We start from the raw sequence: 113,897 nt of genomic DNA, 5'->3' as shown, positions 1-113,897 counted from the left end.
GGCTCGCGATGGCCGCGGCCGTGCACCGCAGCGCCGACGAGCGCGAGCCGTGGCACGGCGAGCAGGCCCTCACCGTCGCCGAGGCGCTCGCCGCGTCCACCGACGGCTGGGGCACCGTCGCGCCCGGTCACCCGGGCGACCTCGTGCTGCTCGACGCGGACCCGTACGCCGCGTTCGACTCCTCCGCCGAGCAGGGCGCGTGGCTCCGGGAGATGCCCGTGGCGGCGACGTACGTCGCGGGTGAGGCCGTGTACGGCGCGGGGATCGAGCTGGGCTGAGTCAGCTGTCCAGCAGCTCGACGATCGCCGCCGCGGCGGCGCGCTGACCGGACTCGAGCGGGTGGTAGGGCACGGCGCCGGTGGTGTCGCCGCCGTTGATCCACGGCTCGTCGGAGCAGAGCGCGTGGCCCTGGGTGGCCGCGTAGAGGTCGACGAACTCGACCCCGGCGGTCTCGGCGGCGCGCTTCTGCGCGTTGGAGAGCTCCTGGTTGAGGAGACGGGCCAGGCCGATGGTCTGGGCGTCGAGCGGCACGTCGTCGCAGCCCTCGCTGCCGGAGGGCACGACCTGGGGGTAGCCGACGACGAGCACCCGGGCCTCGGGCGCGCGCTCCTGCACCTGCGCGATCGCGCCGGCCAGGTCGGTCGACAGCTGGGCGAGACCCGCCTGCACCGCGGCGACGTCGATGTCCTCGCAGCCGGTCTGCACGCAGTCGCCGGCCAGCAGCGCGAAGGCGCCGAAGTCGTTGCCGCCCGTGCTGATGGTGACGATGTCGGTGTCCGCGGTGACCGCGTCGATCTGGGCGGGGACGTCGCCCGTCGCGAGCACCTGCGGCGCCAGGAGGTCCGCGGTGGTGGCGCCCGAGCAGGAGACGTCCGTGAGCTCCGAGCCGCCGAACGCGCCCTGCACGAGGTGGGGGTAGTTCACCTCGGAGCGACCGCACAGGCCCGAGGAGTCGTCGGCCGGCTCCACGCCGGGCGCGGCGGTGTAGGAGTCGCCCATCGCGACGTAGGACTGGTCCGCGAAGTCGTCGGAGTCGTCCGTGCGCACCTCGGGCCCGTCAGCGCCGGGTGCGGCCGACGAGGGCTCCGCCGTCGCCACGGCCGGGCCGTCGGAGTCGTTGCCGCTGCACCCGGTGAGGACGAGGGCGAACGCGAGGCCGGCGACGACACGGCGGGGGAGCGAGGTCATGCGCATCAGTATCCGCTCTGGTGGCCGAGGGTGGAACCGACGGGCGGCTCGCCCGCGTCTCCTCGGCAGCACACCTGATCCAGCGGAGGAGAGCGGCGATGAAGAAGACGGTGATGCTCGGGGCAGCACTGCTCGTCGTCGTGCTCCCGCTCGGTGGGTGCGGCTCCGCGACGTCGTCCACCACCGCGGCGGCCGTCGAGACGTCGCCCGTCGCCGACACCGGCGACTGCGGCGGTGGGGTCGCACCCGCAGTGGTGCGTGGGACCGGCTACTACGACTACGACGTCATGCCGAACCTTTCCGCTGCTGTCGAGAAGCACGACGTGGCGGTGGCAGGGCGTGTGACCGGCTGGTCTGGGGGCCGCTCCGTCAGCAGCGGCGACATGATCTCGCGCTATGCCACCGTCACCGTGCAGGTCGACCTTGCCGTCAAGGTCGCTGATCCCTCCCAGCGCGACGTCGCGTACGTCGCCGTCAGCCTCGGGTCGGATCCGGTCGGCCCCGATGGTGCCGCCGTGGGGAGCGTCCCGACGCTCGACGAGCTCGAGCGCGCGGTCCCCACGGGGACCCGCGTCATCGCGATCGGCAACACGGTTCCCGCTGACGAGGAGGAGCGGTACGGCTCGCCGTTCGTGGTCGAGGGCTACGAGGTCGGACGCCCTGCGGGTGCACCGCTGGCAAGCCTCACCGTCCAGGGCGCTCTCGCCGAGACGACGAACGGGTGCACGGTCTCGCTCCGAGCCCAGGACGAGGACCTCTCGTACTGGACCGTGCACGCCGCCGAGCTCGCCCGCAACGCGGCGACGGCCACGACGAGCCCCGGCAGCTTCCAGAACCTCGTCGACGAGCTCGCGAGCTCGACCGCGGGCTGAACCTCGACCGCAACTGTGCGGCTGGAGCAGCCTGGGTCGAGCCTGGCCTGCGCCATCCGCACATTTCCGAGGCGATCGCGGTGGGGGTGGATCGCCCGACGCCTCACCAGCCCACCGCGCCGCCGGTGGCCGTTCACGCCAACGCCACCACCAGCTCGCGCACGACCTCGGGATCGCCGAGCGCGTCGCCCCACAGCTCGCGCACGCGTCCCATGCGGTAGCGCACGGTCTGCGGGTGCACGAACAGCGCGGCGGCGACCTCCTCGCGTCGGCCCTGGTGCAGCAGCCACGCGCGCAGCGTCTCCTCGAGCCGGGCCGCGGTGTCGGGGCGCACGCCCTCGAGCGGGGCCAGTGCGCGGGCGCGCAGGGCGGCGCGAGCGGCGGGGTCGGCGTGGACGACGAGGTCGACGAGCACGTCGTCGGTGTCGAGGAGCCCGTCCACCCGGTCCGTCCCGTCGGGCCGGGGGAGGCCGAGGGCGCGCTCGACCCGGTCGTAGGAGGTGCGCACCTCGAGCCACGGCACCGTCGGGCCGACGACCGCGTCGTACCTCCCCAGCTGCTCGAGCAGCAGGGAGCGCCGGACGTCGGGCACGAGGAGGAGCGTGCGCTCGCCGTCGGCGAGGGCGGGGAGCTCGTCGGCGGGCTGCAGGGTCGCGGGGTCGACCGAGGTGAGCACGGCCCGGACCTGGTCGCTGCGCACGACGAGGGCGGTCAGGGTCTCGGGCGGCTCCCAGTCGGTCGAGGCGACGACCGCGTGCACCGCGTCCGCGGGGGCCCGCTCGAGCAGCAGGTGCGCGATGCGCTCCAGGCGTCGGCGCCGCACGCGGCCGCTCGCTGCGAGCTCGTCGGCGTGCCCGGCCGCGCTCGCCGCCGAGAGCTCGTCGATGAAGGCGAAGACGAGCTCCGCGAACTCCGCCAGCATCCGGGCGCCGACACCGTGGTCGACGGCGACGCGGGACAGCTCGCGCCAGGAGACGCGCGCCCCGATCCGGTACGCCGCGAGCAGCGCCTCCATCGACCGTCCGCTGCGCGCCTCGCCGCGGCCCAGGTCGTAGGCGCCCCGGGTCGAGGCCGTCGCGGGTCGCCGGGGGTCGCGACGGGTGCCCGCGGCGGCGGGGGTGCCGGACACGAGGGCGACGAACCCGCCGAGCGCGAGCTGCACGGCCTGCCGGATCGTGGCGCCCATCGGTCCGGACAGGGCGTTCTCATAGCTGGGGACCTCGGTGATGATGGCGTCGACGGTGCGGTCCGCGACGTCGGGCAGCGCACCGCGCAGCGCGGTCACGGCTCCCTCCGAGAGGGTGACTGCGTCGTCTGCCGGATCCATGGACCACCTCCGAGTTGTTCCGAGCGAACAACATCATGCCGCAACTTCACCTGCGCAGCGTGACGACTTCGAGCGCCCGCGGCCCCACGATGGACGCATGAGCTCCTCTGTGCCCCTGCTGACGACGACCGCCGGTCGCCGTCCAGGCTCCACGACGCTCCGCGCGCGCCTCGAGCGGATCGCGAACGCGGCGGTGACCCCGCTCGTGCCGGCCGACTACCTCGACCTCTTCAACCCGCTCCGCGCCGGCGCCGAGCTGCGCGGGAAGGTCGTCGCCGTCACCCCCGAGACGGCCGACGCCGCCACCATCGTCATCCGGCCCGGCCGCGACTGGGCCGGGCACGTCCCGGGCCAGTACGTGCGGGTCGGCATCGACGTCGACGGCGTTCGCCAGTGGCGCGCCTACTCGCTCACCCACGGCCCGCGCCCCGACGGCAACATCTCGATCACGGTGAAGGCCGTGCCCGACGGCGTCGTCTCGCACCACCTCGTGCACCGCGTGCGGGTCGGCACCCTGGTCCACCTCGAGCAGGCCACCGGCGAGTTCGTGCTGGCGCCCGAGGTCACCGACGGCCCCGGGACGGCCAAGCTGCTCTTCGTGACGGCCGGTTCCGGCGTCACCCCCGTCGTCGGGATGCTGCGCAACCTGTTCCCCGTGACCGACGCCGGCGTCGTGCGGCCCGCCCGCAGCGCCCACCTCGACATCACGGTCGTGCACGTCGCGCCGAGCCGTCCCGACTCGATCTTCATCCGCGACCTCGAGGCCCTCGACGCCGCCGGCGCGATCCACCTCGTGGCGCGGTACGACGACGTGCACGGCCTCCTCGACGTCGACACGCTCGGCGACCTGGTGCCCGACCTGGGCGAGCGCGCGACGTACGCGTGCGGTCCCGGGGGCCTCCTCGACGCCCTCGAGGCGCACCACGCCGCGCGGGACCTCGTGCTCTACACCGAGCAGTTCCGGCCCGCGACGCTCGTCGTCGGCGAGGGCGGCGAGGTCACGTTCGCCGGTGGCGCCAGCGTCGAGACCGACGGGGCCACGACGCTCCTCGACGCGGGCGAGTCCGCCGGCGTGCTCATGCCGAGCGGTTGCCGCATGGGCGTCTGCTTCGGCTGCGTCGTCCCGCTGAAGGAGGGCTCGGTGCGCGACCTGCGCAACGGCGCCCTCACCACCGCGGTGCCCGGGGAGACCGGGCCCGAGGGCATCCGCATCCAGACCTGCATCACGGCCGCCGCCGGCCCGTGCCACCTCGACGTCTGATCCCCAGGGAGGACTCACCATGACCGTCGTCACCAAGAAGGACCAGAACCCCGTCGCCCACCTCACGCCCGAGGACATCGAGCAGCTCGGCGTCGAGCTCGACGCCATCCGCCAGGAGGTGCTCGACACCCGCGGGGAGCGCGACGCGGCGTACATCCGCAAGGTCATCGACGCCCAGCGCAAGCTGGAGCTCGGTTCGCGCGCGGTGCTGCTCGCCAGCGCGTTCCCCCCGGCGTTCGTCGTCGGCACGATCGGCCTCTCCATCGCCAAGATCGTCGAGAACATGGAGATCGGCCACAACGTCATGCACGGCCAGTGGGACTGGATGCGCGACCCGAAGATCCACTCGACCACGTGGGAGTGGGACAACGCCTCGACGGCGGAGGGCTGGAAGCACAGCCACAACGAGGTGCACCACACCTACACGAACATCGTCGGCAAGGACAACGACCTCGGCTACGGCATCATGCGCGTCGACGAGGACCAGCGCTGGGTGCCGATGTACCTCGCGCAGCCCCTGTGGAACTTCATCAACGCGTGCTTCTTCGAGTACGGGATCGCGGCCTACGACCTCGAGCTCGGCAAGAACCTGAAGACGCCGAAGGACCGCCGTCCGGAGTCGTTCAAGAAGGCCGCCCGCGCCACGCTCGGCAAGATCCGCAAGCAGATGACGAAGGACTACGTCGTCCACCCGCTGCTGTCGCTGCCGACCGGCTCCTTCCTGCCGACGCTGGCCGCCAACTTCACGGCCAACCTGGTCCGCAACGTGTGGAGCCACTCCGTGATCATGTGCGGCCACTTCCCCGAGGGCGTCGAGACCTACGAGAAGGCCGCCATCCCGGAGCGGGAGACGCGCGGCGAGTGGTACCTGCGCCAGATGCTCGGCTCCGCCAACATCTCCGGCTCGAAGGCGATGCACTTCATGACGGGCAACCTGTCGCACCAGATCGAGCACCACCTGTTCCCCGACCTGCCGTCGAACCGGTACGCCGAGGTGGCCCCGAAGGTGCAGGCCCTGTTCGAGAAGTACGACCTCAACTACCACTCGGCCTCCCTGCCCGCGCAGGTCTACTCGGCCTGGCACCGGGTCGTGCGCCTCTCCCTGCCCAACGGCTGGATGGAGACGACGACGAAGGAGAACCTGCCGAGCCAGCTCAAGATGCTCTGGGCGATGACGACGGGCGACCGCAAGGTGCGCCGCGTGGCCCAGCTGCGCCTCGAGCAGCAGGCCCGGCGCCTCCGCGCGCAGAAGAAGGCGGACGTCGCGCGCGTCGCCTGATTGAGGCGAGCCGTCGTGGGGTAGAGGCGGTCCGGCCCTCGCTGTCTTCCCGAGCCGCCCGCGTCTGGGCGCGGACGACGAGTGCTGGAAGGACACCCCATGAGCACCTGTGCCGTCTGCGGACACCAGATGCCCCACGACGCCGCGTTCTGCGACACGTGCGGCACGCCGGCCGACGCGACCCACGTCACCGGCGGCCCCTCCCCGTCCGCGCCCACGGACCCGGGCGAGGCACCGACGAGCGTCAGCGGCGGGCTGCCGCCGTCCTCGTCGTACGGCGCGCCGTCGGGTCAGCCGGGCGGCTACGGCCAGTCCGGAGGCCAGTCCGGCGGGTACGACGCGGGCTACCCCCAGTCCGGCGGCTACGGCCAGCCGGGCGGCGGCTACGGCGGTGGCTACGGCGGCGGTGGCTACGGGGGGAGCGGCTACGGGGGTGGCGGCTACGGCGAGCTCGGCCAGCCGTCGCCCAACCGCGGCGGCGGCCGCGGCAAGTGGGTCGCGATCTGGGGCGCCGTCGGCGTGCTCGTCGTGGGCGCCCTCGTCCTCGTGCTCGTGCTCACCGGGGTGTTCGGGGGCGACGACGACAAGGACACGGCCGACGACCCCGAGACGAGCACCACCGACGGCACGGACGGCACCGACGGCACGGACGGGCCCGACGGGTCCGGCATCACGCTCGGCGAGGTCAACGAGATCCCGGTCGACGACGACCAGGCCGTGCTCACGGTGGAGGCGTACGAGTCGCAGATCGTGCTGCTCTCCAGCTCCGACGACATGGGCATCCCCTTCCCCGAGGACGCCGCGCTGCAGGTGACCTCGGCCCAGGGCTGGTACGGCGAGGAGGGCTTCGCGGCCTTCGTGCCGGAGCGCTCGGGCGAGCAGGAGGTCGAGTTCAACGTCTTCGCGGGCTCCGACACCGTCGAGGTGTTCGTCGACGTGGTCGACGCCGAGACCCTCGAGCTCGGCGACACGGTGCCGCTCCCGGCGGGCTCGCCGATGGGTGCGGCGATCTACGAGGACCTCTCGGGGGCCTTCGTGCTGCCCGAGGGCATGTTCATCTCGGGCTGCACCAGCGACGCCATCTGCGACCTGCAGGGCACGGTGCTCGCGATCGCCGACCGCTCGCGGCTCTCCCCGGCGCAGGCGCCCCAGGGTGCCGGTGTGTGGGGCGAGGGCGGCACGACGCTCGAGACCACCATGCCGCCCGGTGGCGGCAACGCCCCGTTCGTGGCGACCACGAGCGGTTCGCTCACCGTGTTCCTCGAGAACATCGCCGACCCCGCGGTCGACTTCCGGCTCCAGGTCTTCGACAAGCACGGCAACGAGATCTGCAACCGCGACAGCTCCTTCGGTGACGAGACGTGCCTCATCCAGGTGCGTCAGGGCGACGACTACTCGGTCGTCGTGTCGGAGTACGACGAGGACCCGCAGGCCACCGGCGACATCCGGCTGCAGCTGATCCCCGGCACCAACGAGTGACCCTCCTGACCCGGACCGGGCCCGGATCACGCTATTGAACGCGTGACAACAGGGCCCGGTCCGGGTTATTCGCTACCAGCTGAGAAGATCTAGGCAAGCGACCGCGGGGCCCGCGTCGTCGTCCCCGGGCGCCAGCTACTTCAGCGTGGCGATGACTCGAGTGGCGGTTCGCCGCGTTGACTTGAGTGAAGTCTCGACAACTCCCAGACGCGAAGCCCGGTGAGCCCTAGCATTCTCCGCACATGTGGACGATGGGGGAGTATCGCAGTGGGAGCGAATGACGTAATTCTGCTGGGCGACATGGTCGAACGGTCTAGGGCCGAGACAGCCGGTCTTGACGCGGCGGCTCAGGAGGCCTATTTCGTAAGTAAGCACCTGTTGCGCGAATACCGTCCGACCCACGACGACCTACTGGCCGGGATCGTGGACGGCGGGAACGACGGCGGCATCGATACGATCTCAATCTTCGTTAACGGATATTGCGTTCGGGACGATACTGACCTCGGCAAATTGGGCAGGAACGCCCAGTTGGACCTTGTGTTTACGCAGGTAAAAAACACGAAGGGCTTCTCGGAGAACGCGGTCGAGAAAATGATCGTGCATATTCCGGAGTTGTTGAACTTTGATCGTGACGAGGCCGCACTTTCAAAGCGCTTCAATGGGCGAGTAATTGAGATTACGAGACGCTTTCTCGTTGCTTATCGCGACCTTGACATGCCTAATCTCTCAATTTACTGCGCATTTGCTTCGCTCCGAGCGGTTGAAGTGCATGCCAACACCGTCGCCAAGGGTGAGTTGCTGAGCGCGGCCCTCGTCGACTGTTTCGGTTCTTGCATTCCCCAGGTCAGCTTCCTCGACGCTACTGCCGTGGCCGGGATGGCGCGAGAGCGGCCGCCCACATCGCGGGAACTTGCGCTCGCTGAGAACCCCATTTCAACGGACACGGCTGGTGGCTACATCGGTGTCGTGAAGCTTGATGAGTATCAGCGTTTCATCACCGATTCGAGTGGCAAGTTGGACGCGTCCTTATTCGAAGCCAATGTGCGAGACTACGAGGGCGAGACCGGCGTCAATCGTAGTATCCAAGCGACTCTCACCAAAGAGGACAAAGGCGTTGACTTCTGGTGGCTCAACAATGGAGTCACCATCGTTGCGGACAAAGTGCAACCCGCCAGCAAGTTGCTCGAACTCGAATCTCCTCAAATTGTCAACGGGCTGCAGACTTCCCACGAGATTTTCAAGCGAGGTCGAGCGGAAGGGTTTTCGGAGAACCGGAGCGTTCTTGTAAAGGTGATCCAGGCCGCAGATGATCGTGTCAAAGACAGAATCATCCAAGCTACGAACAGTCAGACGACTCTAGGCACTAGCGCACTCCGCGCGACCGATCTTGTCCAGCGACGGATTGAGGAGCACCTCCGGACACAGGGCTTGTACTACGAGCGTCGCAAGAATTTCTACCACAATCGCAATATCCCGTTGACCAAACTCGTGTCAATCGACCAGATGGGCCAGGCGGTCATGTCGACTTTGGTCCAAGTGCCGCACATCGCTAGAGGCGAAGTCTCGGCCATTTTCAGTGAGGAAATTTACCCCGTTGTCTTCAGCGAGGCCCACCCGATCCAAATGTATTCCGTAGCTATCACCTTGCAGCGGCGTGTGGAAGAGTTCCTTCACTCGTCGACGGATACGCGAGGCGACGCGGAGAACTTTGTCTTTCACTTGGCGATGCTCGCCACGGTTGCACTCACTAGGAAAATGAATCCTAAGTCCGCTGACTTGGCTGAGTCCCTGCAGACTCCTTCGGATCGAATGCTGCGAGAGTTGCTGCCGCTGGTGCGCGAGGAATTCGCGTACGTCGCGGAACGGAGGGGCGAGGTCCTGTTTGAGCGCGTCGCCAAAGATGCACTTACCAGTAAACGCCTTCAGGAGCGTGCTCAACGCTATCTCCTTGGTAGCGCTCGGCGGTAGGTCGTCCGCGGAGGGACCGAGCGTGCGTGGGGTGCATCCTCCTGCACCGGCGACATCCGCCTGAAGCTGATCCCCGGCACCAACGAGTGACCCTCCTGACCCGGACCGGGCCCGGATCACGCTATTGAACGCGTGACAACAGGGCCCGGTCCGGGTCATGATGCGCGGCATGGCGCAGACCCCGGCTCCCTCCAGCCACCCCTCCCCGCGTGAGCATGTCGACGTCCTCGTGATCGGGGCCGGTCTCTCCGGCATCGGTGCCGCGGCCCGGCTGACCCGCGACCACCCCGACCTCGACCTGCGGATCCTCGAGGCGCGCGACGCGATCGGCGGCACGTGGGACCTGTTCCGCTACCCCGGGGTGCGCTCCGACTCGGACATGTACACGCTCGGCTACCGCTTCAAGCCCTGGCTCGGGGAGAAGTCGCTGGCCGACGGAGCCTCCATCCGGGAGTACGTCGAGGAGACGGCCGCGGAGCACGACCTCGTCGACCGGATCAGGTTCGGCCACAAGGTGGTCGGTGCGGCGTGGGACTCCGCCACCTCCCGGTGGACGGTCGAGGTGGTCGTCGACGGCGAGCGCGCGACGTACTCGGCCGGGTTCCTCTACTGCTGCGCCGGCTACTACGACTACGACGCGGGCTACCGGCCCGCGTTCCCCGGCGAGGAGCTGTTCGAGGGCGAGCTCGTGCACCCGCAGGCCTGGCCCGAGGACCTCGACCACGCCGGCAAGAAGGTCGTGGTGATCGGCTCCGGGGCCACCGCGATCACGCTCGTGCCGTCGATGGCCGGCACGGCCGAGCACGTCACGATGCTGCAGCGCACCCCGACGTACGTCATCTCGATCCCCGCCCGCGACCAGCTCTCGCTGCTGGCGCGCAAGGTCCTGCCCGAGATGACGGCGTACCAGCTGACGCGGTGGCGGAACGTGCTGCAGCAGATGGTCTTCTTCAACGCCAGCCAGGCGTTCCCGTCCGTCGTGAAGCGCGGCGTGCGTGCCTGGACCAAGCGCCAGGTGCCGGACCTCGACGTCGACACGCACTTCAACCCGCCCTACGACCCGTGGGACCAGCGGTTCTGCGTCGTCCCCGACGGCGACCTCTACCGGGTGCTGCGCTCGGGGGAGGCGTCCATCGCGACCGGGCGAGTCGCGACCTTCACGCCGACCGGCATCCGGCTGGAGAGCGGCGAGGAGATCGAGGCCGACATCGTCGTCACCGCCACCGGGCTCAACCTGCTCGCCTTCGGCGGCCTGCAGTTCACGGTCGACGGCGCCGAGGTGAAGCTGCCCGACACGATGAGCTACCGCGGCCTCATGCTCACCGGCGTGCCGAACTTCGCCTACACGATCGGCTACACCAACGCCTCCTGGACGCTGAAGGCCGACCTCGTGGCCGACTACGTCTCGCGGCTGCTCGGGCGGATGCGGCGCGACGGCCTGCGGAAGGTGGAGGTGCACCGCGACCCGACCGTGGCGGAGGCGCCGCTGCTGGGGCTGGAGGCCGGCTACGTCCAGCGCTCCGTCGACCAGCTCCCCAAGCAGGGCGACGAGGCGCCGTGGAAGGTCGTGCAGAATTACCTGTACGACATCCGGGCCCTGCGCCGCTCCGACCTCGACGACGGAGCGCTGACCTGGTCGTGAGTTACCTATGAGTAGCATGGCGCGCATGTCTGCGTCGCCCGCCACCACCTACGTCTCCTGCACCGTCGAGGACGGCATCGCACGCGTCGTGCTCGACCGCCCCGACAAGCTCAACGCGCTCACCCTCGACACCCTCGAGGACCTGATCCGCGTCGCGCGGTGGCTGCGGCACGACCGCACGCTGCGGGCGGTGATCCTCAGCGGTGCCGGCGAGTCGTTCTGCGCCGGGCTCGACTTCGGCACGGTGCTGAAGCGGCCCGGCCGGGTCGCGCGGGCGCTCGTGCCCTCGCCCCTCCGGGGCACGAACACCTTCCAGGAGGCGTGCTGGGCCTGGCGGCGGCTGCCGGTGCCCGTCATCGCGGCGGTGCACGGCCACTGCTACGGCGGGGGCCTGCAGATCGCGCTCGCCGCGGACTTCCGGTTCACGACCCCCGACGCCCGCTGGTCGGTGCTCGAGGGCAAGTGGGGGCTCATCCCCGACATGAGCGGCGTGCGCAGCATCTCGGAGCTCGTCGGGCTCGACGTCGCCAAGCGGCTCGCCATGACCGCGGAGATCGTCTCGGGCAAGGAGGCGCTCGACCTCGGCCTCGTGACGGGCGTCGACGCGGACCCGGTCGCCGCTGCGGAGTCGCTGGTGGCCGAGATCAAGGCCAAGTCGCCCGACGCGGTGGCCGCCGCGAAGCGTCTCTTCGACGGCGCGCGCACCTCGAGCGCCCGGCGCACGTTCGCGCGGGAGCGCATCGAGCAGGTCATCCTGCTCGCGACCCGCAACACGCGCGTCGCGCGCGAGTCGGCGTTCGCCAAGATCGCGCCCACCTTCGGGCCGCGCTCGCGCTGAGGCTCAGGGCCAGCCGAGCCCGACCGTCTCCTCGCTGATCTCCCACAGCCGACGCTGGGCCTCGGGGTCCCGCGCGAGCTTCGTCGACCCCACCGGGCGTGGCAGCCCGCGGAGCTGGCTGAACCCGCTGGGTCCGCAGTAGGTGCCACCCCGGAGGTCGGCGGTGGCGGCCATCAGCGTCGGCAGGGCGCCGTCGTCGGCGGACTGGGCCGTCGCCGACGCCACCGCGTTGAGGATCGAGGCGAGCCCGCCCGTGCCGCGGCCGGTCTGGCCGTAGGACAGGAGGTGGGTCGCGGCGTACCCCGGGTGCGCCGCCAGCGCCCGCACCGGCGCGCCGGCGGCCTCGGCGCGGCGCTGCAGCTCGTAGGTGAAGAGCAGGTTGGCGAGCTTGGTCTGCGCGTAGACGCCCCAGCGCGAGTAGCGGCGGGGCGGGGTGCGCGGGTCGCCGAGCGGCGCGTGCCGCGCCCGCGTGTGCATGAAGGACGACACGGAGACGACCCGTCCGCCGCCGTCGGCGACGAGCTGCGGCCAGAGCAGCCCGGTCAGCAGGAAGTGGCCGAAGTGGTTCGTCGCCATCTGGAGGTCGAGGCCGTCGTCGGTGCGCCGAGCCCGGGTGGCCATGACGCCCGCGTTGTTGACGAGGAGGTCGATCGGGCCCAGCCGGGCCGCCTCGGCCGCCGCGGTGCGCACCGAGCCGAGGGACGCGAGGTCGACGACCAGGCGGTCGAGGTCGGCGCCGGGAACGGCGGCCGTGATCTCGGCCGTGGTGGCGTCGAGCTTGTCGGGGCTGCGCCCGGCGAGCACCACGCGGGCGCCGGCCCGGGCCAGCTCACGCGCCGTCGCGGTGCCGAGCCCGCTGGTCGGGCCGGTGACGACGGCGGTGCGACCCGCTAGGTCGGGCATCTCGGCGAGGGACCACGTGCGGGGCTCGTGCTTCACGGCGTCACCGCCAGGTTCGCGATCACGCGGCGGGCGAGCTCCTCGTCGCCGGTCAGCTCCCAGCGTGCGAGGTCGGGCTCGCCACGACCGCCCGACGCCAGGCAGAACGCCTCGAGGTCGGTGCGCAGCGCCGCCGTCGGGGTGCCGAGCTCCTCGACGGGCACGGGGCGTCCGCGACCGTCCTCGCCGACGAGGACGCCCACGGGCGGCAGGGCGCCGACCTCGACGACGACCGACGTGCCGGGCGCCGGCTTCACCCGCTTGCCCACCACGAAGGGGACGGAGCGCAGCAGGCGCTGCGTGCAGTACGCCGCGGGGAGGCCGTCGAGGCCCCCGGGTCGGCCGACGGCGCGTCGCAGGTCCTGCTCGTGCATCCACACGTCGAAGGGACGGTTGCCGAGGAACGTCTCGGTGTCCCAGCCCAGGAGCCCGAACGGACCGGGCGCCGTCACGGAGGGGTCGGTCGGCGGGTGGGCCTGGAGCTCGTCGTACCGCCCCCGCGTCGTGCTCCGCAGCTCCTCCACGAGCGCGGCCGGGTCCGCCTCGCGCAGCGCGGCCACGCCCTGCTCGGTGAAGCGGCCCATGTCGTTGCGCACGTGGGCCACCTCGCCGATCTCGACCTCGGGGTGCGCACCGCCGACGGTGAGCGACTCGAGGTGGACGAGGTGCGCGAGCACGTCGTGGGCCGTCCAGCCCGGCAGGTCGGTCGGGCGCTGCCACTCCTCGGGGGTGAGCGGCGTCGCGACGGCGAGGAAGTCCTCGACGGCCGCCCACCAGACGTCGACGTAGGACGCCAGGCGGGCCGCCGGGTCGGTGTCGGAGGGGACCTCGGCGGCGCTGGGGGGAGGGGTGGACATGTCCGCCAGGGTAGTGGCGGGTGCGCGCCCGGCCCAGGGTGTCGGTGCGGCCCTCTACCGTCGTCCCCATGACGACCGACCACGGCCTCGTGCCCCGCGTCCGCGCTCCCGAGCTGCGGGGGCGCGGATGGCTCAACACGGGTGGCCGCGCGCTCACCACCGCCGAGCTGCGCGGCCGGTTCGTGCTCCTCGACTTCTGGACGTTCTGCTGCGTCAACTGCCTCCACGTCCTCGACGAGCTGCGGCCCGTCGAGGAGCGGCACGCGGAGCACCTGACGGTCGTCGGCGTGCACAGCCCGAAGTTCGTGCACGAGGCCGACCCCGACGCGCTCGTGGCGGCGGTGGAGCGCTACGGGGTGCACCACCCGGTGCTCGACGACCCGGAGCTGGTGACGTGGCAGGCCTACACGGCGCGTGCGTGGCCGACGCTCGTGCTCGTCGACCCGGAGGGCTACGTGGTGGCGCACTACGCGGGCGAGGGCCACGCCCACGCCATCGACCGGCTGCTCGACCGGCTCGTGGCCGAGCACCGGGAGCGGGGCACGCTGCAGCCGGGCGACTCGCCGTACGTCGCGCCGCCCGTCACCCCCGGCGACCTGCGGTTCCCGGCGTCGGCGGTCCGGTTGCCCGACGGCCGGGTCCTGGTCGCCGACGCGGGCCACGACGAGGTCGTCGAGCTGGCCGCGCCGGAGGGCCCGGTCCTGCGTCGCTTCGGCGGCTTCCGCGAGCCCAACGGGGTCTGCCTGCTGCCGGGCGAGGTGGCGGCGGCGGTGGGGTACGACGCGGTCGTCGCCGACACGGTCGGTCACCGCCTCGCCGGGCTGCGCCTCGCCGACGGCACGGTCACGACCCTCGCCGGCGACGGGGGGCAGTGGATGCAGGGCGACGGCACCGAACGGCTCTCGTCGCCGTGGGACGTGGTCTGGTGGCGCGACCGCGTGTGGGTGGCGATGGCCGGGATCCACCAGCTGTGGACCCTCGACCCCCGCACGGGCGTCGTCGAGGTCGCCGCGGGCACGACCAACGAGGGCCTCCTCGACGGTCCGCTGCCCGAGGCGTGGTTCGCCCAGACCTCCGGGCTGGCGGTCTCCCACGACGGCGCGCGGCTCTGGCTCGCCGACTCCGAGACCTCCTCGCTGCGCTGGGTCGAGGCGGACGAGCAGGACGGGCTGGTGGTGCGCACGGCCGTCGGCACCGGGCTGTTCGACTTCGGGTTCCGCGACGGCCCGGGCGGGTCCGGCGAGGGGGCCGCCCTGCTGCAGCACCCGCTCGGGGTCACCGCCCTGCCGGACGGCTCGGTCGCGGTGTGCGACACCTACAACGGGGCCGTGCGGCGCTTCGACCCCGCGGCCGGCCCGAGCGGCGAGCTGACGACGCTGGCCACCGGTCTCGCGGAGCCGAGCGCGGCGTACGTCGCCGGCGACGCCCTCGTCGTCGTCGAGTCGACGGCGCACCGGCTGACCACGGTCGCGCTCGGGACGGCCGTCACGACGGAGGGGTTCGCCCACCGCACGCAGCGGCCGGTCACCGAGGTCGCCGCGCGGCTCGAGCTGGTGGTGCCGTTCACGCCGCCGCCAGGGCAGAAGGTCGACGAGCGGTTCGGGCCGGCGACGCAGCTGCTCGTCACCGCCACGCCGCCGAGCCTCCTCCGCAGCGGTGACGGGCGGGCGGTCCCGCTGACCCGCGAGCTCGAGCTCGACCCGGCGGTCGGGGAGGGCGTGCTCCACGTCGCGGCCCGGGCGGCGTCGTGCGACGCGGACACCGACGGCGAGGTCCCCGTGGGTGCGGCGTGCCACCTCCACCAGCAGGACTGGGGCGTCCCCGTGCGGGTGAGCGCCGGCGCGTCGGCGGAGCTGCGCCTCCCGCTCGGGGGCGAGTCGTGACGGGGAGCCCGAGGGTCAGGCGCGGGCGGCGGTGAGGAAGGCGGTGGCCTGCGCCGTCGCGTCCTCCTCGCCCTCCACCGAGAGCGGGAGGAGGAGGTTGGCGACCGCGTCGCCGTAGGCGGCGGCGCAGAACCACTGCTCCGCGCGGCTCTCGTCGTCCAGCACGACGGGCACGTAGCCGCACGCGACCCCGCCGCCGCCGTCGACCTCGGAGGAGGCGACCTCCTGGCCGAGGTTGAAGGAGACGGTCTGCGCGGCGAGCTCGGGGGCGTCCACGGCGGCGATCTCGTCGCTCACGAAGATCGCGACGACCAGCTGGGCCGCCGGGTCGGTGCTGCCGTCGACGGCGTAGACCGCGCCGGCAGGCGTGCCCTCGGCTCCGGCGGGGCGGTCGTCGAACACGCCGAACGCCTCGTCCAGGCGGGCCTCGGCCTCCGGCGACACGTCGCGGGTCCACGCACCACCGCCGACCGCGTCGAAGGTGTCGGGCGTGACGAGCGAGCCGTCCGCCGCCCCGCCCTCCGTGGACGCGTCACCGTCACCGGCCTGCTCCTCGAGCGGCTCGCCGTCGGGTTGCCGCACCCACCACACGACGACGACCAGGCCCGCGAGCAGGACCGTGAAGGTCACCCACCAGCGGCGGCGCATGAGGGTCGGTCGGGGGTCGAGGTCCTCGCTCACCCGGCCAAGGGTGCCACCTCCCCCCTGCGGTGCCACGCCGGGTGACCCAACCGACAGGCGCCGGGATTGCGGGCGGGGTGGCGCGGCGCCGTACCCTGGGCGACGGCCAGTGGCTCCTCCGATCGGCAGCGTCGATCGAGGTCACTCTTCCTTGTGCCCGGTGTGGTGCGTGCGGCTCTCCCGCGGCGCAGAGACCAGCGATCGGGTCCATCGAGATCGCGTCTCGTCAGGCCCCCGGACCCGCACCCGTGGTTCCGGGCGCAGACGCATGCCTGTCATTCGCGCGTCCGCGCGAGGAAGTAGAACCCGCATGTCCCAGAACACCACTCCCGCTCCCGAGGCCACCCCGGGGACCACCGTCTTCGACTCGCTGCGCGGTGACATCGTCGCCGCGCTCGCCACCCAGGGCATCACCGCGCCGACGCCGGTGCAGGCCGCCGTCATCCCCGACGCGCTCGCCGGCGCCGACGTGCTCGGTCGCGCCCAGACGGGTTCCGGCAAGACGCTCGCGTTCGGCATCCCCGTGCTCGAGCGCCTCGCCGGTGGGCGCAGCCGCCCGAACCACCCCCGCGCCGTCATCGTCGTGCCGACGCGCGAGCTCGCCACCCAGGTGGCGCGGTCGCTGCAGCCCCTCGCGGCGGGCGTCGGCCTCAAGCTGACGACGGTGTACGGCGGTGTGCCCTACGAGCGCCAGACCCGCCAGCTGCGCCAGCGCGCCGACATCGTCGTCGCCACGCCGGGCCGCCTCAGCGACCTGGTCGAGCGCGGCCACTGCTCGTTCGACGACATCGCGGTGACGGTGCTCGACGAGGCGGACCACCTCTGCGACCTGGGCTTCTACCCGGCCGTCGACGAGCTCGTCGGTCGGACGCCCGCCGGCAGCCAGCGGATGCTCCTCAGCGCCACGCTCGACGGCGACGTCGACAAGCTGGTGCGCCGCCACCTCACGGCCCCGAAGGTCCACGAGCTCGACCCCAACGCGGGCGCGGTCACGACGATGACCCACCACACCCTCGTCGTCGGCGGCTTCCGCGAGAAGGTCGACGCCGCGGTGCAGCTCGTGGAGGCCAACGGCCGCACCATCGTCTTCACGCGCACCCGCGAGGGCGCCATCGAGCTCGCCGAGGCGCTCGAGCAGCGCGGCGTCACCGCGGTCGACCTCCACGGCGACCTGTCGCAGCGGGCGCGCGAGCGCAACCTGGCCCGCTTCTCCTCCGGTGCAGCGCAGGTCGTCGTCGCCACCGACGTGGCCGCCCGCGGCATCCACGTCGACGGCGTCAAGCTCGTCGTGCACTTCGACGCGGCGTCCGACCCCAAGGCCTACCTGCACCGCTCGGGCCGCACCGCCCGCGCCGGCACGGACGGCGCCGTCGTCACCATCACGACGCCGAAGTTCCTCGACGCGCTCGTGCGTCTCCAGCGCGGTGCCGCCGTCGAGGTGCTCCACCACGACATCCGCACGGCGCCCCGCCCCATGACCGCCGAGGCCCTCGCCGCGTCGGGCACGTCCGCGCCGGCGACCCGCCAGGGCGGCCAGCGCAGCGGCGGACCGCGCGGCGGCGCCCCGCGCACGGGCGGCTACCGCGGTCGCAGCGACACCCGGTCCTACGGCGAGCGGGGCCGCAGCGACACCCGCGCGCCGCGCAGCGACAGCCGCGGTGGCCGCAGCGACAGCCGCTGGACCCGCGAGCAGCGCCCGGAGCGCACCGGCCGCTGACCCCGGCGCGCGACAGCACGAGCACGGCCCGGCACCCTCGTGGGTGCCGGGCCGTGGTGCGTCCGTCGTGGGGGGACGCGCATGCGGGCACGAAGAAAACGCGGACGCGAGAAAGAAAACGCGGACTCAGGGCCGCGACACGCCGAGCGCGGCCCGCCTCCGGTCCGCGTTTTCTTTCCCGGGGCCCAGGCCCGGGCCCGGTCACCCAGGCCCGGCAGCTCACGGAGCCCCGCGGTTCTCCTCCAGCCGGGGGAGCGCGTCGCTGAGCTCGTCGGCGACGAGGAGGTCCTTGCGGACCTGTCCGGCGCGGTACGACGCGCGGCCCGCCATGTGCGACGCGACGGGGGCGGTCACCATCTGGAACACCGCGACCAGGACGAGGATGGCGGTGGCCGAGGGGTCCCGCAGCCGGAGGGCGAGCCCGACGACCACGAGCAGGAGGCCGAGCACCTGCGGCTTCGTCGCCGAGTGCATGCGGGTGAGCAGGTCGGGGAAGCGCAGCAGCCCGATCGCGGCGATGAGCGAGAGGACGGCACCGGCGAGCAGGAGCACCCCGGCGACGACGTCGAGCACGTCGGTGAGGGTCATCGGCTCATCCTCCGGGTGCGCAGGCTGTGCTCGCGCAGGCTCCGCTCGCGGCGGCTGGCGATGCGGGCGCGGTTGACGGGGTCGTCGGACTCCTCGGCCTCGACGTCGTCGCTGCCGGGCGAGAACCGGGCCACGCTCACCGAGCCGACGAAGCCGAGCAACGTCGCGACGAGGAGCAGCGGCATCGTCTCGGAGTTGCGGTCGATCGCGGCCTCGACGGCGATCGCGCAGATGCTGATGGCGATCAGCACGTCGAAGGCGATGGCGCGGTCGAGGGTGGTGGGTCCGAGGGTCATCCGGATGACCACCAGGAGCGCGGACACCCCCAGCAGCACCCCGCAGACGATCAGCAGCACGGTCATGACACAGCCTCCTCGAGGTCCTGCTCGTCGCTGGCCCGGAAGGCGCGGTGCACCCGGGCCTCCTGCTCGAGCGCGTCGCGCCGCACCCGCTCCATGCCCGCCTCGTCCGTCACGTCGATCGCGTGCAGGAAGAGCGTGTGGCTCCCGCGGTGGGCCTCCACGACGACCGTGCCGGGCACGAGCGAGAGGAGCTCGGCGACGATCGTCAGCACGAAGTCGGAGTCGGTCGCGAGCTTGACCTCGACGAGAGCGCTCGTCAGCGGCTTCGGCGGGAAGAGGGTGAGCCACGCGACCTGCAGGCTGGCGCGGAACACGTCCCACAGGAAGCGGCCGAGCAGCACGAGCAGGGCCCAGGGGTGCACCCGCACCCGCATCCGCAGCGGCGGCAGCGGGAAGACGAGGGAGACCATGACCGCGACGGCCACCCCGCCGAGCAGCGAGAACGCCGAGTACGAGCCCCACAGCACCCACCAGACCAGCGCCAGCACCATCACCATCGGCCACTGCACGGAGCGGTAGCGGGCGGGCCGCTGCTTCCCGGACCGGGTGGTCTTCATCTGCGGGCTCACGGGGCGTCCTCCCCGAGCACGGAGGAGAAGTACGGCGTGCGCTCCATGAGGTCCTCCGCGGCCCGGTCGGTGAAGCCGAACAAGGGCCCGGCCACGAAGGTGATCACGATGCTGACGAGCACGAGGCCGGCCGCCGGGCCCACCATCGAGAAGGGCAGTCGCTCCGGCAGGGAGCCGTCCATGACCCGCTGGTAGAGGTCGCGGTCGGGCTCGTCGGCGTCGGCGACCCGCTTCGCCTCGGCCAGGTCGCGCTCCCCGAAGGCGACGGAGCCGACGTGCACGTGCCCGCGGTGCCGCACGAGCTGGGGCGTCGCGGCGTCCTCCTCCGTGTGGGAGTCGCCGGTGCCGGGGAGCAGCTTCATCATCTCGTGCGCCTGCTCGGGCGAGCGCCAGAAGGCGAGCGCCCAGGTCTTCGCCACGGCGTACAGGGTGAGGAGGCTGGTGAGGGTGCCGCCCGCGACGAGCACGAGGGCCAGCCACGACCCCTCGGCGAGGCCGGCCTGCAGCAGGCCGACCTTGCCGAGGAAGCCCGACAGCGGGGGGATCCCGGCGAGGTTCATCGCCGGGATGAAGAACAGCACGCCCAGGACCGGCGCGAACCGGGCGAGGCCGCCCAGCCGGAGGAGCGCGGTGCTGCCCGCCCGGCGCTCGATGAGGCCCAGCACGAGGAAGAGCGCGGTCTGGATGGTGATGTGGTGCGCGACGTAGAAGATCGCGCCCGACAGGCCGGTCTTCGTGGCGAGGGCGACGCCGAAGATCATGTAGCCGATGTGGCTGACGAGCGTGAAGGACAGCATGCGCTTGATGTCCGACTGCGCGATGGCGCCGAGGATGCCGATGAGCATCGTCAGCAGCGCCGCCCACAGGAGCAGGTCGGTGAGCGGGCTGCCGGGGAAGATCAGCGTCTGCAGCCGGATGATGGCGTAGACGCCGACCTTCGTGAGCAGGCCCGCGAAGACGGCCGTGACGGGCGCCGGTGCGGTCGGGTAGCTGTCGGGCAGCCACAGCGAGAGCGGGAAGACCGCGGCCTTGATGCAGAACGTCACGAGCAGCAACAGCTGCAGCGTCAGCGCGACGTGGTCGGGCAGGTCGTCCACCCGCTGCGCGATCTGGGCCAGGTTGAGGGTGCCGACCGCGGCGTACACGGCCGCGAGCGCCACGAGGAACAGCATCGACGACAGCACGTTGACGACGACGTAGATCGTGCCCGCCCGGATGCGGGCGGCGGTGCCGCCCAGCGTCAGCAGCACGTAGCTGGAGAAGAGCAGCATCTCGAAGCTGACGAACAGGTTGAACAGGTCGCCCGCCAGGAACGCGTTGGAGACGCCGGCGACCAGCACCATGAAGGTCGGGTGGTAGATCGAGACCGGGGTCTCCGACTCGTCGCCGGTCATGCCCTGACCGATCGAGTAGAGGAGGACGGCGAGGGTCACGATCGCCGACACGAGCAGCATCAGCGCGGCGAGGCGGTCCGCGACGAGCGCGATGCCGATCGGCTTCCACTGGCCGAGCCACACGACCTGCGGCCCGTCCTGGTCGGCCGCGACGAGCAGCACGGCCGCGATGACGACGATGGCCGCGAGCACGCCGACGGTGATGGCGCGCTGCGCCCGCGGGCGCTTGGACAGCATGAGCGCCGCGCCGGCTCCCAGGAGGGGGAGGAGGACGGGGAGCGGTACGAGCGCGGTCATGCGCCCTCCTCCACCGGGTCGTCCTCGTGCTGACCCTTGGTGCTCAGGTCGTAGCTGTCGGAGTTCGCGTCGTCGATGGCGAGCTTGCGGATGGCGGAGTCCTCCACGTCGTCCTGGACGTCGTCGTTGCCGTTGAGCTGCCAGGACCGGTGGGCCATGGCGAGCAGGAACGCGACCGTGCCCAGGGTGATGACGATCGCGGTGAGCACGAGGGCCTGCGGGAGCGGGTCGGCCATGCCGTCGGGGTCGGAGCTGCCGACGATCGGCGAGGTGCCGGCCCGACCGCTCGCGACGAGGAACATGACGTTGACGCCGTTGCTGATGAGCACCAGCCCGACGAGCACGCGGGTGAGGCTGCGCTCGAGCAGCAGGTAGACGCCGGCGCCCATGAGGGCGGCGACGACCACGAGGAGCGTGAGGTTGACCTGCATCAGTGCACCCCTCCGGTCGCACGGGAGACGGAGTCGTCCTCGCGCTCGGCCCGCAGGATCTGCCGGTCGAGCCGTGACCCGAACGTGCGGAGCAGGTCGAGGATGAGGCCGACGACGACGAGGTAGACGCCGATGTCGAAGACCACCGAGGAGACGAGGTGGGGCTCGCCCAGGAAGCCCAGGTCGACGTACACGTCGTAGGACTGCAGGACGGTGCCGCCGAAGGCCATCGGCGCGAGCCCGGCCAGCGCGGCGACGAAGAGGCCGGTGCCGATGAGCACGCCGGCGTCGATCGGCGCGGCCTCGTCGAGCTCGTACCGCCCGCCCGCGAGGTAGCGGATCATGAGGGCCAGGCCCGTCACCATGCCCGCGGCGAACCCGCCGCCCGGCATGTTGTGGCCGGCGATGAGCAGGTAGATCGCGAACACCATGATCACGTGGAACACGAGGCGGGTGACCACCTCGAAGACGATCGAGCGGCGGTCGGGGCTGAGGGTGCGGGGGCCGGGCAGCCACACGCGCCGGCCCGGACGGGTGGGCTGCTTCTCGACGCCCTTCGGGTAGGGGATGTCGGCGACGCGACGGATCCCCGACATCCGCGTGTCGAGGAAGATCAGGCTCGCCACGCCGGTCGCCGCGGCCACGAGCACCGAGATCTCGCCCATCGTGTCCCAGGCGCGCATGTCGACGAGCGTGGTGTTGACGATGTTCTTGCCGTAGGCGAAGTCGACCGACGCCTGCGGGAAGGCCTCCGAGACGGGCGAGGCCGTCCGCGCCGCGGCGGCGATCATCACGAAGACCGCGGCAGCGGTGCCGAAGACGGCGGCCAGCGCGACCCGCCAGTAGCGGCGCCGGGTCAGGGGGCGGTTGGTGAAGTACTCCGGCAGGCGCCGCAGCACCAGCACGAAGACCACGAGGGTGACCGTCTCGACGAGCACCTGGGTGAGGGCGATGTCGGGGGCGCCCTGCACGAGGAAGAGCAGGCCGCAGCCGTAGCCCGTGACGCCGGCGAGGATGACCGCGCGCAGCCGGCGCCGCGACCGCACCGTCGCGATCGCCGCGGCGACGATGACCAGCCCGATGATGGGCTGCGCCAGCCGGTCGTAGCCGACCAGCTCGATGCGCGAGGAGTCGTCGAGGAGGGCGCGCACCGCGGCGTACCCCGGCAGGGCGAGCACCACCAGCAGGATGATCGCCAGGTAGTTGGCGACGGAGCCGCGCTGGAACGAGCCCGTCACCTCGACCGCCGAGCGGTCGACGGCCCGCATGCCGAAGCGGTAGACGCCCTCGGCCGTGACCGGCAGCGCCGTGCGCGCCTGGAACCGGCACAGCGGCTCACGCACCAGGAAGATCCCGACGCCGACCGCGATCGCGACGACCGAGAACAGCAGCGGGAGTCCGAAGCCGTGCCAGAGCGCCAGGTACTCCTCGTGGGAGCCCGGCGCCAGGGTGTCGGCGTACGGCGCGAACGCGGTCGTCAGCGGCGCCCCGGCGAAGCCGGCACCCAGGCACAGGGCGGCGAGCAGCACCGGGGAGACCGTGAACGCGGGGTGGGGCGCCTTGACGACGGTGGGCTCCACGCCGGGCTTGCTCGCGAAGGCCCCCCACAGGAACCGCACGGTGTAGCCGACCGTCAGCGCCGAGCCCGCGACGAGGCCGGCCACGACGAGCCAGCCCGCCCAGCCGGGCACGCCTGCCGTCTCGCCGTGCGCCAGCTCGAGGAGGGCCGCGAAGATCGACTCCTTGCCGACGAAGCCGAGCAGCGGCGGGAGGCCGGCCATCGAGGCGCCGGCGATGATGCCGGCCGCGGCGACGGCGGGCATCGCGCGACCGACGCCGGACAGCTCGCGCAGGTCGCGCGTGCCGGTCTGCTTGTCGACGATGCCGACCACGAGGAAGAGGGGCGCCTTGAAGAGCGCGTGCGCCACGAGCATCGCCAGGCCGGCGAGGGCGGCGGTGCGGGAGCCGATCGCGAAGACGACGGTGAGGAAGCCGAGCTGGCTGACCGTGCCGTAGGCCAGCAGCAGCTTGATGTCGCGCTGCCGCAGCGCCCGCCAGCCGCCGATCAGCATGGTGACCGTGCCGAGCGTGAGCAGCGACAGGTGCCAGCCGGGCACGCCGGCGAAGGCCGGGGCGAGCAGGGCGACGAGGTAGATGCCGGCCTTCACCATCGACGCCGCGTGGAGGTAGGCGCTGACCGGGGTGGGGGCCGCCATGGCGCCCGGGAGCCAGAAGTGGAAGGGGAAGATCGCCGACTTGCTGACGGCGCCGACGAGGATGAGCAGCACCGCGACGGTCACCGCCGGGCCCGACGGCGGGTCGGCGAGGATCCCGGTGATCCGGTAGGTGCCGGCCTCCTGGCCGAGCAGCAGCATGCCGACGAACATGACGAGCCCGCCGAGCGTCGTGACGATCAGGGCCTCCATCGCGGCCAGGCGGCTCGCGCGCTTCGTCGGCTCGAAGCCGATGAGCAGGAAGGAGAAGATCGTCGTGAGCTCCCAGAACACGAAGAGCACGAGCAGGTCGTCGGCGAGGACGAGGCCGAGCATGGCGCCGACGAAGGCCGTGAAGCTCGTCGTGAAGATGACGAGGCCGGGGTCGCCGTCCTTGAAGTACCAGGCGCAGTAGGTCATCACCAGCACGCCGATGCCGGCGACGATGAGCAGCATCACCCACTGCAGCGTGCTCACCGCGAAGGCCAGCTCGAGCCCGATCGAGGGCACCCAGTCGACGACGGAGGTGACGGTGCCGCCGTCCTTGACGTCGTCGTAGAGGGTCAGCGCCCAGACCGTGGTCGCCGCCGGGAGGAGCGCCAGCACGAGGAACGCGCGACGACCGAGGAGGCGGACGAGGGCAGGGGCGGCCGCGGCGGCGACGAAGTGGGCGACGGCGACTGCGAGCAAGTGCACGGCCTTCGTGGTCGGTGCTGGTCGCGGGCAGGCGTCAGCAAGGGCGGAACGGAGGTCGGGACTCGTCGATTCTAGGCGACGCGTCCAGCCGCTCCCGCGCCCGGTTCAGACGGGCTGCAGCGCCAGTCGCAGCGCGATCGCCAGCATGACGACGCCCACCAGTGCCTCCAGCACGCGCCACGTCCCGGGGCGCTCGAGCAGCCGGTGGGCGCGGGCCGCGCCGTACCCCAGCCCGGTGAACCACAGCAGGCTCGCCAGCACGGCGCCTCCGGCGAACCACCAGCGGAGCGCCGGCCCCTCCTGCTGGGCGACGGAACCGAGCATGAGCAGCGTGTCGAGGTAGACGTGCGGGTTCAGCCACGTGAGCGCGGCAGCGGTCGCGACCGTCCGGCCGAGCCCCCGGCCGGCGGCGGCCGCGGGGTCGAGGGCCGCGGGGCGTACGGCGCGGCGCAGCGCCAGCAGCCCGTAGGTCGTGAGGAACACGACCCCGCCCCAGCGCAGCACGTCGACGACCATCGGCGCCAGGGCCACCAGCGTGCCGATCCCGGCGACGCCCGCGACGATGAGCACGGCGTCGGAGGCCGCGCACACCGCCACCACCGGGCCGACGTGCCGTCGCAGGAGGCCCTGGCGCAGCACGAACGCGTTCTGCGCCCCGATCGCGACGATGAGGCCGAGCCCGGTGAGGAGACCGGTCGCGGCGGCGACGGCGGTCGTGGTCGTGTCCATGACGGTGACGCTAGGCAGCGCCCGTCGTGAAGGGAAGCGAAAGAATCTGCAGGAGCATTAGCATCGCTTCATGTACGCCCCCGCCCAGCTCGCCGCCCTCGTCGCCGTCGTCGAGACCGGCACCTTCGACGCCGCGGCCCGTGCGCTCCACGTGACGCCCTCCGCCGTCAGCCAGCGGATCCGCGCCCTCGAGACCCAGGTCGGCCAGGTCGTCGTGTCCCGCAGCGTGCCGTGCCGCGCGACGCCGACGGGCGAGGTGCTCGTGACCCTGGGACGCCAGACGGCCCTGCTCGCCGCCGAGGCGGACCGGCGCCTCGGCGGCGGCTCCGCCGTGCTGCGTGCCGCCGTGGCCGTCAACGCCGACTCGCTCGCCACCTGGTTCCACGACGTGCTCGAGGCCGCGGCGGGGTGGGACCGCGTGGCGCTGGAGGTGTACGTCGAGGACCAGGCCCACACGCTCCGGCTGCTCCGGCAGGGACGGGTGCTCGCCGCCGTCACCTCCGACCCGACCCCGGTGCAGGGCTGCTCCGTCCGGGCGATCGGCGGCCTCCGCTACCACCCCGTCGTGGCCCCGGCCGTGCTCGAGCGGGCCACCGTGGACGGGCGGCTCGACTGGTCCCGGCTGCCGCTCGTGCGCTTCAACGAGCTCGACGACCTCCAGCACGAGATCGTCGCCGCCGCTGGGGCGACGCCCCCGGACGTCGTCCACCGGGTGCCGACGACGGCCGACATGGCCGAGGCGGTACGCCGCGGGCTCGGCTGGGGCATGTTCCTCGACGGCCAGCTGGGCGACGCCCTCGAGCGCGGGCGGCTCGTGCGGCTGCCCGCCGAGCCCGTCGTCGTACCCCTCTTCTGGCAGCGCTGGCGCGTCGCCTCCGACCTGCTCGACCGCCTCACCGACGCGGTCGCGGCGGCCGCCGGCGCCGCGGCGTAGGGGCCTCCGCACGACCCCGCCTCCTCCGGAGGGAGGAGACGGGGTGGGCACCCGCGCCCGATGTCCCGGAGGGTCCCGCGGAACGAGGCTCGAGGCATGACCACGACACTCCGATCCCGCACCTCGCTCCGGTCCGCGGCGACGACCGTCGCCGCCGCCGCCCTCCTCGCGCTGACCGCCTGCGGTGGCAGCGCCGGCACGGGCGGCGAGGCCCGTGCCCCTGCGCCCCGCCCGGTGGACCAGCCCGCCGACGCCCACCCGCTCACCGCCACGGACGTCGACGCCTGGCTCGACGGCTACGTGCCGGCGGCGCTCGACCGGGAGGGCATCCCCGGCGCTGCCGTCGCGGTCGTGCACGACGGCGAGGTCGTCAGCGCCCGGGGCTTCGGCTGGGCCGACCGCGACGACCGCGTGCCGGTCGACCCCGACGCCACGCTCTTCCGCACGGGTTCGATCTCCAAGACGGTCACCGCGACGGCGGTCATGCAGCTCGTCGAGTCCGGCGACGTGGACCTCGACGTCGACGTCGCGACCTACGTCGACGTGGACCTCGAGCGACCCGTCACGCTGCGCCACCTCCTCACCCACACCGGCGGCTTCGAGGAGCGGGTCGACGGTCTCATCGGGGGCCCGGACGCCACGGTCGACCTGCGGGAGGCGATGACGTCGGACCCGCCGGCGCAGGTCTTCGAGCCGGGCACGACGCCGGCGTACTCCAACTACGGCAACTCCCTCGCCGGCCTCGTCGTCGAGGAGGTGAGCGGCGAGCCGTTCGAGGACTACGTCGCCGACCACGTGCTCGCGCCCGCCGGCATGACGTCGTCGACCTTCGCGCAGCCGCTGCCCGCGGAGCTCGCGGACCGCCTCGCGCAGGGGTACGCCGCACCCACCGGCCCCGCCAGCGAGTTCGAGACGGTCGGCACGGCGCCGGCCGGGGCGATGACGGCCTCGGCGAGCGACATGGCCCGCTACATGCTGGCCCAGCTGGACGACGACGGCCCGCTGCTCGCGGGGGCCACGCGGGACGAGATGTTCGCGCCCGCTCTCGGCGAGGAGGAGCTCGGCGGCCTCGCGCACGCGAACCGCATGACCCTCGGCTGGTTCGACCGCAGCCGCGGCGGCCACCGGATCGTCGAGCACGGCGGCGACACGATCGTCTTCCACACCGACCTCGCCCTGTGGCCCGAAGAGGGCTCGGGGATCTTCGTCGCGATGAACGGCACGGGCAGCGAGCCGACGTCGACGCTCGAGCTGCGGCAGGGCCTGCTGGAGGGGTTCGCGGACCGCTACCACCCGGGTGACGAGCCGGCGCCGGCCGCCGACCTCGATCCCGACCGCTCCGCGGAGCAGGCTCAGGCGCTCGCGGGGGCCTGGGAGCCGTCGCGCACGATCCGCAGCAACTTCCTGGCCGCGGCGTACGCGACCGGGAGCACGACGATCACCGCCGAGGAGGACGGGCGCGTGCTCGTCTCGCCCGGTCCGAACGCGGCGGAGCCGGTGCTCTTCGAGCCCGTGGACGACTGGACGTGGCGCGAGGTCGGCGGCAGCAGCACCATCGCGGCCCGCGTCGTGGACGGCGAGGTCGAGGCGATCGGCTACGACTCGGCGTTCGCCTTCCTGCCCGTGCCGGCCGGCCGCGCCGCCGCCGTCCCGGTGCTCGGGGTCTCGCTGCTCGTGCTCGTCGTCGCCGGCCTGACCGCCGGGGCGACCGCGCTCGTGCGGTGGGTGCGCCGTCGCCGCGGCGCGGAGGCGCCGGAGCGCACGCCGACCGAGCGCGTCCTGCGCCTGCTCACGGGCGTCGGCGTCGCGAGCGCCGTGCTCGCCGCCGTGGGCTGGGCCGTGGTCGTCACCGGGGTGATGGGCTTCGCCCCGCCGTCCACGGGCGTCATCCGGGGCGTGCAGCTGCTCCAGCTCCTGGCCCTGCTCGCGGTGGTCCCGGCCGCGTGGCGTGCCGTCGACGCCGTTCGCCGCCGCCGCGGCCTGCTGCGGGTGCTCGGCCCCGTCGTGGTGACTGCCGCGCTCGTCGGACTCGGCTGGGTGGCGGTGTCGCTGCGGCTCCTCGCATCCGACATCACCTACTGAGCCCGGCCGATCGCCTCCGCCCTAGCCTCGGACCCGACCCCAGGAGGACCGATCCCGATGACGACCACCACCGGCACCGCGAGCCCCGCCGCCCGTGACGCCGTGCTCACGGCCGCCGTCGCCGCGCTCACGGCGGTCGCGCTGCCCGCCGTGGTCCTCCTGGGGGCGGCCTCGGGGGAGACGGTCCCGGGCACGGGGGCCACTGCGGTCCTCACGGCGGTGTGCGTCGTGCAGTGCCTGCCGCTCGTCGTGCGGCGCAGCCGCCCCGTGGCGTGCCTCCTCCTGGTGGCGGCGCTGCAGGTGGCCGTCGTCGCAGCAGCCAGCCCGGACGACGTCGGGGCGCGGGGGGCGGCGCCGTTGCTCGCGGCGTACGCCGTCGGTTCCCTGCTCCCCGAGCGGCGCGCGGCCCGCGTCGTACCGGCCGCGGTGCTCCTCGAGCTCGTCGGCACCCTCGCCGTCACCGTGCCCACCGGTGGCGTCGGCACCGGCCTCGTCGGCGTCGTCGGCGGGGCGGTCACCTACGTCGCCGCCGCGCTGGTGGGGGCGCACGTGGCGACCCGTCGCCGGTACGCCGAGCTCGAGCGCCGCCGCGCCGCGGAGGCCGTCGCGGCGCAGGAGGACCGGGTGCGCTCGGCGGTCGCCGAGGTGCGGGCCGGCATGGCGCGGGAGCTGCACGACATCGCCGCCCACCACCTCTCCGCGATGGTCGTGCAGGCGACGGCCGCGTCCCGGTTGGTCGAGCGCGACCCCGCGGCCGCGCGGGAGGGCCTGCTCGCGATCCGTGCCCAGGGGCGCCGCACGCTCGAGGACCTGCGGATGCTCGTCGGCGTGCTCCGCGATCCCGACAGCGCCGAGGACGGCGCCCCCGTCCCGGGGCTCGGCGTGCTCGACGGTCTCGTCGAGCAGGCGCGGACGCTCGGGGACGACGTGGTCGTCCGCCGGGCGCAGGGGACGGAGCACGGCGCGGGGCTCGCGCCGCTCGCGGACGTGACGGCCTACCGGGCGGTGCAGGAGGCCCTCTCCAACGCGCGGCAGCACGCGCCGGGCGCGCCCGTCGTCGTCGACGTGGCCCGGGGCGACGAGCGGGTGGTCGTCACGGTGGAGAACGAGCCGGCCCCCGCTCCTCCACCCGACGGTGGGCCCGCCGGTCGACGCGCCGGCGAGGGCGTCGGGCTGCTCGGCATGCGGGAGCGGGTGCAGCTCGTCGGCGGCCGGCTCGACGTGGGCCCGACGCCCGCCGGAGGATGGCGGGTGCGGGTGGAGCTGCCCGTGGACGCCCCCGCGGGGGAGCACGAGCGGGAGCAGGAGGGGGAGCGGTGATCCGGGTGCTGCTGGTCGACGACCAGGCCGTGGTGCGGGCCGGGTTCGGGGTGATCCTCGCCGAGCAGCCCGACCTCGAGGTCGTCGGCGAGGCCGGCACGGGGCCGGAGGCGGTCGCGGCCGTGCTCCGCACCCGCCCTGACGTCGTCTGCATGGACGTGCGGATGCCCGGCGGCGACGGGTTGGCCGCGACCCGCGCGATCGTCGCCGAGCACGGCGACGCCGCGCCCGCGGTGCTCGTCGTCACCACCTTCGACCTCGACGACTACGTCTTCGGCGCGCTCGAGGCCGGTGCCAGCGGGTTCGTCCTCAAGGACTGCGAGCCCGAGGAGCTGGTCGACGCCGTGCGACGCCTGGCCGCGGGGGAGGGCCTGCTGCAGGCGGGCATCACGCGGCGCGTCATCGAGGAGTTCGCCCGCCGGCGGGGAAGCGCACCGGCCCCCGACCTCGCCGATCCGCTGACCGAGCGCGAGACCGAGGTGGTGCGGCTCCTCGCCCAGGGGATGTCCAACGCCGAGATCGCCGCGGCGCTCGTCGTCGAGGTGACGACCGTGAAGTCCCACCTGGGCCGGGCCATGACGAAGATCGGCACGCGCGACCGCGTGCAGACCGTCGTGTGGGCGCACCGCAACGGCCTCGGGGGCTGAGCCCGCGCCGTACCCGGGCACGTCGACGGCCCCCGGGAAGCCTCCCGGGGGCCGTCGACGTGGTGGGTCGGTCAGGCGCGGATCAGAACGCGGCCTCGTCGAGGTCCATGATCGCGAGGTCGGTGGCCTCGGCGATCTTCCGCTCGGCGGAGATGCGCGGGAGGTTCTGCTGCGCGAAGAACTGCGCGGCGGCGACCTTGCCCTCGTAGAACGCCTTGTCCTTGCCCGGGTCGCCGTCCAGCTGGGCGATCGCGACCTCGGCGCCGCGCAGCAGCAGCCAGCCGCAGACGACGTCGCCCAGCGCCATGAGCAGGCGGCTGGTGTTGAGCGCGACCTTGTAGACGTTGCGGATGTCGCCGCCCGACGACGCGTCCGCCGACATGAGGTCGTTGATCATGAGGCCGACCAGGGCGTTGGCGTCGTCGAGGGCGGTGGCGAGCAGCTCGCGCTCGTTCTTGAGACGGCCGTTGCCGGCCTCCGACTCGATGAAGCCCTTGATCTCGTTCGCCAGGTGGCCGAGGGCGCGGCCCTGGTCCTTGACGATCTTGCGGAAGAAGAAGTCCTGGCCCTGGATCGCCGTGGTGCCCTCGTAGAGGGTGTCGATCTTGGCGTCGCGCACGTACTGCTCGATCGGGTACTCCTGCAGGAAGCCCGAGCCGCCGAACGTCTGCAGCGACTCCGTGCCCAGCAGCACCCACGAGCGCTCCGAGCCGTAGCCCTTCACGATCGGCAGGAGCAGGTCGTTGACGGCCTCGGCGAGCTCGTCGCGCTCGCCGGCCGCCTCCGCGATCTGCACCTTGTCCTGCCACGACGCCGTGTAGAGCACGAGCGAGCGCATGGCCTCGGCCGACGCCTTCTGCGTCATCAGCGAGCGGCGCACGTCGGGGTGGTGGGTGATGGTGACGCGGGGCGCGGTCTTCGCCGAGTTGGTGAGGTCGGCGCCCTGCACGCGGCTCTTGGCGTACTCCAGCGCGTTGAGGTAACCGGTCGAGAGCGTGGCGATGGCCTTCGTGCCGACCATCATGCGGGCGTTCTCGATGACCTGGAACATCTGCGCGATGCCGTCGTGCACCTCGCCGAGCAGCCAGCCCTTGGCCGGCTCGCCGCCGCCGACCTGCGGGTCGCCGAAGGTGACCTCGCAGGTGTTGGAGACCTTGATGCCCATCTTGTGCTCGACGTTGGTGACGTAGACGCCGTTGCGCTCGCCGGTGAGCTCGCCGGTCTCGTGGTCGAAGTGGTGCTTCGGCACGACGAACAGGCTGAGGCCCTTCGTGCCGGGGCCGCCGACGCCCTCGACGCCGGCCGGGCGCGCGAGCACGAGGTGGATGATGTTGTCCTGCAGGTCGGACTCGGCCGACGTGATGAAGCGCTTGACGCCCGTGATGTTCCACGAGCCGTCCTCGTTGGGGGTGGCCTTGGAGCGGCCGGCGCCGACGTCGGAGCCCGCGTCGGGCTCGGTGAGCACCATGGTGGCGCCCCACTTCTTCTCGACCATCAGCTGCGCGATGCGCTTGTCGCGGTCGGTGCCGTTGCGGTGCACCACGCCGGCGAAGGCCGGGCCCGCGGCGTACATCCACACGGGCGCGTTCGCGCCGAGCACGAACTCGCCGAGCGCCCAGACGATGCTGGACGGTGCCTGCTGGCCGCCGAGGTCCTCGACGATCTGGAGGCGCCACCACTCCGAGTCCATCCACGCGTCGTAGCTCTTCTTGAACGACTCCGGGATCGGGGCCGTGTGGGTCTCGGGGTCGAAGACCGGGGGGTTGCGGTCGGCGTCCTCGTAGGACGCGGCGAGGTCCTCGCGGCTGAGGCGCTCGACCTCGCGGAGGATCTCGCGGGCGGTCTCGCCGTCGAGCTCCGCGAACGGGCCGGTGCCGAGGATCTCGTCGCGCCCGAGCACCTCGAAGAGGTTGAACTCGATGTCACGCAGGTTGGTCTTGTAGTGGCTCACGGAACTCCACCTTCGTGCGGTCGGTTGGGCGCCAGCGGCGATCGCTACTGGCAAGTAACATGAATGATCCGCCAGACCCGCCACGGATTCAAGTCGTCGCGGAGATTCGTCGGTCACGACCGTCATGTGGACGCCCCCGGCACGATCGAGATGCCTAACCTAGGTTTCCTTGTCGACTTGGGTGTCCGGGTCGACGTGGGGTGACGACGGAGGAGCGGGATGAAGCAGCTGATCGTGCTGGGCGTGGTGGGGTTCCTCGCGCAGCTCGTCGACGGTTCCCTCGGGATGGCCTACGGCGTGACCTCCTCGACCCTGCTCCTCGCCGCGGGCGTCGCCCCGGCTGCGGCCTCCGCCGCCGTCCACTTCTCCGAGATCGGCACGTCGCTGGTCTCCGGCTTCTCCCACCACCGGCTGGGCAACGTCGACTGGCGCACCGTCGCGATCCTGGCCGGGCCGGGCTTCGTCGGCGCCTTCGTCGGGGCGACCTTCCTCGTCAGCCTCCCCGCGGAGACGGCCAAGCCGTGGGTGGCGGGCATCCTGCTCGCGCTGGGGCTCTACGTCATCTACCGCTTCCTGGTGCTCCGCGGGCGGCGACCGCAGTTCCGGGGGCGGCCGAGCGCCCGCTTCCTCGCCCCGATGGGGCTGTTCGGCGGGGCGCTCGACGCCATCGGTGGCGGCGGCTGGGGACCGGTCGGCACGACCACCCTGCTGTCCTCGGGCCGCCTGGAGCCCCGCAAGGTGGTCGGCTCGATCGACACGTCGGAGTTCGTCGTCGCGGTCGGCGGCTCCCTCGGGTTCCTCGTCGGCCTCGGGGCGGCCGGCATCGACTGGGGCTACGCGCTCGCCCTGCTGGCCGGCGGTGTCGTCGCGGCCCCCATCGCGGCGTACCTCGTCAAGATCCTCCCCGCACGCGTGCTCGGGGTCGCCGCCGGCGGGCTCATCGTGCTCACCAACTCCACGACGATCGGCGGCACCCTCGGGCTCGTCGGCACCCAGGTGGGCGCGCTGGCCGCGGTCGTCGGCGCGCTGTGGATCGCGGGCATCGTGTGGGCCGTCCGCGACGAGGTGGCCCTCCGGCGCGCCGAGGCGGCAGCGCGCGAGCCGAGCGGCGAGCTCCAGACCGCCTGAGCGGACGCGTGCCGGCGGCGCGCTTCTGACAGAATCGCGGCATGCGCGTCTCCGCGAAGTCCGACTACGCCCTGCGAGCCCTCCTCGAGATGGCCGTGGAGCGCGAGGACGGGCGCCCGGTGAGCGCGGAGGAGCTCGGCCGTCTGCAGGAGATCCCGCACGGCTTCCTCCAGGCGATCCTCGCCGACCTGCGGCGTGCCGGCATCGTCGTGTCGCAGCGCGGGCAGTACGGCGGGTGGCGGCTCCAGCGCCCCGCCGACGAGATCTCGGTGGCGGACGTCATCCGCGCGGTCGACGGCCCGCTCGTCTCCGTCTACGGCCTGCGCCCCGAGTCGGTGACCTACAACGAGTCCGCCGCCGTGCTCCAGCACGTCTGGATCGCGGCCCGGTCGTCGCTGCGCGACGTCTTCGAGAACGTGACCATCGCGCACCTGTCGTCGGGCGACATGCCCGAGGTCGTCACGCGGCGCACGGCCGACGAGGACGCCTGGCAGACGCGCTAGGCCCGTCAGAGGTCAGGCTGGTCCGCGAACGGGTCGGTCAGCACCTCGGCGAGCGTCTCGACGACGGGCCGCAGCTCGCGCCAGTCGGCGCGCACCCGCTCCGCGAACCCCGGTACGCCGATGACCTCGGGCGCGAAGCCGTGGTCGCGTCCGAAGGTGAGCGAGCGGTGGCGCAGCAGGTCGATGCGCGGGTGGTCCTTCGAGAACCCGCGGGGCGCCGTCTTCAGCGTGTCGCCGCCGACCGACCAGCCACGGCGCTCGACCGCGGCCACGTCGTCGACGAGCGTCGGGCCGGTGGCGTCGTCCGCGACGTACGCCCGGAAGCGCGCGAGCGCGTCCGCCTCCGCGCGGTAGAAGCCGCCACCCGTGCGCACGCCCGCGGCCGAGACCTGCACGTAGAAGCCGCACGAGGGCCCGACGGCCACGAAGGCGCCCTGGTGGGTCTTGTAGGGCGTCTTGTCGGTGCGGAAGCGCACGTCCCGGTAGGGCCGGAACACCTTCGCCGCGCCGAACTCGGCCTCCAGCGCAGCGGCCAGGGCGAGCATCGGGGCGCGGACGGCCGCGTCGTACTGCTCCTTGTGGGCGAGCCAGAACGTGCGCGAGTTGTCGAGCTCGAGGTCGTCGTAGAAGTCGAGCGCGGCCTCGCCGAAGCCGGTGAACACGGGTCGAGCGTAGAGGTCAGCCGAAGGCGAGGGCCGGGTCGATCCGGCGCAGCCGCTGCACACTCGTCAGGCTCGCCACGGCGCCGATCACGGCGGCGATCCCGATGAGGCGCAGCGCATCGGGAGCCCCGACGGCGATCTGCATCGGGAACACCGGGGCGAAGACAAGGGCGAGGCCGATCGCCACGACGGCGGCCAGCACCGAGACCAGCACGGCTTGCAGGACGAGTCCCACGGCCAGCACCCGGTCGGTCACGCCGACAGCCTTGAACACGGCGAAGTCGCGGAGCCGGTCGAGGCCGGACAGGTACGAGGTGAACCCCACGATCCCCGCGGCCACGATCCACAGCAGCACCGACAGGATCCCGACCGTCCCGATCGCGGTGGAGAGGGGACGCTCCAGGTCGGAGACGACGGCGTCGTCCCCCATCGCGCGCAGCCCGTCCGGCGCCGTGACGTCGGTGTCGCCGCGCACGACCAGCGTGGTGGCGAGCTCGGCGCCGTCGAACGCCATGTGCTGCACCGCGGCGAGGTCGAGCACGACGCCGGGGGCGCCCCCGTAGTACGTCAACCCGTGCACGGTGCCCACCACCGTCATCGTGCGACCGGCGAGCGTGAGCGTGTCCCCGACCCCGGCACCGAGCGACTCGTCGGCGACGAGCTCGCCGGAGCCACGCGACGCGCGGCCGTCGGTGAGGTCGAGGTCGAGGTCGCCGGGCCGCACGCCCATCAGGTTGACGTCGACGAAGCCGTCCCCCACGCCTTCGACGACCTGCCGGACGATCGCGACCGGGACGACCTCGGCGCCGGCTGCGGCGAGCGGGTCGCCGAGCGCCACCGGCACCGGCGAGTTCGAGGTGAACGGCCCCGCTACCCCGGCGTCCACGAGCCAGGCGTCGGCGTCCACGAGGTCCACGGTGCGCACCGACTCGTCCAGGAACGCCTGGTGGATCGCGCCCAGCAGCAGCGTCATCGCGAACACGACGGCGGTCGCGGCGACACCGAGCAGCACCCGCCGGGCGCGCCACTGCATGTCGCGCAGCGTGATCAGCAGCATTCTCAGACTCCCGTACCCGTACCCGTGACCGGTACGTCAGGCCCTGCGGCCACCGCGCGTTCGAGCTGGCGACTGCGGAAGTCAGCGACCCCCATTGCCGTGAGCACGGCCCCCTCCCCGCCCGCACGCACCGTGGCGGAGCGCGGCACGCCGGTCAGGGCGGCCAGCTCGCCGAGGTACTCGCCCGGACCCATCGTGGACAGGAGCTGCTCGGCCCCACCGGCGAGCTCGCGCACGATCTCCACGCGGCCGGACTCGACGACGTACACCAGGTCGCCGACGTCCCCCTGGCGGAACAGCACCTCGCCGGGAGCGAGCCGCATGCCGAGGGGCTCGACGGCGTCGCGGGGCGCCGGCTTGCCCAGCTCCACCGTGACGTCGGCGAGGCGGGCGAACCGGTCGTCGTGCGTCACGACGACCACCAGCCGACCCGGCTGGGCCAGGTCGCGGAGCAGGCTGAGGACGACCTCGACCTGGATGTGGTCGAGGTGGGCCGTCGGCTCGTCGGCGAGCAGCAACGGCGGGTCGTGCACCAGGGCGCGGGCGATGGCGACCCGCTGCTGCTGCCCGCCGGACAGCTCGCCGGGTCGGTGCCGGGCCCGCTCGGCGAGACCGACCTGGCCGAGCAGCTGGTGGGCGCGCTCGGCAGCCGCCGCTCGCCGTGTCCCGGTCAGCAGCAGAGGTGCCATCACGTTCTCGAGGGCCGACAGGCTCGCCACCAGGTTGAAGGCTTGGAAGACCGTGCCCACCTGGTGGCGGCGGTAGTCGAGCAGCGCCGATCCGTGGTGGGCGAGCACGTCCTCGCCGCCGAAGGTCACCGAGCCCTCGGACGGGGTGAGGAGCCCTGCGAGCACCGACAGCAGGGTCGTCTTGCCGCAGCCGCTGGGGCCGTGCACGACGAGCAGCTGGCCGTCGTGCGCGTCGAGAGACAGTCCGGCCAGAGGACGCACCACGTAGCCGTTGGACACGTACTCAACGGTGAGGCCGCGAATCTCGAGATGCGCACGGAAGTCCGCTGTCCGCGACATCACTCCCCGCGGTGCTGCTGCTGGCATGGACAGCAGCGTAGAACTCTGGAGCGGACGACGAGACTCGAACTCGCGACATCGACCTTGGGAAGGTCGCGCTCTACCAACTGAGCTACGTCCGCACGGCCGCCGCGGGTGGCACGGCCGGGCCCGATGCTACTCGATCGGCGCGAGCCCCGGACGACGCGGGGTGATCGTGTCGCCCGACGAGCGTCCGGTGAGGCGCCGCTGCACCCACGGCGCCAGGTGCCGGCGCGCCCAGTCGAGGTCGGCGCGGGCCCGCTGCAGGCGGGGTACGGCGAGGGCCTCCGCTAGCGGGACGGGCTCCAGACCGTGGTCGGCGAGCCCGAGGGCGTCGAGCACCATCATGGCGACGAACTGGTGGCCGGCCGGCCCGAGGTGCATCCGGTCGACGTCCCACAGCCGGGCGTCGGAGGCGACGAGTCCACCGGGGAGCCGGTGCGCGATGCGCCACGAGTCGGCGACGACGGCGCCGTGCCGGTCGGCGATCTCGCGGACGTGCTCGTTGTAGAGGGCGAAGCGGCCCCGGATCGGGGCGTAGAGGCCGCCCTGGCCCGGGTCGAACGCCGTGAAGAGCACGATCTGCGCGCCGGTGGTCGTCAGGCGCTCGACGCCCTCGTCGTACGCCACCGCGAGGGCGTCGAGGTCGACCTTGGGGCGCACGATGTCGTTGGCCCCGGCGTAGAGGGTGACGAGGTCGGGCTGGAGCGCGATCGCGGGCTCGACCTGCTCCTCGAGCACCGGCACCAGCTTGCGGCCGCGGATGGCGAGGTTGGCGTAGCCGAAGTCCTCCCCGGCGGCGGCCGCGCGGGCCGCGAGCACCTCGGCGACGCGGTCCGCCCAGCCGCGCAGCCCGTTGGGGCGGTCGGGATCGCTGTCCCCGACACCCTCCGTGAAGGAGTCGCCGAGGGCGACGAAGCGGCGGTACGGCGCTGGTCCAGGCATGTGTTCAGTGTGCAACCGGTCGCGGGCGCGACGCACATCCGGGTCCGGGGGCCGCTAGGTTGAGCCCCGTGCTTCTCTCCGACCGCGACATCAAGGCCGAGATCGACGCCGGCCGGGTCTCCCTCGAGCCCTATGCGCCCGCGATGGTGCAGCCGTCGTCGGTCGACGTGCGGCTCGACAAGTTCTTCCGGGTGTTCGACAACCACCTGCACGCCCACATCGACCCCGCCGAGGACCAGGCGGACCTCACGCGCGAGGTCGAGACGGGCAGCGACGAGCCGTTCATCCTCCACCCCGGGGAGTTCGTGCTGGGCTCGACCTACGAGGTGGTCGGCCTGCCCGACGACATCGCGGCCCGCCTCGAGGGCAAGTCGTCGCTCGGGCGGCTCGGCCTGCTGACGCACTCCACCGCCGGGTTCATCGACCCCGGCTTCTCCGGTCACGTGACGCTGGAGCTCGCGAACGTCGCGAACCTGCCGATCAAGCTGTGGCCCGGGATGAAGATCGGGCAGCTGTGCTTCTTCCGGCTGAGCTCGGTCGCGGAGCACCCCTACGGGTCGGAGCGCTACGGCTCCCGCTACCAGGGGCAGCGCGGGCCGACCCCGTCGCGCTCCTACCTCAACTTCCACCGCACGACGATCTAGCGGCGGGGCCGGGCCGCTCCGCGGTCAGGACATGGCGCGCGTGATGGCGCGCAGCGTCTGCTGGAGCTCGCGGAACTCCAGCGCGCCCATGCCGAGACGCGCCTTGATGTCGCAGTGCACCTCCGTGACCGCCGCCCGGAGGTCCTCGGCGCGCGGGCCGGGCGCGACGACCCATCCCGCCGGGTCCGCGGCGTCGGCGACGCGCGTCGCCGTCCGTGCGACGACCATGGAGCGAACCGTGGGCTGCACCTGCTCGACGGGCAGCCGCAGGCGGTCGGCGAGGTCGGAGATGCCGACCGGCCCACCGGCCTCCCACAGCACGAGCAGCGCGAGGTACTGCGGGTAGTCCACCCCCAGGCGGCCCAGCGTCGCGTCGTACGCCGTGACGATCGCGCGCGAGGCTGCGACGAGGTCGGCGCAGAGCTGGTCGTCGAGGAGGGGGGTGGTCGGGGCCTCGGTGGTCATGCGGGGGCTCCAGGGGGGATCGGGTGCGGCGGGGGAGAGCGCCGCCCGAGGGCGCCGGACAGCAACGTAGGTCCCGGTGGTTGAAACCTCAACATCCTCGGCACGCGGTCCGGACGGGGTGAGACGCGCGCCACGGGGAGTTGCCAAGGTAAGGCTGACCTTAGTAGCGTCCGCCGGGTCGTCCTCCCCTGCTCCAAAGGAATCCCCCGTGCAGCTCACCACCCTGCGTCGCGCCTCGGCGCTCGTCGCGGCGACCAGCGTCGCCATGCTCGGCCTCAGCGCCTGCTCCACCGGCTCCGACTCGGCCGACGACGCGGCTGCGCCGAAGGCGAACAGCACCGCTGACGCCGCCGCGTTCCCCGTCACCATCGAGACGAGCTTCGGTGACGTCACGATCGAGGAGGAGCCGGAGCGGGTCGTTACCCTCGGTGTGGACGGCGACAACGTCGCTGCCCTGGGCGTCGCGCCCATCGCGATCGAGAAGATGAGCTGGGGCGGCAACGCGGAGGGGCGCACGGACTGGTTCGACGAGGCGCTCGCGAAGATCGACGGCGCCGAGGAGCCGGAGCTGCTCGACGTCACCGACGGCATCCCGACGTCCGACATCATCGCGCTGGAGCCCGACGTCGTGCTCGGCACGAACTCGGGTCTGACCGAGGCCGACGTCGACACGCTCACCGAGGCCGGCATCGACGTCGTCGCCTACCCGGGCGTGCAGTGGGCGACCACGTGGCACCAGTCGCTCGACATGGTGGGCAAGGCCCTGGGTCGCAGCGACCAGGCGGCCGAGCTCGAGGCCGACCTCAACGAGACGTTCGAGGCCACCACGGCGGAGTACCCGCAGCTCGAGGGGGCGTCGTTCCTCTGGGCGTCGTTCTACCCGACCGACCTGTCCAAGGTGGGTCTCTACACCGCGGTCGACAACCGGCCCGCGATCCTCGCCGAGCTCGGCATGGTGAACCCGCCCGTCGTGGAGGACGCCGCCGAGGACACGTTCTACTTCGACGTCTCGGCCGAGCAGGCGTCGTCGCTCGAGGCCGACGTGCTCGTCGCCTACGGCACCTCCACCGAGGAGGTCGACCAGATGCTCGCGAGCCCGCTGCTCCAGCAGATCCCGCCGATCGCCAACGACAACTACGTCATCACGCTGGAGCCGAACGACACCCTGGGGCTCGGGTTCCCCTCGGTCCTCGGCATCCCGGCCGCGTTCGAGACCTTCGTCCCGGAGCTCGCCGCCGCGATCGACGGCACCCCCCAGGTCTACTGACCTCCAGCATGAGCCCGTCAACGGCTGTCTCCTCGGAGGCGGCGAACCCCACCGACCTGCCCGGCCGGACCGCCACAGCCGGCCGGGCACGGCACGCCCCCCGGGGCACCACGACGAGCGCCGCGATCTGCATCGCGGCGCTCGTCGCCGCGGCCCTGGCCTCGCTCTGCATCGGCAACCGGCTGGTCGACCCGCTGGCGCTGTTCGACGCGCAGAGCCCCGACCACGCGGTGATGGACGCGCGGATGCTCCGCACGATGATCGGGATCGTCCTGGGCGCGGCCATCGGCATGGCGGGCGCGTGCCTCCAGGGCCTGACCCGCAACCCGCTGGCCGACCCGGCCCTGCTCGGCCTCAACGCCGGGGCGGCGTTCGCGATGGTCGCGGGCATCACCTACGTGGGCACCACGGGCATCGGTGGATACATCTGGTTCGGGTTCCTCGGTGCGGGCGTCGCGGGCCTCGGCGTCCACCTGGTCGCGAGCATCGGGCGGGGTGGGGCCACGCCCGGCAAGCTGGTCATCGCCGGCGCGGCGCTCACCGCCGCGCTGACCAGCTGGACCACCGGCATCCTGCTCACCAGCCGCGACACGCTCGACCAGATCCGCAGCTGGCAGGTCGCCAGCGTCGCGGGCAAGCAGACCGACGCCTTCGTCACCGTGCTCCCGTTCATCGTGGTCGGCGTCGGGCTCGCGCTCGCCAGCGCCCGCATCCTCAACGCCCTCGCGCTGGGCGACGAGCTCGCCCGCGGCCTCGGCCGGAGCGTCGCCCGCGACCGCGCCGTCGTCGGCCTCGCGGTCATGCTCCTCATCGGCGCCTCGGTCGCGCTGGCCGGCCCCGTCGCGTTCCTCGGTCTGCTCGTGCCCCACCTCGTGCGCCGGCAGGTGGGGGGCGACTACGCCAGGATCCTGCCGCTGAGCGCCGGTTGGGGCGCGGTGCTGATGGTCACCGCCGACACGGTCGGCCGGTTCGTGCTGCCGCCCGGCGAGGTGCAGGTCGGGGTGATGACGGCCGTGCTCGGCGCACCCGTCTTCGTCGCCATGATCCGTCGCGGGAAGCTGGGCAACCTGTGACCACCACGACCGACCGGCCCACGACCGCGCTCCACGCCGCCGCCGTGCCCGACGTCGAGCGGGTCCGCCGGGCCCGGCGCACGCCGCGGCGCCGCCACGCGCTCGTCGTCATGGTCCTCGCGGTCGCCGCCCTCGTCGCGCTGCTGGTGAACCTGCTGCTGGGCAGCTACACGTTCACCGCGCCGGACGCGGTGCGCATCATCGTCGGCTCCGGCATCGACCGGCCGACTGCCGAGTTCATCCTCATGGAGCAGAAGCTCCCCCGGGCCCTCACGGCCCTACTGGCCGGCCTGTGCTTCGGCGCGAGCGGCGCCGTCTTCCAGACGGTGCTCCGCAACCCGCTGGCCAGCCCCGACATCGTCGGGATCAGCACGGGCGCCTCCGCGGCCGCTGTCGTCGCCCTGCTCGTGTTCGGGGCCCGGGGCGACGTGGTCGCGCTGGCCGCCGAGGTCGGCGCGGTGGGCATCGCCCTCGTCGTGCGGTGGGTCGCGGGGGGCATCGGCAGCTACCGGCTCGTGCTCGTCGGCGTCGGCATCGCGTCCGCGATGCTCTCGGTCATCCACTACCTCTTCACCCGCGCTGCCATCTGGGACGCCCAGCTGGCGCTGCGCTGGCTCACCGGCAGCGTCGCCGCCGCCGGGTGGGACGAGGTGCGGCTGCTCGTCGTTGTCCTCGTCGTGCTGCTGCCCCTGCTGTGGTGGTCCGCGAGCTCGCTGCGCATCACCGAGCTCGGCCCGGACGCCGCGTCCGGACTGGGCGTGACCGCACGGCGGGCGGAGCTGGTCATGCTCGTCGCCGTGCTGCTCGTCGCGGCCGGCGTGGCGGTCGTCGGACCGATCGCGTTCCTCGCGTTCCTCTCGGGGCCCATCGCTCGGGCGATGAACGCGGGACGCACCAGCGTCATCGGGGGCGCCCTCGTCGGGGCGACCCTCCTGCTGGCCGCCGACTACGTGGGCCACTACCTCATCGGCGACGTCAACATGCCGGCCGGCATCATCACCGGCGCCGTCGGCGCCCCGTTCCTCCTCTGGCTCATGGCCAGGGGCGCCACCGGAAGGAGCCCGCGGTGAGCACGACCGCTCCCACGCGCCTATATGCCGAGGGCGTCTCGCTCGGCTACGACGACCGCACCGTCGTCGACGACCTCACCGTCGCGATCCCCGACGGGAAGGTCACCGTCATCGTCGGCGGCAACGGCTGCGGCAAGTCCACGCTGCTGCGCGGCATGGCCCGGCTGCTGCGGCCGCGGGGCGGGGCGGTGCTCCTCGACGGGGAGGCCGTCCACACGATGCCGACCAAGCAGGTCGCGCGCCGGCTGGGGCTCCTGCCGCAGAACCCGATCGCGCCCGAGGGCGTCACCGTGGTCGACCTCGTCGGCCGAGGTCGCCACCCGCACCAGAGCGCCCTGCGCCGCTGGAGCCGCGACGACGACCGGGCGGTGGCCGAGGCGCTGGCGCTCACCGACACGACCGACCTCGCCGAGCGCGTGGTCGACGAGCTGTCCGGCGGCCAGCGCCAGCGCGTCTGGATCGCCATGGCGCTCGCCCAGGGCACCGACCTGCTCCTGCTGGACGAGCCGACGACGTACCTCGACGTCGCCCACCAGGTCGAGATGCTCGACCTGCTGGCGGAGCTCAACCTGCGGGCCGGCACGACGATCGTCATGGTGCTCCACGACCTCAACCTCTCGGCGCGCTACGCCGACCGCCTCGTGGCGATGAAGGAGGGCCGCGTCGTCGCCGAGGGCACGCCGGCCGAGGTCGTCACGGAGGACACCGTCCGCGACGTCTTCGGCCTCGAGAGCCGCGTCATCCCCGACCCGGTCTCCCACACCCCGCTGGTCGTCCCCGTCGGTCGTCACCTCGGCCGGCCCGGCGCGACGATCGGCGACCCCCCGACGAAGGAGCGCCCGTGAGCGAGCTGTCCGTGATCTTCGCCGAGGCGGAGGTGCGCGCCGTACGTCGCGTGTCGTCGTCGTTCGTGCGCGTCGAGCTCGGCTGCGACGAGTTCGCGGAGCTGGGCCGCGAGACGCCCTGGCTCGACCAGCGCATCAAGTTCGTGTTCCCGCCCGCGGGCGGTGCACTGCCGCGCGTGGAGCCGGTGGGCGGCGACTGGTACACCCCGTGGCTCGCCCTCCCCGAGGACGAGCGCGGCTGCATGCGGACCTACACGGTGCGCGACGTCGTCGGCGAGGGCGCCGACACGCTCCTCGTGGTCGACATCGTCGTGCACGAGCCCGGCGAGGACGGCGCCTGCTCCGGGCCGGGCAACGACTGGGCCCGTGGCGCGACGGTCGGCGACAGCGTGCTCGTCGTCGCGCCTCGGCGCGGCCACGACTTCGGGGGCGTCGAGTGGCTCCCGGGCGACGCGACGGACCTGCTGCTCGTGGGCGACGAGACCGCCCTCCCGGCGATCTACGGCATCCTGCGCGACCTCCCGGCGGACGCGGCCGGCACGGTCTTCGCGGAGGTACCGCACCGCGACGACGTGCTGGAGGACGTCGTCGGCCCCGCCGGGGTCGAGGTGGTCTGGCTGCCCCGCGAGGGCGCGCCGCGGGGCGAGGAGCTGCGTGCTCGCGTGCTCGCGCACCTCGACCGCACGGCCGTCGACCACGCTGCGGCCGTGGCCTCGGCTGCTGCCTCCGCGGCCCTCGTCGAGCCCGACCCCGACGGCGACCTCCTGTGGGAGACGCCCGTCTACTCCGGTCTCGGGGAGGACGTCTCGACGGCAGGAGCCGCCGACGGGCCGTACGCGGGCCTCTACGCCTGGATCGCGGGCGAGTCGAAGGTCGTGACGGGCCTGCGCCGTGCCCTCGTCAAGGACCTCGGCGTCGACCGCGGGCAGGTCTCCTTCATGGGCTACTGGCGCGAGGGCGTCGCCATGAAGGCCTGACCCGACTCCCTGCGGCCGGTCAGCGCACCACCCACGCCGTCGACCGGCTGGAGGGTCGCGAGGTCGGCTGCCCGATGTAGGTCGCCGTCACCGTCCGCGTCCCCGCCCGGCTCGCGGCCGGGAGCGTCAGCGTTCCGAGCCCCCGCACGAGCGGCACCTCGGTGATGCGGCGACCGTCGACGAGCACCCGCACCCGCCCGGAGGCCGGGGTGCCGTCGGCGCGCACGACCGAGAACCCGACGCGGTTGCCCTGCCCCACCCGGGTGGTGGCGCCGTCGAGCATCCGCACGTACGTCGTCGTCGCGAGCACCGCCGGCGGGCGCACCACCCAGGTGCGGCTGCGCTGCGACGGGGCGGAGGTGTCGTTGCCGAGGTACGTCGCGGTCACCGTCCGGTTGCCCGCCGTGCCCGCCGGGAGGGTGGTCGTGGCGCTGCCGCGCACCAGCGGTACGTCGCGGAGCGTCCGCCCGTCGACCGCGACGCGCACCGTGCCGGTGGGGCGGCCGAAGCCCGTGGTCGTGACCTGGATGCCCAGCGTGTTCGTCGCCCCGGCGGCCGTCGTGTCGGCCCCGAGCCGCGTGTACGTCGTGGTCGCGAACCTCCCCACGCTGGGCAGGGTCAGCGCCGAGGGGTACTGCTCGGAGGTGTGGATCGTCAGCGGCGCCAGCGTGGCCGGGAGGTCCGGCACGGTCGGCAGGAGGTGGGGCACGTCGTACGCCTGCACCGCGACGCGCAGCCGGTGGCCCGCCGGCACCTGGGCGCCGGTCGGGAAGATCTCGACGTCGACCGGCACGACGGCGCCGCTCGGCGCGGAGGCCTTCGCCTCCCGGGTGAACGGGTGGTACGGCTGGACGAGCTGCCCGTCGAGGTAGCGGCTGCGGCCCGTGTCGAGCGCCCGGTGCGCGATGGTCTGCCAGCCCCCGGTGATGCGGTGGACGGTGCCGTCGGGCGCCACCGAGGAGACCGCGACCGAGAGCATGCCGTCACCGGTCGGGGTCGAGGTGTAGAGCCGCGCGTTGAGCGGGCCCTGGAAGCGGAGCGGCGTCGAGAGCGCACCCGTCTCGTAGACCACGCCGGCGAGGTCGTTGGCGCGGTTGTCGCTCCAGCACGGCAGGTCGGCGAGCACCGCGGTGGGCAGACCGGCCGTCCACTGGTCGGTCGAGCGCGTGCAGAGCCCCGCCACCGGGACGGGCGGGACCGTCGCCGTGCCGGGGGTCGCGGCGCCCGTCGTGAGGCTGCCGTTGCGGACGCCGCCGGCGGTGGCCGGGCCGGAGAGGCGGAACGTGGTGGCGCTCAGGTTGTCGCCGATCCAGTCGTTCGCCTGCCGCCAGGTGTCGGCGTTCTGCTCGTAGTAGGTCAACGGCGCGATGTCGGTGTCGAGGGCCGGGTCGGGCACGCCCTTCACGTAGTGGTCGAACCAGCGCAGCTGCAGCTCCTCGAGGGTGCCGTAGCCCGCGTCGGCGACGCCCTCGCCCGACGAGCCCTCCAGGTGGTTCCACGGGCCGACGATCATCTTCGTCGGCACCCCCCGCGAGCGCAGGTCCTCGAACAGCAGGGGAGTGCCACGCTGGAACAGGTCGTGCTGACCGCCGACGAGGAAGGTCGGCACGTCCACGTCGTCCACGACCTCGATGGGGGAGCGCTCGCGGTAGAACGCGCCGTCGTACGCCGGGTCGCCGCCCAGCACGGCCGCCAGCATCAGGGGCACCGTGAAGGTGAGGGCGCCGCCGAGGTGCTGGAAGAGGGTGGTGAGGGCCGCGGCGGGGTCGGTCGCGCCGTACGCCGGCGGCACCACGCCCGTCGTGGTCACCAGGCCCAGCCACAGGGGGATGAACCCGACGTCGATCTGGCCGCCCGAGGCGACGACGTCGCGGTAGACGTCCGCGGCGGGCACCTGCGGGAAGAGCGCCTTGAGGCCGGGCGGCTTCTGCGCGGCGGCGAAGATCTGGTTGATGCCCATGTAGGACGGCCCGCGCATCGCGGCCGAGCCGTTGCTCCACGGCCGCGCCGACGAGGTGGCCCACGTGATGATCTCGCCCGCGTCGGTGTTCTCCCGCGCGCTGAACGCCGCCCAGGAGCCCTGCGACGAGCCCGTGCCGCGGGCGTCGACGGTGAGCTGGGCGTAGCCGCGCTGCACGAGGTAGTCGGCCCCGCCGCCCGTCAGGCCGGTCGCCCCCTGCGCGGCCTTGTTGTAGGCCGTGATGGTGACGACGACCGGGAAGCGGCCGGGCACCGCGACCCCGTCGGCGTCCGCGGGGAGCACGAGGTCGCCGCGCAGCACCGTGCCGTCGGACATCGGGATCTGCAGGTCGCGCTGCGTCGCCGTGCCCGGGTAGTCGGCCGGCCGGGGCGTCCAGCCGCTGGGGAGGGCGGGAGCGCTCGCGGGCGCGCTGCTCGCAGGGGCGCTCGTCCGGATGCTCTCGGCGGGGGCCGGGCTCGGCACGAGCGCGGCCGCGGAGGCGACGAGGGCGAGGGTCGCGACGTACGAGGCGGTGCGGCGGGCGGTGCGGCGGGCGGTGCGGCGGGCGAGCTGCATGGGTCACTCCTGCGGGTGGTGTGACCTGGGTAACGACGCCGCCGACCCGGGGTTACCGGGGGGTTACCTGCGATGCTGGGCGGGTGCCCGACCCGAGCGACCGTCACCGCCCGGGGTCGCAGGGCTACCGCCGGCTGAACCTCGCGATGGCCTGCGCCGGGCTCGCGGCGTTCGGGATGCTCTACGCGACGCAGCCGCTGCTGCCGGAGATCGCGGAGGAGTACGGCGCGACCGCCGCCCGCGCCAGCCTCACCGTCTCGGCCAGCACCGGAGCCCTCGCGCTCGCCGTCGTGCCGGTCACCGCCCTCGCGATCCGGTGGGGCCGCGTGCGCACCATGCGGATCGGGCTCCTGCTCGCCGTCGCCCTCGCCCTCGCGTGCGCCGCCGCGCCCACGCTCGAGCTGCTCGTGGGGTTCCGCGGCCTGCTCGGCCTCGTGCTCGCCGCGATCGTCGGCGTCGCCATGGGGCACGTGGGCGCCGAGGTGCACCCCAGCGGCCTCGGCGCGGCCATGGGCCTGTACGTCGCCGGCAACTCCCTCGGCGGTGTCGGGGGCCGGCTGATCACCGCCGCAGCCGTCGACCTCGGCACCTGGCGGATCGCGCTCGCGCTGCTGGCCCTCGCGGCCCTCGTCGCGACCGCGGTCTTCTGGTGGCTGCTGCCCCCGGCGATCAACGAGACCGTGGGACCCCGCACGTCGCCCCGCGCCTTCCGCTCGCTCCTGCGCGACCCCGCCGTGCTGGCCCTCGTGGCCATCCCGTTCCTGCTCATGGGCGGGTTCGTCGCGGTCTACAACTACCTGACGTTCCGGTTGGTCGCGCCGCCGTTCTCGCTGCCCGTCGCCGTCGTGGGTCTCGTGTTCCTGGCCTACCTCGCCGGCACGACGTCCTCGGCGCTCGCGGGCCGGGCGGCGGACCGCGTCGGACGTCCGGCGGTGCTCGCCCTGGGCCTCGGTCTCATGCTCGCCGGCCTGCTGCTCACGCTGCCCGCCTGGCTGCCCACCGTCGTGATCGGGCTCGTCGTGCTCACCGCGGGCTTCTTCGCCGCCCACGCCGTCGCCAGCGGGTGGGCGCCCGTCGTCGCCGGCGCCCACGGCACGCAGGCCAGCGCGCTCTACGTGTTCGGCTACTACGCCGGGTCCAGCATCTTCGGGGCGTGGGTCGGCACCGCCTGGAGCGGCTTCGGCTGGCCCGGCGTCGTCACCTGGGTCGCCGCGCTCGTCGGGCTCGCCATGGCCTGCGGGTGGGTCGTCGCGCGCCGTACGCGCTGAGGCCCGGCTGTGCCGGCCCCGGCCGGCCCTGGCTGCCCGCCCGCCCCCATGTAACGCGGTGTCCGGGCTACTTCACACGCGGTCGACCACCGCACAGGACGCACTAGCACCGCACAAGTGGGGGCGGGTCCGCTTCGCATGACGTCCGTCCCGGGGCGCGAGGCCCCTGCGGACGTCATGCGTGTCGGTCGTCGGGGGCGCCGCCCCGCATGACGTCCCGAGGTTGGGGGAGACGGCGAACGGGGCGGGACCCGTGTGGGTCCCGCCCCGTTCGGTACGTCGCGGCTCCGGTCAGAGGTCGAAGAGCGAGTCCGCGCCGTGGATGTCCGCATCCGTGCGCGGCGTGTGCGTCGCCCCGCTGGAGCGCGGCTTCTCCTGCGGTGCAGGGGCCGGCTCGGGCTCAGCAACTGCCTCCGGCTCGGGCTCCGGCTCGGGCTCCGCTGCTGCCTCGGGCTCCGCCTCGGCGACCGGCGTCTCGGCGGCCGGTGCCGGGGTTGCCGGCGCGGGGGCCGTGCCCGTCTCCGGTGCCTCGATGTCGAACAGCGAGCTCGTCGCGTGGATGTCGACGTCGGTGCGCGGGGTGCTCGTGGCGCCCCCGCCGCTCGCCGCCGGGGCGACCGACGTCGCCGGAGCCGGCTCCGGCTCGGGCTCGCTGACCGGGGCCTCTGCCTCCGGCTCCTCCGCGACGGGCCCCTCCGTCACCGGCGCGGGCTCCTCCGTCACCGGCGCGGGCTCCTCCGTCACCGGCGCGGGCTCCTCCGTCACCGGCGCGCGCTCCTCCGCGCGGGCGGGGGCCGTGCCGGTCTCGGGAGCCGCGATGTCGAACAGCGAACCAGCGGCGCTGATGTCGACGTCCGTCCGCGGGGAGCTGGTCGCCCCGCCGCCGGTCGCTGCCGGCTTCTCGGCAACCGGAGCGGGCTCCGGCTCCGTCGCGGCGGGTTCCGTTGCGGCAGACTCCGTTGCGTCGGGCTCCGCCGCGCGGGCGGGGGCCGTGCCGGTCTCGGGGGCCGCGATGTCGAACAGCGAACCAGCGGCGCTGATGTCGACGTCCGTCCGCGGGGAGCTGGTCGCCCCGCCGCCGGTCGCGGCGGGCTCGGCCTTCGCCTCGACCGGCTCGGCCTTCGATTCAGCCGGAACAGCCGGAGCAGCCGGAGCCGACTCCTGGGCCGGGATGTCGAAGAGCGACCCGCCGGCGCCGAGGTCGGCGGCGGGCTTCTCGGCGGGCTTCTCCGCAGCCGGCTTCTCCGCGGGCTTCTCCGCGGGCTCCGCCTTCGCAGCAGGCTTCGCGGGAGCATCGCCACCCAGGTCGAACAGCGACCCGCCGGCGCCGAGGTCGGCGGCGGGCTTCTCGGCGGGCTTCTCCGCAGCCGGCTTCTCCGCGGGCTCCGCCTTGGCAGCGGGCTTCGCGGGCGTGTCGAAGAGCGACGAGGCGTCGTCGTCGAACAGCGAGCCGCCGGTGCCCTCCTTCTTCGGCTCCTCCTTCTTCGACTCCGGGGTGTCGAAGAGCGAGTCGCCGCCCGAGGCCTTGGCCAGCGGGCCGACGTCGGCCGTCTCGGTGACGGTGGAGTCGGTGACGGTGACGTCGCCGTCCTCCGGCTCGGCCTCGAGCGCCTCGTCCTTCTTCTTCGCCGCGGGCTTCGCCTTCGCGGGAGCGGCCTTCGCGCCTTCGCCGGGGAGCAGCTTGGTCGCCTGCTCGCCCTTCACCGACGCGAGCAGCATCTGCGCGACGTCGAGGACCTCGACCTCCTCGCGCGCCCGGCCGCCGGACTGCTCGGCGGTCAGGCCGTCGGAGATCATCACGCGGCAGAAGGGGCAGCCGACGGCGATCTGGTCGGCGCCGGTGCCCACCGCCTCCTGGGTGCGGTTGACGTTGATGCGCTCCCCGATGTTCTCCTCCATCCACATGCGGGCGCCACCGGCGCCGCAGCAGAAGGACCGCTCGGAGTTGCGCTCCATCTCCTTGACCTCGGCGCCCGGCATGATCTGCAGCAGCTCGCGCGGAGGCGTGTAGACCTGGTTGTGACGGCCCAGGTAGCAGGGGTCGTGGTAGGTGATCGTGCGCTGGTGGGCGCCCGCGCCGGAGGCGACCGGCGTCAGCTTGCCGTCGCGCACCAGGCGGTTGAGCAGCTGCGTGTGGTGGATGACCTCGAGCTCGATGCCGAACGACTTGTACTCGTTCTTCAGCGTGTTCATGCAGTGCGGGCAGGTGGAGACGACCTTCTTGGCCTTGAACTCCTTGAGCGTCTCCACGTTCTGCGCCGCGAGGCCCTGGAAGACGAACTCGTTGCCGGCCCGGCGCGCCGAGTCGCCGGTGCAGGTCTCGCCGTTGCCCAGCACGCCGAAGCTGATGCCGGCCATGTCGAGCAGCTCCGCGGTGGCGCGGGTGGTCTTCTTCGCGCGGTCCTCGTACGCCCCGGCGCAGCCCACCCAGAACAGCCAGTCCACCTCGTCGAGCGACTCGATGGTCTCGCCGACGACGGGCACCTCGAAGTCGAGGCCCTTGGCCCAGTCGAGGCGGTCGTTGGGGGACATGCCCCACGGGTTGCCCTTGCTCTCGAGGCGCTTGAAGAGGCCGTTGAGCTCGGCGGGGAAGTTGGACTCGACGAGCACCTGGTAACGGCGCATGTCGACGATGTGGTCCACGTGCTCGATGTCGACGGGGCACTGCTGGACGCAGGCGCCGCAGGAGGTGCACGACCAGAGCACGTCGGGGTCGATCACGGCCGCGCCGTTCTCCGGCATGTAGAACCAGTCGTCACCCGTGTCGCCGACGAGGGGACGCTCGGCCTCGCGCTGCAGCACCTCGTTGCCCTCGAGCAGGGCGGTGGCCGCCTCGCTCTCCTCGCCGCCGGCGCGGGAGTACGGACCCTTCGCGTAGGCGTGGTCGCGCAGGCCCATGATGAGCAGCTTGGGCGACAGCGGCTTCTCGGTGTTCCAGGCCGGGCACTGGCTCTGGCAGCGACCGCACTCGGTGCAGGTCGTGAAGTCGAGGATGCCCTTCCAGGAGAAGTCCTCGATCTTGCCGACGCCGAGCGTGGAGTCCTCGTCGAGGTCGTCGATGTCGTCGAGGGTGATCGGCTTGCCGTCCGACGTGAGCGGCTTCAGGGCGCCGAGCGCGGTGCGGCCCGAGCCCTCACGCTTGAACCAGATGTTGGGCCAGGCGGTGAAGCGGTGCCAGGCGACGCCCATGTTGAGGTTCGAGGAGATGACGATCAGCCAGACCATCGCGAGCAGGATCTTGATCATCGCGATGACGACGATGATGTTCTCCAGCGTGCCCTCGGAACCCGCGCCGGTCGGGAACAGCGCCGTGCCGACGTGGGAGCTGATCGGGAAGTGGAAGGTGGAGAAGTCCTCGGGGTGGTCGCTGGCGATCTGGCCGAGGTTGTACTCCGCGCCGCGGATGAACAGGATCGCGGAGCCCTCGAGCAGGGCCATCGCCTCGACGAAGTAGGCCTGCCACTGGTTGGAGCCGTAGAACCGGCTGCGGCGGCCCTCCCGCCGCGGGTGGTGCAGCTGGCGGTAGACGATGAGGAAGACGATGCCGATCGTGCCGAGCAGGCCGAGACCCTCGCTGGCCCACTCGAAGAGGAAGAAGTGGCCGATGATCGGCAGCGCGAAGTCGGGCTTGAAGAGCTGCACGTAGCCCGTCATCACCGCGGTCGACAGCAGGATGAACGCCGCGTAGACGAACCAGTGCATGATGCCGACCCAGTGCCACTGGAGCATCCGCGTGTGGAGGAACGTCTCCTTGACCATCGTGATGGTGCGTCGCACCGGCTGGTCGGTGCGTCCGGAGGTCGGTTGACCGACCTTGACGGTCGCGACGATCGAACGGACCGCCATCGTCGTCATCGTGACGGCCACCGCGGTGACCACCAGCGACACGACGACAGCGAAGATCTGGATAGCACCCATCAGCGAAGAGCTCCTCGTCACTACGTGCGCGCGTCCCGGCCACTCGGAACGCGCGCGTCGTCCGACCTTAGTGTCGGGACGTTCGCTGCGTCACACCAGTCCGTGTGACACTTGTCCTACTGGCGGGTAACCAACGGGGGGAGCCTAGCCCAGGCCGCCTCGGGGGTACGCCGCGGCGTCGGTCCGCGAGGTCAGCGGATCACGAGGCGGGATCGGCCAGTGCGGCGTCGACGGTCGCGGGCGCGAAGATGTGGTCGGCCAGCAGGAGGGCCAGGCCGACCGAGCCGGCGCGGACGTCCAGGCGGCTCCGGTGGAGCTCGAGGCGGCGCGTCGCCAGGGGCAGCGATCGGGAGTAGACCATCTCCCGCAGGCCCGCGAAGATCTGCTCCTCGGCCTCCGCCAGCTGGCCCCCGACGACCACCACGCGGGGGTTGAGGATGTTGACGGTCTCGGCCAGCGCCGTACCGAGGACGCGGCCGGCGGTGCGAGCGAGCCCGACGGCCACGGGGTCGGCGGTGCGGATCCGCTCGACGAGCTCGTCGACGGTGCTGAGGTCGCGTCCGGCGGCCGCGAGGTCGCGCAGCATGGCCCAGCCGCCCGCGCGGGCCTCGACGCAGCCGTGGTTGCCGCAGCGGCAGAGCGGCCCGGTGTCGCCCTCGGCGCCCGCCGTCTGGGTGTGCCCGATGTCGCCCGCGGCGCCGTCGGCGCCCCGGTGGATGCGCCCGCCCGCGATGATGCCGGCGCCCACGCCCGTGCCGAGCTTGAGCATGAGGAGGGTGTCGGCGTCGGGGTAGTGGGTGCGGTACTCGCCCCACGCCATCGCCGTGGCGTCCTTCTCGAGCAGGAGGGGGCACGCGTACGTGCGGGCGAACCGGCCGCGGATGTCGTAGCGGTCCCAGCCCGTCATGATCGGGGGACTGACGACGGTCGCCTGCTCGTGGTCGACCGGGCCGGGCACGGACAGGGCGATGCCGCGCACGTCCTCCGGGCCGCGCCCGGCGGTGCGCAGCAGATCCGCGAACAGCGGGTCGACGCGCGACAGGACCGCCTCCGGCCCCTCGGTGACGTCGCTGGTGAGCGGCAGGTCGCGCAGCACCCGCCCGCTCAGGTCGCAGATGGCGGCGCGCAGCGCGGTGGCGCCGATGTCGCACACGAGCAGCACGCCCTGCTCCTCGTTGAACGCGAACGAGGCCGAGGGGCGGCCGCGACCGCGGCCGGGCACCACGTCGGGCTCCCGGGCGACGAGGAGGCCGGCGTCCTGCAGCAGGTCGAGGCGCTGGTTCACCGTGGAGCGGGACAGGCCGGTGAGGGTCATGACCTCCGCGCGGGTGAGGGCGGGGCGGGCGCGGAAGAGGGCGAGGAGCTCGCCGGGGCCGACGATGCCCGTCCCGGACCCGGGCGCACCGTCCAGCGGCGTGCCCGGCAGCCCGGCAGACGTGGTCGACATGACCCGCACCCTATTAAACGAAGGCGGGAAACGGAAAGACCCTGATTAATGATTGACAGAAGTCATTAATCGCGGTTCGATGCTCCCGACCGCATGACGGCGGTCACAGGTTTTGCCCCGGCAGAGCTGCCGGAGCACCGATCGAAGGACTACCCGAATGCGTCGTGTCCCCTCTCGCCGCCTGGCTGCCGCCGCGGTCGCGGCCAGCCTCTGCCTCGTCGCCTCCGCGTGCAGCGACGACTCGTCCTCCTCGGGTGGCAGCGACGGCGACGTCGCCGCCGTCATCAAGGGCCTCGACAACCCGTTCTTCCAGCAGATGGAGGCCGGCATCGACGCGGGTGGCGAGGAGGGCGGCTTCTCCGTCGACGTGCAGGCGGCCGCCGACATCACCGACACCACCGGTCAGCTCGACAAGCTCAACGTCGTAGCCGGCAAGGACCCGGGCTGCGTGATCGTCAACCCGATCGACGGCACCAACCTCGTCCAGGGCCTCGCCCAGCTGGCGGCCAAGGACATCCCGATCGTCAACATCGACAGCCCGGTCGACGCGGACGCCGCGGCGGAGGCGGACGCGACCCCCGCGACGTACATCGGCACCGACAACACCGAGGCCGGCCGCATGGGCGGCGAGCACATGCTGACGCTGCTCCCCGACGGCGGCAAGGTCGCGCTCGTCGGCGGCATCGCCGGCGACGTCACCAGCAACGCCCGCCTCGACGGGTTCACCGAGGCCGTCGGCGACGGCGTCGAGATCGTGCAGACGGTCTCCGCCAACTGGTCGCGCGACGAGGCCCTCACCCAGGCCACCACGCTCCTCCGCGCCAACGAGGACCTGGCCGGCTTCTTCGTCGCCAACGACGACATGGCCCTCGGCGTCGCCCGCGCCGTCTCCGACGTCGGCCGCACCGGCGAGGTCGAGATCATCAGCGTCGACGGCGTCGAGGACGGCCTCAACGGCGTCAAGGACGGCGGCATCTCGGCGGTCGTGGCGCAGTACCCCTACGCCATCGGCGAGATGGGCGTGAACGCCTGCCGCGCCGCGATGGACGGCCAGGACCTGCCCGAGAACGTGACGGCACCCATCGCGCTCGTCACCGCCGACAACGTCGACCAGGCCCTCGACGCCGCTCCCGCGCCGTTCGAGGACTACGAGGACCCGTTCGCCGACCTCCTCGACTGACCCGCCCGGCTGACGGCCCGCCCCACCCCCGCACGACAGCACCCCGAGGAGCCACGATGTCCACCGCCGCCACCGGTACGCCGGCCGGTACCACCGCGTTGTCGAAGGGCTCGACCCCCGAGCCCGGCGACGCGCCCGGACGAGGCCGCAACCCGGTCGTCGCCCGCCTGACCGACGTCGGCTTCTGGGCCGACTGGGCCGCGCTCGTCGGCCTCGTCGCCCTGGTCGTCGTCTTCACGGTCCTCGACCCGTCCTTCCTGAGCTCCGGCAACGTCACCGGCATGCTCTCGGCCTCCGCGGCGCTGGTGATCCTGGCCGTCGCGCAGACCTTCGTCGTCGCCACGGCGGGCATCGACCTGTCGATCGCCTCCGTGACGACGCTGGGCATCGTGGTCCTCGGGCAGCTGTACGTCGCGGACCAGCCCCTCTGGGTCTGCTTCGTCGGCGCCGTGCTCGCCTCGCTCCTGGCCGGCCTGGTCAACGGCCTGCTGGTGGCGAAGGCGAAGATCACCGACTTCGTCGTCACGCTCGGCATGCTGTCGGCGGCATCGGGCCTGGCGCTCGTGCTCTCCGACGGCCAGCCCGTCACGGTGACCGAGGGCTTCTTCTTCGACATCTCCCTCGACGGCCCGGTGGAGATGGTCAGCTGGATCGTCGTCATCGCCGTGGTCGTGGCGGTGCTCGCCCACGTGGTGCTCTACCACACGCGCTTCGGCACCCACGTGCTCGCGACGGGTGGCTCGCCCGAGGCGGCCACGGCCACCGGCATCTCCACGGCGCGGGTCAAGGTGGCGGTCTACGCCATCGCCGGCCTGCTCGCCGGCATCGCGGCCATCATCATCGTGGCCCGCCTCGGGTCCACGCCGCCGGCCGCGAACACGTCGTACCTGCTCAACTCGGTCGCCGCGGTGGTGCTCGGCGGCGTCAGCCTCTTCGGTGGCCGCGCCAGCATCCTCGGCCCGGTCTTCGGAGCGCTGCTCCTCACGGTGCTGCTCAACGGCCTCACGACGCTGGGCGTCTCGCAGTACTACCAGCCCCTGTCCGTCGGTGTCGTCGTCGTGGCGGCGGCCTTCCTGATGAGGTTCCAGAAGTGACGTCGCTCGAGAAGGACCCCGCCGGCGGGACCACCACCGCCACCCGCCCCATCCTCGAGGCCCGCAACGTCTCGCTGTCGTTCGGCAGCGTGCGCGCGCTCCGCGACGTCGACGTGACCGTCGCGGCGGGCGAGATCACCGCGCTCGTCGGCGACAACGGCGCCGGCAAGTCGACACTGGTGCGCTGCTTCTCCGGCGTGCACAAGCCGCAGGCGGGCGAGATCCTCCTCGACGGCGAGCCGGTGTCCTTCAGCACGCCCGAGGCGGCCCGCGCGGCCGGCATCGAGACGGTGCACCAGAACCTGGCGCTCGTCGAGGACCTCACCGTCTGGCAGAACCTCTTCCTCAACCGCGAGCTCACCCGCTTCGGGATGCTCGACCGGAAGCGGATGCGCACCGAGGCGCAGAAGATGGTCGCGGAGCTCGCGGTCAACGTCCCCGAGGTCACCGCCCGGGTCCGTCGCCTCTCCGGCGGGCAGCGCCAGGCGGTGTCGATCTGCCGCGCGGCCGGTTTCTCCTCGCGGCTCGTGATCATGGACGAGCCCACCGCCGCCCTCGGCGTGCAGGAGACCGCCCGCGTCGAGCAGCTCATCCTCAAGCTGCGCGACGAGGGCCACGCGGTGCTCCTCATCAGCCACAACTTCGACCAGGTCATGCGCCTGAGCCAGCAGGTCTGGGTCATGCGCGCCGGCCGCTGCGTCGCCGGCCGTCGCACCGACGCGACCACCGGCCAGGAGATCGTCGGCCTCATCACCGGCGCGATCCCGGGCTGACCCGCCCCGCCACCAGCTCACCCCGAACTGATGTGCGCCGCGATCCGGCGCCGTACCGAAAGGTCCTCCCCATGAGCAACCCCCTGGGCGTCCACGCCCTCGTCTGGGTCGGCGGCACCACGCCGGCCGACGTCGAGACGGCCGTGCGCCAGACCAAGGCCGCGGGCTACGACCTGCTCGAGCTCTCGCTCCACGACGCCGTCAACCTCGACGCCGCCGCCGCGCGGAAGGTGCTCGAGGCCGAGGGCCTCGGCATCGCCTGCTCGCGGGGCCTCGCCTTCGACGCCGACGTCTCCAGCGCGGACACGGCCGTCGTCGCCCGCGGCGAGAAGCTGTTGCAGGACTCGCTGCAGATCACGCACGAGCTGGGCGGCACCCACTTCACCGGCGCGCTCTACTCGGCGCTGGGCAAGTACTCCGCCCCGCTCAGCTCCGCGGGCCGCGCCAACGTCGTGCGGGTGCTGCGCGACCTGGCCGCCGAGGCCGCCGGCCTCGACATGACGCTGGGCCTCGAGATCTGCAACCGCTACGAGACCAACGTCATCAACACGGCCGCTGACGCCCTGCGGCTGGCCGACGACATCGGCGCCGACAACGTGACGATCCACCTCGACACCTACCACATGAACATCGAGGAGGACTCGCTCGACGCCCCCGTGCGGCTCGTCGGCGACCGCCTCGGCTACGTCCACATCGGCGAGAACCACCGCGGCTACCTCGGCCAGGGCCACATCGACTTCGACGCGTTCTTCGCGGCGCTCGCGGACGTCCGCTACACCGGCCCGATCACGTTCGAGTCGTTCTCCTCCGCGGTGGTCTCCCCGACCCTGTCGAACGACCTCGCCGTCTGGCGGAACCTGTGGGACGACGGCATGGACCTGGCGACGCACGCCCGTGAGTACATGGCGGCACAGCTCGCCGAGCACGCGTGACCGTGTCCTCCACGGTCGGCCTCGCCGACCTGGTCGCCCGTGCGCACGACCTGCTCCGGCAGGCCGAGCGCACGGGCGAGCGGGCGGTGATCGGGGTCGTCGGCGCGCCGGGCGCGGGGAAGTCGACGCTCGTCGACGCCCTCCTCGCGGCGCTCGCCGCCGCACCGCCGGAGGGCGCCACGGCCGACTGGGTGGCGCACCTGCCCATGGACGGCTTCCACCTGGCCGACGCCCAGCTCGACCGGCTCGGTCGCCGCGACCGCAAGGGCGCGCCCGACACCTTCGACGCGCGCGGGTACGCCGCGTCCCTCCGCCGCGCGCGCACCGAGCGGGAGCACACCGTGTTCGTGCCCGGGTTCGAGCGCGAGCTGGAGCAGCCGATCGCGTCGGCCCTCGCCGTACGACCGGAGGCCCGGCTCGTGCTGACCGAGGGCAACTACCTGCTGCTCGGCGCCGACGGCGACGCGGACCACCTCGCGCAGGGCTGGGGCGAGGTGCGGGCGCTGCTCGACGCGACCTGGTACGTCGCGGTGCCCGACGCCGTGCGCCGCGAGCGCCTCGTCGCGCGGCACGTGCGGTTCGGCAAGACCCCGGCGGCCGCCGCGGCCTGGGTCGACGAGGTCGACGAGCCCAACGCGCGCCTCGTGGGAGCCGGCCGGGACCGCGCGGACCTGGTCATCGACCCGGATCGGGTGGGCTGAGCTTCTCAGCCGGGCCGTTCGATGAGGATGTTCGAGACGATCTCGACCAGGGGTCCGAGGTCGTCGAACGCGCGCGCGGAATGGCATGCGTTGTGGAGGTCCTCCATGTCGATCCGCTCCCAGTCGAGCCCACGTCCGGACCTGGCGAGCAACTGGTCGAAGAACTCTCTCTGGGTGCGCCCGTTTCCTTCGCGGAACGGGTGCGCGTAGTTCAGGTAGTCGTACAGATAAGCAACCACCTCGGGCATGTCTTCGTTCTCGATGCTCCTCAACTGGTCGAGCTCCGCAATCCTGGTTGCCACGTGCTGGAGCGGTTGCTCGATGTTGAGGGGCGGCACGAAGGACTCGCCCGCCTTGGCTATGCCAACGGTCCTGAATTCGCCAGCCCAGTGGTAGACGTCCTGGAACAACCAGCGGTGCAGCGCCTTCAGGTGTCGACCATCGAACGTCTGTCGGATGATGATCGGGCTGCTTCTGAGCTCTGCGATCCGTACCTCGACGAGGTCGTTCTCAGCCGACCGCAGACCGGCGTTCGTCGTGATGCCCAACTTGTTGACGAGGACGTCTGTACCCGGGATGAGATAGGCATCCCATGCGTCCTCGTGCTCCGGCCCCTTCAGTGGAGTCCGTACCTCGCTCGGACCCGCGATCCGAGCTGTTCGACATCGATCTCACCGCGCACGTACGCGTCCTGGTCGGCGCGTGTCGCTTCGGTGCTGCTCGATCCTTCCAGAAGACTCGTGTGGCGCGCTGCGCGGATCGTCCTGTCGCGGCGCTCTTGCTCCTCCTGCGCGGTGGGTGCAGACACCAGTAGCACCTTCCTCTCTTCCGTCCACGTCCCCTCCGTCGATCGTAGTCAATGGCGCGGCCCGCCGCGCGGAGGCGTCGAGCGCCTGTGGACACGGCTCCGTAAGGTCGACCCATGGCCGCGCGACGCTTTCCCGACCAGCTCCGTCCCTACCTCGACCCGGTGGTCGCCTCCGTGCGCACCGTCGCCGGGCGGGTCGCGAACCGGGGGGAGACCGAGCGCCTGCTGCTCGAGCTCGACCTCACGCGCGGCCTCCTCGAGGCGCCGCCCACGTCGCCCCTCGCCGCCTTCCGGGCGCTCCAGACGCCCACGCTCCGCGGCGTCGTCACCGCGCTGGAGAAGGCCGCCGAGGACGACGAGGTCGTCGGCGTGGTCGCCCACGTCGGAGGGGCCCTCGGCCTGACCGCCACGGCGGAGATCCGGGCGGCCGTGGCCACCTTCCGCGCGGCGGGCAAGCGGGCCGTCGCCTGGTCGGAGACCTATGGAGAGATGGGGGGCGGCAACGCGGCGTACCACCTCGCCAGCGCCTTCGAGGAGGTCTGGGTGCAGCCCACCGGCCAGGTCGGGCTCGTCGGGGCGGCCACGGAGGTGACCTTCCTCCGTGGCACGCTCGACAAGCTCGGTGTGGAGACGCAGCTGGGGCAGCGGCACGAGTACAAGTCGGCCGCGAACACCTACCTCGAGCGCAGCATGACCGAGCCGCACCGCGAGATGATGACGCGGATCGTCGACTCGATCACCGACACGCTCGTCGCGGACGTGGCCGCCGGTCGCGGCCTGGAGCCCGCCGCGGTGCGCGCCGCGCTCGAGGTCGGCCCGCTGTCGCCGGACGACGCCGTGGCCCGCGGTCTCGTGGACCGGATCGGCTACCGCGAGGACGTCTACGCGGCGCTGCGCTCCGAGCCGGCGCTCGGCGGGGAGCCGACGCTGCGGTACGTCGAGCGCTACGCCAAGCCCGGCGGTCCTCTGGCCGGGCTCAAGGACCAGCTGCCGACCCCGCGGGGCAAGGGCGTCGTCGCCGTCGTCGGTGCGCACGGCCCGATCCACCTCGGCCGCAACGGCGGCCCGAACCCCTTCGGCGGACCGAGCATCGGCTCCGACTCGCTCGCCTCGGCGCTCCGCACCGCCGGCAACGACCCGGCGGTGCGCGCCATCGTGCTGCGCATCGACAGCCCGGGCGGCTCCGCGGTGGCCTCCGACGCGGTACGCCGCGCGGTCCAGCAGGTGCGCGCCGACGGCACCCCCGTGGTCGCCTCCATGGGAGCCGTCGCCGGCTCCGGCGGCTACTTCATCGCCATGCCGTGCGACGAGATCGTGGCCGGGGCGGCGACCCTCACCGGCTCGATCGGGGTGCTCGGCGGCAAGCAGGTGCTGCGCGAGACGCTCGGCCGCATCGGCGTGGACCGCGAGACCGTCCGCGCCGGCCGGTTCAGCGACATGTTCTCCTCCGACCGGCCCTTCGACGAGGAGGAGTGGGCCCGCGTCGAGGGTTGGCTCGACGACATCTACGCCGACTTCACCGCCAAGGCCGCCGCTGACCGCGACATGCCCCTCGACGAGCTCGAGCCCCTCGCCCGGGGCCGGGTCTGGACCGGGGCCGATGCCGCCGAGCGCGGCCTCGTCGACCACCTCGGTGGCCTCAGCCTGGCCGTCGACCGGGCGGTGGCGATCGCCGGCACGAGCCGGACCGACGTCGACGTGCGCGCCTGGCCGAAGCCGAACCCGCTCGCCGCGTTCAACCCGCCGGAGAACAGCGAGGCCCCGGCGGCGGCCCTCCTGCCCGGTGAGGGCGTGGGCGTCGTCGACCGCGTGCTGCGGCTGCTGGTCGAGCAGGCGGGGCTGCCGGCGTACGGCGCGCTGACCATGCCCGGGCGGATCGTGGTGCGCTGAGGGCTGGTCAGTCCAAGTCCTCGCGATGCCGGTCCACGTAGGACGCCATGCCGGGAACGGTGTGGGCCAGGCGGCCATGATCCGGTGAGTAGACCAGGCCCTTCGAGATGAGGTTGGCACGGTATGGACCGAGGCTGGATGGCCTCAGCTGCATACGACGTGCGACGTCGCTGGACAGCGATGGCCCTTCGCCATCCTCGGCCATCGCCACGAGAAGGCGTCGCTCAGACCGCGTCGCGCGGTTCCAACGTCCACGGAAGAAGCCGGCGTCGAGTCGATCGATCCCGATCGCCGTGCCGGTTCTGGCGTCGTCGAGCGTGATGACTGGACCGGGTGCGACCTCCCACACCGCCCATCCGAACTCCTGGAGGAAGTACGGATAGCCGCCAGAGCGCTCGAGCAGGTAGTCGAGGGCGGCGCCCTCGAAGGAGACCTGGCGAGGCGCGACCGGATCCACCAGCGCGGAGCGCGCCTGGTCGTCGGACAGTCGAGCAATCGTGCGGTAGTCGAAGAGGCGCACTGCGTAGGAACGCGACTCGGCGAGGATTCCCGGCAGGTGCGGCAGACCGGCGCCGATGATGTGGAAGGGCCAGCTGCGTTGGGCGGCTCGATGTTGGGCCACCAGCAGTGCCCTCAGCAGGGGAGGGTCCAGGTCCTGCAGCTCGTCGACGAAGAGGGCGAAGGCCGTCCCTCGCTCGCTGAGCGCTGCGCACAGGTCTTGGATCAGCTCGGGTAGGTCGACCTCGATGTCGCCCGAGATCCGCACGCCCCGGTGCCAGTTGAACGCCCAGGTCGATGCCGGTGGCGCCAACCTTCAGGTTGAAGGCGGTGACCGACTGCAGCGCGGTCGTGACCTTGGTCGTCAGGCCTCCGCCGCGGGTCAACGGCCTGGCCCGTGCTGCAATCTCCCGGGCGAGCACGTGCCGCGCGCTGGAAGCGCCCGCGCTGTCGGGACGCGCCTCCAGGCTGACGGCGAACCACCCGGCTGCCTCGGCGCGGTCTCGCATCTCGTTGAGCAGCACCGTCTTGCCGACTCCGCGAAGCCCGCTCAGCACCAGGCCACGGCTGCTCAGACCGTTGGCTGAACGTTCGATGGTCGTCTCGAGAGCATCGAGCTCTCCGCTGCGTCCGACGAGTGCAGGCGGGCGAAGACCTGAGCCCGGGTGAAGGGATTCCACGCGGTCCGCACGTAGGGAACAATAGGTCCGAATTGGAGAATCGCAATCCGTGGCTATCTTTAGCAATCCGAGAAGCGAGCCGGCGGTCACTCAGGACTCCCGCACCTGCTGCGTCGCCACCACCCGGCCGTCGGGTCCGAACGTGACGCGCACGCGGTCGAGCCCGCGGACGGGCTCGGTGCAGTAGACGTAGGAGGTGCCGGGCCGCAGGTAGGGCTGCCCGGCGCCCTCCAGCACCTGCTGCGTCGAGGCGCCGCGGTGCGCGACGTTGAGCAGCTCGGGCACGCTGAGGCGCAGCTCGGGGTTGCGGCAGGAGTCGGGCGCGATGCCGGTCGCCCGCTCCCACGTCTGCAGGTAGGCCTCCGGGCCGCGGGCCAGGTCCTCCATGAGCGCCGCCGCCTGGGCGGGCCCGGCGTCGGCCGTCGCGATGAGGCGCAGGTCCTCGATCCAGTCGGGGTAGAGCCCGTAGTGGGCGACCCCGTCGACGTTGAGGTCGTAGACCCGCTCGCCCGAGACCTGCTGGTCGACGACGCTGCCGCCGAAGCCGGTGAAGGGGTACGTCACCGGGTTGTCCACGTCCGCGCCGCGCGGGTTGCCCTGGGCGCCGAGGCCGTTGATGTCCGCGCCGTACCCGAAGCCGAAGTAGAACCGCGGGTCCGCCCAGCCGAGGTGCCGCTGCCACTTCTCGTAGAAGCCCACCGAGTCGCCGGCGTACGGCGCGACGAAGCCCCCGAGGGCGTAGATGCGCGGGTAGGCGTCGGGCGTCGACCACGAGTGGCTGGAGAGCACGCCGGGGTAGGCGCGCTCCTCGAGCTGGTCGAGCAGCGCGGACCGGCCCACGACCGACATGTGGTCGGGGTCGATGAGCATCCCGCGGTCGGCCATCGCGTCCACGAGGTGCGCGCCGAGCTCGGTCAGCCCGCGCCGGTTGCAGTGCAGGGGGCTCGGGTAGAGCGGCAGCGCGGGCAGGTTCAGCAGCCCGCTCACCTCCAGCACGGCGCCGAAGATGGCGTCCTGCTGCGGTCCGTCCGCCTGGGGCGGCAGGGCGGTCGACTGCGTGCGGTCCGCGGACTCGCCGTCGGCGGGCTCGCAGTGCTCCATGTTCCAGAACGTGCCGGTCTCGAGGAAGTTGCCGAGGTTGACCGCGACGCCGATCGCGCCCTCGTCGCCCGCGACGCCCGAGAGCGCGTTGTCGAACTTGTTGACGATCTCCATCTGGCGCACGCCCAGCGCGTACATCTCGTCGAGCTGCGCGTCGATCGCCGCCGTGTCGCAGTGGGGCACGTCGAGGGTCATCGAGCAGCCGAACGGCACGGACGTCTCGATGCCCATGACGACGGCGAGGCGGCCGCCGTTGATGACGGCGCGTGCCTCGGCCGGGGTGCGGACGATGCGGTACCAACCGCGGCCGGGTCCGCCGTGCTGGGCGTCGACGTAGCGCTCGAACTCGACCATCCGCTGGGCCTGGCGACGGATGGTGTCCATGTCGTCGCAGTTGTAGCCGGGCTTGCGGATCGGGTAGATCTCGCACAGCTGGCCGTTCTCCACCAGCAGGTTGACGAGGACGCGCTGCCCGCCGCGCCAGTTGCGCTCCATCCACGTCATGTAGGTGCCGCCGTGGGTGAGCGAGTCGGGCGCCGGGAAGTCGCGGTAGGTCGGCCAGCCGGTGGTGTCGTGGGTCGGTCGGCCGCTCAGCACGGTCTCGAGCGGGGTCGCGATACCGAGCGTCGCCTCGTGGTCGGGGCAGTCGCGGGTCGCGTACGCGATCCCGTAGCGGTGCCACGGTCGCCCGCAGTGGGCCGCACCGCCGAGGAACTCGAACGCCATCCCGTGGGTGTGGGCGTCGATGTAGCCCCGCACCTCCTGGTAGGGCGTCACCCCGGCCAGCGGGTCGCCGTCGATGTTCACCTCGGCCTCCGGGTACGTCGCGCACCCGGTCGCCGTCCGCAGCGCGAAGCGCGTGCCGGGATCGGTCAGCGTGGCGCCGGTCGGGGTGACGGCCAGCCGCCGGTCGAGCGCCAGGTTGGCGAAGGTGAACCGTCCGTCGGTCCCGCGCTCGGCGACCCACTCCGCCTGCTGCGACGGGGCGTCGGCGATGCGCACCCCGCCGTTCGTCGCCGCCGCCGTGAAGCGCTCCTCGAGGGTGTAGAGCAGGTAGACGCCGAGGTCGGTGGCCTGGAACCGGAACGGCGTCGCGTCGCTCGGCCGCGTCGCGCCGGCGGACACCCCGGTGCCGCGGGAGGTGCCCGTGACGACGTACCGGCCGTCCGGTGCCTGCAGCGTGTAGCAGCCGCGCGCCATCGCCCACACGTCCTCCGGGACGGGCAGCCGCGGGCGCTCGAGGTCGACGGTGGTGGTGGCGGGCTCGGGTGCCGCGCGCCCCTCCTCGACGCTCGCGCGGTTGGCGGTGGCCTGCTCGGGCGTCGTGGGGTCGGTGGCGGCCTCGCCGCTGCGGGACACGTCGTTGCGGGTGGCGGGGTCGGCGTGGTCGTGGGAGCTGCCGTCCGCGTGGGTGTGGACGCCCTCGACGTCCGTGGTGCCGAGCCCCGCGGCGTACGCCTCCGACTGGTCGGCCAGGTCGTGGATCGCGCCGCCGGTGCGGTCGGCCGGTGTGGCCGTGCTGTCCCCGACCCCCGCCTCACCCCCGAGGAGGCGGGGGCCGTTGAGCAGCGTCGCCGCGGTCACGACCGCGGTGACGAGCGCGAGGAGGACGTGCAGCCGGGCGCTGCGCTGGTCCGTGGGGGCAGGGCGCACGGGTGACCTCCTGGAGCGGTTGCGGGGTGCAACGATCGAGGGTGACCGAGGTCACTCCCGATGCCCAGGAAGGTTCCGCCGTGGGGGAGGCGACCTTGCGAGGAGGGGGCCGGTACGGCGAGGGTGGAGCCGCGAGGGCCGACGCACTCGGGCGTCGGGCCACGACGTTCTCGGGAGGACCCGTCATGCACGACCGCCCCACCCATCCACCGCTCCGCCGCCTCGCCGGCGTGCTCGTCGCGCTCGTCGCAGCGCTCGGCCTGTCGCTCGTGGCGACCGCAGCGCCGGCGCAGGCCGCCTGGCCCGTGCTGCAGGAGGGCTCCAGCGGACCCGACGTGGCCGCGGTGCAGCACCTGCTCACCGCCCGCGGCCACGCGACCGACGCCGACGGCGCCTTCGGCCCGGGCACCGCGAGCTCCGTGCGCGCGTTCCAGGGCGGCTCCGGTCTCGCCGCCGACGGCATCGTCGGCGCCCAGACCTGGGGCGCGCTCGTCGTCACCGTGCGCGAGGGCGACAGCGGCTCCGCGGTGTCCGCCGCCCAGACCCTGCTCAACAAGCACGGTGCGGGCATCGGCGTCGACGGCGTCTTCGGACCCGGCACCGCCGGAGCCGTGCGCAGCTTCCAGTCCGCGCGCGGCCTCGCGGTCGACGGCATCGTCGGCCCGGCCACCTGGGAGGCCCTCGCGGGCTCGGGCGGCGGGGGCGGCACCGCCGGCTGGTCGCCGATCATCCCACGCGAGACCGTCGGGCGCGGCTACTACGACGACCCGCACCACACCTACCCGGCGCTCGACCTGCCGACGCCGACGGGCACCCCGGCGTACGCCATCACCGGCGGCACCGCGACGGCCATGTCCAACGACCGCTGCGGCAACGGCGTGAGCCTGTCGGCGGGCGGGGTGACCTACCTCTACTGCCACTTCTCCAGCCACGCCTTCTCCGGCACGCGCACCGTCAACGCCGGCGACCTCCTCGGCAGCACGGGCAACACCGGCAACTCGACCGGCCCGCACCTGCACTTCCAGGTCGAGGCCGGCGGCGCGCTGCGCTGCCCGCAGTCCCTGGTGATGGCGCTGTACGACGGCGTCGCGCCGCCCGACCCGGCCTCGCTGCCGACGTCGGGCTGCGTGGGCTGACGCTTCCCCTCGACGCCGCCGCCGGCCGGGCCCTGACCCCGGCCGGCGGCGGTCTCCACGTGTGGGCTGGGTTGGCAGGCCAGGCCGGGCCGGGCCGGGCCGGGCCGGGCCGGGCCCGGAAATGTGCACCTGGGACAGCTCGCAGCGAACAGGGGCCGTCGCAGGTGAACAGTTCCGGGTGGCCGGGGGAGGGCGCCGAGCCCCGATCCGCGTCGTACCCGTGACGGCATGACGCCCTGAGGCCCCGCGCGCCCAGCAGCGGCCGGAAGAGTGCACCTGCGACAGCTTCCGCGCGCCGTGGCCTGCCCCAGCTGCACATTTCGCGGCCCGGCCCGGCCCGGCCCGGCCCGGCCGCACCCGCGCCGTACGGTGGCCCCGTGACGCGCTTCTCCTTCCGCCAGGTCGACGTCTTCGCGCCGGGTCCGCTGACCGGCAACCCCGTCGCGGTCGTGCACGACGCCGACGGGCTCGACGAGGACCGGATGGCGGCGTTCGCCCGCTGGACCAACCTCTCCGAGACCACCTTCCTGCTCGCGCCGACCGACGAGGGGCGGGCGGCGGGGGCGGACTACCGGCTGCGGATCTTCACGCCCGGGCGGGAGCTGCCGTTCGCCGGCCACCCGACCCTCGGCAGTGCGCACGCCTGGCTCGAGGCCGGTGGTGAGCCCGCGCGCGCCGACGTCGTGGTGCAGGAGTGCGGGGTGGGGCTCGTGGAGGTACGCCGCGACGAGGGCCCCCTCGCCTTCGCGGCCCCGCCGCTGCTGAGGTCGGGCGAGGCGGAGCCGGACGTGCGGGCCCAGGCCACGGCGGCCCTCGGCGTGACGCCGGAGCAGGTGCTCGATGCCGCCTGGGTCGACAACGGGCCGGGCTGGGTGGGCCTCCGCCTCGACAGCGCCGCCACGGTCCTCGCGATCCGGCCCGACCTGGCGCGCATGGGCGACCTCAAGGTCGGCGTCGTGGGTCCCCACACCGCCGCCGACGCCGAGGCGCTGGGCGCCGACGTCGAGGTGCGTGCGTTCGTGCCGGGTCTCGGCGTCCCCGAGGACCCGGTGACCGGCTCCCTCAACGCCGGTCTCGCGCTGTGGCTCACGGCGAGCGGGGTGCTGCCCGCGTCGTACGTCGCCCGCCAGGGCACCGCCATCGGCCGCGACGGCCGCGTCACGATCACCACGGCCGACGACGGCCGCATCTGGGTCGGCGGCGTGACGACGACCGTGCTGACGGGCGACGCCGAGCTCTGAGCGTCAGCGCAGGCGGCGGGTGAGCAGGCTGGCCGTACGGCGCACCGCCGCCGCCAACGCAGCAGGGTCCGCGAGCGGGGAGAGCCCCGGCTCGGTCGGGTAGGTCACGGCCAGGCCCGCGACGGGATGGTCGTTGTGGTCGAGCACCGGCGCGGCGACGCTGGCGAGGCCGGGCGTCACCTCGCCGTCCTCCTCGGCCCAGCCGCGGCGGCGGGTCGCGCTCAGCACCTCCCGCAGCGCCGTCAACGTGCGGGGACCGGTGCCGTGCCGGTCGACGAACGCCTCCCGGTCGGGGAACAGCGCCCGCACCTGGGCGGCGGGCAGGGCCGCGAGGATGGCCCGGCCGCTGGCGGTGAGGTGGGCGGGCAGCCGCACACCGACGTCCGTCACGAGCGGCGGTCGGCCCGGGGCGCGTTCCTCCACGACGTACAGCACGTCCCGGCCGTGCGCGACCGCCAGGTGCGCGCTCTGCCCGACCTCGTCGACGAGGTCGGCGAGGGGACGACGGGCGATGCGGGCGAGCGCCCCCTGTCGCACGTAGCCGCTGCCGACCTCGAACGCCGCGACCCCGAGGCCGTAGCGCCGCTCGTCGGCGAGGTGCACGACGAAGCCCTCGGCGACCATGGCGCCGAGGAGGTGGTACGCCGTGCTGCGGGGCAGGTCGCACGCCCGGGCGATCCGCTCGAGCGGCACGGGGCCGGGCTGCTCGGCGAGGAAGCGCAGCACCTTCAGCGTGCGCGTCGCGGCGGGGACCTGGCTCACCGGGCGATCATCCCTCGGGGGTGGGGGCGGCGTCGGTGGCGGTGGCGCCCCGTCGTGTAACGCGGTGTCCGGGCGTCCAAGGAAGCCCTAGGGCCACTTGTGCGGTGTAGGTGCCACTTGTGCGGTGGTCGACCACGTGTGAAGTAGCCCGGACACCGCGTTACACCGGCGCGGGTCGCCACCAGCGGAGGCCCCGACCGGCCAGCCGCCTGGCCGCCCCACCGATCACCCCCCGATGAGCGGCACCTCGCCGTCGTCGACGCCGTCGAGGTTCATGTCGCGGGTGCGGGCCTGCCGCGCGTCCCAGCGCAGCAGCAGGCCACCGATGCCCGCGCAGGCGAGCGACGCCACGAGCACCGCCGCCTTGCCCGCCGCCACGAAGTGCTCGTCGTCGAACGACAGCTCCGCCACGAGGAGGGCCACGGTGAACCCGATGCCGGTGAGGACACCGACGGGCAGCAGGTCCCGCACGCCGATCCCCTGGGGGAGGCGGAACGGGGTGAACCGGGTGACGAGCGCGGTGGTGCCGAGCACGCCGGTGACCTTCCCGATGACGAGGCCGGCCATGACGCCCACGGCGACCGGCTCGCCCAGCACGCTGCCGAGGCCGTCGTCGACGACGGTGACGCCGGCGGCGAAGAAGGCGAAGACGGGGAGCGCCAGGGCGGAGGACCAGGGGTTGAAGACGTCCGCGACGTGGTGCGCCCGGCCGTGCGCCTCACCGTGCAGCGGCAGCGCGGGGGCGACGAGGCCGAGCAGCACGCCCGCGACGGTCGCGTGGACGCCCGACTCGTGCACGAGCACCCAGGTGACGACGGCGATCGGCACGAGCGCCCAGACCGGCGGCCGAGGACGCCGCAGGAGCACGCCGAAGAGGACGATCAGCGCGAGGGCGGGCACGAGCCAGAGCGGCTCGAGCCCCGAGGTGTAGAAGAGCGCGATGATCGTGATGGCGATCAGGTCGTCCACGACGGCGAGCGTCAGCAGGAACACCCGCAGCGCGACCGGCAGGCCACGACCGAGCACGGCGAGCACGGCGAGCGCGAACGCGATGTCGGTGGCGGCCGGGATCGCCCAGCCGTCGCGATGGCCCGCGTCGCCGCTGCCGACGACCACCGCGAGGTAGATCGCCGAGGGCAGGACCACGCCGCCGACGGCGGCGCAGACCGGGACCGCGGCCTCACGCGGGTTGCGGAGCGAGCCGGCGACGATCTCGTGCTTGAGCTCGAGGCCGACCACGAAGAAGAACACCGCGAGCACGGCGTCGGCCGCCCACGTCGCCAGCGACAGGTTGAGGTGGAGCGCCGACGGTCCGACGGTGAGCCCCGAGAGCGACTGGTAGGCCTCCCGCCACGGCGAGTTCGCCCAGGCGAGCGCGACGACGGCCGCGATCATCAGCAGGATGCCGCCGGTCGTCTCGCGGCGGGTCCAGGCCGCGAGGCGGGCGGCACGGGACGTGCGGGGCTCGGGGGAGAGGGTCACGGGGCTCCTCGGGGGTCGTCGCCGGCCCCGGAAGGTCCGAGGCGCCCGCCGACCAGACTTCCCGGCACACCGGGACCGAGGCTACCCGCTCACACCGCCCGTCGCTCCACCACCGCGTTGGGCCGGAACAGGTGCAGCCCGTCGCGGGTCGTCGGCCGCACGAGGTCGAACCCGCCGGTCGTGACGAGCGTCCACCGGCGGTCCGCGCCGGCCTCGTGACCGAGCACCTCGCCGTCGCCCGCCGCCTCCAGCACCGCCAGCAGGTCGGCGACGCAGGCGGCGTGCACGGGCGGGAGCCGGAACGCGTTGTCGTCCGCCTCGTCCGCCGTGCCGACGAGGTGCAGCGGGCGGTCCAGCGTCTGGGCGCACACGCCGCAGACCCGGCTGAGCGCGCACTGCACGACCCGCGCGCGCTGCAGCAGCGTCACGTCGCCCGCGCCGCCGGGGTCGGTGGCGACGAACGGCACGGCCGCCAGGTGCGGCAATCGTGCCGGGTCCCCGCCGAGACCGAGGCGCGACAGCCGCAGCCCGGCGCTCATGCGCGGGCCGAGGCGCTGGCCCGCGACCAGCCCCCCAGCTCCGTACGGCGGGTGGGCCGCTCCGCGTCGCTCTTGCGTCCGCGGTCGGTCACCTCGGCCGTGGGGGGCTGGATCGCGCCGTACTTCTCGCTCGCGTGCTTGGTCCACGAGTTCGGCAGCGACAGGAGGGTGATGGTGCGCAGCGCCTGGCCGTACTGCTGGTAGAGCGGGCCGGTCGTGTAGGGGATGCCGTGCTCGGCGCAGATCTTGCGCACCTCGACGGCGATCTCCGGGTAGCGGTTGCTCGGCAGGTCGGGGAAGACGTGGTGCTCGATCTGGTAGCCGAGGCTGCCCGACAGGATGTGCAGCAGGCGGCCGCCGTCGAAGTTGGCGGAGCCGAGCATCTGGCGCAGGTACCACTCGGCGCGCGTCTCGTCCTCGACCTCCTCCTCCGTGAAGTGCAGGGCACCGTCGGGGAAGTGGCCGCAGAAGATGATGACGTAGGCCCACAGGTTGCGCGTGATGTTCGCGGCGACGTTGGCCTGCAGCGTCTGCTTCCAGCCCGGTCCCGACAGGGCCGGGTAGACGATGTAGTCCTTGAGGATCTGGTTGCGGCCCTTGCGGAAGATCTGCTTCAGCTGCCGCTTCATCTCGACGGGGTCCTTCTCGAGCTTGCGGATGCGCTCGATGTCGAGGTCGTGGAGCGCGACGCCCCACTCGAACAGCGTCGCGAGCAGCGCGTTGTAGACCGGCTGGCCGAGGTTCGCCGGGTGCCACTTCTGCTCGCGCGCCATCCGCAGGATGCCGTAGCCGATGTCGTTGTCGTAGCCCAGCACGTTGGTGAACTGGTGGTGCACGTAGTTGTGGCTGTGCTTCCACTGCTCGGCTGGCTGCGCGGTGTCCCACTCCCACGTCGAGGAGTGGATCTCGGGGTCGTTCATCCAGTCCCACTGCCCGTGCATGACGTTGTGGCCGATCTCCATGTTCTCGAGGATCTTGGCCACGCCGAGCAGCGCGGTGCCGCCGATGACCGCGCCGCGACGTACCGCCTTGCGCTCCTTCGGCACGTAGGCGCCCACCGTCATCGCGACCCGGCCGGCGAAGGCGAGGCCGCGCTGCACGCGGATCAGGCGGTGGATGTACGCCGCGTCCTCGGCGTTGCGCGACGCCTCGATGCGGGCGCGGAGCTCGTCGAGGCGGCGGCCGATGTCCTCGACCTCCTCGGCGGTGAGGTGGGTGTATTCCTTCACGTCGGCGATGGCCATGCGGGCCTCCAGTCGGGGGACGGGTCGGTGCAGCAGGGTGCGGAACGGTGGGTCAGATGGCGATGGTGCAGTCGCCGTCGGGGACGGTGACGCAGGTCTGGATCTGCTCGTTGGGCTGGTCGAAGCGGTCGCCGTTGCGGACGTCGGTGACCGAGCCCTTGACGAGCGTGAGTGTGCAGGTGTGGCAGATGCCCATGCGGCAGCCGTAGGGCATGCCGACGCCGGCCGCCTCGCCCGCCTCGAGCACGGTGGTGCCCGGCTCGGCCTCGTGCTCCTTGCCGGAGTTCTGGAAGGAGACCGTGCCGCCCTCGCCGGCGTCGTCGCCGCGCTCGAGGGTGAAGCGCTCGAGGTGGAGCGCGTCCTCGAGGTCGGCGTCCTGCCAGTGCTCGGTCGCCGCGTCGAGCATCGGCGCCGGGCCGCAGGCCCACGTCTGCCGCTCGCGCCAGTCGGGCACGACCTCGTCGAGCTTGTCGAACGTGAGCATCCCGTCGGTGTCCGTGAAGATCGGGGTGAACGTCAGTGACTCGTGGTTGGCGGCGAGGCGGCTGAGGCGCTCGCGGAAGATCATCCGCTCGGGGGTGGGCGACGAGTAGACGAGGTGGACGTCCGGCAGCGCCCACCGGCCCTCGCCCGCGCGCCGCACGAGCGTCTTGAGCATCGCCATGATCGGCGTGATGCCGGAGCCGCCGACGAGGAAGAGGATGCGCTCGGGCGGCGGGTCGGGGAGCACGAAGTCGCCCGCCGGGGCGGCGAGCCGCACCACGGTGCCCGGCGCGAGGCCCTCGATGAGGTGGCCCGACAGCTTGCCCTCCGGCATCGCCCGGATCGTGATGGTGATGCGGCGCCCGCGACGTCGGGGCGTGCTCGTCAGGGAGTAGGAGCGCCACTGGTAGCGGCCCTCGATCGGCACGCCGATGCCGACGTACTGCCCCGCCTTGTGGTCGAACCGCCACCCCCACCCGGGCCGGATGACGAGTGTCGCCGCGTCCTCCGTCTCCCGCACCACCGACTCGACCCGCCCGCGCAGCTCGCGCGAGGTCCACAGGGGGTTCACGTAGCGGAGGTAGTCGTCGGGATGCAGCGGGGTCGTCAGCCCCTCGGCCAGCGAACGGACGGCGAACCAGTCGCGGCGTCGCCGCGTGGGGCTCAGCTCGCGGACGGCGGTGCGGACGGCCATGGGCGCTCCCGGAGGGGTCGGGTGATGCGGGTCACGACGTTCAGTGGCCAGTTGTACACCGAGCGTGGTGACGGCGGGAGGGCCTGGGGAAAGAAAACGCGGACCGGGGGCCAGGTTCGATCGATCCAGGGGCAGCCCGGGTCCGCGTTTTCCTCCCCGGTCCGGGTTTTCTTCCGCCTAGCGCTCCCCGCGCACCGGCACGAGCGGGGCGGCGAGGAGGGGGAGCAGGGCGACGAGCGCGTACGTCGCGGGGTAGCCCCACGCCGTCACCGCGAGCCCGGCGACGGGGGGCACCGCGGAGGCCACGAGGTTCTGGGCCGTGTTCTGCATCCCGAGCGCGCGGCCCGACCAGAACGGCCCGGCCCGCTCCGCGACGGCGGTGAAGGCGAGGCCGTTGTCCGCGACGGTGACGGCCGAGGCGACCACCATGAGGGCGACGGCGACGCCCGGCACCCACTCGGCGGTCACGCCCAGCAGGCCCATGGTCAGGGCGGCGACGACCGCGACCCACCGCAGCGGTCGCATCCGGGAGCCGACGACGTCGGATAGCCACCCGGCGCCGACGCGGGCGACGGCCCCGGCGACCTGGGTGCCGGCCACCACGCCGCCCGCCGCGCCGACCGACCAGCCGAGGTCGGTGACCATCCAGGTCAGGGCGAAGGTCCACACGACGAACTGCGGCACGACGAGCAGGACGGAGACCCCGTGGATCCGCGCCAGGTAGCGGTCGGCGCGGTAGGGGTTGGGGGCGTCCGCCCGCTCTGCCGCCGGTGGTCGCGGCGGGTCGAGCACGACGAGCGTCACCACCACCAGCGCCGCCAGGGTGGCGGCGGTGGGGATCCACAGGGCGGCGGCGACGCCGTGCTGCTGGGCGACCACCGCGATCGTGGCGGCCGCGAGGCCGACCCCCAGCGGCTGCGCGGTCTGGCGGATGCCCATCGCGAGGCCGCGGCGCTCGGGCGGGAACCAGCCGACGACGACGCGCCCCGAGGCCGAGTTGGTGGCGGCGCCGCCCACGCCCGCGACGAAGAGGGCGGCGGCGAGCGGGACCAGGCCGGTGGTCTGCGTGGCCGCCAGGCCGCCGGCGGCGGCCAGGCCCAGGCCCGTGAGCAGGGCGAAGCGCTCCCCGCGGCGGTCGACGACCGCGCCCCACGCGAGCAGCGCGACCATGATCCCGGCGAGCGGGGCCGAGGCGACGAGTCCCGCCTCCGCGAGCGAGAGCCCCGCCTGGGTGTGGAGGACCGGGATGAGGAACGCCGGCCCGTGCACCATGGCCGACGACGACGCCTGGGCGCCCGTGCCGGCCGCGAGCATGCCCCAGCGCCGAGCGGTGCTGATGCGGTCGTGGGCGGGTAGGTCGGTGGTGGGCATGGACCCAGTAGAGACCCGCATGTCCGTCATGTGAAACTGACATCTCGTGATGTGAGATCAACGTGGGCGCTACGGTCGAGGGGTGATCGTCACCTTCGACCTCTTCAGCGCCCTCACCGACAGCCGCTCCGGCGGCTCCGCGTTCCTCGGCGGCCTGGCGGCCGAGCGCGGGTGGGACGTGTCCGGCGAGGACCTCTACGACCGCTGGGACGGCCACAACAAGGCCGCCCAGCGGACGGCCCGGCCGCCGGTCACCTTCCGCGACGTCTCCGGCTCGTCGTTGCTGCGCGCCTACGACGAGCTCGGCCTCGGGCCGGCCGCCGGGGCCGACGTGGAGGCCGACCTCGCCGCGCTCCAGGCCTCGGTCGCCGACTGGCCGCTGTGGCCCGACGTCGCCGCGGGCGTGGCCGCGGTGGCGGCTCGGCACCGCGTCGGGATCCTGTCGAACGTCGACGACGACCTCGCCCGCACCACGCGCGCCCACGCGCTGGTCGACCCCGCCCTCGTGCTGACCTCCCAGCGGCTGGGGGCCTACAAGCCGAGCCCGGAGCTGTACGCCGCGGCTGCCGCCGCCGTCGCCCCGGAGCGCCTCGTGCACGTGGCGGCCTCGGGCCGCGACGTACGGGGTGCGCTCGAGGCGGGGCTGGCGACGGTGCGCCTGGTGCGGCCCGGGCACGTGCTCGACCCTGCCGGACCGCCGCCGCCGGTCGAGGTGCACGACGCCGGCGACCTCCTCCGTGCGGTGGAGGAGGCCGCCGGCGCGGCGGGGTGAGGGGCCGGGCCCAGCTGCGAACTGTGCGGCTGGTGCGTGTCCCGGGCGCTGGGCCGTGTCCCAGCCGCACAGTTCTGGGACTGCGCGTACTCCGGGCTCAGGCCGTCGGCACCACGAGCAGCACCCAGGCGACGATCGGCGCGATCACGACGATCGACATGCCCCACTGCATCAGCCGCTTGAACACCATCTCGCGCTCCTTGGCGTCGGCGTTCGCGACGACGAGGGCGCCGTTGGTGGAGAAGGGGCTGCAGTCGACCACCGAGCTCGAGATCGCGAGGGCCGCGATGAGGCCGATGGCGTTGACCTGGCCGGTGAGCAGGAACGGTACGGCGAGCGGGATGAGCGCGCCGATGATGCCGGTGGTGGAGGCGAACGCCGAGACGACGGCGGCGATGAAGCAGATGAGCAGGGCGGCCACGAGCGGGGCGCCCACCTCGGCGACGCGCTCGCCGACCCAGTCGACGACGCCCTGGTTCTGCAGCAGGTTCACGTAGGTCACGATGCCGCCGATGAGCAGCACGGTGCCCCAGCTGATCTTCTCCACCGCGCCCTTGGCCGAGCTGGGGAAGGCGAGCGTGAGCGCGACGGCGATCGTCAGCGCGGTGAAGCCCACGTCGAGGTCGAAGCCGAGCGCGCCGATCATCAGCGCGGCGAGGCCGAGGAGCGTCACGATCCGCTGGGCGTCCAGGGTGTGCTGCCCGGCGGGCTCGTCGTCGGGCGCGCTGCTGCGTGCGGCCTCGACGGCGGAGTGCGGCGTGCCGGGTCCGCCGGCGCGGGTCGCCGCGTGGCTGACGGCCTCCGCCTCGGCGCCCATCTCCCGCACGGAGTCCGTCTCCTTGCCGCGGGCGAGGAGGGCCCGGCCGCCGAACGCGACGTACGTGATCGCGGCGATGAGGGCGGCGGCCGCGAAGGTCGTCGCGAAGAGCACGCCCTGGTTGCCGGGGAGGTCGTTCTGCTCGACGACGCCGTTGGTGATGCTGCCGAAGATGCCGATGGGGGAGAAGCTGCCGGCGGTGGCGCCCTGGACGACCATCATGCCCATCATCACCGGGTGGATCCGGTAGCGGAGCGCGAAGCCCATCGCGACCGGCGCGACGATCGCCACCGCGGCGGGGCTGACCGCGCCGATCGACGTGACGGCCGCGCAGACGAGGAACATCGCCCACGGCACGAGTGCCACGCGTCCGCCGACCGCGCGCACGGCGGCGTGGACGATCCAGTCGACGGTGCCGTTGTTCTTCGCCAGGGCGAAGAGGTAGGTGACGCCGACGAGGATGACGAAGAGGTCGCTGGGGAAGCCCCCCAGCACGCCGTCCGCGTCGAGGTCGTAGACGCTCAGGCCGACGACGAAGGCGGCCACGAGGGCGAGGGCGCCCATGTTGACGCCCCTGACCGTCGCGACCAGGAAGACGATGACGAGGACCGCCAACGAGACCAGTTCGGTGGGCATGGAGTTCCCTCTCGGATTGTGATGCACGTCATGTGCTGTCCGGAGGGATCATGTCAGTGGCTCAGCCACCTGGCAACCGGTCCACATCTGGGTAGGATGCCGCCATGTCCGGTCACGCGCCCCGCCGCCTCCAGCCGCTGCGGCGGGAACGGCTCTACGAGAGCCTCGCGGCGCACATCTCCGACTTCATCGAGGCCCAGGGGCTCGTGGGCGGCGACCGGCTCCCGTCGGAGCGGCAGCTGGCGGCCGAGCTCGGGGTCAGCCGGGCCACGCTCTCGCGCGCGCTGGCGGCCCTGGAGACGAAGGGGCGCATCGAGGTGCGTCACGGCGTGGGCGCGCTCGTGCGCGAGGCCGACGCGCCCGACAGTGCCGGGGGCATCGGCGGGTCCGGCGGTCCGGCCGGCGGCGACGGCTGGGGGCGGCGGGTCGCCGCGAGCCCGCGCTCCGAGGTCGTGGTGGCGCGGGAGGCGGTGCTGGCCGGTCTGGCTCGCGCGGCCGCGAGCAACCCGGACAGCTCGCTGCGGGTGGCGATGCTCGCGCCCGACGGGCGTGCGCGGGACTTCGAGCACACGTGGCGGTGCGTGCGCCGCCTGTCGGCGGCCCCGCTGCTCGCCGACCTCGACGACGTGCTCGCCGAGCACGCACCGGCCGCCGGCGCGGACCCGGGGCTGCGGCAGCGGCTCGACGTCGTGGCCGACGCCATCGTCGCGGGCGACGCGGCGGCCGCCCGCGGCACCGCCCGGTCAGCTGGGTCGGGTGGGCCGGGTCAGTCGGTGCCGGTGGCCCAGGCCCGGAGCGCCGCGGCGTCGGCGTCGAGCACCGGCGGCGGGCGGTGGTCGGTGCGGGTGGTCTCGCCGCCCGCGCCGTCGAAGAACCGCAGCGGGGGACCGGGCAGCGAGATGCGGCCGAGGGTGGGGTGCTCCAGGTCGAGGAGCAGGCCCTGGCTGCGCGTCTGGTCCCAGGCGTAGACCTCGTCGAGCGTGCGCACCTTGCCGGCCGGCACGCCGACCTCGGAGAGCCGCTCGAGCAGGGGAGCGGCGTCCCAGGTCGCGAACGCCTCCTCGACGACACCGATCACGCGCTCACGCGCGGCGACCCGCTCGGCGTTGGTGGCCAGGCCCTCGGCCTCGGGGTCGAGGTCGAAGCCCGCGCAGAAGCGCTTCCACAGGCTCTCGCTGCCGAGCGCGATCTGCACCGCACCGTCGCGGCAGCGGAAGAGCCCGTACGGCGCGATCGACGGGTGGTGGTTGCCCTGCGCCCGCCCGACCTCGCCGGCGACCGTCCACCGCGTGCCCTGGAAGGCGTGCACGCCGACGACGGCGGCGAGGAGCGAGGTGCGCACGACCTGGCCGACGCCGGTCACGGTGCGCTCGTGGAGGGCGGCGAGCACGCCGTACGCGCCGTACATGCCCGAGAGGAGGTCCGCGATCGGCACCCCGACCCGCTGCGGGTCGTCCGGTCCGGAGCCGGTGAGGGACATGAGACCGGCCTCACCCTGCGCGATCTGGTCGTAGCCGGCGCGGCCGCCCTCGGGGCCGTCGTGGCCGAAGCCCGTGATGGACAGGACGACGAGGCGCGGGTTGCGCTCCATGAGCGACTCGATGCCGAGGCCGAGGCGCTCGAGCACGCCGGTGCGGAAGTTCTCCACGAGCACGTCGGCGCGGTCGACGAGACCGAGCAGCACGTCGCGGTCCGCGGCGTCCTTGAGGTCGAGGGCGATGGACTCCTTGTTGCGGTTGGCGGAGAGGAAGTACGTCGACTGCCGGTCCCCACCGTCCTCCGGGGTCACGAAGGGCGGGCCCCAGCCGCGGGTGTCGTCGCCGGTGCCGGGCGCCTCGACCTTGATGACGCGGGCGCCGAGGTCGCCCAGCATCATCGTGGCGTGCGGGCCCGCGAGCGCGCGGGAGAGGTCGACGACGACGACGTCGCCGAGCGGGCCGCTCGCGGTGCCGCCGGTGGCCTCGGTCGGGCGCTCGGGGGACGGGGCGGTGGGGTCGTGGGTCACGGTGTCCTCTCGCGGGTCAGGTCGGTGCAGGCCCGGAGGCCCATTGGACTGGCCAATATGCCATCTCGGTGGCCGGGTGGACAGTCGGGGGAGCAGCCGGAGCGCTTAGCGCACCCGGACGGCGAGGATCGCGACGTCGTCCTCGGCCCGGCCGCCGAGCATCTCGTCGGCCAGCAGGCGGATCGCCTCGGCGAGGGGCCGACCGTCCTCGTGGACGAGCCGTGCCGCCACCACCCGCACCTCCTCGACCATCGCGGCGAGGTCGGCCCGGCGGTCGTCGAGCAGGCCGTCGGTGTGCACGAGCAGCAACGACCCGGACGCGAGGTGGACGCGGTGGTCGTGGCGCTCCTCGACCTCGAGGTCGGGATACATGAACGGGTCGCCCTCGAGGAGCACGCGCGCGGAGCCGTCGGGCGCGAGCACGAGGGGCGGTGGGTGGCCGGCGTTCGTCCAGGTCAGGACCCAGCCGTCGCCGTCGTCGGTGGCGGTGGCGGGCACGAGGTCGCCGTGCACCACCGTGCCGTGCGCCTCGAGCTCGAGCATGCGGGCCGCGTTCTCGACCGCCAGCACCGCGCGCGCCGGACCGGCCTCCGGGGCGTCGGCCCGCGCCTGCCGCAGCATGCTGCGCACCTGGCCCATGACCGCGGCCGCCCGGGTGTCGTGACCGGTGATGTCGCCGACCGTGACCGCGACCGGCCGGGGACCGCCGGGGGTGGTGGGCGGGAGCTCGTGCACGTCGTACCAGTCGCCGCCGACCATGTCCGCCGTCGACGACGGTCGATAGAGCGTGGCGATCTCGAGCCCGGCCACCGCCGGCGGCTCGCTCAGCATCGCCTCCTGCAGCTCGGTCGCGGTGGTCACCCGCCGCTCGAGCTGGAGGATCCGCTCCACCGCGGTGGCCGTGTACGCCGCGATCGCCGTGAGCACGGCGTCCTCCGTCAGCTCCCACGCGTGGGGCGCGTCCCAGCCGAAGGTGAGCGCGCCGAGCACCCGGTCGCTGCCCGTGATCGGCACGCACTCGACCGCGCGGAGGCCCAGCCGGCGCCACGCCGCCAGGGCGTCGGCGCCGTAGCCGTCCGCCACCAGCTGCTCCTCGCCGGCCACGATGATGCGGCGCTGCTCCGCCACGCAGCGGCCCGACGGCCACGTCGCGTCGATCGCGACGCTCGCCGGCAGGTGCTCGACGGCGGAGTCCCACGCGGGGTCCGCGACCCGGACGACGCGGTCGCCGTCGACGAGCGACATGCCGACGAACACGGGGTGCAGCGGGCCGGTGACGAGGTCGTGCACCCGCCGACGCAGCTCGGTGAGCGACCACACCTCGCCGAGGTCCACGGCCGCCTGCAGCATCAGCTCCGCGCGCTCCCGGCCCCGGTCGACCTCGCGCCGGGCGTCGGCGGTCCGGCGTCCGGACACCTTGAGGCGCAGGGCCGCGCTGCAGGCCGCGGCGAGGTCGGCCAGCACCTCGAGCTCGAGCGGGGTCCACACCCGCGGCTCGTGGTCGATCGCGCACAGGGAGCCGAGCACCTCGCCGCCGTCGGCGGTGAGCGGCATCCCCGCGTAGGCGATGACGCCGAGGTCGGGGATCGCCAGGTTGTCCCGCACGAGCTCGACCGTGCGGGCGTCGCTGATGACGAGGGGCTCGGCCGTGGTCGCCACGTGCTGGCAGAACGAGTGGGACAGCGGAGTGCAGCGCGACGACGCCCACGGCTCGGGGAGCCCCACCTGGCCGGGGAAGACCTGGCGGTCGGCCTCGACCAGGCTCACCAGCGCCACCGGCACGCCCAGGGTGGTCGCCGCGAGGCGGGCGAAGCGTTGCAGGTCGGGGTCGGCGGTCGGCCCCACGCCGGTCGCGCGCAGCGCGGCGAGGCGCTCGTCGGCGTCGAGGCCGGTGGGACCGGCGGCGCGCAGGCCGGGCGGCGTGTCGAGCACGGGTCCCCCTCCTGGCTGGCGGGGCGGGTCCTGGTGGGCGCGCCCCGGGGTCATCATGACGGACGGCACCACGAACGGGTGGTGCGGGCGGCCGCAGCCGCCCGGCTAGGCCAGCACGCCGCGCAGGTCGCCGGCGTCGATCCGCGCCGGTCCGACGTAGTAGAGGACGGCACCGGCCGGCACCGGTGTGTCCCACGGCGGGCTCACCCGGACCTCGCCGTCGACGGCCACGGCCAGCAGCGTCGTGTCCCGGGCAGGACCGAGGGCCTGCTGCCACGCGCCGTACGTCGCGGTGGCGCCCGCGGGCACCACCGTCGACCACGTGCTGGGTCCGCCGGGGGTCGTCAACGCGTCGTACACCTCCGCGATCCCCGGGTCGGACAGCTCGTCGAAGACGAGCCCGAGGGCGTGCCACTGCACGCAGTGGACGGTGGCGTCGATGCGCCGGATGGTGCGGCGGCGCGCCACGTCGCGCAGGGTCACCACCGTGTGGACGCCGGGCGCCGCCTCCTCGGCCGCGATCGTCAGCGTCACCGCCTCGTTGTCGTCACGCGCGTCGACCAGCACCGCGCGGGCGCGCTCGGGGTGGGCGCGGCGGAGCACCGCGAGGTCGGTGAGGTCGCCGCGCACGAAGTGCACGTCCGCGGTCTCGGGCAGGGGGTGCTGCTCCAGCTGGTCCGCCCACGCGCACACGACGATGGGGACGGGACCGTCGCTGCGCAGGTCGGCCACCAGCCGGTCGGTGCGGCCCGGGGTCCAGCCCACGAGCACGAGGTGGTCGGCGAGGTCGTGGTCGAGCAGGCCGTGCATGCGTCGTCCCTTCGCGGTCGCCAGGGTCGTGGCGAGGTGGGTGAAGAAGGTGGTGAGGGTGACGACGCCGCCCAGCACGACGTACGCGCCGACGATCCGCCCGCCGGTCGTCGTCGGGAAGAAGTCGCCGTAGCCGACGGTCGAGGCCGTGACGAGGAACCACCACCAGTAGTGGCCGGGGTCGGCGATACCGCTGTCGCGGTCGAGGAGCGCCATCGCCGCCCAGCTCGTCGCGAACACCGTCAGCAGCACGAGCAGCGGCGTGCGCCACGTGACGGTCGAGGTGAGGCGGGCCCACAGGCGGGCGAGGACGAAGACCACGGCGAGCCTCAGTACCCGACCCAGGCGTGCTCGGAGTAGGTCAGGATCGCCGGGTCGAGCAGCGTCGAGACCGCACCGCCGGGGTCGTCGCGGTCGGGCGGGAAGACCGCGGCGGCGGCGAGCATCGCCGGCGAGGCGAAGCGGAGCGCCGGGGCGTCGGGCGCGACGGTCAGCGCCGGCGCGTCCGCGGCGGTGGGGTCGCCGCCGGCGGGCGCCTGGGCGAGCACCCAGCCCCAGTCACCGAAGGACGGCACGTCGGCGTGGTACGGCGTCGTGGCCAGCCCGGCGGCCTCCAGGGTGCGTCGGACGCACCAGAACGCGTCGGGCGCGAAGAAGGGCGAGCCGGACTGGACGACCATGCGGCCGCCGTCGGCGAGCAGCCCCGCGAGCGCCGTGTAGTGCTCCTGGGAGTAGAGCTTCGCCAGCGCCGGCGAGTCGGGGTCGGGGTAGTCGACGACGATCACGTCGTAGGAGTCGACGGGCTGCTCGCGCGCCCAGCCGAAGGCGTCGGCCGCGACGTACTCGACCCGGGGGTCGTCCCAGGCGTCCTCGTTGAGGGCGCGGATGGGCTCGTAGCTGCGGGCCAGGTCGACGACGGCGGGGTCCAGGTCGACGAGCGTGACCTCCTCGACGTCGTCGTAGCCGAGGATCTCGCGCAGCGCGAGCCCGTCCCCGCCGCCCAGCACCAGCACGCGGGCGTGCTCGCCCGCCATCGCGGGGTGCACGAGCATCTCGTGGTAGCGGTACTCGTCCACGGACGAGAACTGCAGGTCGCCGTCGAGGTAGAGCCGCACGTCGTCGAACTCGGCGCCCTCGAACCAGCCGCGCGTCACCACGATCGACTGGTAGTCGGAGCGCTCGGCGTGGACGATCGGGTCGCGGTAGAGCGCCTGCAGGGCGGTGGCCTCGAAGGCGGAGGCCCGCCAGGCCATCAGGCCCAGCCCGAGGCCGGTGACGAGGCAGAGCACCAGCGCCGTGACCACCGGCGTACGCCGCGGTCCGCGCCACCCGAGCACCACCGCCACCACGCCGGCGGCCACGACGTTGAGGGCCGCCACGGCGAGCGTGCCCTCGAGGAGCCCGAGGGTCGGGAGGAGCACGAACGGGAAGGCGAGGCCGCCCACCAGTGCGCCGACGTAGTCGACCGCGTTGATGTCGGCCACCGCGTGCGCCGCGTCCTGCCGCCGCAGTCGCTGCAGGAGCGCCATGAGCAGCGGGATCTCGGCGCCGACGAGGAGACCGATCGCGAAGGTCACGACGACCATCGCGGGCGTGTAGACCGACAGCCAGGCGAACGCGGCGTAGAGCACCGGCACCGCGAAGCCGCCGACGACGGCGAGGGCCAGCTCGATCGCCACGAAGGCGCGCAGCGGTCGGCCCAGCAGCGGCTTGGCCGCGACCGCGCCGACGCCCATCGCGAACATCGTCACCGCGAGCACCAGGGAGGTCTGGGTGATGGTGTTGCCGAGCAGGTAGCTGCCGAGCGTCACCAGGGCCAGCTCGTAGACGAGGCCGCAGGCCGCGCAGACGAAGACCGCGGCGAGCACGATCGTGCGGAGGGCCCGGTGGTGGGGGACCCCGGTGGTCGGCGTGGTCCCGGTGGTCCCGGTGGTCCCGGTGGTCTCGGTGGTCCCGTCCGGGACCGCGGTGGCGGACGTGGTCGTCAGGTGATCGAGGCGGCGACCACGAGGCCGACCGCCAGCTGGAGGGCCACGGCCACGTAGACGGCCGGGTCGTCGGACTCGTCGACCACGAGCTCGGCGAGGCTGCCGGGCGTCAGCAGGTCGAGGAGGAAGAACGAGATGCCGAGCAGCGCGACGCCGATGATCCCGAACACGGTCGCCTCGAGCAGGGTGTCCCACGTGTCGCCCTGCGCCGTGTAGAACGCCGTCGCCACGATGATGCCGACGGAGATCTGCGTCGAGGCCAGCACCAGTGCGGCGTCGCGCTTGTGCTCGACGAACACCTGCCGGCCGAGGTGACCGGGGGTCAGCAGGTCGACCATGAAGTAGCCGACGAGGAGGAGGACGATGCCCACGCCGGCGAACGCCAGCGTGGCCAGGGACTCGTCGAGGAGCTCGGGCATGTCGTGCCTTTCGGGAGTGGGGGTGCGAGGTGGGCGGGGGTCGGCCGGTGGCTCGGTGGGCTACTTGCCCGAGCCGGAGCCGCCGCCGCGGTAGCTGCTGCCGCCGCCACCGCCACCGCCGTAGTAGCCGCCCCAGAAGCCGACGTACGTGCTGTTGGCGGAGTAGCCGCGGTCGAACTCGTCGAGCGTGATGCGCGACCCGTCGCCGTCCTCCGCGACGGTGACGATCCAGTCGTTGCTGTAGCGCAGGAAGGCGCGCCCGTCGGCCTCGCGGCGGTCGGAGGCGTCGGTGCCGGACGCGATGGCGGCTGCCGTGGTGGTGACGTCGTCGTCGGAGCGCCAGGTGACGGTCTCGTCGTCGGGGTCGGACCCCGACACGTGCGTGTAGCGGTCGTCGATCCAGTCCTTGGGGCCGTTGCCGAAGCCGCCGAAGGCGAACGGCACGACGAGGACCCCGACGAGCAGGACGGCTCCGATGACGAGGAGACCCTTCGCGCGCGAGCTCATGGCGATCCCCTCAGCGTCCGGCCGGGCCGGTGCCGGCGGCGGGACCGTCCGAGCCGGGGTAGACGGTCAGCTCCCAGGGCTGGAGGGGCTGGCCGAGGGACGCCTCCCAGGTGCTGCCGAACTTCTCGAAGCCCAGGAGGTGCTTCCCGTCGGCGCTCGCGTAGTCGGCGTACTCCGCCGTGCCCTGCGGCGCGGTGCCCGTGGCCCCCGAGGCGCGGAACGCCGCGGACCCCTTCTCCTGCAGCCGGTAGGCCACCCCGCCGACGATGACGTCGCGGTCGCCGGCGCCGCCCTGCTCGACGTCGCCCGCGGCGATGCTGCGCCACAGGGACACCTCGAAGCCCTCGTCCTCCTCGACGGTCAGCCAGCGCCGGGTGGTGTCGTCGTCGAGGAAGTGCTCCGTCCACCGGTAGCCCTCCTCGTCGAAGTCGAGACGGCCCCGGACGAACAGCATGGCGCCCTCGTAGCCCACGACGTCGCCGACCTGCAGGCGTCGCAGCGGCTCCACCGAGGCGAGGTCGGACTCGGCGATCACGTCGCCCGGGCCTCGGCTCGACGCTCCGGCCGGCTTCGACGTGCGCGTGCGCCAGATGACGACGGCGGCCGCGACGGCCGCTGCCACGACCAGCAGCGCGATGACCCAACCCACGATGTTGCCTCCTCCGAGATGTCCGGCGCGGTCGTTACCCCGTCGGGTGGTGCGGTCAAACCCCTCACCCGCGGTGGAGAAGTGTCTCCGCGACCTCGTAGGTTCACCTGCGTGACCTCCGCCGACCGCGATCCCGCCCCCGCGCCCGGGCTCCGCGCCGCCACCGGCGTCTTCGTGTGCTTCGAGGGCGGCGACGGCGGCGGCAAGTCGACGCAGTCGCGGCTGCTCGTCGAGCGCCTGGAGCGGGAGGGGTACGACGCGGTCCCCACCTTCGAGCCCGGCGACACCCCCGTGGGGCGCGAGCTCCGGCGCATCGTGCTCGACCCCGCCACCGGTCACCTGGCGGCGCGCACGGAGGCGCTGCTGTACGTCGCGGACAAGGCCGAGCACGTCGCCGAGGTGGTCCGGCCGGCCCTCGACCGCGGCGCGGTGGTGGTGACGGACCGGTACGTGGACTCGACCCTGGCCTACCAGGGCGCGGGGCGCGCGCTGGGCGACGCCGTCGCGGGCCTCGAGCACGTGGCGCGGTGGGCCACCGGCGACCTCCGGCCCCACTTGACGGTCGTGCTCGACGTGCGCCCCGGAGCCGGGCTGGCGCGCCTGACCGGACGGGACCGCATCGAGGCGGAGTCCGTCGAGTTCCACGAGCGGGTGCGCGCCGAGTTCCTCGCGCTCGCGGCGGCCGACCCGGCCCACTACCTGGTGGTCGACGCCACGGGCACGCGGGAGGAGATCGCGGAGGCCGTGTGGGCCCGCGTCGCGCCCCTGCTGGTGCAGGCGCGGCAGGAGGCACGATGACGGTCTGGGACCACCTGGTCGGCCAGCGGCCCGCGATCGCCGCGCTCGCGCAGGCGGCGGGCACGGGCGGTGCGCGGCCCCAGGGCATGACCCACGCCTGGCTCTTCACCGGCCCGCCCGGCTCGGGCCGCTCCAACGCGGCGATCGCCTTCGCGGCGGCGCTCCAGTGCGAGGAGGGCGGTTGCGGCACGTGCCACGCCTGCCGCACCGTGCTCGCGGGGTCCCACGCCGACGTCGCCGTCATCCGCACCCAGCGGCTGTCCATCGGCGTCGACCAGGTGCGCGACCTCGTGCGCCGCTCGGCGCTCGCCCCCGTGGGGCGACGCTGGCAGATCCTGGTGGTGGAGGACGCCGACCGGCTCACCGACCAGGCCTTCAACGCGCTGCTCAAGGCGATCGAGGAGCCCACGGAGCGCACGGTGTGGATGCTCTGCGCGCCGACGGTCGAGGACGTGCTGCCCACGATCCGCTCGCGGTGCCGCCTCGTCACGCTGAGCACCCCGGCCACCGCGGACGTCGCGGCCTTCCTCGAGCGCACCGCGGCCGTCGACCCGACGCTCGCGCTGCGGGCGGCCCGCGCCAGCCAGGGGCACATCGGCCGGGCCAAGGCGCTCGCGACCGACCCCGACACGCGGCAGCGACGTGCCGAGGTGGTCGCGCTGCCGGGGCGCCTCCGCTCGCTGGGTGCCGCCATGGCGGCCGCGACGATGCTGAGCGAGACGACCAAGGCCGAGGCCGACGCGATCACCGTCGAGCTCGACGCGGTGGAGCGGGCGGACCTGGACGCGGCGTACGGGGTGGTGGAGCGCGGGCGGAAGCCGCGGGAGTACGCGCCGGCCCGGGCCGCGCTCGAGCGCGAGCAGAAGTCGCGGGCGAAGCGGCGGCACCTCGACGTGGTGGACCGGGCGCTGACCGACCTCGTGTCGGTCTACCGGGACGCCGTGGCGGTGGGCCTCGGCGTGGGGACGGAGCTGGTGAACGAGGAGCTCCGGGAGCAGGTCGAGGCCCTGGCCGAGTCCGGTGGCCCGGAGGCGAACCTGGCGCGCATCGAGGTGGTGTTCGCCGCGCGTGAGCAGATGCTGGAGTTCAACGTTCCTGTCATGCTCGCGCTCGAGTCGATGATGGTGGGGCTCCTCCCGCGCCGTGACGGCGCCGGGGCCCCGACGGGGAGGAACGTGCGGTGAAGCGCAGCTCGGTGGTGTGGTTGGTGGTCGGCCTCGTGGTCGCCCTCGTGGTGACGGTGGGGGCGGCGGCCGTGACCGCGTTCGTGCTCATCGGCGGGGACGACGACGGGGCGGACGCGTCGCGCGAGGACAGGACGGCGCCGGCGGAGCGCGACGACGAGCGCGGCCCCACCGGCGAGTCGCCCAGCCCGGAGCTGGAGCCCTTCTACACGCAGTCGCTCTCGTGGGAGTCGTGCGACGAGACGGCCGAGGACGGCCGCGGTGACTTCGAGTGCACGTGGCTCGAGGTGCCGCTGGACTACGACGAGCCCGACGGCGACACCCTCGACCTGCGCGTGCTGCGCCGCGCGGCCGACGGCCCGGCGGACGAGCGGGTGGGATCGCTGCTGGTCAACCCGGGCGGCCCCGGCTCGGGCGGCACGGAGCTGGCGGCCCGCGAGGACGCCTACGGCGACGCGCTGCTCGAGTCGTTCGACATCGTCGGCTGGGACCCGCGCGGCACCGGCCAGAGCTCGCCCATCGACTGCCTCAGCGACGCCGACCTCGACGACTACCTGGCGGCGTCCGGTGACCCGAACACGCCGGAGGGCGTCGCGCTGGCGGAGGAGTGGCAGCAGCGGCTCGGCGAGGGCTGCGAGGAGCTGTCGCCCGACCTGGTCGGCCACATCTCGACCGTGGAGACGGCGAAGGACATGGACGTGCTGCGCGCCGTGCTCGGCGACGAGGAGATGCACTACCTGGGCTTCTCCTACGGCACGACGCTGGGCGCGGTCTACGCGACGTACTTCCCCGAGCGCTCCGAGCGCCTCGTGCTCGACGGGGCGACGGACCCCGAGCTCGACCGGGTCGAGGGCTCGCTGAGCCAGACGGCGGGCTTCGAGCTGGCGTTCCGCAACTACCTGCAGGCGTGCGTCGACGACGGCGACTGCCCCGTGGGCGACTCGGTCGACGAGGGCCTGCAGACCGTGCAGGGCCTCCTCGACTCGCTGCTCGAGGAGCCCCTGCCCACGAGCGACCCCGACCGGGTGCTCACCCAGGCGCTCGGCACGACGGGCATCCAGGCGGCGCTCTACAACGAGCAGAACTGGCCGTTCCTCACGGACGGCCTCGAGGAGGCCCTGGGCGGTCAGGGCGACACGCTCCTGCTGCTGGCGGACTTCTACGCCGACCGCGACGTCAGCGGCGGCTACGCGTCGAACCTCATGGAGGCGTTCTACGCGATCTCCTGCCTCGACGACCCGACGAGCCTCTCGCCGGAGGAGGCGGCGCAGTACGCCGACGACTTCGACGAGGCGGCGCCCACCTTCGGCGACGGCGGCGAGCTGGGCCTCGGCTGGTGCAGCGCCTACCCGGGCCGCCAGGCGGAGGAGCCCCGGGAGGTCACGGGCGCCGGCGCTGCCCCGATCGTCGTGATCGGCACGACGGGGGACCCGGCCACGCCGTACGAGGAGGCGGTCGCGATGGCCGAGACCCTCGAGTCGGGTGTGCTGGTGACGCGCGAGGGCGAGGGCCACACGGCGTACGGCTCGGGCAACGACTGCATCGACGAGGCCGTCGAGGCCTTCCTGGTCGAGGGCGTCGTGCCCGAGGACGGGCTGACCTGCAGCTAGCGGGGCGAGTAGGGCTCGGCGATCTGCTGGATCCGCCGCGTGGCCAGCTCGATCATGAGCCGGGCGGCGGGGGACAGGGTCGCTCCGGAGCGGTGCACGACGGCGAGGGTGTCGTACTGCCGCGGCCGCAGCGAGACGTAGCCCGCGGACGGCGCCAGCCGGGGCAGCAGCTGGAGCGCGGCGCCCTTGGGGATGACGCTGTCGGCGAGCCCCATCCCGACGAGCTCGACGGCCGTCTCGATGTCCTCCACCTCGATGCGCGTCGTCGGGTTGCGGCCCGTCTCGTGCAGCATCTGGCGCAGCACGATGCGGGTCGAGTCGACCGCCCGCCACGTCGTCTCCGGCATCACCAGCTGTGCCTGCGCGAAGCGCTGCGGCGTCACGGGCGACGCCAGGCGCTCCGGGTCGGCACTGATGTAGACGAGCTCGTCCTTGGCCACGGGCGTGACCGTCATGCCCTCGCTGGTGGCGGCCGGCACCGCGATCATGGCGGCCTCGAGCCGCCCCCGGCGCAGGTCCTCCTGCACCTCGTTGGAGTTCTGGCCGATGAGCTCGACCCGGACACCGGGGTAGCGGGCCAGCACGTCCGCGACCAGCCCGGCCCCGGCGTACAGGCGTGCCGCGCCGAACATCCCGAACCGGATGGTGCCCGTCTGGAGGGCCTTCGCGCTCGTGACGGCACGGCGCGCCTCCTCGGCGGCGGCCAGCGTGCGCTCGGCGTGGGGGCGCAGCTCGTCGGCGACCGTGGTGGGCACGACGCCACGGCCGACGCGGCGGAAGAGCTGCACCCCGAGCGACTTCTCGAGTGCTCGGATCTGCTCGGAGACGCTCGGCTGGGCGTAGCCGAGCTCGGTCGCCGCGGCGGTCAGCGAGCCGTGCTCGTACGTCGCGAGGAAGCACCGCAGCTGGTGGAGGGAGAGCACGGTCGCATCATAGGAATGACCTAGGGATCGCGCTGGAAAGTGAGGCTACCCCTGGAGTCTCGATGTCGAGAGGATGGGGCTCGTCCCCGATCTGACTCCTGAGGAGGCCACCGTGTTCGTCCACCGCTGCAGCAGCTGCGAGAAGCGCCAGCTCATCTTCGACACCCAGTTCAGCGCGGTGCGCGCCGTCGAGGGCGGGTGGGTCGCGACCTTCACCTGCTGGTGCGGCGCCACGCAGGAGCACGCCAGCGAGGGCGCTCGCGCCGCTGCGCTGACGCTCGCCGCCTGAGCGCACCGATCGGGAGGGCCCGATTCGCGCGGGTGTGCCCCGGTCGCTATGCTCTCCTCGCTGTCCGTTCCGGCGGGCAGCGCGCCGCCTTAGCTCAGTCGGTAGAGCGAATCACTCGTAATGATTAGGTCGTCAGTTCGATTCTGACAGGCGGCTCCGACACACAGCCCCCGACCTGCAGAGATGCAGGTCGGGGGCTGCGTCGTTCCAGGGGGCGTGCGCGTCCCGACGCTGGTCAGGAGGGTCGCGGCCATGGCGCTCTCGGTCTCGACGGGCGCGACGTACCGCTCCAGCAGCATCCGGCTCAGGGGGGATGGTCGAGGGCGTCGGCCTCGCGCCGGCGGGCTGGTGAGCCGAGGGAATGCGCTGGGCGCCCCCGGCGTCGCGCAGGTGGTCGAGCTGGTCCGCCAGCTCAGCGGGACCGCCGGGGCCGTCAGGTCCCGGGGCCACGCCTCGGCTTGGCCTCGAACTCGGGCGGCTGGATGGGCGAGGACTACGCGGCCTGCGTCGCCACGATGCTCGCCGCGCCGGCCACCTGGGCCACGGCGGCCGTCGCCCCGGGCTTGACGGATCTGCACTGAATGAGGTGCAGTGCCCCTGCGAGCTAATTCATCGGAAGGAATAGGACGGTCGGCGTGGTGCTGGGGAGAGGCGCGATCGACGCCGTGCTGTTCGACTACGGCGGCGTGCTCACCACCCCGGTCCGCGACTCGATCGGCGCGTGGACCACGCGCGAGGGCATCGAGCCCGCCTCCTTCACCCGCACCCTCCGCGCCTGGTTGGCGCGCGACGCGCCCGCCGGTACGCCGATCCACCGGCTGGAGACGGGAGAGCTCGCGCTCGAGGTGTTCGAGGAGACGTTCGCCGCAGAGCTCCGCACGGCGGATGGCCGCGCCGTACCGGCCGCCGGCCTCCTCGACCGTCTCTTCGCCGAGATGCGGCAGGAGCCGACGATGTTCGCGCTCGTCGACGACCTCCGTGCACGGGGGGTGCGCACCGGCCTCGTGTCCAACAGCTGGGGGAACGACTACCCCCGCGCCCAGCTCGAGGCCGTGCTGGACCCCGTCGTGATCTCCGCGGACGTCGGTCTGCGCAAGCCCGACGTGGCCATCTTCGACCTCGCCGTCGCCCGCCTCGGCGTGCCGGCCGCGCGGGTGCTGTTCGTCGACGACGCGGAGCCCAACCTCGTCGGCGCCCGACGTGCAGGGCTGCAGACCCTGCTCCACCAGGATCCCGGCTCGACCCGGCGAGCGCTCGATGCGCTCCTCGCGGTCGCGCCCCATGTCACCGACGACAGGAGCCCCCATGACTGACCAGGCACGCACGAGGATCTTCCACGGGGTCGACGAGCTCCAGCAGGCCGTGGGTGAGCACCTCGGCCACTCCGGGTGGATGGAGGTCACCCAGGAACGCATCGACGCCTTCGCCGACGCGACCGGGGACCACCAGTGGATCCACACCGACCCGTCGCGGGCCGCCGCAGGGCCCTTCGGGGCGACGGTCGCGCACGGCTTCCTGACCCTGAGCCTGCTGCCGGTGCTCACCGACGAGGTGTACCGCGTCGAGGGCGTGAGCATGGGCGTCAACTACGGCTCCGACAAGGTGCGCTTCCCCGCGCCGGTGCCCGCCGGCTCCCGCATCCGTGCGGGCGTCGAGCTGCGGGGGGTGACCCCGATCAGCCTCGGCTTCCAGGTGGCGACCCGCGTGACGATCGAGCGCGAGGGCGGCGACAAGCCGGCTTGCGTGGTGGACATGCTCGCGGTGGTCGTGCCGTGACCACGATGCGCGCGTGGCGCTGCGCGGCGTGGTCCTCCGCGCCCGAGCTCGTCGAGCTGCCCGTGCCCGAGCCCGGACCCGGGGAGGTGCTGCTCGCCGTCACGGCGGTGGGGCTGTGCCACTCCGACCTGCACGTGACCGGTGCGGCCCCCGGGGTCCTGCCCTACGAGCTGCCGTTCACCCTCGGTCACGAGGTCGCCGGCACCGTCCACGCGGTGGGTGCCGGTGTCGACCCCGGGATGGTCGGCCGCGCCGTCGTGGTGCACGGCATCTGGGGCTGCGGCGCGTGCCGGCGTTGCCGCCAGGGGCTCGAGAACTACTGCCTGCGGCGTGGCGGGGCGGTGGGAGGCGGGCTCGGTCGGGACGGCGGTCTGGCCGACTTCATGCTCGTGCCGGACGTCCGCCACCTCGTGGACGCCACCGGGGTGGACCCCTGCGTGGCCGCCCCGCTCACGGACGGCGGCCTCACCTCGCTCCACGCGATCGGCGGCGCCCGCGTGCCGCTCGACGGCTCCGACTCCACCGCGGTCGTGATCGGCGTCGGCGGCCTGGGGCACCTCGCGATCCAGCTGCTCCGTCACCTCACGCCCGCCCGGGTCGTCGCGTCGGACACGCGGTCGGCAGCGCTCGACCTGGCCGTGCGTTGCGGCGCCGGGGCGGCGGTGCCGCCGGACCGGCTCGCCGCGGAGGTCGGCGAGGCCGACCTCGTGCTGGACTTCGTCGGGAGCCCGGCCACGGTCGCGCTCGGGGCCTCGCTGGTGACCGCCGGTGGCGAGCTGAGCATCGTGGGCAGCGCCGGTGGTGACCTCGAGGTCGCGAAGGGGCGTGCGCTCGCGCAGGGCTTCCGGGTCTCGCTGCCCTTCTGGGGGTCGCGGGCCGAGCTGCAGCGGTTGATGGAGCTCGCCCGGGAGGGCCACGTCGTGCCCGAGACCACCCGCATCTCCCTCGCCGAGGTGGCGGAGGCCTACGCCGCGCTGCACGACGGATCGGTCGTCGGGCGGTTCGTCGTCGACCTGTCCCGAGGGTGACCCCCGCCTGCCTGATCAGCTGCCGACGACGCGCTCCGTGCTGCCCGCCGCCGTGACGGTCAGCCTGACGTGCTCGGCGGACGGCTCGGCCAGCGCGGTCGCCAGGGGCACGCGGAGCAGGCACAGGTCCGCGGGACCGCCGACGGCCACCCTCCGTCGCCGGGACAGGTCCGCCGGGTCCCGCAGGTAGGAGTCCAGCACCTCGGCCGTCGGTACCGCCTCGCCGGGACCGAGCACGGTGCCGCCCCGGGTGCGCCGGGTGGACGCCGCTCGCATGACCTGCCACGGGTCCACGGGTCCGAACGGCGCGTCGCTCGAGGCCACGACGGCGACGTGGTGGTCCCGCAGGGTCGCGTAGCGGTAGAGCCAGGGCAGGTCGGTCGGTGCGACGTCGCGCCGGTAGCGGTCGCCGTGGGCGTGGACGAAGCCCGGCTGCGTGACGACGACGACCCCGAGGGCGCGGAGGTCCGTCTCCAGTCCGGGCAGCACCACGGCCGCGTGCTCCAGCCGGTCGCCCCGGCGGCTCCCGGCGCGGCGCAGCGCCTCCACCGTGATGACGAGCGACTCGGCGGACACGGTGTGGACCGCGACGGACCGCCCGGTCGCGTGGACGCCCGCGATCACCGCGGTCAGGCGGCCCACGTCGGGCAGGGAGTGGTCCTCGACGACGATCTTGCGCGCCCCCACGGTCATGCCTCGACCGGCGGGCACGGCGGCGGCCGACGACGGTCCCAGGAGGTGCACGCGGAGGGGGAGGTCGCCACGGTCGACGGCGTCCGCGAGGAGCCGCACGCCGGACGGGTCGATGTCGGGTGTCGCGTCGGTCGCCCCGGTGAGACCGTGGCGTGCGAGGTCCGCGCCCAGGGCCCCGAGGTCGAGCGGCACGGGCGGCAGCGCGGGAGCCAACCTGGCGTCGTACCGCCACAGGCGCCCGGTGGGCGTGCCGTCGGCGTCCCGCTCGACGTCGGCGGAGTCGTCGAGGACGTGCTGCACCTGTGCGAGCGCCGTCGTGCTCAGCATCCACAGGGCGCCGCTCCCGTGCTGGACCCGCACGGCCCGCCCCGGTGCCCAACGGTCGAGGACGTGGCGGTCGAGAGGACCGGCCAACGACTCCTCGTAGCCGGTCACCCGCACCCACGGACCCGGTACGGCGCGGACCGCGCGCACCAGGTCTGCTTCGCGCGTCGTGGTCGTGCAGTCGACGGAGGCGGTCCGAGCGGCCATGGACAACAGGTGGAGGTGGTGGTCGTGGAGACCGGGCAGCAAGGCCCCGCCGTGCCCGTCGATCTCGAGCGCGCCGGCGCGGTGCACGACGTCGTCCCCGATCCGCACGACGGTCCCGTCGTGCACCTCCACGGCCGTACGGGTCCCCTCGAGCTCCACGTCCCGCAGCACGAGGGTCACGGCAGCCACCGGTCGTCGTGCCGGCCCAGGGGTGCGGCGGTGCCGCGGGGCCTGCGGCCGCGCGGGGGAGCGACGGCGTGCCGCGCTCCCGCCGCGACCAGCTCCCAGCCGTCGCCCGCCCGCTCGACCGCGTGGTGAGGCGGGACCGCCGGCGTGGCGCACGCCCGCACGACGTGCAGCATCGAGACGTCGAGGAGCGCGGCCCGGTCGTGGGCGAGCAGGGCCGCGGCCGCGGCCGCGGCCCGCACCCCGGTGAGGGGGTCGGCGACAGCGTCCCCCACGGGCAGGAGGTCGCCGTCGTCCTCCACTGCCAGCCCGCCGGCCACGCCGACGTCGTCGCCGAACCCGACGGCGTTGCTCGTCCGGCCCCGTGCGGTGATGGAGAGCCAGGAGACGCCCGCGGCGACCAGCTCCTCGGCCACGATCCCGTGCTGGCGGAGCGCTCGGGGGCGCGACGACTCGATGACGAGGTCGGCCCGGAGCAGGAGGTCGAGCAGGTGGCGCGGCCCGTCCCCGTCCAGGCGGATGCCCACCGACTCGTGGCCGGCGTGCAGGAGGTCGAAGAAGCCGCCCGGGGCACGACGGGCCCCGTCGGGTCGACGCGGGTCCTCGACCTTGACGATCGTGCAGCCCGTCAGGCCCAGCAGGTGGGCGCAGAGCGGGCCGGCCCAGAGGGCGCTCAGGTCCACCACGAGAGGGCGGTCGGTCACGCGTGGACGACGACCACCGGCGAGGGTCTCGACCGGCGCGCGGTCCTCGGCGGGCAGCGGCGGCCAGGCGGCGTGCGGGAGTCCGAGGAGCTCGGCGCGCTCGGCGGCCTCGGCGCGGGGGAGCGTGCGGGTCCAGCGCCGGACGGAGCGCCACGCGGCGTCGACGCCCTCGGCGACGTCCTCCCCGACGAGCGCGGGCACGAGCGCGACGTCGTCGTCCCGGGCGAGGGACAGGCCGAGCCAGCCGTCCGCCGTCGGGACGGTCCGGAACGCGCCACCGCACGACACCGGGCCGCGGCGCGCGAGCCCGAGCAGCGCGGCGCGCTCGCCGAGCAGCCCGACGCCCGGGAGATCCCCCGTCGGGTCCTCGTCCTGGGGCGCTCGGGCGGCGCCGTACGACGCGACGGCCGCGAGGTCCGCGGCGACCCGGCCGGCGGGATCGCCGGGGCCGAGGACGGGCCGGCCCCCAGCACGCCCGGTCAGGTGGAGCGCCCCGCTCGCGGCCCAGCCCGCGAGGTCAGGGGACGGTGCGCTCATCGACGAGGCCCCAGGCGAGCGCCGTTGCGGCGTCGATCCGACCGGCGGTGAGCGCCATGTAGGCGGTTCGCCACCGGCCGATCCGACGCGGGATCCCCACGGTGCCGCCCGCGCCGGGCACGAGCCCCATCCGCACCTCGGGCAGCTGGAACCAGGCGTCGGCGGTCGCCGTCACGTGGGAGGCGAAGCTGGGGATCTCGACCCCGGCGCCGACGCACGCGCCGTGGACCTCGCACCGCAGGCGCGGACCGAGCTCGTGCGCGGAGCGGGCGACACTGTGGGAGGTGCGGACGAGGGCAGCCACGGCGACGTCGCCGGCACTCCCGAACTCGTCGAGGTCGCCTCCGGCGCTGAAGTCCGGGCCGTCGCCGCGGAGCACGACCTCCTCCACCGACGGGTCGAGGTGCGCGATCTCGAGGGCGTCGTGGAGCGCGTCCCGCATCGCGGCGTCCACCGCGTTGCGACGCCAGGGACGCGCGAGCCGGATCGTGAGCCCCGCGTCCGACCGCGCCACCTCGACCCGTTCGGGACGGTCGTCGCCGCCCCGACGGTCGCGATCGGCGAGCCAACGCTGGAACTCGGCGCCGGCGAGCAGCGTCGAGTAGGCCAGCGACTCGAGGGTGAGCGCGGCGTCGGCAGCGATCCCCTCGCCGGCCCGGAGGACCCGCTTGAGGGTGACGGCCGCGACGGGAGCCGCCTCGACCACCGCGGTCAGGGTCGCGAGGTCGGCGCGTCCGCCCGCGTGGGCGGTGCCGGGCGCGGACGGCGCGAGGAGCACGTCGAGCGCGTCGAGGAGGGCACGGGTGGCGGGCGCGTCGGGCAGCGCCTCGTCGCTGACGCCGACGACGATGCCGTCGCGGTGCCGTGCGAGCGCGGCGACGAGGTTCCCGTCGGGCGCCACCCGCGCCAGGTCGACCACGACGAGCGGCTGCCGGGGCCGACCGCTGGCGTCCAGGCCGCCCCGCAGGTCGACGGTCGTGGTCACCGCCACTCGATGAGCTCGCCCAGCATCCCCGGGTTGATGTCGGTGACCCAGGCCACCACGTCGCGGATGTGCTCCTCCATGAGCTTGCGCGCCTTCGTGGCGTACCCGTCGACGATCGCCCGCGCGATGTCGTCGTGGGAGTGGGCCATGGCCTTGCTCTTGTCCGTCGGGTCGGCCCGCGTGAGCACCTGGTGCACCACGATGTGGTCGACGGCCTGGGTGAGGAGGGTGAGCACCCGGTTGCCGCTCATCGTCGCGAGGACCGCGTGGAAGTCGTTGAGCTCGTGGATGACCTGGCCCCGGGTGTGCGCGTGGGGGTCGTAGGCCATGAAGGGTGAGAGACGGTCCAGCTTCCACCTGCGGTCGGGCAGCGACGCCACCTTGGCCGAGATGAGGGGCTCCATGAACGCCCAGGTCTCGAAGAGCTCTTCGTAGGTCGCGCCCGCGAGGTGGAAGTAGAGGGCCGAGGTGCGGGCGAGGTAGCTGGCGTTCAGGGCGTTGACGAAGGGGCCTCCGCCGGGACCGCGGCGGATCGTCAGGATGCCCTGGGCCTCGAGGATGCGGAGGGCTTCGCGCAGGGTCTCCCGGCTGACGCCGGTGCGCTCGAGCATCTCGGACTCGGCGGGCATCCGGTCGCCCACGGCGTAGCCGTTGCTCACGATCCCGTGGACGATGCGCTCCGCGGTCGCCTCGGACGCCTTGGGGGGACGCCCGCCCGGCGAGTCGACACCGTCGCCCGCGAGGGGATCCCCGGGCCGGTAGACGATCGGAAGCCCGGTCCGGACCTGGACGACGTCCTCGCTCATCGAGTCCTCCCCCGTGCGGCGACTGGCCGCACCCTACGCGGTGATCTTTTTCTCATCAAGAACTATCACGGTCAGGTCCGGCTGTCGCCCCCGCGCTCGATACGAGGCGGTCGTGGGCGGAAAAAAAGATCAGGAGCAATTGAAAAATTCATCAGTAGGAACTGTTGCGACGCTCGGGACGCTGGTGCCAGCCTGACGCCACCGAGTGGCACGGGTCACGTCGGCCGACGAAAGGCAGCTCCCCATGACCAGCACCGCGCACCGGGCCGCCGATCGACGACGACGTACGCCGCGGTTCCACCGGGGCCTGGTCCCTGCGCTGGTCGGGTTGCTGGCCGCAGCCGGGTGCTCCGCGTCCCCGTCCGCAGCGCCGGTCGATGCCGACACGCCGTGGGACGAGGTGGTGGCCAGCGCGGAGGACGAGGGCAGCGTCATGCTCTACACGGCGCAGCTCCCCGAGAACCTGGCGGCGTTCGAGGAGGCCTTCGAGGAGGCCTACGACATCGACCTCACGGTGGTGCGGGCGAACGGTCCGGACAACACCGCGCGCATCGAGCAGGAGCGCGAGTCCGGGAGGGTGGCGGCGGACGTGTGGGTCGAGACCGATGTCGCCGGCCTGGAGTCCAAGGCCCGGGCGGGCGACTGGTTCGCCCCCGTGGTGGGCCCGGGCTTCGAGGCGGGGCCGGTCGCCGACCTGCTCGTCGAGGACGGTTCGCTCGCCACGGTCGGCGCCGTCGCGGTCGTCGCGGGCTGGAACACGGACCTCGTTCCCGACGGCCTCGCGGACTATCCCGACCTGCTGGCGCCCGAGCTGGCCGGCGGGAAGATCGGGCTGGTGGAGCCGGTCGCACCCGCCCAGGTCGACCTCTACCTGTGGATGCAGGAGACGTTCGGCGACGACTACCTCGAGCGCTTGGCCGCCCAGGAGCCGCGCATCTACCCCAGCACCGTCCCGATGGGCCAGGCTCTCGCGTCGGGCGAGATCGCCGCCTCGCCGGGTGTGCTGCCCCAGGCGGGCGCGCGGGCCACGGGCGCTCCCGTCGACTCGGTCGTCTCGCCGTCGGGGGTCTGGGCGACCCGCTACTTCGCGGCCGTCCTCCAGGAGGCGCCCCACCCGAACGCCGCCCAGGTGCTCACGGACTTCATGGTCTCGGAGGAGGGGCAGGCAGCCATCAACAAGGAGCACCCCGCGGTGCTCGACGACATCCCCGGCACGCTCTCGGGGATGGCCGACGTGCGGCCCGCGGACGCGGTGGCCGCGCTCGACGCCGACGACATCGCGGAGTTCCAGGCGGAGTGGGACCGGTTGTTCGGCTGAGGGGCCGGTTCGGGTCCGTCCCGGTCCGGGACGTCGCGGACCTACGCGGGCCGCCCGGAAGTGTGCACCTGGGGCACCTCGGATCGGGCGAGGAGTGCACCAAGGTCCCAGCTCGCGTCCTGGCCGGGCTGTCCCCGCCCGAACGCCATCGCCGCCGCGCGACCCCGCAGGGCCTGACGGGGTCGGGCCTCCGGCCTCAGTGCGTGAAGTGCGCGTCGAGGAAGAACTGCTCGCCGTACTTCGTGTCGAAGAACTGGCGGAGCTCGGTCACGAGCCCGTCCTCGACGTGGAACCAGAACGTGTAGCGCATGTTGTAGACGGACGACGGGGGCACCTCGCCGCGCGACTCGGTGTCGACGACGACCCACGCGCCGTCAGCGACCACCCGGTGCAGGTGCACCGTCAGCCCGCCCGGCATGCGGTCCACGATCGGCTGCAGCAGCTCCAGCCACCGCTGCCCCGAGAAGGTCGTCCCGGTGTTGGGCTCGGTGCCGCCGGCGCCGGCCGCGTGGGCGAGCCAGGCCGTCGCGCCGGGGGCGAGGAACGCTGCACCGTCGTGGAGAGGGCGGTCCCGCCAGGTCTCCATGAAGGCCGTGACGACCTCGCGGGGCGTGGGGGTGTCGCTCGGTGCCATCGTCGTCCTCCGGTTCGCGGGGCTGGGTGATCCGATCCAGCCTGACATATTCCTCATGAAGAAAAGGTGGTCATCGTCTTGACCCGGTTCCTCATGAGAATTAACGTGCGGTGTGCTCCGCGTCACCCGGATGAGGTGAACGCGCGGACCGAGGAGGCAGCACGTGAGCAACGAGACCGTCAGCGACGAGCGGACACCGGTCCGCCGCAGGGGACCCCTGGCCGGCGTGCGCGTCACGGACTTCTGCTGGATGGGGGTCGGCGCGGTCGCCACGCGGATGCTCGCCGACTTCGGTGCCGAGGTGATCCGCATCGAGGACCGCAAGCGCCCCGACCTGCCCCGCCGCCTGCCCATCTACAAGGGCGACGTGCGGGCGTACGGCGACGAGGACCCCCACCCGGACCCGAACAAGGGCGGCCTCTTCAACAACTACAACCGCAACAAGGTCGGCATCACGCTGAACATGCGGAGCGACAAGGGTCGGGAGATCGCGGACCGGCTCATCGCGGACAGCGGCATCGTGACCGAGAACTTCGCCCCGGGCGTCATGGAGCGCTGGGGCATCACCTGGGACCACGTCACCGGCCTCCGGCCCGACGCGATCTTCGCGCGGATGAGCGGCTACGGGCACGACGGCCCCCACCACCAGTTCCGGAGCTACGGGCCCGTCATCCAGGCGGTGTGCGGCCTCTCCTTCAACAGCGGCCTGCCGGGGCGCGAGCCCTCGGGCTGGGGGATGTCCTACATGGACAACCAGGCGGCGTACTACAACGCCATCGCGCTGCTCATGGCGATCTATCGCCGCAACGCCACCGGCCAGGGCATGGAGATCGACGTCTCCGCCGTGGAGGCCGGCATCAACCTGCTCGGCCCCGACCTGCTCGACACCCTGGTCAACGGCCGGCCCAGCCGCCGCGACGACTTCCCCCGCGGCAACCGGCTGGAGTTCCCGGACGCCGCGCCCCACGGTGTCTACCCGGCGGCCGGCGATGACCAGTGGGTCGCGATCGCGGTCACCGAGGACGCCGAGTGGAAGTCGCTCGTCGGCGCGATGGGCGACCCCGCGTGGGCCTCGGAGGACCGGTTCGCCTCCATGGCGGACCGGGTCGCCAACGCCGACGCGCTCGACGCCCTCGTCGGTGCCTGGACCTCGGGGCGCGACAAGCACGACCTCATGCGCGAGCTCCAGGCCGTCGGTGTCGCGGCCGGGGCGGTGCAGAACGCCCGCGACCTCGTGGAGGTCGACCCCCAGGTCGCCGCCCGCGGCACCTTCTTCGAGCTCGACCACCCGGTCATCGGGCCGGCGCTCTTCGAGGGCAACCCCATGACGTTCTCGCGCACCGAGCAGCACACCTGGCGCTCGGCGCCGCTGCTGGGCGAGGACAACACCTACGTGCTGCGCGACATCCTCGGCATGGACGAGGACGAGATCGCCCGGCTGGCTGCTGAGGAGATCATCTGATGAGCGAGCGCATCCCCGGGTCGCCCTTCTCCGACCTCGTCGTCGTCGAGCTGGCGGACACCCCGGCGGGCGAGCACACCGGCAAGCTGATGGCCGACGCCGGCGCCACCGTCATCAAGGTCGAGCCGGCCGAGGGCGCGACCAGCCGCCGTACGGGACCGTGGCTGGAGGGCCGACCGGGGGCGGACCGCAGCCTCTCGTTCTGGGTCTACAACACGAGCAAGCAGAGCGTCGTCATCGACGGCCCCGACCCCGCCGACGGCCCGCTGGCCGCGCTGCTGGACCGGGCCGACGTCGTCATCACGACCGACGGGCCGGCGCGCCTGGCGGAGCGCGGCCTCACCCCGGAGGCACTGGTCGCGGGACGTCCCCGCCTGATCGTGCTGTCCGTCTCGCCCTTCGGGCTGACCGGCCCCTGGGCCGACTACCGCACGACCGACCTCGTCGGCCTCGCGGCCGGCGGGCCGCTCAACAGCTGCGGCTACGACGACCACTCGATCCCCCCGATCCTCCCGGGCGGCAACCAGGCGTTCCAGAACGCGGCGAGCTACGCGACGATGTCGCTCCTGCTCGCCCTGCTGCAGCGCCAGGTCGACGGGCTCGGCCAGGTCGTCGACGTCTCGATGCACGAGGCCAACGCCGTCTCCGGCGAGCTGGCCAACCCGTACTACTTCTACCCGAAGGCGGTCGTGCAACGGCAGACCGCGCGGCACGCGCAGCCGGTCCCGACGCAGCCCGCGCTCTTCCCCTGCGCCGACGGCTACGTCTACTTCGCGCTCATCCTCGGCGACCTCCACCTGTGGAAGTCCCTGGTCGCGTGGATGGACGCCGCGGACCTCGCCGCCGACCTGGTCGACCCGGCGTACGAGGACTTCGCGCACCGCCAGGCGCAGTTCTCCCACGTGCAGGAGGTGCTGGAGGTCTTCTTCCTCCTCCACGACGCCGACACGCTCTACCTGGAGGGCCAGGCGCGCGGCCTGCCCGTCGGGCCGCTCCGCGCCTTCGAGGACCTGCCGCAGGACGAGCACCTGCGGGCGCGGGAGTTCTTCCTCGAGGTGCCGGTGGCGACCGACGAGGGGGAGCGGGCCGCGCTCTTCCCGGGCGCCCCGTTCCGTTTCTCCGCCTTCGAGCCGCAGCCGTCCCGACCGCCTCGGCTCGGCGAGCACGACGTGGCCGTGGCCGGAGGTGGGGGCGATGCGTGACGCGTGGCGCCCCGACACGATGGCGATCGCCGGCATCGGCTCGACCGACTTCTCGAAGGCGTCGGGCCGGAGCACGCTGACACTGGCGGCCCAGGCCGCGCTGGCCGCCCTGGCGGACGCGGGCCTCGACCCGAAGGACGTCGACGGCATCGTCCGCTGCGACATGGACACGGTCGCGCCCGTGGCGCTCGGCGACGCGCTGGGGGTCGAGAACCTGACCTACTGGGGCGACGTCGGCCCCGGCGGGTCCGCGCCCGCGGCGATGGTCGCGCAGGCCGCCGCCGCCGTCGCGGCCGGCCTGGCGAGCACCGTGGTCGTCTTCCGCTCCATCAACGGTCGCTCCGGGGAGCGGTACGGCGCGGGCTACGCCCAGGGCGCCCGCGCGGGCGGGTCCTCGACGTACGAGGAGATGTTCCTGCCCTACGGCATGCAGACGCCGGGCCAGTACTTCGCGATGGTCGCGCGCCGCCACATGGCCGACCACGGCACCACCAGCGAGACGCTCGGCCGGATCGCCACCGCGTGCCGCAAGCACGCCAACGCCAACCCCGCGGCGCAGATGCACCACCGCACGATGACGCTGGACGACTACCACGCGTCGCGGGCCCTCGCGACGCCCCTGCGGCTCTTCGACTTCTGCCTGGAGACCGACGGGGCCTGCGCCGTCGTCGTCACCTCGGCCGAGCGTGCGCGCGACCTGCGCCAGCCGCCCGCGCTGATCCGGTCGGCCGCGCAGTCGGGCGGTGCGGACGCGCAGCCGGGCCAGATGTTCCCCGCCCTCATGCGCGACTCGATCACGACGTGGTCCTCCCGCGCGCTCGGCGAGGTCCTGTTCCGGCGGGGCGGCATGACGCCGCAGGACGTCGACGTCGCCCAGATCTACGACTGCTTCACCATCACGGCACTCATCCAGCTCGAGGACCTGGGCTTCTGCGGTGCCGGTGAGGCGAAGGACTTCATCCAGGACGGGACGCTCGAGGTGGGCGGTGCGCTGCCGATGAACACCTCGGGCGGCCACCTCTCCGAGGGCTACATCCACGGCATGAACCACGTCGTCGAGGCGGTCCGCCAGATCCGCGGCACCTCGACCAACCAGGTCCCGGGCGCCGAGGTCAGCCTCGTGACGTCCGCCCCGACGACCGGCGGGAGCGCGCTGCTCCTCGTCGGAGCCTGAGAGGCCTCCCGTGACCGAGCAGCGTGTCCTGCCCCTGACCACCGACCACGACACCGCTCCCTTCTGGGCGGCTGCGGCCGAGGAGCGGCTCGTGGTCCAGCACTGCGACGACTGCGACCTGCCGATCCACCTGCCGCGCGGGGTCTGCCCGCGCTGCCACGGCGAGCGCACGTCGTGGCGCGAGGTGCGGGGTGCGGGGCGGCTCCACAGCTGGACCGTGGTCGAGCACCAGGTCCATCCCGGGCACCCGACGCCCTACACCTCGGTGCTCGTCGAGCTCGAGGACCTCCCGTCCGTGCGCTTCCTGGGCTCCCTGCCGGGGCGTCTCGACCTGGAGATCGACCAGCCGATGACCGTCCGCTTCGAGCGCGTGGGGGACACCACCCTGCCGCAGTGGGAGCCTGTCTCGTCCTGAGGACGAGACCACCCGATCCGACCCTCGACCGAAGGACACGACACATGAGCTGGGGATTCGAGCCCGACCCGGAGTACGCCGAGAAGCTGGCCTGGGTGGAGGAGTTCGTCCGCACGGAGGTCGAGCCCGTCGACCGCGTGATCGACCACGCGTGGAACGTGGACGACCCGGTGCGGAACGCCCTCATCCGCCCCCTCCAGGAGGAGGTGCGCAAGCGCGACCTCTGGGCCTGCCACCTCGGTCCCGAGCTGGGGGGTCAGGGCTACGGACAGCTCAAGCTCGCCCTGCTCAACGAGGTGCTGGGCCGCACGCACAGCGGACCGGTGGTGTTCGGCTGCCAGGCCCCGGACTCGGGCAACGCGGAGATCCTGGCGCACTACGGCACGCCGGAGCTCAAGGAGCGCTACCTGACGCCGCTCCTGGAGAACGAGATCGTCTCGTCGTACTCGATGACGGAGCCGCAGGGCGGCTCCGACCCCACGGCCTTCGTCACCCGCGCGGTGCGCGACGGCGACGAGTGGGTCATCAACGGGGAGAAGTGGTTCTCCTCGCACGCCAACTTCGCGTCGTTCCTCATCATCATGGCCGTGACCGATCCCGACGCCCCGCGCCACCAGCGCGCGTCGATGTTCGTCGTCCCGGCCGACACCCCGGGCGTGGAGATCGTGCGCGGCGTCGGCGTGTGGGGCCACGAGGAGGAGGAGGGCACCCACCCCTACATGCGGTACACCGACGTCCGGGTGCCGCTCGACCACCTCCTCGGCGAGCGCGGCCAGGGCTTCGCGGTGGCGCAGACGCGTCTCGGCGGTGGCCGCATCCACCACGCGATGCGCACGGTCGGGCTCGTCAAGGAGTCGATCGACATGATGCTGGACCGCGTCGTCTCGCGGCGCAGCGGCACCGGCACGCTCGCCGACCGCCAGCTGGTGCAGGAGATGCTCGCGGACTCGTGGATCCAGCTCGAGCAGTTCCGGCTGCTGGTGCTGCAGACCGCCTGGAAGATCGACCACTACAACGACTATCGCAAGGTCATCACGGACATCTCCGCCGTCAAGGCCGCGATGCCGAAGGTGCTGCTCGACGTCGTCGGCCGCGCGATCCAGCTCCACGGATCCCTGGGCATCTCGAAGGAGATGCCGTTCGGCAAGTGGGCCATGGAGGCCTACCACATGGCGCTCGCCGACGGCGCGACCGAGCTGCACAAGATCCAGGTCGCCAAGCAGATGCTCAAGGGTCGCGAGCCCTACGAGGGTCTGTTCCCGCCGCGGCACCTCCTGGCGCTCGAGCAGGAGGCGCGCGAGCGCTTCGCCCACCTCCTCGAGGTGGACTGATGTACGACGAGAAGCTGGACCGTCCGGACGAGCGCGTCGAGGTCGCGCCCGTCCGCGCCGGCGAGGAGCTCGACTGGGACGCCCTGGAGCGCTACCTGCGCGCCACGGTGACGGACGCCGACGGCGCCTTCGAGGTCCTGCAGTTCCCCAACGGCTCGGCGAACCTCACCTACCGGGTCGCCCTCGGCGAGCAGATGCTCGTCGTGCGACGACCGCCGTTCGGCCAGGTCGCGCCCAAGGCCCACGACATGGAGCGCGAGCACCGCGTGCTCGCGGGCCTGCACCCCGTCTACCCCCGCGCTCCCCGCGCCGTCGCGTTCTGCGGCGACACCTCGGTGATCGGCGCACCCTTCCTCGTGTCCGAGTACCGCCGGGGCGTCGTCGTGTGGGACCGCGTCCCGGACACCATGCCCGCCGACGCCGGGCACCAGCTGGGGATCGCCGCGGTCGAGGCCCTGGCCGACCTCCACGCCGTCGACCCGGCTGCGGCCGGCCTGGAGCGGCTGGGACGCCCCGAGGGCTACCTCGAGCGCCAGGTCGGCGGGTGGACGCAGCGGTGGCAGGCCGTGACCACGTACGACGGTCCGACGGCCACCGACGCCGTGGCCGACGAGCTGGCGAGCACCCTGCCCGTCCAGGGCCCGGCCGCGGTGGTGCACAACGACTTCAAGCTGGACAACTGCCAGTTCGCCCCCGACGACCCCACCCGGGTCACCTCGGTGTTCGACTGGGACATGGCCACCCTCGGGGACCCGCTCACCGACCTCGGCACGCTGCTCAACTACTGGCCCGATCCGGCCGTGGTGAGCATCCTGCCGGGGGTCGACGAGCTGGGGCTCCCCTCCAAGGAGGAGGTGGTCGCGGCGTACGGCGCGCGCCTCGGGCGCGATCTGAGCGGTGGCGACCTGGCCTGGTACGAGGCGTTCGGCTACTGGAAGACGGCCGTCATCCTGCAGCAGCTGTACGCCCGGTTCGTCCGCGGCGAGACCAGCGACCCCCGCATGGCGGGACGCGGTGCGCACGTCACCGCCCTGAGCGAGCACGCTCTCCACCTGTTGAAGACGATCTGAGTCGAGGACCACCACCATGAAGCCAGGAACCCGCCTCCACAGCACGGTCAGCGAGGCATCCGTCGTCGTCGTACGACCCGGCACGACCGACGTGCTCACCTGCGGCGGTCAGCCGATGGCCACCGAGCCGTCGGGTGGAGCCACCGCCGCCGACGCGACCGACGGCGAGCAGCTCGTCATCGGCAAGCGCTACGTCGACGAGGAGTCGGGTGTGGAGGTGCTCTGCGTCAAGGGGGGCGCCGGCCCCCTGGCGGTCGCCGGCCGGGTGCTGACCGTGAAGTCCGCCAAGCAGCTGCCCGCCTCGGACTGATCCCCGTGAACATCCCGATGCTCCTGGAGATGGCGGCGGGTGCCGCCGACGACCGCGAGGCCGTGCGGTGCGGTGACGAGTCGCTGACCTACGCCGAGCTGCACGACCGGGCCTCGGCCCTCGCCGGACGGCTGGTCGCGGACGGCGTGGAGAACGTCGCGCTGCTCGCACTGAACTCCGTCGACGTGCCGGTCCTGCAGTTCGCGGCGGCCGCGGCGGGCGTCCCGTTCGTCCCGCTCAACTACCGCCTGACCGACGCGCAGCTCGACGCTGCGCTGGAACGCCTGGGCAGCGGCCTCCTGGTGACCGACGACGGCGCCGGACGCGAGCTGTCGCTCCCCGCCGGCATCGTGGCGGTGCCCAGCGCCGAGGTGCGCGCCTGGAGCACCGACCCCGCCGCGCCCCGCCGCGACGGCGTCGACGTGCCCGGTGACGCGGTGGCCCTGAAGCTGTTCACGAGCGGCACGACCGGTGCACCGAAGACGGCACTGATCCGCCACCGGCACCTGTCGAGCTACATCGTCGCGACCGTCGAGTTCCTCGGATGCGGACCGGAGGAGTCCATCCTGGTGTCCGTGCCCAACTACCACATCGCCGGCGTGACGTCGGTGCTCAGCTCGACCTACAGCGGACGGCGCATGGTGCAGCTCCCGACCTTCGACCCGGCGCGCTGGGTGGCGGTGGCCCGGGAGCAGGAGGTCACGCACGCCATGGTCGTGCCGACCATGCTCAACCGGATCCTCGACGAGCTCGAACGGCTGCCCGGGGGACTGCCCCACCTGCGCAGCCTCTCGTACGGCGGGGGTCGGATGCCCGTCGCGGTGCTGGAGCGCGCGCTCGCGGCACTGCCCGGCACCAGCTTCGTCAACGCCTACGGGCTGACCGAGACGAGCTCGACCATCGCGGTGCTCGGGCCGGAGGACCACCGCGCGGCGCTGGCCTCCTCCGACCCGGACGTGCGGGCGCGGCTGGGCAGCGTGGGCCGTCCCCTCGACACCGTCGAGATCGAGGTCCGCGATGCGCTCGGCCAGCCGGTTCCCGTCGGCGACAGCGGCGAGATCTTCGTGCGCGGGGACCAGATCGCCGGTGAGTACGCGTCCCACTCCGCCCTGGTCGACGGTTGGTACCCGACCCGGGACCGCGGGCATCTCGACGCCGACGGCTACCTCTTCCTCGAGGGTCGGGCGGACGACGTGATCGTGCGTGGCGGAGAGAACATCTCCCCGGGCGAGATCGAGGACGTGCTGCTCGAGCACGAGTCCGTCGCCGAGGTGGCGGTGGTCGGCGTGCCCGACACGGAGTGGGGGGAGCGGGTCGAGGCCATGGTCGTCGCCAGCGACGGCCACGTGGTCGACGAGGCGGCGCTCCAGGAATGGGTGCGCCGACGGCTGCGCTCGACACGGGTCCCGTCCCGGGTGCTCGCGGCCGCGGCGCTGCCCTACAACGAGACGGGCAAGCTGCTGCGGCGCGAGGTCAAGCAGTCGCTGCGGCAGGAGGTGGTCGGCGCATGAGCGAGTCCCGACCCCTCCAGCTGGGGCTCTCGGCCTACGACCTGCCCGCGGCCGACTTCCTGGCGCTCGCCCGCGCGGCCGACGCCGCCGGTGTCGACAGCCTGTGGCTCGGGGAGCACGTCTTCCACCCGAAGGAGTACACGAGCGTCCATCCGGGGTCCCACCAGGCACAGCACCACACGGGCCCGCTCGTGCAGGAGCACACCCACCTGCTGGACCCGCTGGCGATGCTGGCCGCGGCTGCGGCCGTCACCTCCCGGATCCGGCTGGCGACGGGCATCCTGGTCCTCCCGCTGCGGGACCCGCTGCTGGTGAGCCGGGCGCTGGCGACGTTGCAGGAGATCTCCGGGGGCCGGGTCACGCTCGGTGTCGGCGCGGGATGGCTGCAGGAGGAGTTCACGGCCCTCGGCATCGACTTCACCCAGCGCGGTCGCCGCACCCGGGAGGCGATCACGGTGCTCAAGGCCTGCCTGGGCGGCGGGTTCGTGGAGCACCACGGCAAGGACTTCGACTTCGACCCGCTGCTGGTCGTGGAGGAGCCGACGCCCGTGCCCGTGATCCTGGGCGGCAACGGCGAGGTGGCGCTCAAGCGTGCGGCGGCGGTCGCGGACGGGTGGTTCTCGTCGGGCTCCCTGAGCCTCGACGAGGCGGCTCGCCTGCGCTCCCAGATGCTCGGGCACCTGGCCGACAAGGGCCGCTCGGAGGACGACTTCGAGATGGTCATCCGGCCCGAGCGTGCGGACACGTCGGCCGTCGGCTCCTTCGTCGAGCTGGGCTACCGGCACGTCGTCGTGTGGGCCGACCAGGTGTGGGACGCAGCGCAGCCGCACGAGCAGCAGGTGGCCGCGATCTCTGCGTTCGTGAACGACGTGAGGTCCCAGGTCTCCTGACCTATTGCTACGGAGGAAATATCTAATTCATCCGTAGCAATGTCTTGCAACGCACCCCTGCCTGTGGCTAGGGTCACGCCGGCGGGTGTGGTACCGCTCACACGTGTCGTGTGACTTCGGGGCGGTCCACCCAGAACGAGGAGCAATCGATGAGGAACCACTGGATGAAGCGGGTCGCGCAGGCGGCGACCCTGGCGGTCGCTGCGACGACCCTCGTGGCCTGCGGGTCGGACGAGCCGTCGAGCTCGCTCGCCGACGGCGACTGGGACTCGGTCGTCAGCGCGGCCGAGGACGAGGGCGCCGTCACGATCTACTCCTCGCAGGGCTCGGCCCAGCTCGAGGACATGGCCGCCGGCTTCACCGAGGAGTACGGCATCGACGTCGAGATCGTCCGCGACATCGACGCGAACCTGGCCCCGCGCTTCGACACGGAGATCCGGACCGGTAGCCCGTCGGTCGACGTCTTCGTCTCCTCGACCGAGTCGCTGCAGCAGCAGTACTCGGACTCGGGTGCCTTCGAGAAGCCGATCGCCCCGGTCTTCGACGACATCGACGTGATGCGCGACGACTACTACTTCGACGTCGACGCCACGGTCATCACCTTCGCGTGGAACACGGACGAGTACGCGGGCACGATCGAGAACTACGAGGACCTGCTCGACCCGGCGCTCGAGGGCAAGATCGGCGTGCCCGAGCCCACCGTGCCGGCGTTCGTCGACTTCTACCTCTACCTCGAGCGCCTCTACGGTGAGGACTTCTCCGAGCGGCTCGCCGCCCAGGAGCCGAAGATCTACCCGGGCGCCCTGCCGGCCGCCCAGGCGCTCTCGTCCGGCGAGATCGCTGCCGCGGCGTACGTCGAGCCGCAGATCGACGAGCAGGAGGCCGGCGCGCCGGTCGACTGGGGCTTCGAGCAGGAGCAGTGGTCGGCGATGTTCTACGGGGCGATCGCGAAGGACTCGCCGCACCCCAACGCCGCACAGCTCCTCGTCGACTACATGCTGAGCGTCGAGGGCCAGTCGCGCATCGCTCGCAAGGCGGCGTCCATCCGACCGGACGTCCCGGGCACCGTCGGCACCACCGACACCGTGCACCGTCTCGACACCTCCGCGGTCACCCCCGAGGTCGTCGCGGAATACCAGGCCAAGTGGAACGGGCTCTTCCGCTGATCTAGGCGGCGAGCTCGACCCGAGATCACAAAGGCGATAACCCGGACATGGCAAGTGTCAGCATCACCTCGCTCACGAAGCGCTTCGGCGGACCTCGCAGCGACGCGGTCATCGACGACCTCCAGCTGGAGATCCCCCAGGGGGAGCTGCTCGTGCTCCTCGGAGCCAGCGGTTGCGGCAAGACCACGACCCTGCGGTGCCTCGCGGGCCTGGAGTCGCCGACCTCGGGTCGGATCGAGCTCGGCGGCAACGCGGTCTTCGACGGCGAGCGTCGCATCGAGCTCCCCGCCGAGAAGCGCAGCATCGGCATGGTCTTCCAGTCCTACGCGCTGTGGCCGCACATGACGGTCCGGAAGAACATCGCCTACCCGCTGAAGGTCCGGAAGATCAAGGACGGTCTGCGGGACGGGTGGGTCGAGGAGGTGGCCGACCTGGTCGACTGCGGCCACCTCCTCGACCGCTACCCCAGCCAGCTGAGCGGCGGCCAGCAGCAGCGTGTCGCCCTGGCGCGTGGCATCGTCGCCCGGCCCGACCTGGTGCTGTTCGACGAGCCGCTGAGCAACCTCGACGCCAAGCTGCGGATGCAGGTGCGGGCCGACCTGCACGAGCTGCACGAGCGGATCGGGTTCACGTCGGTCTTCGTGACCCACGACCAGGACGAGGCCCTGGCGCTGGCCGACCGGATCGCGATCATGCGGTCCGGTCGCATCGAGCAGTGCGCCGCCCCGGACACGGTCTTCGAAGAGCCCGCGACGGACTACGTCGCCGAGTTCATGGGCATGTCCAACCGGCTCTCGCTCACCCGCGGCGTGGACGGCTGGAGCGCGTCCGGCGGTGCGCCCGTGCGGCTCCCCGTCGCCGCGGACGTCGACGAGCTGACGGTGCGCGTGCGACCCGAGCACCTCGCCATCCGGGGCGGTCAGGACGTGGTGCACGGTCACCAGGTGCCGGCGCGGGTCACCGGGACGGTGTACGGCGGCAGCCACGTCGACGTGTCCCTCGAGGCCGACGGCCGCCGCCTGCAGGCGCGCGTCGAGACCGGCACCCCCGGTAGCCGCGCGGCGGCGGGGGACCGGGTGGTGGTCGAGATCGACGTCGCCCGTGCTCGCTACTTCGACCCCGCGACCGAGCGTGCCGTGGCGCACGCGCCGGTGCCCGAGGTGGTCGCGTGAGCACCGCCGTCGCGGAGCGACCCTCCGTCGAGGCGCCTCGCCCGAGGGACGGCCAGGAGCCGCGTGCCGGCTCGATGGTGTGGTCGTCCGCGCGGCGTCGGTTCGGCGTCTGGGCCCTGCTGCTGGTGGTCGCCTACCTCGTCGGCATGCCGCTCGTCCGGCTCCAGGGCCTCGCCTTCGAGGACGGGGCGGGCGGCTACGACCGCGCGCTCGCCACCGTCGGGCTCGGTGAGCTCATCTGGCGCACGGTCTATCTCGCCTTCGGGTCGATGGCCGTCGCGATGGTCCTGGGGACCCTGCTGGCCTACGCCGCAAGTCGGCTCCCCGACCGGGCCGGCTTCCTCCGCTCGGTCCCGATCGTGCCGATCGTGCTGCCGGCCATCGCGATGGTCGTCGGCTGGGCCTTCCTGCTCTCGCCCGGCCCGGGCTACCTCAACGCGGCGCTGCGCCAGCTGCCGTGGTGGGACCACCTCGAGTCGGGACCGGTCGACGTCTACTCGCTGCCCTGGATCGTCATCATCACGGGCTTCGGCCTCACCTCGTTCATCTACCTCTTCGTCAGCGCTGGCATGGCGAACATCAGTGCCGACCACCTCGAGGCGGCGCACGTCGCGGGCTCCTCGGGCGCGGGTGTCTTCTTCAAGGTCGTGCTCCCGCTGCTGCGCCCGTCGCTGATCTACGGCGCGGGCGTGGGGCTCCTGCTGGGCCTCGGCCAGTTCACGGCGCCGCTGCTCCTCGGCACCAACAAGGGCATCCGCGTGCTGACGACGCAGATGTACTTCTCCACGTCGCAGTTCCCCGTCGACTACGCGGCCGCGGCCGCGCTCGGCTCCCCGCTGCTCATCTTCGGCGTGCTCATCGTGATCGCCCAGAAGATCGGCATCGGCGACCAGACGCGTTTCGTCACCCACGGCGGCAAGGGCGCCGTGCGGCGGCAGCGGCCGTCGCGCTGGGCAGCGGTCTTCATCGCGGTCTACGGCCTCGTCGCCGTCGTGCTGCCGATGTCCGGCCTCCTCGTGGTCGCGCTCTCGCCGTACTGGAGCTCGTCGATCGACCCGAGCAGCTTCACCCTCGCGAACTTCCGGACCGCGCTGGACTCGCCCAACATCGTGGAGTCGATCGTCACGAGCCTCGTCGCCTCGATCACCGCGGTGGCCATCGTGCTGCCCCTGGGCTACGCGATCTCGACGGTGCTGCTGCGCCGACGCGGGATGCCGATCGCGCGGACCCTGCTCGACTTCCTCGTGGCGCTGCCGCTGGGCATCCCCGCCGTGATCTTCGGCGCCGGCTTCCTGCTCACCTACTCCGAGCCGCCGGTCGTGCTCTACGGCACGCGGTGGGTGATCATCCTCGTCTACGTCACGCTGATGCTGCCGTTCGCGACCCGGATGATGACCAACGGCATGCTCGCGCTCGGCACCAGCTACCAGGAGGCGTCCTGGGTGAGCGGCGCCAGCCGGCTCCGCACCCACCTCGTCATCATGCTCCCGCTGCTGCGGGGCAGCATCGGCGGCGCGGTCGCGCTGATCTTCGTGCTGCTGACCCACGAGTTCTCGGCATCGATGCTGGTCCGGTCGCCGACCACGCAGGTGATGGGCACGGTGGTCTACGACTTCTGGAGCAACGGCGCCTACCCCACGGTCGCCGCCGTCTCCATCATCATGACCGCGGTCACCGGCGCCGGCGTGGTCGCCGCCATGTCGATCGGCGGACGCGACGTCCTGAGCAAGCTGTGACCACGACAGGAGAAGACGTGCAGGAGCAGGCAACGACCATGCGCGAGCTGGAGGGCCAGCTGTGCGTCGTCACCGGCGGCAGCAAGGGCATCGGCTTCGCCATCGCGGAGCGGTACGTCGCGGCCGGTGCCCGGGTGGTCATCGCGGCCCGCGACGAGGGGGACCTGGCGCGGGCGGCGGAGCAGCTCGAGGCCGTGGAGGGCCGCGCGGGCGAGGTGGTGGTCCAGCGCCTCGACGTGTCGGACCGGGCGTCGGTGGAGGCCCTGTTCGCACGGGTCGACGAGCTCGGCCCCCTCAACGTCCTGGTGGCCAACGCGGGCAGTGGGTCCATCGTCCCGTTCCTCGACCTCGACGACGAGCTCTGGGACCGCACGATCGGCCTCAACCTGACGGGTACCTTCGCGTGCATGCGGGGCGCGGCACGGCGGATGGTCGCGCAGGGAGGCGGCAACCGCTCGATCATCGCGGTGTCCTCCATCCGCGGGCTGGGTGCGCGTCCGGGCACGGCGCACTACGCGGCCAGCAAGGCGGGTCTCAACCAGCTCGCGCGGGTCGCGGCGTACGAGCTCGCGCCGGAGGGTGTGCGGGTCAACGTGCTCTCGCCCGGGATCACCGACACGCCGCTGGCGTCCGTCAACGACGAGGTGCGCGACCGGATGCTGCAGCACGTGCCGATGGGCCGGGTCGGGCACACCGACGACATGGCTCAGGCGGCGCTCTACCTCGCCTCGCCGAGGACCGGCTTCGTCACGGGCACCAACCTCGTGGTGGACGGCGGCGAGTCGCTGTGGTGAGCACCGCCGGCCCGTGAGGCGACGGGCTTGCAGAGCAGAGGGGGTGACGGCGTCGGCCGTCACCCCCTCTGTCGTCCGCGCAGGCCGACCGTGTCAGTCGGCCAGCCGCACGTAGGACTTGCCGGTGGAGGCGCCGTCCAGCATCCGCAGGAACCCGTCGAAGGCGTGCTCGATGCCGTCGGCGACCTCCGTGCGGGGGTCGACGACCGTGCCGTCCGCCAGCCAGCGCGTCATGCGCTCGTCGAAGCGGGGGCGGTGCGCCTGGTGGTCCCCGACGATGAACCCCTCGAGCCGGAGACGACGCCAGATGGCGAGCAGGAGGTTGCGGGGCCCGGGCACCGGGCTGGTGGCGTCGTAGGTCGAGATCGCCCCGCAGAGCGCGATCCGGCCGTGGTCGCCCATGTGGCGGATGGCCGCCTCGAGCTGCTCGCCGCCGACGTTGTCGAACGTGACGTCCAGGTGGGACCGCCCCACCGCGGCCAGTGCCTCCTTGAGCGAGGCGCGGACGGGTCCGGCACGGTGGTCGATGACGGCGTCGAAGCCGAGGCCTCGCAGCACCTCGCCCTTCTCCGGGCCGCCGCAGCTCCCGATGACCGTGCAGCCCTGGGCCTTCGCGATCTGCCCGGCCACGGCGCCCACCGCACCGGCGGCGGACGTGATGAACACGGTCTCGCCGCCCTGCAGCCCCGCGACGAGGGTCAGGCCGACCCAGGCGGTGAACCCGGTCTGCCCGAGCGCACCGAGGAGGGCGAGGGGGTCGGTTCCGTCGGGCACCTGCGCCTGCACCTCGTCGGGACGCAGCCTGCTCAGCTCGCGCCAGCCCTTCTCGTGGAGCACGACGGTGCCTTCGGGGAGGTCGGCGACCGACGAGGCCACCACCCGTCCGACGGCGTGCCCGGTGAGGGGCTGCCCGAGGGCGTACGGCGTCGCGTAGTCGACGTGCTCGGACATGCGCCCCTGCATGTAGGGCTCGACGGACATGGCGAGGTTCTCCACCACCACGGCGTCGTCGCCGCACTCGACCTCGGTCTCCACCACCTCGACCAGGTCGGGGGTGGGGCGGCCCTCGGGCCGGGCGACGAGGCGCACCTCGCGGCTGATCGTCATGTCTCTCCTCGCGGCGATCGATCGGTCATTTAGGTCACGTGTAACGCGAGACTACGCTCGACCGCGAAGCACCGCTACCGATCAGAGATTCACTTAGCCTTGACGTGCCACCTGTCCGCGTCCCATGATCAGGACGTCGGAGCCCTCGAACGCCCAGGAGTGCCATGCAAGCCGTGTCCGTGGTCGGTGACGACCTCCGGGAGACCAGCGACGGTCCGCGTCTCGTGGGCGGGCGTTGCCGTGCCTGCGGCGCGGTCGCGTTCCCCCGCCCCGCCTCCTGTGCCCGCTGCACGGGCAGCGACGTCGACGAGCACCTCCTCGCCGACCGGGGCAGCCTGTGGACCTTCACCGTGCAGAACTTCCTCCCGAAGGCGCCCTACGACGGGTGGGCCGAGTTCACGCCGTACGGCGTGGGCTACGTCGAGCTCGACGGCGAGGTGCTCGTGGAGTCGCGGCTCCTCGCCTCCTCGGCCGCGGGACTGAGGATCGGTGCGGCGGTGCACCTGGTGGTGGAGGAGTACGGCGCCGACGCCTCCGGCACGCCCCTGACGACCTTCGCCTTCGCCGTGGACGGAGCCCCCGCATGAGTGTCTCGATCGCCGGCATCGGCATGCACCCCTTCGGCCGGACCGAGGGCGTCTCGGGGATGCAGCAGGGCGTCGTCGCCGTGCGCGCTGCACTGCGCGACGCCGGGCTGACCTGGGACGACGTGGACTTCGCGGCGGGTGGCAGCGAGGCCGCCGGCAACCCGGACACCATG

102 protein-coding genes, 2 tRNA genes and 2 pseudogenes (2 of these 106 running past the window's edge) are annotated in these 113,897 nt (G+C 73.1%); 58 read left to right on the top strand and 48 right to left on the bottom strand.

Annotation, left to right across the window (positions count from 1 at the left end; genetic code table 11):
- Positions 1-278: the 3' portion of an amidohydrolase family protein gene (locus G3T38_RS13260; protein WP_163772773.1), read on the top strand. It extends 1,279 nt beyond the left edge of the window; 278 of the gene's 1,557 nt are visible here — the last part of the coding sequence; its start codon lies beyond the left edge, outside the window; its stop codon occupies positions 276-278.
- Position 279: 1 nt separating this feature from the next.
- On the opposite strand, the gene G3T38_RS13255 is transcribed toward G3T38_RS13260, so the two are convergent.
- Positions 280-1,188: an SGNH/GDSL hydrolase family protein gene (locus tag G3T38_RS13255; protein WP_163772772.1), complete on the bottom strand. Its 909-nt coding sequence runs from the start codon at positions 1,186-1,188 to the stop codon at positions 280-282.
- Positions 1,189-1,286: 98 nt separating this feature from the next.
- On the opposite strand from G3T38_RS13255, the gene G3T38_RS13250 reads away from it, so the two are divergent.
- Positions 1,287-2,060 (top strand): hypothetical protein, encoded by a 774-nt coding sequence (locus G3T38_RS13250; RefSeq protein ID WP_163772771.1) that lies wholly within the window; start codon positions 1,287-1,289, stop codon positions 2,058-2,060.
- A gap of 133 nt (positions 2,061-2,193) precedes the next feature.
- On the opposite strand, the gene G3T38_RS13245 is transcribed toward G3T38_RS13250, so the two are convergent.
- A complete protein-coding gene (locus tag G3T38_RS13245) occupies positions 2,194-3,387 on the bottom strand; it encodes a helix-turn-helix domain-containing protein (RefSeq protein ID WP_163772770.1) in 1,194 nt (397 codons plus the stop codon).
- 97 nt (positions 3,388-3,484) lie between these two features.
- Here G3T38_RS13245 and G3T38_RS13240 point away from each other — a divergent pair, with 97 nt between their 5' ends.
- The 6 genes from G3T38_RS13240 (at position 3,485) to G3T38_RS13215 (ending at position 11,854) form a co-directional block, all read left to right on the top strand.
- Positions 3,485-4,648, top strand: a complete 1,164-nt coding sequence (locus G3T38_RS13240; RefSeq protein WP_174267953.1) for a ferredoxin reductase — start codon at positions 3,485-3,487, stop codon at positions 4,646-4,648.
- Positions 4,649-4,667: 19 nt separating this feature from the next.
- Positions 4,668-5,927: a fatty acid desaturase family protein gene (locus G3T38_RS13235; protein WP_163772769.1), complete on the top strand. Its 1,260-nt coding sequence runs from the start codon at positions 4,668-4,670 to the stop codon at positions 5,925-5,927.
- Positions 5,928-6,026: 99 nt separating this feature from the next.
- The gene (locus tag G3T38_RS21045) at positions 6,027-7,406 is read left to right on the top strand and encodes a zinc ribbon domain-containing protein (RefSeq protein WP_194247577.1); all 1,380 of its coding nucleotides are present in this window, start codon (positions 6,027-6,029) and stop codon (positions 7,404-7,406) included.
- A 267-nt stretch (positions 7,407-7,673) separates the two neighbouring features.
- Complete coding sequence (locus G3T38_RS22710; RefSeq protein ID WP_163772768.1) at positions 7,674-9,374, top strand: AIPR family protein; 1,701 nt, start codon at positions 7,674-7,676, stop codon at positions 9,372-9,374.
- Positions 9,375-9,543: 169 nt separating this feature from the next.
- On the top strand, positions 9,544-11,016 hold the full coding sequence (locus G3T38_RS13220; protein ID WP_163772767.1) for a flavin-containing monooxygenase: 1,473 nt from the start codon (positions 9,544-9,546) through the stop codon (positions 11,014-11,016).
- Between the two features lie 25 nt (positions 11,017-11,041).
- Positions 11,042-11,854 carry a crotonase/enoyl-CoA hydratase family protein gene (locus tag G3T38_RS13215; RefSeq protein ID WP_163772766.1) on the top strand — a complete coding sequence of 271 codons (813 nt, stop codon included), beginning with the start codon at positions 11,042-11,044 and terminating at the stop codon, positions 11,852-11,854.
- A 3-nt stretch (positions 11,855-11,857) separates the two neighbouring features.
- Here G3T38_RS13215 and G3T38_RS13210 read toward each other — a convergent pair whose 3' ends face one another.
- On the bottom strand, positions 11,858-12,793 hold the full coding sequence (locus G3T38_RS13210) for an oxidoreductase (RefSeq protein WP_338037635.1): 936 nt from the start codon (positions 12,791-12,793) through the stop codon (positions 11,858-11,860).
- Complete coding sequence (locus tag G3T38_RS13205) at positions 12,790-13,650, bottom strand: maleylpyruvate isomerase family mycothiol-dependent enzyme (protein WP_163772765.1); 861 nt, start codon at positions 13,648-13,650, stop codon at positions 12,790-12,792. Before G3T38_RS13205 ends, G3T38_RS13210 begins: the two co-directional genes overlap by 4 nt.
- Before the next feature lie 68 nt (positions 13,651-13,718).
- On the opposite strand from G3T38_RS13205, the gene G3T38_RS13200 reads away from it, so the two are divergent.
- Positions 13,719-15,533 carry an NHL domain-containing thioredoxin family protein gene (locus G3T38_RS13200; RefSeq protein WP_163772764.1) on the top strand — a complete coding sequence of 605 codons (1,815 nt, stop codon included), beginning with the start codon at positions 13,719-13,721 and terminating at the stop codon, positions 15,531-15,533.
- A 15-nt stretch (positions 15,534-15,548) separates the two neighbouring features.
- Here the strand turns inward: G3T38_RS13200 and G3T38_RS13195 are convergent, their stop codons facing one another.
- A complete protein-coding gene (locus G3T38_RS13195) occupies positions 15,549-16,214 on the bottom strand; it encodes a hypothetical protein (protein ID WP_163772763.1) in 666 nt (221 codons plus the stop codon).
- A 310-nt stretch (positions 16,215-16,524) separates the two neighbouring features.
- Between G3T38_RS13195 and G3T38_RS13190 the strand changes: the two genes are divergently transcribed.
- Positions 16,525-17,931 (top strand): DEAD/DEAH box helicase, encoded by a 1,407-nt coding sequence (locus G3T38_RS13190; RefSeq protein ID WP_163772762.1) that lies wholly within the window; start codon positions 16,525-16,527, stop codon positions 17,929-17,931.
- A 219-nt stretch (positions 17,932-18,150) separates the two neighbouring features.
- Here G3T38_RS13190 and mnhG read toward each other — a convergent pair whose 3' ends face one another.
- The 7 genes from mnhG to G3T38_RS13155 all read right to left on the bottom strand — a co-directional run bounded on the left by mnhG (position 18,151) and on the right by G3T38_RS13155 (position 25,210).
- Positions 18,151-18,519 (bottom strand): monovalent cation/H(+) antiporter subunit G, encoded by a 369-nt coding sequence (gene mnhG, locus G3T38_RS13185; protein WP_163772761.1) that lies wholly within the window; start codon positions 18,517-18,519, stop codon positions 18,151-18,153.
- Positions 18,516-18,881 carry an MrpF/PhaF family protein gene (locus G3T38_RS13180; protein ID WP_163772760.1) on the bottom strand — a complete coding sequence of 122 codons (366 nt, stop codon included), beginning with the start codon at positions 18,879-18,881 and terminating at the stop codon, positions 18,516-18,518. Before G3T38_RS13180 ends, mnhG begins: the two co-directional genes overlap by 4 nt.
- A complete protein-coding gene (locus G3T38_RS13175; protein WP_163772759.1) occupies positions 18,878-19,450 on the bottom strand; it encodes a Na+/H+ antiporter subunit E in 573 nt (190 codons plus the stop codon). Before G3T38_RS13175 ends, G3T38_RS13180 begins: the two co-directional genes overlap by 4 nt.
- Positions 19,447-21,141 carry a Na+/H+ antiporter subunit D gene (locus tag G3T38_RS13170; RefSeq protein ID WP_163772758.1) on the bottom strand — a complete coding sequence of 565 codons (1,695 nt, stop codon included), beginning with the start codon at positions 21,139-21,141 and terminating at the stop codon, positions 19,447-19,449. The genes G3T38_RS13175 and G3T38_RS13170 overlap by 4 nt, the downstream gene beginning before the upstream one ends.
- Positions 21,138-21,572, bottom strand: coding sequence for a Na(+)/H(+) antiporter subunit C (locus G3T38_RS13165; protein ID WP_163772757.1), 435 nt, complete (start codon positions 21,570-21,572; stop codon positions 21,138-21,140). Before G3T38_RS13165 ends, G3T38_RS13170 begins: the two co-directional genes overlap by 4 nt.
- A complete protein-coding gene (locus G3T38_RS13160) occupies positions 21,572-24,481 on the bottom strand; it encodes a Na+/H+ antiporter subunit A (protein ID WP_206675875.1) in 2,910 nt (969 codons plus the stop codon). Before G3T38_RS13160 ends, G3T38_RS13165 begins: the two co-directional genes overlap by 1 nt.
- Before the next feature lie 105 nt (positions 24,482-24,586).
- Positions 24,587-25,210, bottom strand: a complete 624-nt coding sequence (locus tag G3T38_RS13155) for a LysE/ArgO family amino acid transporter (RefSeq protein WP_163772756.1) — start codon at positions 25,208-25,210, stop codon at positions 24,587-24,589.
- A gap of 70 nt (positions 25,211-25,280) precedes the next feature.
- Between G3T38_RS13155 and G3T38_RS13150 the strand changes: the two genes are divergently transcribed.
- The 4 genes from G3T38_RS13150 (at position 25,281) to G3T38_RS13135 (ending at position 30,193) form a co-directional block, all read left to right on the top strand.
- Positions 25,281-26,144 carry an ArgP/LysG family DNA-binding transcriptional regulator gene (locus tag G3T38_RS13150; RefSeq protein ID WP_163772755.1) on the top strand — a complete coding sequence of 288 codons (864 nt, stop codon included), beginning with the start codon at positions 25,281-25,283 and terminating at the stop codon, positions 26,142-26,144.
- Between the two features lie 96 nt (positions 26,145-26,240).
- A complete protein-coding gene (locus G3T38_RS13145) occupies positions 26,241-28,226 on the top strand; it encodes a serine hydrolase domain-containing protein (protein ID WP_163772754.1) in 1,986 nt (661 codons plus the stop codon).
- A 57-nt stretch (positions 28,227-28,283) separates the two neighbouring features.
- Complete coding sequence (locus G3T38_RS13140; protein WP_163772753.1) at positions 28,284-29,546, top strand: sensor histidine kinase; 1,263 nt, start codon at positions 28,284-28,286, stop codon at positions 29,544-29,546.
- Positions 29,543-30,193: a response regulator gene (locus G3T38_RS13135; RefSeq protein ID WP_163772752.1), complete on the top strand. Its 651-nt coding sequence runs from the start codon at positions 29,543-29,545 to the stop codon at positions 30,191-30,193. Before G3T38_RS13140 ends, G3T38_RS13135 begins: the two co-directional genes overlap by 4 nt.
- A gap of 82 nt (positions 30,194-30,275) precedes the next feature.
- On the opposite strand, the gene G3T38_RS13130 is transcribed toward G3T38_RS13135, so the two are convergent.
- Positions 30,276-32,144, bottom strand: a complete 1,869-nt coding sequence (locus G3T38_RS13130; RefSeq protein WP_163772751.1) for an acyl-CoA dehydrogenase C-terminal domain-containing protein — start codon at positions 32,142-32,144, stop codon at positions 30,276-30,278.
- Between the two features lie 219 nt (positions 32,145-32,363).
- On the opposite strand from G3T38_RS13130, the gene G3T38_RS13125 reads away from it, so the two are divergent.
- Positions 32,364-33,272, top strand: a complete 909-nt coding sequence (locus tag G3T38_RS13125; protein WP_163772750.1) for a sulfite exporter TauE/SafE family protein — start codon at positions 32,364-32,366, stop codon at positions 33,270-33,272.
- 41 nt (positions 33,273-33,313) lie between these two features.
- On the top strand, positions 33,314-33,775 hold the full coding sequence (locus G3T38_RS13120) for an RrF2 family transcriptional regulator (RefSeq protein ID WP_163772749.1): 462 nt from the start codon (positions 33,314-33,316) through the stop codon (positions 33,773-33,775).
- Between the two features lie 5 nt (positions 33,776-33,780).
- Here the strand turns inward: G3T38_RS13120 and G3T38_RS13115 are convergent, their stop codons facing one another.
- The 5 genes from G3T38_RS13115 to G3T38_RS13095 form a co-directional block, all read right to left on the bottom strand.
- The gene (locus tag G3T38_RS13115; RefSeq protein WP_163772748.1) at positions 33,781-34,437 is read right to left on the bottom strand and encodes a TIGR02453 family protein; all 657 of its coding nucleotides are present in this window, start codon (positions 34,435-34,437) and stop codon (positions 33,781-33,783) included.
- 16 nt (positions 34,438-34,453) lie between these two features.
- Positions 34,454-35,494: an ABC transporter permease gene (locus G3T38_RS13110; RefSeq protein ID WP_163772747.1), complete on the bottom strand. Its 1,041-nt coding sequence runs from the start codon at positions 35,492-35,494 to the stop codon at positions 34,454-34,456.
- Between the two features lie 2 nt (positions 35,495-35,496).
- Entirely contained in the window at positions 35,497-36,462 is a 966-nt protein-coding gene (locus tag G3T38_RS13105; RefSeq protein WP_163772746.1) for an ATP-binding cassette domain-containing protein, read from the bottom strand.
- A gap of 106 nt (positions 36,463-36,568) precedes the next feature.
- Positions 36,569-36,644 (bottom strand) — tRNA-Gly (locus tag G3T38_RS13100).
- Positions 36,645-36,678: 34 nt separating this feature from the next.
- On the bottom strand, positions 36,679-37,488 hold the full coding sequence (locus tag G3T38_RS13095) for an SGNH/GDSL hydrolase family protein (protein ID WP_163772745.1): 810 nt from the start codon (positions 37,486-37,488) through the stop codon (positions 36,679-36,681).
- Positions 37,489-37,556: 68 nt separating this feature from the next.
- On the opposite strand from G3T38_RS13095, the gene dcd reads away from it, so the two are divergent.
- A complete protein-coding gene (dcd, locus tag G3T38_RS13090; protein ID WP_163772744.1) occupies positions 37,557-38,132 on the top strand; it encodes a dCTP deaminase in 576 nt (191 codons plus the stop codon).
- 24 nt (positions 38,133-38,156) lie between these two features.
- Here dcd and G3T38_RS13085 read toward each other — a convergent pair whose 3' ends face one another.
- Complete coding sequence (locus G3T38_RS13085) at positions 38,157-38,597, bottom strand: MarR family winged helix-turn-helix transcriptional regulator (protein WP_163772743.1); 441 nt, start codon at positions 38,595-38,597, stop codon at positions 38,157-38,159.
- Between the two features lie 208 nt (positions 38,598-38,805).
- On the opposite strand from G3T38_RS13085, the gene G3T38_RS13080 reads away from it, so the two are divergent.
- Genes G3T38_RS13080 through G3T38_RS13060 form a run of 5 tightly spaced genes read left to right on the top strand, consistent with a single transcriptional unit; the run spans position 38,806 to position 43,829 of the window.
- On the top strand, positions 38,806-39,864 hold the full coding sequence (locus tag G3T38_RS13080) for an ABC transporter substrate-binding protein (protein WP_163772742.1): 1,059 nt from the start codon (positions 38,806-38,808) through the stop codon (positions 39,862-39,864).
- An 8-nt stretch (positions 39,865-39,872) separates the two neighbouring features.
- A complete protein-coding gene (locus G3T38_RS13075; RefSeq protein ID WP_163772741.1) occupies positions 39,873-40,937 on the top strand; it encodes a FecCD family ABC transporter permease in 1,065 nt (354 codons plus the stop codon).
- Positions 40,934-42,007 carry a FecCD family ABC transporter permease gene (locus tag G3T38_RS13070; RefSeq protein WP_338037634.1) on the top strand — a complete coding sequence of 358 codons (1,074 nt, stop codon included), beginning with the start codon at positions 40,934-40,936 and terminating at the stop codon, positions 42,005-42,007. Before G3T38_RS13075 ends, G3T38_RS13070 begins: the two co-directional genes overlap by 4 nt.
- A complete protein-coding gene (locus G3T38_RS13065) occupies positions 42,004-42,852 on the top strand; it encodes an ATP-binding cassette domain-containing protein (protein WP_163772740.1) in 849 nt (282 codons plus the stop codon). Before G3T38_RS13070 ends, G3T38_RS13065 begins: the two co-directional genes overlap by 4 nt.
- Positions 42,849-43,829, top strand: a complete 981-nt coding sequence (locus tag G3T38_RS13060; RefSeq protein ID WP_163772739.1) for an SIP domain-containing protein — start codon at positions 42,849-42,851, stop codon at positions 43,827-43,829. The genes G3T38_RS13065 and G3T38_RS13060 overlap by 4 nt, the downstream gene beginning before the upstream one ends.
- 19 nt (positions 43,830-43,848) lie before the next feature.
- Here the strand turns inward: G3T38_RS13060 and G3T38_RS13055 are convergent, their stop codons facing one another.
- Complete coding sequence (locus tag G3T38_RS13055) at positions 43,849-46,365, bottom strand: CocE/NonD family hydrolase (protein ID WP_163772738.1); 2,517 nt, start codon at positions 46,363-46,365, stop codon at positions 43,849-43,851.
- 83 nt (positions 46,366-46,448) lie between these two features.
- On the opposite strand from G3T38_RS13055, the gene G3T38_RS13050 reads away from it, so the two are divergent.
- Complete coding sequence (locus G3T38_RS13050; RefSeq protein ID WP_163772737.1) at positions 46,449-47,633, top strand: MFS transporter; 1,185 nt, start codon at positions 46,449-46,451, stop codon at positions 47,631-47,633.
- A gap of 291 nt (positions 47,634-47,924) precedes the next feature.
- Here the strand turns inward: G3T38_RS13050 and G3T38_RS13045 are convergent, their stop codons facing one another.
- Both G3T38_RS13045 and G3T38_RS13040 read right to left on the bottom strand, forming a co-directional pair.
- Positions 47,925-51,551, bottom strand: coding sequence for a (Fe-S)-binding protein (locus G3T38_RS13045; RefSeq protein ID WP_163772736.1), 3,627 nt, complete (start codon positions 51,549-51,551; stop codon positions 47,925-47,927).
- A 199-nt stretch (positions 51,552-51,750) separates the two neighbouring features.
- A complete protein-coding gene (locus G3T38_RS13040; RefSeq protein WP_163772735.1) occupies positions 51,751-52,998 on the bottom strand; it encodes an ROK family transcriptional regulator in 1,248 nt (415 codons plus the stop codon).
- A 157-nt stretch (positions 52,999-53,155) separates the two neighbouring features.
- Between G3T38_RS13040 and G3T38_RS13035 the strand changes: the two genes are divergently transcribed.
- The 5 genes from G3T38_RS13035 (at position 53,156) to G3T38_RS13015 (ending at position 57,678) form a co-directional block, all read left to right on the top strand.
- Positions 53,156-54,178: a substrate-binding domain-containing protein gene (locus G3T38_RS13035; RefSeq protein ID WP_163772734.1), complete on the top strand. Its 1,023-nt coding sequence runs from the start codon at positions 53,156-53,158 to the stop codon at positions 54,176-54,178.
- Positions 54,179-54,234: 56 nt separating this feature from the next.
- Complete coding sequence (locus tag G3T38_RS13030; protein ID WP_163772733.1) at positions 54,235-55,272, top strand: ABC transporter permease; 1,038 nt, start codon at positions 54,235-54,237, stop codon at positions 55,270-55,272.
- Positions 55,269-56,045 carry an ATP-binding cassette domain-containing protein gene (locus tag G3T38_RS13025; RefSeq protein ID WP_163772732.1) on the top strand — a complete coding sequence of 259 codons (777 nt, stop codon included), beginning with the start codon at positions 55,269-55,271 and terminating at the stop codon, positions 56,043-56,045. Before G3T38_RS13030 ends, G3T38_RS13025 begins: the two co-directional genes overlap by 4 nt.
- A 71-nt stretch (positions 56,046-56,116) precedes the next feature.
- A complete protein-coding gene (locus tag G3T38_RS13020; protein WP_163772731.1) occupies positions 56,117-56,977 on the top strand; it encodes a sugar phosphate isomerase/epimerase family protein in 861 nt (286 codons plus the stop codon).
- Positions 56,974-57,678 carry a nucleoside/nucleotide kinase family protein gene (locus tag G3T38_RS13015; RefSeq protein ID WP_206675874.1) on the top strand — a complete coding sequence of 235 codons (705 nt, stop codon included), beginning with the start codon at positions 56,974-56,976 and terminating at the stop codon, positions 57,676-57,678. Before G3T38_RS13020 ends, G3T38_RS13015 begins: the two co-directional genes overlap by 4 nt.
- Before the next feature lie 5 nt (positions 57,679-57,683).
- On the opposite strand, the gene G3T38_RS13010 is transcribed toward G3T38_RS13015, so the two are convergent.
- Both G3T38_RS13010 and G3T38_RS22255 read right to left on the bottom strand, forming a co-directional pair.
- Positions 57,684-58,226 (bottom strand): Fic/DOC family protein, encoded by a 543-nt coding sequence (locus G3T38_RS13010; protein WP_206675873.1) that lies wholly within the window; start codon positions 58,224-58,226, stop codon positions 57,684-57,686.
- Between the two features lie 68 nt (positions 58,227-58,294).
- Positions 58,295-58,486, bottom strand: a complete 192-nt coding sequence (locus G3T38_RS22255) for an antitoxin VbhA family protein (protein ID WP_163772730.1) — start codon at positions 58,484-58,486, stop codon at positions 58,295-58,297.
- A 114-nt stretch (positions 58,487-58,600) separates the two neighbouring features.
- On the opposite strand from G3T38_RS22255, the gene sppA reads away from it, so the two are divergent.
- On the top strand, positions 58,601-60,376 hold the full coding sequence (sppA, locus tag G3T38_RS13000; protein ID WP_163772729.1) for a signal peptide peptidase SppA: 1,776 nt from the start codon (positions 58,601-58,603) through the stop codon (positions 60,374-60,376).
- A gap of 7 nt (positions 60,377-60,383) precedes the next feature.
- On the opposite strand, the gene G3T38_RS21710 is transcribed toward sppA, so the two are convergent.
- The 3 genes and pseudogenes from G3T38_RS21710 to G3T38_RS12990 form a co-directional block, all read right to left on the bottom strand.
- Complete coding sequence (locus tag G3T38_RS21710; protein ID WP_241728823.1) at positions 60,384-61,142, bottom strand: hypothetical protein; 759 nt, start codon at positions 61,140-61,142, stop codon at positions 60,384-60,386.
- Positions 61,143-61,281: 139 nt separating this feature from the next.
- A pseudogene (locus tag G3T38_RS22885) lies at positions 61,282-61,554 on the bottom strand (ATP-binding protein); the annotation flags it as partial.
- A gap of 90 nt (positions 61,555-61,644) precedes the next feature.
- Entirely contained in the window at positions 61,645-64,308 is a 2,664-nt protein-coding gene (locus G3T38_RS12990) for an amidohydrolase family protein (protein ID WP_163772728.1), read from the bottom strand.
- 185 nt (positions 64,309-64,493) lie between these two features.
- Between G3T38_RS12990 and G3T38_RS22250 the strand changes: the two genes are divergently transcribed.
- Both G3T38_RS22250 and G3T38_RS12980 read left to right on the top strand, forming a co-directional pair.
- Complete coding sequence (locus G3T38_RS22250; RefSeq protein WP_163772727.1) at positions 64,494-65,444, top strand: peptidoglycan-binding protein; 951 nt, start codon at positions 64,494-64,496, stop codon at positions 65,442-65,444.
- Positions 65,445-65,821: 377 nt separating this feature from the next.
- Complete coding sequence (locus tag G3T38_RS12980; RefSeq protein WP_163772726.1) at positions 65,822-66,685, top strand: PhzF family phenazine biosynthesis isomerase; 864 nt, start codon at positions 65,822-65,824, stop codon at positions 66,683-66,685.
- 3 nt (positions 66,686-66,688) lie between these two features.
- Here G3T38_RS12980 and G3T38_RS12975 read toward each other — a convergent pair whose 3' ends face one another.
- The 6 genes from G3T38_RS12975 to G3T38_RS12950 form a co-directional block, all read right to left on the bottom strand.
- Positions 66,689-67,447 (bottom strand): IclR family transcriptional regulator domain-containing protein, encoded by a 759-nt coding sequence (locus tag G3T38_RS12975; protein WP_163772725.1) that lies wholly within the window; start codon positions 67,445-67,447, stop codon positions 66,689-66,691.
- A 225-nt stretch (positions 67,448-67,672) separates the two neighbouring features.
- Positions 67,673-68,929 carry a Na+/H+ antiporter NhaA gene (gene nhaA, locus G3T38_RS12970; protein ID WP_338037633.1) on the bottom strand — a complete coding sequence of 419 codons (1,257 nt, stop codon included), beginning with the start codon at positions 68,927-68,929 and terminating at the stop codon, positions 67,673-67,675.
- Between the two features lie 89 nt (positions 68,930-69,018).
- Positions 69,019-69,468, bottom strand: a complete 450-nt coding sequence (locus G3T38_RS12965) for a hypothetical protein (RefSeq protein ID WP_163772724.1) — start codon at positions 69,466-69,468, stop codon at positions 69,019-69,021.
- On the bottom strand, positions 69,465-70,712 hold the full coding sequence (locus tag G3T38_RS12960) for a fatty acid desaturase family protein (RefSeq protein ID WP_163772723.1): 1,248 nt from the start codon (positions 70,710-70,712) through the stop codon (positions 69,465-69,467). The genes G3T38_RS12965 and G3T38_RS12960 overlap by 4 nt, the downstream gene beginning before the upstream one ends.
- A gap of 52 nt (positions 70,713-70,764) precedes the next feature.
- Positions 70,765-71,889, bottom strand: coding sequence for a ferredoxin reductase (locus G3T38_RS12955; protein ID WP_163772722.1), 1,125 nt, complete (start codon positions 71,887-71,889; stop codon positions 70,765-70,767).
- Positions 71,890-72,066: 177 nt separating this feature from the next.
- Positions 72,067-73,260, bottom strand: a complete 1,194-nt coding sequence (locus tag G3T38_RS12950; protein WP_163772721.1) for an MFS transporter — start codon at positions 73,258-73,260, stop codon at positions 72,067-72,069.
- A gap of 82 nt (positions 73,261-73,342) precedes the next feature.
- Between G3T38_RS12950 and G3T38_RS12945 the strand changes: the two genes are divergently transcribed.
- Positions 73,343-74,032 (top strand): HAD-IA family hydrolase, encoded by a 690-nt coding sequence (locus G3T38_RS12945; protein WP_163772720.1) that lies wholly within the window; start codon positions 73,343-73,345, stop codon positions 74,030-74,032.
- Positions 74,033-74,129: 97 nt separating this feature from the next.
- Here the strand turns inward: G3T38_RS12945 and G3T38_RS12940 are convergent, their stop codons facing one another.
- The gene (locus G3T38_RS12940) at positions 74,130-75,485 is read right to left on the bottom strand and encodes an SLC13 family permease (RefSeq protein ID WP_163772719.1); all 1,356 of its coding nucleotides are present in this window, start codon (positions 75,483-75,485) and stop codon (positions 74,130-74,132) included.
- Positions 75,486-75,589: 104 nt separating this feature from the next.
- Here G3T38_RS12940 and G3T38_RS21690 point away from each other — a divergent pair.
- Positions 75,590-75,817 (top strand): annotated as a pseudogene (locus G3T38_RS21690) (winged helix-turn-helix domain-containing protein); the annotation flags it as partial.
- A 434-nt stretch (positions 75,818-76,251) separates the two neighbouring features.
- On the opposite strand, the gene G3T38_RS12930 reads toward G3T38_RS21690, so the two are convergent.
- From G3T38_RS12930 to G3T38_RS12900, 7 genes are all read right to left on the bottom strand, one after another.
- Entirely contained in the window at positions 76,252-77,490 is a 1,239-nt protein-coding gene (locus G3T38_RS12930) for a CoA transferase (protein WP_163772718.1), read from the bottom strand.
- Between the two features lie 105 nt (positions 77,491-77,595).
- Positions 77,596-79,422, bottom strand: a complete 1,827-nt coding sequence (locus tag G3T38_RS12925) for a SpoIIE family protein phosphatase (protein WP_163772717.1) — start codon at positions 79,420-79,422, stop codon at positions 77,596-77,598.
- A gap of 105 nt (positions 79,423-79,527) precedes the next feature.
- Entirely contained in the window at positions 79,528-80,553 is a 1,026-nt protein-coding gene (locus G3T38_RS12920; RefSeq protein ID WP_163772716.1) for an ion channel, read from the bottom strand.
- A gap of 8 nt (positions 80,554-80,561) precedes the next feature.
- Entirely contained in the window at positions 80,562-82,220 is a 1,659-nt protein-coding gene (locus G3T38_RS12915; protein ID WP_163772797.1) for a polyamine aminopropyltransferase, read from the bottom strand.
- Positions 82,217-82,639: a DUF350 domain-containing protein gene (locus tag G3T38_RS12910; protein ID WP_163772715.1), complete on the bottom strand. Its 423-nt coding sequence runs from the start codon at positions 82,637-82,639 to the stop codon at positions 82,217-82,219. The genes G3T38_RS12915 and G3T38_RS12910 overlap by 4 nt, the downstream gene beginning before the upstream one ends.
- 60 nt (positions 82,640-82,699) lie before the next feature.
- Positions 82,700-83,146, bottom strand: coding sequence for a DUF4247 domain-containing protein (locus G3T38_RS12905; protein WP_163772714.1), 447 nt, complete (start codon positions 83,144-83,146; stop codon positions 82,700-82,702).
- A gap of 10 nt (positions 83,147-83,156) precedes the next feature.
- Entirely contained in the window at positions 83,157-83,795 is a 639-nt protein-coding gene (locus G3T38_RS12900) for a DUF4178 domain-containing protein (RefSeq protein ID WP_163772713.1), read from the bottom strand.
- Between the two features lie 111 nt (positions 83,796-83,906).
- Here G3T38_RS12900 and tmk point away from each other — a divergent pair, with 111 nt between their 5' ends.
- The 3 genes from tmk to G3T38_RS12885 are packed head-to-tail and all read left to right on the top strand — an operon-like array spanning position 83,907 to position 87,387.
- The gene (gene tmk, locus G3T38_RS12895) at positions 83,907-84,593 is read left to right on the top strand and encodes a dTMP kinase (protein ID WP_338037632.1); all 687 of its coding nucleotides are present in this window, start codon (positions 83,907-83,909) and stop codon (positions 84,591-84,593) included.
- Positions 84,590-85,777: a DNA polymerase III subunit delta' gene (locus G3T38_RS12890; protein WP_163772711.1), complete on the top strand. Its 1,188-nt coding sequence runs from the start codon at positions 84,590-84,592 to the stop codon at positions 85,775-85,777. Before tmk ends, G3T38_RS12890 begins: the two co-directional genes overlap by 4 nt.
- On the top strand, positions 85,774-87,387 hold the full coding sequence (locus tag G3T38_RS12885; protein WP_338037631.1) for an alpha/beta hydrolase: 1,614 nt from the start codon (positions 85,774-85,776) through the stop codon (positions 87,385-87,387). Before G3T38_RS12890 ends, G3T38_RS12885 begins: the two co-directional genes overlap by 4 nt.
- Here G3T38_RS12885 and G3T38_RS12880 read toward each other — a convergent pair.
- Positions 87,384-88,310: a LysR substrate-binding domain-containing protein gene (locus G3T38_RS12880; protein WP_163772710.1), complete on the bottom strand. Its 927-nt coding sequence runs from the start codon at positions 88,308-88,310 to the stop codon at positions 87,384-87,386. The two genes, G3T38_RS12885 and G3T38_RS12880, sit on opposite strands and share 4 nt — an antisense overlap.
- Positions 88,311-88,422: 112 nt before the next feature.
- Between G3T38_RS12880 and G3T38_RS12875 the strand changes: the two genes are divergently transcribed.
- The 6 genes from G3T38_RS12875 (at position 88,423) to G3T38_RS12855 (ending at position 91,403) form a co-directional block, all read left to right on the top strand.
- The gene (locus G3T38_RS12875; RefSeq protein ID WP_163772709.1) at positions 88,423-88,599 is read left to right on the top strand and encodes a hypothetical protein; all 177 of its coding nucleotides are present in this window, start codon (positions 88,423-88,425) and stop codon (positions 88,597-88,599) included.
- A gap of 83 nt (positions 88,600-88,682) precedes the next feature.
- Positions 88,683-88,755, top strand: a tRNA-Thr gene (locus tag G3T38_RS12870).
- 302 nt (positions 88,756-89,057) lie between these two features.
- Positions 89,058-89,180: a hypothetical protein gene (locus tag G3T38_RS22240; protein WP_275940905.1), complete on the top strand. Its 123-nt coding sequence runs from the start codon at positions 89,058-89,060 to the stop codon at positions 89,178-89,180.
- Between the two features lie 54 nt (positions 89,181-89,234).
- Positions 89,235-89,912 carry an HAD family hydrolase gene (locus G3T38_RS12865; protein WP_338037630.1) on the top strand — a complete coding sequence of 226 codons (678 nt, stop codon included), beginning with the start codon at positions 89,235-89,237 and terminating at the stop codon, positions 89,910-89,912.
- Complete coding sequence (locus tag G3T38_RS12860) at positions 89,905-90,375, top strand: MaoC family dehydratase (RefSeq protein WP_163772708.1); 471 nt, start codon at positions 89,905-89,907, stop codon at positions 90,373-90,375. Before G3T38_RS12865 ends, G3T38_RS12860 begins: the two co-directional genes overlap by 8 nt.
- A gap of 5 nt (positions 90,376-90,380) precedes the next feature.
- Positions 90,381-91,403 (top strand): alcohol dehydrogenase catalytic domain-containing protein, encoded by a 1,023-nt coding sequence (locus tag G3T38_RS12855; RefSeq protein ID WP_163772794.1) that lies wholly within the window; start codon positions 90,381-90,383, stop codon positions 91,401-91,403.
- A gap of 15 nt (positions 91,404-91,418) precedes the next feature.
- On the opposite strand, the gene G3T38_RS12850 is transcribed toward G3T38_RS12855, so the two are convergent.
- The 4 genes from G3T38_RS12850 to G3T38_RS12835 are packed head-to-tail and all read right to left on the bottom strand — an operon-like array spanning position 91,419 to position 95,845.
- A complete protein-coding gene (locus G3T38_RS12850; RefSeq protein ID WP_163772707.1) occupies positions 91,419-92,816 on the bottom strand; it encodes an amidohydrolase family protein in 1,398 nt (465 codons plus the stop codon).
- Positions 92,804-94,054, bottom strand: coding sequence for a CoA transferase (locus G3T38_RS12845; protein ID WP_163772706.1), 1,251 nt, complete (start codon positions 94,052-94,054; stop codon positions 92,804-92,806). The genes G3T38_RS12850 and G3T38_RS12845 overlap by 13 nt, the downstream gene beginning before the upstream one ends.
- Positions 94,035-95,039, bottom strand: coding sequence for an enoyl-CoA hydratase/isomerase family protein (locus tag G3T38_RS12840; protein WP_338037629.1), 1,005 nt, complete (start codon positions 95,037-95,039; stop codon positions 94,035-94,037). The genes G3T38_RS12845 and G3T38_RS12840 overlap by 20 nt, the downstream gene beginning before the upstream one ends.
- Positions 95,036-95,845 (bottom strand): FadR/GntR family transcriptional regulator, encoded by an 810-nt coding sequence (locus tag G3T38_RS12835; RefSeq protein WP_163772704.1) that lies wholly within the window; start codon positions 95,843-95,845, stop codon positions 95,036-95,038. Before G3T38_RS12835 ends, G3T38_RS12840 begins: the two co-directional genes overlap by 4 nt.
- A gap of 244 nt (positions 95,846-96,089) precedes the next feature.
- Between G3T38_RS12835 and G3T38_RS12830 the strand changes: the two genes are divergently transcribed.
- Positions 96,090-97,163, top strand: a complete 1,074-nt coding sequence (locus G3T38_RS12830) for an ABC transporter substrate-binding protein (RefSeq protein ID WP_163772703.1) — start codon at positions 96,090-96,092, stop codon at positions 97,161-97,163.
- Positions 97,164-97,359: 196 nt separating this feature from the next.
- Here G3T38_RS12830 and G3T38_RS12825 read toward each other — a convergent pair whose 3' ends face one another.
- A complete protein-coding gene (locus tag G3T38_RS12825) occupies positions 97,360-97,797 on the bottom strand; it encodes a nuclear transport factor 2 family protein (protein ID WP_163772702.1) in 438 nt (145 codons plus the stop codon).
- Between the two features lie 163 nt (positions 97,798-97,960).
- Between G3T38_RS12825 and G3T38_RS12820 the strand changes: the two genes are divergently transcribed.
- The 13 genes from G3T38_RS12820 (at position 97,961) to G3T38_RS12760 (ending at position 112,030) form a co-directional block, all read left to right on the top strand.
- Positions 97,961-99,259, top strand: a complete 1,299-nt coding sequence (locus tag G3T38_RS12820; protein ID WP_206675871.1) for a CoA transferase — start codon at positions 97,961-97,963, stop codon at positions 99,257-99,259.
- On the top strand, positions 99,259-100,461 hold the full coding sequence (locus tag G3T38_RS12815) for a CaiB/BaiF CoA transferase family protein (protein ID WP_174267949.1): 1,203 nt from the start codon (positions 99,259-99,261) through the stop codon (positions 100,459-100,461). Before G3T38_RS12820 ends, G3T38_RS12815 begins: the two co-directional genes overlap by 1 nt.
- Positions 100,454-101,635 carry a thiolase C-terminal domain-containing protein gene (locus tag G3T38_RS12810; RefSeq protein ID WP_163772701.1) on the top strand — a complete coding sequence of 394 codons (1,182 nt, stop codon included), beginning with the start codon at positions 100,454-100,456 and terminating at the stop codon, positions 101,633-101,635. The genes G3T38_RS12815 and G3T38_RS12810 overlap by 8 nt, the downstream gene beginning before the upstream one ends.
- A 10-nt stretch (positions 101,636-101,645) precedes the next feature.
- Positions 101,646-102,050, top strand: a complete 405-nt coding sequence (locus G3T38_RS12805; protein WP_163772700.1) for a zinc ribbon domain-containing protein — start codon at positions 101,646-101,648, stop codon at positions 102,048-102,050.
- A gap of 44 nt (positions 102,051-102,094) precedes the next feature.
- Positions 102,095-103,381, top strand: a complete 1,287-nt coding sequence (locus tag G3T38_RS12800; RefSeq protein ID WP_163772699.1) for an acyl-CoA dehydrogenase family protein — start codon at positions 102,095-102,097, stop codon at positions 103,379-103,381.
- The gene (locus tag G3T38_RS12795) at positions 103,381-104,451 is read left to right on the top strand and encodes a phosphotransferase family protein (protein ID WP_163772698.1); all 1,071 of its coding nucleotides are present in this window, start codon (positions 103,381-103,383) and stop codon (positions 104,449-104,451) included. Before G3T38_RS12800 ends, G3T38_RS12795 begins: the two co-directional genes overlap by 1 nt.
- 16 nt (positions 104,452-104,467) lie before the next feature.
- Positions 104,468-104,761 (top strand): hypothetical protein, encoded by a 294-nt coding sequence (locus G3T38_RS12790; RefSeq protein ID WP_163772697.1) that lies wholly within the window; start codon positions 104,468-104,470, stop codon positions 104,759-104,761.
- 5 nt (positions 104,762-104,766) lie between these two features.
- Complete coding sequence (locus tag G3T38_RS12785) at positions 104,767-106,272, top strand: AMP-binding protein (protein ID WP_163772696.1); 1,506 nt, start codon at positions 104,767-104,769, stop codon at positions 106,270-106,272.
- Positions 106,269-107,162, top strand: a complete 894-nt coding sequence (locus G3T38_RS12780) for a TIGR03619 family F420-dependent LLM class oxidoreductase (protein WP_163772695.1) — start codon at positions 106,269-106,271, stop codon at positions 107,160-107,162. The genes G3T38_RS12785 and G3T38_RS12780 overlap by 4 nt, the downstream gene beginning before the upstream one ends.
- A 149-nt stretch (positions 107,163-107,311) precedes the next feature.
- Positions 107,312-108,328: an ABC transporter substrate-binding protein gene (locus tag G3T38_RS12775; RefSeq protein ID WP_163772694.1), complete on the top strand. Its 1,017-nt coding sequence runs from the start codon at positions 107,312-107,314 to the stop codon at positions 108,326-108,328.
- A gap of 47 nt (positions 108,329-108,375) precedes the next feature.
- Positions 108,376-109,500: an ABC transporter ATP-binding protein gene (locus G3T38_RS12770; protein WP_163772693.1), complete on the top strand. Its 1,125-nt coding sequence runs from the start codon at positions 108,376-108,378 to the stop codon at positions 109,498-109,500.
- Positions 109,497-111,236, top strand: coding sequence for an ABC transporter permease (locus G3T38_RS12765; RefSeq protein ID WP_338037628.1), 1,740 nt, complete (start codon positions 109,497-109,499; stop codon positions 111,234-111,236). The genes G3T38_RS12770 and G3T38_RS12765 overlap by 4 nt, the downstream gene beginning before the upstream one ends.
- Before the next feature lie 17 nt (positions 111,237-111,253).
- Complete coding sequence (locus G3T38_RS12760) at positions 111,254-112,030, top strand: SDR family oxidoreductase (RefSeq protein ID WP_206675870.1); 777 nt, start codon at positions 111,254-111,256, stop codon at positions 112,028-112,030.
- 93 nt (positions 112,031-112,123) lie between these two features.
- Here the strand turns inward: G3T38_RS12760 and G3T38_RS12755 are convergent, their stop codons facing one another.
- Complete coding sequence (locus G3T38_RS12755) at positions 112,124-113,137, bottom strand: MDR family NADP-dependent oxidoreductase (RefSeq protein WP_163772692.1); 1,014 nt, start codon at positions 113,135-113,137, stop codon at positions 112,124-112,126.
- A 164-nt stretch (positions 113,138-113,301) separates the two neighbouring features.
- Here G3T38_RS12755 and G3T38_RS12750 point away from each other — a divergent pair, with 164 nt between their 5' ends.
- Positions 113,302-113,724 (top strand): Zn-ribbon domain-containing OB-fold protein, encoded by a 423-nt coding sequence (locus G3T38_RS12750; RefSeq protein WP_163772691.1) that lies wholly within the window; start codon positions 113,302-113,304, stop codon positions 113,722-113,724.
- Positions 113,721-113,897 carry the 5' end (the start) of a thiolase family protein gene (locus tag G3T38_RS12745; RefSeq protein WP_163772690.1) on the top strand. The gene runs 960 nt beyond the window's last position, so the window shows 177 of its 1,137 coding nt (coding positions 1-177); its start codon is at positions 113,721-113,723; its stop codon lies beyond the right edge, outside the window. Before G3T38_RS12750 ends, G3T38_RS12745 begins: the two co-directional genes overlap by 4 nt.

The sequence above is a fragment of the Nocardioides zeae genome (genome assembly GCF_010686755.1).
Classification (GTDB): Bacteria; Actinomycetota; Actinomycetes; order Propionibacteriales; family Nocardioidaceae; genus Nocardioides; species Nocardioides zeae.
The sequence above is the reverse complement of the archived record's forward strand: the minus strand, read 5'-3'. Positions and strand labels throughout refer to the sequence as shown.

What these genes read in the sequence shown, in the direction of transcription:
- G3T38_RS13125 (WP_163772750.1), top strand. Translation starts at nt 32,364, where the DNA reads ATGAAGCAGCTGATCGTGCTGGGCGTGGTGGGGTTCCTCGCGCAGCTC.
- G3T38_RS13150 (WP_163772755.1), top strand. Translation starts at nt 25,281, where the DNA reads ATGTACGCCCCCGCCCAGCTCGCCGCCCTCGTCGCCGTCGTCGAGACC.
- G3T38_RS13170 (WP_163772758.1), bottom strand. Translation starts at nt 21,141, where the DNA reads ATGACCGCGCTCGTACCGCTCCCCGTCCTCCTCCCCCTCCTGGGAGCC.
- G3T38_RS12960 (WP_163772723.1), bottom strand. Translation starts at nt 70,712, where the DNA reads ATGGCCATCGCCGACGTGAAGGAATACACCCACCTCACCGCCGAGGAG.
- G3T38_RS13075 (WP_163772741.1), top strand. Translation starts at nt 39,873, where the DNA reads ATGAGCCCGTCAACGGCTGTCTCCTCGGAGGCGGCGAACCCCACCGAC.
- G3T38_RS13255 (WP_163772772.1), bottom strand. Translation starts at nt 1,188, where the DNA reads ATGACCTCGCTCCCCCGCCGTGTCGTCGCCGGCCTCGCGTTCGCCCTC.
- G3T38_RS13180 (WP_163772760.1), bottom strand. Translation starts at nt 18,881, where the DNA reads ATGACCGTGCTGCTGATCGTCTGCGGGGTGCTGCTGGGGGTGTCCGCG.
- G3T38_RS12965 (WP_163772724.1), bottom strand. Translation starts at nt 69,468, where the DNA reads ATGAGCGCCGGGCTGCGGCTGTCGCGCCTCGGTCTCGGCGGGGACCCG.
- G3T38_RS13240 (WP_174267953.1), top strand. Translation starts at nt 3,485, where the DNA reads ATGAGCTCCTCTGTGCCCCTGCTGACGACGACCGCCGGTCGCCGTCCA.
- G3T38_RS12845 (WP_163772706.1), bottom strand. Translation starts at nt 94,054, where the DNA reads ATGAGCGCACCGTCCCCTGACCTCGCGGGCTGGGCCGCGAGCGGGGCG.
- G3T38_RS13140 (WP_163772753.1), top strand. Translation starts at nt 28,284, where the DNA reads ATGACGACCACCACCGGCACCGCGAGCCCCGCCGCCCGTGACGCCGTG.
- G3T38_RS12775 (WP_163772694.1), top strand. Translation starts at nt 107,312, where the DNA reads ATGAGGAACCACTGGATGAAGCGGGTCGCGCAGGCGGCGACCCTGGCG.
- G3T38_RS13035 (WP_163772734.1), top strand. Translation starts at nt 53,156, where the DNA reads ATGCGTCGTGTCCCCTCTCGCCGCCTGGCTGCCGCCGCGGTCGCGGCC.
- G3T38_RS13155 (WP_163772756.1), bottom strand. Translation starts at nt 25,210, where the DNA reads ATGGACACGACCACGACCGCCGTCGCCGCCGCGACCGGTCTCCTCACC.
- G3T38_RS13190 (WP_163772762.1), top strand. Translation starts at nt 16,525, where the DNA reads ATGTCCCAGAACACCACTCCCGCTCCCGAGGCCACCCCGGGGACCACC.
- G3T38_RS12905 (WP_163772714.1), bottom strand. Translation starts at nt 83,146, where the DNA reads ATGAGCTCGCGCGCGAAGGGTCTCCTCGTCATCGGAGCCGTCCTGCTC.
- G3T38_RS22250 (WP_163772727.1), top strand. Translation starts at nt 64,494, where the DNA reads ATGCACGACCGCCCCACCCATCCACCGCTCCGCCGCCTCGCCGGCGTG.
- G3T38_RS13235 (WP_163772769.1), top strand. Translation starts at nt 4,668, where the DNA reads ATGACCGTCGTCACCAAGAAGGACCAGAACCCCGTCGCCCACCTCACG.
- G3T38_RS12830 (WP_163772703.1), top strand. Translation starts at nt 96,090, where the DNA reads ATGACCAGCACCGCGCACCGGGCCGCCGATCGACGACGACGTACGCCG.
- G3T38_RS13110 (WP_163772747.1), bottom strand. Translation starts at nt 35,494, where the DNA reads ATGCTGCTGATCACGCTGCGCGACATGCAGTGGCGCGCCCGGCGGGTG.
- G3T38_RS12855 (WP_163772794.1), top strand. Translation starts at nt 90,381, where the DNA reads ATGCGCGCGTGGCGCTGCGCGGCGTGGTCCTCCGCGCCCGAGCTCGTC.
- G3T38_RS13040 (WP_163772735.1), bottom strand. Translation starts at nt 52,998, where the DNA reads ATGTCGACCACGTCTGCCGGGCTGCCGGGCACGCCGCTGGACGGTGCG.
- G3T38_RS12790 (WP_163772697.1), top strand. Translation starts at nt 104,468, where the DNA reads ATGAAGCCAGGAACCCGCCTCCACAGCACGGTCAGCGAGGCATCCGTC.
- G3T38_RS12890 (WP_163772711.1), top strand. Translation starts at nt 84,590, where the DNA reads ATGACGGTCTGGGACCACCTGGTCGGCCAGCGGCCCGCGATCGCCGCG.
- G3T38_RS12815 (WP_174267949.1), top strand. Translation starts at nt 99,259, where the DNA reads ATGAGCGAGCGCATCCCCGGGTCGCCCTTCTCCGACCTCGTCGTCGTC.
- G3T38_RS13215 (WP_163772766.1), top strand. Translation starts at nt 11,042, where the DNA reads ATGTCTGCGTCGCCCGCCACCACCTACGTCTCCTGCACCGTCGAGGAC.
- G3T38_RS13205 (WP_163772765.1), bottom strand. Translation starts at nt 13,650, where the DNA reads ATGTCCACCCCTCCCCCCAGCGCCGCCGAGGTCCCCTCCGACACCGAC.
- sppA (WP_163772729.1), top strand. Translation starts at nt 58,601, where the DNA reads ATGGCCGCGCGACGCTTTCCCGACCAGCTCCGTCCCTACCTCGACCCG.
- G3T38_RS12955 (WP_163772722.1), bottom strand. Translation starts at nt 71,889, where the DNA reads ATGGCCGTCCGCACCGCCGTCCGCGAGCTGAGCCCCACGCGGCGACGC.
- G3T38_RS12795 (WP_163772698.1), top strand. Translation starts at nt 103,381, where the DNA reads ATGTACGACGAGAAGCTGGACCGTCCGGACGAGCGCGTCGAGGTCGCG.
- G3T38_RS12835 (WP_163772704.1), bottom strand. Translation starts at nt 95,845, where the DNA reads ATGAGCGAGGACGTCGTCCAGGTCCGGACCGGGCTTCCGATCGTCTAC.
- G3T38_RS12940 (WP_163772719.1), bottom strand. Translation starts at nt 75,485, where the DNA reads ATGCCCACCGAACTGGTCTCGTTGGCGGTCCTCGTCATCGTCTTCCTG.
- G3T38_RS13220 (WP_163772767.1), top strand. Translation starts at nt 9,544, where the DNA reads ATGGCGCAGACCCCGGCTCCCTCCAGCCACCCCTCCCCGCGTGAGCAT.
- G3T38_RS12800 (WP_163772699.1), top strand. Translation starts at nt 102,095, where the DNA reads ATGAGCTGGGGATTCGAGCCCGACCCGGAGTACGCCGAGAAGCTGGCC.
- G3T38_RS13030 (WP_163772733.1), top strand. Translation starts at nt 54,235, where the DNA reads ATGTCCACCGCCGCCACCGGTACGCCGGCCGGTACCACCGCGTTGTCG.
- G3T38_RS13165 (WP_163772757.1), bottom strand. Translation starts at nt 21,572, where the DNA reads ATGCAGGTCAACCTCACGCTCCTCGTGGTCGTCGCCGCCCTCATGGGC.
- G3T38_RS12910 (WP_163772715.1), bottom strand. Translation starts at nt 82,639, where the DNA reads ATGCCCGAGCTCCTCGACGAGTCCCTGGCCACGCTGGCGTTCGCCGGC.
- mnhG (WP_163772761.1), bottom strand. Translation starts at nt 18,519, where the DNA reads ATGACCCTCACCGACGTGCTCGACGTCGTCGCCGGGGTGCTCCTGCTC.
- G3T38_RS13200 (WP_163772764.1), top strand. Translation starts at nt 13,719, where the DNA reads ATGACGACCGACCACGGCCTCGTGCCCCGCGTCCGCGCTCCCGAGCTG.
- G3T38_RS13085 (WP_163772743.1), bottom strand. Translation starts at nt 38,597, where the DNA reads ATGACCACCGAGGCCCCGACCACCCCCCTCCTCGACGACCAGCTCTGC.
- G3T38_RS12860 (WP_163772708.1), top strand. Translation starts at nt 89,905, where the DNA reads ATGACTGACCAGGCACGCACGAGGATCTTCCACGGGGTCGACGAGCTC.
- G3T38_RS12810 (WP_163772701.1), top strand. Translation starts at nt 100,454, where the DNA reads ATGCGTGACGCGTGGCGCCCCGACACGATGGCGATCGCCGGCATCGGC.
- G3T38_RS12950 (WP_163772721.1), bottom strand. Translation starts at nt 73,260, where the DNA reads ATGCCCACCACCGACCTACCCGCCCACGACCGCATCAGCACCGCTCGG.
- G3T38_RS21045 (WP_194247577.1), top strand. Translation starts at nt 6,027, where the DNA reads ATGAGCACCTGTGCCGTCTGCGGACACCAGATGCCCCACGACGCCGCG.
- G3T38_RS13245 (WP_163772770.1), bottom strand. Translation starts at nt 3,387, where the DNA reads ATGGATCCGGCAGACGACGCAGTCACCCTCTCGGAGGGAGCCGTGACC.
- G3T38_RS12750 (WP_163772691.1), top strand. Translation starts at nt 113,302, where the DNA reads ATGCAAGCCGTGTCCGTGGTCGGTGACGACCTCCGGGAGACCAGCGAC.
- G3T38_RS13020 (WP_163772731.1), top strand. Translation starts at nt 56,117, where the DNA reads ATGAGCAACCCCCTGGGCGTCCACGCCCTCGTCTGGGTCGGCGGCACC.
- G3T38_RS13095 (WP_163772745.1), bottom strand. Translation starts at nt 37,488, where the DNA reads ATGCCTGGACCAGCGCCGTACCGCCGCTTCGTCGCCCTCGGCGACTCC.
- G3T38_RS13045 (WP_163772736.1), bottom strand. Translation starts at nt 51,551, where the DNA reads ATGGGTGCTATCCAGATCTTCGCTGTCGTCGTGTCGCTGGTGGTCACC.
- G3T38_RS13120 (WP_163772749.1), top strand. Translation starts at nt 33,314, where the DNA reads ATGCGCGTCTCCGCGAAGTCCGACTACGCCCTGCGAGCCCTCCTCGAG.
- G3T38_RS12770 (WP_163772693.1), top strand. Translation starts at nt 108,376, where the DNA reads ATGGCAAGTGTCAGCATCACCTCGCTCACGAAGCGCTTCGGCGGACCT.
- G3T38_RS13250 (WP_163772771.1), top strand. Translation starts at nt 1,287, where the DNA reads ATGAAGAAGACGGTGATGCTCGGGGCAGCACTGCTCGTCGTCGTGCTC.
- G3T38_RS12825 (WP_163772702.1), bottom strand. Translation starts at nt 97,797, where the DNA reads ATGGCACCGAGCGACACCCCCACGCCCCGCGAGGTCGTCACGGCCTTC.
- G3T38_RS13055 (WP_163772738.1), bottom strand. Translation starts at nt 46,365, where the DNA reads ATGCAGCTCGCCCGCCGCACCGCCCGCCGCACCGCCCGCCGCACCGCC.
- G3T38_RS12755 (WP_163772692.1), bottom strand. Translation starts at nt 113,137, where the DNA reads ATGACGATCAGCCGCGAGGTGCGCCTCGTCGCCCGGCCCGAGGGCCGC.
- G3T38_RS12780 (WP_163772695.1), top strand. Translation starts at nt 106,269, where the DNA reads ATGAGCGAGTCCCGACCCCTCCAGCTGGGGCTCTCGGCCTACGACCTG.
- G3T38_RS13145 (WP_163772754.1), top strand. Translation starts at nt 26,241, where the DNA reads ATGACCACGACACTCCGATCCCGCACCTCGCTCCGGTCCGCGGCGACG.